This window comes from Dolichospermum sp. FACHB-1091, from assembly GCF_014697585.1.
Classification (GTDB): Bacteria; Cyanobacteriota; Cyanobacteriia; order Cyanobacteriales; family Nostocaceae; genus Dolichospermum.
This window is the reverse complement of record NZ_JACJSB010000018.1, coordinates 1-95,343: the sequence shown is the minus strand read 5'-3', so window position 1 is coordinate 95,343 and position 95,343 is coordinate 1. Positions and strand designations below refer to the sequence as shown.

The following is a 95,343-nucleotide window of genomic DNA, read 5'->3' as shown; positions in this document are numbered from 1 at the left end:
TTATAACATATTATAACATATCTCCATAAAAATCCTCATCTAATAACTGTTCTAAAGTAAAAGGTAAATCAAGAGGATATTCTGATTCATCTGGTTTTCTCACTCCTAACTTAGCATTTTTACTTTCTTTAATTGCCAGCTTTCTAGTATCAGCTTGGATATCTTTAATTAATTCCAAGATTTTTTTAAAGACTTTTTTATCTTCCTTTCCCCACTCACCCAATTGTTCAAAAGCTTCTGGTTCAAATGCTACTTTTTTCATATTCATCTAAATCAACATAAATTAGGTTGCCTTTGTCTACATTTTCCATAGCTTTGAGTAGATGTTGTTTGTTAGCTTCTGATTTGAGAAGATAGGTAGTTTCATCTTCTTCAATAGGTGATTCAACTAGGATAATAACTTCTACAACTGTCCCTGCTGGTAATTCAGTGGTAGATAGTTCGATTTTGCCATCTTTACCGACAATAGCCTTTTGTTTAATTCCACTGAGCATAATTTTTAATTACTCTGATAATGTTTATTATTCCTTCTCAACCTTTAGAATTACCTGGTTAAAAATGTTCTCCAAACCAACCAACTATTCAACTATATCTCCATAAAAATCCTCATCTAATAACTGTTCTAAAGTAAAAGGTAAATCAAGAGGATATTCTGATTCATCTGGTTTTCTGACTCCCAATTTAGCATTTTTACTTTCCTTAATTGCCAGTTTTCTAGCATCAGCATAAGCGATAAAAATTACCTCATGCAGATAATTTTTAAAAGAAGGATTTTCTTGTAAATCTTTTTTAATTCTAAAGCGATGTTCAGTAACAGAACTGTACCAACTTACTTTCATCATTTCAGAAGCATCAGATTGAACAGTTAATTTGAGTAAGTGAGCAATTAAAATTGTTAAATTACTCAAAAAAGACCGTTTTTCCGATTTACCCATATCATCCAGTTCTAATAGTAAATGTTCCCAATCAATATCATGAAAATGTTTTTCTTTGATTTGTGTAATAAGAGTTTCTCGCCACAGATTAAAATCTTGTTCATAGAGTTGATGGTTCATATATACCTCCAAATAAGTTAAGCTACCTGTTCTGCTAAAACTCGACCTTCCACACGCTCATATTCATCCTCAAGTAGCCAAAGTTTTGCTTCTTCATAACTGGAACAAGCAAAAATAATTTTGTAATTTTCTGTAGGATCTAAAATGCAAAAATTATTTTTATCATCACCAAGCAACATCAAAATATAGGGTGGTACAGAGGTAGGGTCAACCCATATTTCTGTAAACTGCCAGTTATTGGCTAGGTCGGGTGCGGGGAATGACATGATATTTATCTCCAGTGACTTTTATTTCACCATAATGCAGAGGAATTTGACTGCCATTAATATCTATTCTATAGCCAATTGCGCTGGCAAAATAGAGTCCATATCGTTGATGATTACGAATGATACCTGTGAACTCGCCATTTTCTATTATGGCTTGTGCTACCCTGAGCATTGTTGCTTCATCGTTAAAGACATGAGCAAACCCTTCTCGCTGCAATAATCTTTGCATTTGTGGTGTGTCTGGGAGATGCTTGGCAATATGTCTAGTGTCTAGAGTTAGTTGCTTCTCTATTCCACTCATTTAATTAGTTAAATAATCTAAATTAATTGAAAACCTCCTAAGTTTAACAAAATTTGAGCAAATGGAGATTTTTCACAGTTAGTAAATCCTACTGTCAAATAACTTTTTTTAAATTCCTTAAATCCTGGTTTATTATTAAGAATAACGTAAGGTTCAATGAATATTTTAGAATTACCTCCATATACTATATAGTTTTGTTCATAACTGTGATCAATTTCACAACCGTAAGGAATAAAACAACTTATAATAATGTAAATTTTTTCATTTTTGAATATAACTAACTCAGATAAATTATCATAATTTTCTCTTTCATAATCTTCATAATTTCCAGACGCTATTAGAAAAATGGGACGCTGTGCTTTAATAGCTCTCTCTATAAAATGTATCTTACTTACACTTGTATTAATTGCTAATTCTTCTCCATGTTTTTTTAGATATTATTAGTTTACCAGATGCGATCGCTCTTTGTTATATCTTTTGCAAAATTGTAGGTTGGGTTAAGCGACAGCGCAACCCAACAGCAGCATATAATTTATTGTTGGGTTTTGTCAACCCAACCTACATCTGACTTTTAAAACATCCTCAAGTTTTGCATTTAGGTTATGTATCCCCATAACATACAAATATACTGTAATTTAGACAAAAATTGATTTATAAAACTCAATTTATTAGGTTGAAAAACTTTAGGTTTTAAGTCAACTTCATACATTTTGCTGATAATTTTATTACCTTTTCCATATCTAATAAATCTTCGACAAAAGCCAATAACACCATCATCAAAATTATGATAAATAACAGAATTAAACGCATAATCAAGATTGCCAATTTCTAACAATCTCCATCCTAAATCTATATCTTCCCCAGCAGCAATATTAATATTTTCATTAAAGTAGCCTATTTTTTCAATAGCTGCTTTCCAAACCATTGAATTAGCAGTAATTAAATACTCTGGTCTTGCATATCCTTGCTGTTCAATTACCTTTAAAGGCACTAAAATTTCTTGTGTTTCATAATATTTTGATAAAAAATCATTTCCCCATGATTTAACATTTCCTGCATATCCAATACAGCCATTCATTGAATTAATATATCCTAAAATCCATGATTTTGAAGGGATACAGTCGCTATCTGTAAATAGAACCCAATCACCTTTGGAATGTTGAATACCTAAATTTCTTGCGGACGCAGGTCCCATTTTTGAGCATTTCAATAAAATAATTTTAATACCCTTAGCTTGAAATTGTTTATTGATAGTAATTCCCTTTTTCGAGAGATTATCAATAATAATAATCTCTCTAGGATAAAGTTCTAAATTGTGGTACTTAAAAAAATTATACAAAAATAAATCAATTCCTTTTTGATTATCCCTTACAGGTATAACTATTGATATATCTGATGGCTTAATATTTATTGGTGCGATTAAATTAGCTTTCTTTTTGGGTTGATAATTGAATTTGCTGATTAAAGTCATAATTTTAAAACTAATGTATTGTAATTATTTCATGAAGTTAAATAGCCTGAAAAAAACACCGTAAACTTGATTAATGGTGCGTTACGGCTTTGCTAACGCACCCTACAGATACTACTAATACTTTTAATAAACCTCATCATGATTACCGATATCAATTACCACAATCATTTCTTCTTGTGTATCTGAATCTTGTTTTAATGTATAGATAATTCGACAATCATACGCTACAGAACAAGCCCATAAACCATCTAACTGACCACTTAATTTATGAGACTTTAAAACAGGATTGAGATAATCAGATGCTAGTAATTCTAATACTTCAGAAATTCTCTCCTGCAATTGGGGATTTTTCCTAATAATTCGCTTCAAGGCTCTTTTAAAACTACTATCCCAAACTAATGTTTTCATTCTTCTTCCATGATATCAGCTAATAAATCTGCCACAGTACCTTTTTTAGCTGTACCTGCTGACAAAGCGGCTAAAGTTTGCTCTGCATTCTTAGCGATTTCTAAACGACGTTTTTCAATCTTCCTTTTCTTAATTAATTCTACTAAAAAATCCTGATCTTCTTGAGAAAGATTTTCCACATATTCAATTACCTCTTGAAAAGATATAGTTTTATTCATAATCAACCCCTAACCACTGCACTTAAAAAACAACCTACCAAAATTATAACATTCATCTTCTCTTCCTCTGTGTCCTCTGTGCCTCTGCGGTTCGTTATTTCATAAAAAAAGGACGAACTCAAAAGCCCGTCCTGAATATTTCTGAAAAAACCTAAATCTTCGCTTCTTCTCTTACCAACTTATCCCAACCCAAATCCTTCAAATTATTATTCCTTCTTAAAGGACGAGTTACCAACTCCAAAACATCACGCGCATTACCAAAACCGTGAATTTGAGCAAAGGTAAACTCCACAGACCACTTAGTATTAATACCTCGTGCTTCCAGAGGATTAGCATGAGCCATACCAGTAATTACCAAATCTGGTTTTAACTCATAAATTCGTTGGACTTGATTGTAATTATCTGGCTTTTCAACAATAGTTGGTAAAGGTGAACCCATTTCCTGACAAGTCTTTTCTAACAAAGCTAATTCCGCAGCTTGATAGCGTTTATCCATGTAAGGAATCCCGATTTCTTGAACAGTCATACCACAACGAACTAAGAACCGGGCTAGGGAAATTTCTAATAAATTATCACCCATGAAAAATACAGATTTACCGCGAATTAATTGCACGTATTCTTCTAAATTTTCCCACATTTGCGCTTCTCTTGCATCTAAACCCTGGGGGGTAATTCCAAATACAGAGCAGATTTTTTCTACCCATGCTCGTGTTCCGTCAGGACCAATGGGGAATGGTGCGCCTATGAGTTTACACTTGCGGCGACGCATTAAAGTTGTCGCAGTCCGACTGAGGAAAGGATTGACACCAGCGACATAATACCCTTCTTCAATCACAGGTAATTCTGTAAACCGTTTTGCGGGTAGCCAGCCAGAAACTTTGATACCTTGTTTTTTCAGTTCTAAGGTTAATTGGGTAACTACTGGGTCAGGTAAAGAGCCAAAAAGTACCAAAGGCGGATGATTTACGTACTCAGATTCATCTTGGGCTACATCTTCTTTTTTCTTACCGAAATTCATCAGCTTCTGAATGGCGTTACGCTCGCCTTTTTCAGTTTCCGATATGGGAGACTTTTCAGGACAACGATGAGCCATAGCGGCTAACACAGTGTCCTCTCCTTGGGTAAATGCGTAGTCGAGTCCGTTAGCACGAGCGACAACAATAGGAATACCAATTTCCGCTTCTAATTTAGGTGCTAAACCTTCTAAATCGGTTTTAATAATTTCCGTAGTGCAAGTACCAATCCAGACAATTACACTGGGATTGCGATCGCGTTTAATTTGCTGACATAATCGTTTTAATTCTTCATAATCATTCAATTGTGCGGAAATATCCCCTTCTTCTAATTCAGCCATAGCATAGCGAGGTTCAGCAAAAATCATCACCCCCATGGCATTTTGCAGGAAGTAACCGCAGGTTTTTGTGCCAATAACTAAAAAGAAACTATCTTCAATTTTTTGATATAGCCAAGCCACACAACTAATCGGACAAAAAGTGTGATAATTTCCAGTTTCACATTCAAAATTCAAAGCTTCTGGCTGTTGAGCAACGGTCATTTTAATATTCTCCTTTTAATTTTTTCAGATTGTCGAACAGATAATTAAGGATCAAAAATTAAGTCAAAAGTCAAAAGTCAAAGTTTAATTTTATTTAATTAATAACTGTTGGCTTCTGCCTTTTGACTTTTATCACCCGCTTTCAATAATTAATTGTCAGGAAAAAGACGAGCCATTTCGGATTCATTAAATACTTCAGATGGCAGTTCTTCTATTAACAAATTGTTATTTTCTTCGCCCTGGTGCAAAGATTTTTTATCACCCCAGATGTCCGATACTACATCATCAAACCGGTTTTTTGCTGATGTATTTAGTTCATCAAAGGAATTATCTACGGATAAATTTATCCCATTCAAAACATTGCTATTAACTGAAGCGGGGGCATTAAACTCACGGTTATCGCTTGTACCCGTCGAATTAGAACCAGGGGGAAGGGAGACATTACCGAAATTATCCATGGTTTTTCCACTGGATATTGCTTCTGACTCCTGAGCAATTTCCGGTTCAGAGATATGTTCCATGACCACCGCCGGGTGACGGGAATATATCTCTTGTTCTAAACTGGGACTAAGACGATTACCAAGGACAATATCTGAGTCAAAATTCAAACCCAGAACTTCAATCAAAGTATCCACATCTGGATTGAGTTTAGCAAAGGGAAACATTAACCCAGCCAATTTCGGTTCTAGAGCATTGATGACTCCCAGAATGAGGTAAGAAGACGGTCGTTTGCCGCCGTCAGGGGTGTAAACTGATTCAACAGTCATTAGCAGAGTAATCCATTCACGATTTGCTTGAAAGAATTGCAACCACTTTTGTTTGAGTGAATCTGTAAAACTATCAAAAAAAGCCATATGCCCATTCTGAGAGGTAAGATATTTTAGACAATCATCAAGTCTAGTTCCTCTTCAGGATTTGCGGTTTGTACTTTTACAGGATTGAGATAAAAATCCGATAATAGAGAAAACAGTTCACGGTCAGGAGAGTCGTTAGGAACAACACCTTCTGGTTGGGCGAGAATTTGATCAGCTATATTCAGGTAATAATCGCAAACGTAAGCAAGAGAAGGATCTGACTCGGCCATTTCAAACAGGGTTTTGCCTTTAACACGGGAAACCCGGATATCTTCAATTAAAGGTAATACCTCCAAAACAGGCATGGGTACGGCTTCTATATATTTCTCAATTAAATCACGCTTAGAAGTCCGATTACCAATTAACCCCGCTAGACGCAATGGGTGAGTGCGGGCTTTTTCCCGTACCGACGCAGCAATCCGGTTAGCAGCAAATAAGGCATCAAAGCCATTATCTGTAACAATTAAACAGTAATCTGCATAATTTAAAGGTGCTGCAAAGCCACCACAAACAACATCACCAAGTACGTCAAATAAAATTACATCGTACTCATCAAAAGCATTAAGTTCTTTTAATAATTTAACTGTTTCCCCAACTACATAGCCACCACAACCAGCACCGGCTGGAGGACCACCTGCTTCAACGCAATCAACACCACCATAGCCTTTGTAAATTACATCCTCTGGCCAAACATCTTCGTAGTGATAATCTTTTTCTTGCAGGGTGTCAATAATGGTGGGAATCAAAAACCCTGTCAAGGTAAAGGTGCTGTCATGTTTAGGATCACAGCCAATTTGTAGCACTTTTTTACCGCGTTTAGCTAGGGCTACAGAAATATTACAACTGGTTGTAGATTTGCCGATTCCACCTTTTCCGTAAACTGCTAGTTTCACTTTTGTGCCTCTCTTATAGTTTTTTGACAAACTCTTAACTCAAACATTTACCCGCATCCATATTCAGGAATGTGTGAGGTATGTAAGTGCCATTATTGTGCAAATTCTCCAGAAAGGAAAGGGGGTTGTAATTTAAAAAATATTGATATAGGACGTTTAATGATGAAAATTTAAGATTTTTCGATAAAATTAGCACCTAATTACCATAAAATACCCTAAAAATCTTAAAAATAGTATTTTTATTTACTTTTTTTATAAAAGTAGTTTTAAAAGACAAAAAAAATATCCTATCTAAAACTTGATTGATTCCATAGTCTCTGCTTATCATGATCCCAATTGATCATATTGGGGGAATTTACCGTGTATGCTAGGAAAATCCTATTGTCAGCAATAAGTTGCAAATAAAGGCAGAATGTTAAAATCAGGGTAATTAGGGGATCTGAAAGCTGAAGAAAATTGAAAGTGAAGAGATATTTACAAGGGTGACTTCCCTCTTATTCAGCATTAACCCTGGATTAGTAAATATTTATTAAATTAGGAAATATCTGATATAAAACTTAACAACTGACCACTAACAACCGACCAATGACTAAAAAACAAAAATTTCCTTACTTAGTTGGTTCTAAATGGACTGCACAACAGAAAGTTGATGGTTGGAGACATTTTCAGGTTGTTAACCGCAAAAATCAGGGTAAGTGGGTATATGCGGAAATGGTAGCAGCCTGTGATCCTCAAGTCCGCTTTTGGTTAAATGCTAAATTATTACAGGACAACTCCCAATGGTGCGCTGGGTGGCAAACTTTACAAGAAATTAACTCCATTGACAGCAAATAATTTTAGCAATTAAGAGCAATTAAGCTGTGGCGTTAGATAATTCTCATTATGCGTAATTGTCAATTCCAACTCGAATAATTCAATATTGCATTTAAACCGACATTTCACTCTTTCTGGTACAGAACTGCTGAAAATCTGGTGTAAATGTTCTAGATAAACAATTCTATCTACCAGAGTAAAGCTATGATTCTCATTCAGGAAATCAAATATTCTCTGAGTATCACAACCTCAGTATTGTACGTGATATCAATGAAAATTTAGATACCGACCAGAACTAGCTTCTGTGTAAACCAACTCCGCTCCCAGAGTTAGGAATAAACCATCTGTACTTAGAGGTTTAAATTCCAAATTTGGCGCAATTAAGTTCGGAAATTGGATATTGGCAATAATAGTTATTAATCGAGTTGGATAGACAAAGGGTAAAAAACTACTTTCTATTGTGCTGATACTACAACTACTTGCATTTTTCCATAAACTTTGACATTTACGTTTTTGAATGGTGGATTTTTGACTTTTCTGACATTCAAGGCGTTAAATTTGACCCAGTAGTTCTAATCATTCCATTCACCGCGAGGGGGAATAGGTGTGCGGACGGGGGTACGTGTTAACTCATCATCTCTGTTAAAATCACCTCTTAGCCACTGACGGATAGCTACCTCAATCACTTTACTGGGATCATTAGTGAGATGTTGAATTTGTTCTATTAATTCAGGATCTAAATGGAGCGCGATTTCTTTTTTATCAGCGCGTCCGGTATCTGTATTTTTAGGCTGTTCTTGCATATTCATGGGCTTAAATACTGTGAATTTTTTTTCTTGAAACCGTGATCAATCAGTTATGATATTTATAATCTGTGCCTATTTAATTGTAAGCTGCTAAGTCAGCATCGCTAGGAGCTATAAATAGATTTAACATAATAACTTAAGTTGTTAGTTAGGCGCGGTCTCAGAATCGGAATGTCCAAAACTAAAGATTAAAAGATAAACAGCCTGAAAACAGGGATTTTATCACCAATTACCCATTACCTATTACCAGTCTCAACTAGATAACTAGCAACTTGAGTTAAAATACATGAAGTAAATAGTTTCACTTTGGTTTGCTTGAGGGCAAAAATGGTATATGACTGACGTTCCCGCAGATCGCATTCGCAATTTTTGTATTATTGCTCACATTGACCACGGAAAATCAACTCTCGCTGATCGTTTACTACAGGCCACTGGTACTGTAGAAGATAGACAGATGAAAGAGCAGTTTCTGGATAACATGGATTTGGAACGGGAGCGCGGCATTACAATTAAGCTGCAAGCTGCCCGGATGAATTATACTGCTAAAGATGGTCAGCAGTATGTTCTCAATTTAATTGACACTCCTGGTCATGTGGACTTTTCCTATGAAGTGTCCCGTTCTCTAGTTGCTTGTGAAGGGGCATTACTGGTTGTAGATGCGTCCCAAGGTGTAGAAGCACAAACCTTAGCCAATGTCTATTTAGCCCTAGATAGTAATCTAGAAATTATCCCGGTTTTAAATAAAATTGATTTACCAGGGGCTGAACCAGAGCGAGTAATTGGGGAAATTGAAGAAATTATTGGTTTAGACTGTAGTGAGGCGATTTTAGCCTCTGCTAAGGAAGGAATTGGTATTCCTGAAATATTAGAAGCAATTGTCGAACGAGTTCCCCCACCAGCTAATACTATTAATGAAAGTCTCCGGGCGTTAATTTTTGATAGTTACTACGACAGTTACAGAGGTGTAATTGTTTACTTCCGGGTTATGGATGGAACTGTCAAAAAAGGCGATCGCATTTACTTAATGGCATCAGGTAAGGAATATGTCATTGATGAGTTAGGTATTCTCGCGCCCACTCAAAAACAAGTAGAAGAACTTCATGCTGGAGAAGTGGGGTATTTAGGCGCGGCAATTAAAGCTGTAGCTGATGCTAGAGTAGGAGATACTATTACCCTATGTAAAAACAAAGCCGCAGAAGCTCTACCGGGTTATGCAGAAGCTAATCCCATGGTATTTTGTGGTATGTTTCCCATAGACGCAGATCAGTTTGAAGACCTACGGGAAGCTTTAGAAAAATTAGAACTGAATGATGCTGCGTTACAGTATGAACCAGAAACCTCTAGCGCCATGGGTTTTGGTTTCCGGTGCGGGTTTTTGGGATTACTACACATGGAAATCGTCCAGGAACGCCTAGAACGGGAGTATAATCTAGATTTAATCATTACCGCGCCTTCAGTGGTGTACAAAGTCGTCACCAACAAAGGTGAGGAGTTATACATTGATAATCCCAGTCGTTTACCCAGCCCCAATGAACGGGAGAGAATTGAAGAACCCTACGTCCAAGTAGAAATGATTACTCCAGAAATCTACGTCGGTTCATTAATGGAGTTGTCACAGAACCGTCGGGGAATTTTCAAAGATATGAAATATCTTACCCAAGGACGGACTACACTCACCTATGAATTGCCCTTAGCGGAAGTTGTCACCGACTTTTTTGATCAAATGAAATCCCGTTCTCGCGGTTACGCCAGTATGGAATATCATCTGATTGGTTATCGGGAAAATCCCCTGGTAAAATTGGATATTATGATTAACGGTGATCCAGTAGATTCTTTAGCCATGATTGTCCACCGAGATAAAGCTTATAATGTCGGGAGAGCAATGGCGGAAAAACTGAAAGAACTCATTCCCCGTCATCAATTCAAAGTCCCCATTCAAGCATCCATTGGAGCTAAAGTCATTGCTAGTGAACATATCCCGGCCATGCGGAAAGATGTCCTCGCTAAATGCTATGGTGGCGACATCAGCCGGAAAAAGAAACTGTTACAAAAGCAAGCCAAAGGCAAAAAACGGATGAAGGCTGTCGGTACAGTTGATGTACCCCAGGAGGCTTTTATGGCTGTTTTAAAGCTGGATAAAACCTAATTTCCAGATTTTTGTCCTATTCATGCCATCTCGCCTGTAATCTAAGTGAATACAGGCGATTTCACTTTGAAAATTAACCAAAGATAGTTCTTCCTCTTTGTAGAAATTTTAACTTATTTAAAATTGTTTGTCAATATCTTCTACTGATGAGAAAATAGAACCTGCCACAAAAAAGCGATCGCACTCCGTAAATCATGGATAGCGATCGCTTAATATAAATTCAGGAAATCTTAGTAACTTACAGCAGTTTTCGGCGATTTAAACCAAACTTTGATTACCTTCTTCCTTTGCGTCTTTCCTACTTTGCGCCTACCCTTCGGGATCTCTAAGAGAGATTGCGCGAAACAAAAACCGTGGTTCATTTACCTGAAATTCGCTGTAATTAGGACTTACGCAAGTGTCACACCAAAAATCTGTTGTAGGGTGCTTTACTACTGCATAAATCCTGCAAATAAACAGATTGTTGATATCTGACGCACCCTACCAATGTGCCAGTTGCGTAAGTCCTGTTAATAATAGATCAATTACCAATTACCAAATCAACCTGTATACCATTCTGGAGTCAGCTTATCTGCATCAGCAACAGGAGTTTCCGTAGCTTTTGTACCATCCATAGTCCAGATAGTATCAGCACCTGTTTGTTGATCACGCCAGTAAACATCAGTCTTACCATCACCATTGAAATCACCAAAAGATGGTGTCAAACTTGGGCTATTACTGGGTAGGAAGGCTTCAGAACTCACGGCTGTACCATCCATCAACCAAGCAGTGTTTTCGCCGGTTGTCTTATTGTGCCAGAAGATATCAGTTTTGCCATCACCATTGAAATCCGCAATGCTGGATGTCCAATTTGAGTCAAAGGTTTTGAGATTACCTTCTGTGACTATAATGCCATTCATATTCCAAACCTTGTTCTCACCCGTTTGTGAGTTAGTCCAGAGAATATCGGTTTTGTAGTCACCATTGAAATCGCCAAGTTTATAAGTCCAAGAAGCGTCCTGTGATTGCAAAGTGTACTTAGTTGCTTGAGTTCCGTCCATAAACCAAACACTATTCTCGCCAGTTGTTGCATTACGCCAGAAGATATCACTCTTACCATTACCATCAAAATCCACAATGCTGGCAGTTAATAATGGATCAGTAGTCTCTATAACAGTTGCACTCAGAACTTTTGTACCGTCCATATTCCAGATAGCATTTTGGCCTGTTTGTGCATTGTGCCAGAAAATATCAGTTTTGCGATCGGCATTGAAATCGCCAATACTAGCAGTCCAATTGGGATCAACTTTGTCTAAAGCAACTACATTAGCAACTTTAACCCCATCCATTAGCACCAGAGTATTTTCGCCAGTTGTCTTATTACGTAATAAGAAATCTGTCTTATTATCACCATTGAAATCGGCAAATTTGTAATCATAAGCGGTTAAGTCATATTTACCCAAAGATCCCTGTTCTTGAATCTTTGTACCATCCATCAGGCGAACTATAATTTCACCAGTTTGGACATTAACCCAAAGTTTATCTGTTTTACCATCACCATTAAAATCAGGAACAATGGCTGCACTAGTTAAATAAGGATTAGGATTAGGGTTAGCACTACCAACTGGTAATTGATCTAATGGACTTGTTGGAAATTGATCTAATGGACTTGTTGGTAATAATGGATCTGCTTGTGCTGAAGGATTGGAACTTTTACCAGTAAAAGATGACGGATTTAAATCGCTGCTTAGTGGTGATGCTGGCTCATTTTGAGCTTGTAATCCATAAGTGCTTGTATCTAAAGATAATTGATCAGGCATGATGTGTTTTTATGAGTAATTAATATCAATTTTTAATTTGCTTTTGATGAAGATTCTGTAAACAACAAACATTTGCTTAATTAATTTTCTTGAATGTCATTATTTATGGACATTTTAATAATATTCATCAATATAGGACTTATACACGAGTCTGGGAATAACGAACCACTTCAGACACAGATATCACGGAGAAATCAGAGTTTAAATGACCATCGCCACCCCATAGTGGCGATAGGTAAAAAACTCCTAATTAACCACCAATCCTTTGCTTGCTAACCATTCACTATTAAATATCCGTGATTGATAGCGAGAACCACTGTCACACAAGATAGTAACAATAGTATGTCCAGGTCCCAATTGTTTAGCCAAAGCCACAGCCGCAGCGACATTAATTCCCGTTGAACCACCCATTAATAAACCATCTTTTCTTAATAGTTGATAAACAACTCGCAAGGCTTCTGAATCATCAATTTGGATCGCATCATCAATAGGTACGCCTTTCATATTAGCTGTAATTCTGCTATTACCGATACCTTCAGTAATAGAATTACCTTCTATTTTGATTTCCCCAGTTTTGATATAGCTATATAGTCCACTACCCAGAGGATCAGCAACAACACATTTAATGCCGGGATTTTGCTCTTTTAGGTACATGGCGACACCAGCATAAGTACCACCAGTACCAGTCGCTGCTACCCAACCGTCTATTTTACCATCAGTCTGTTGCCAAATCTCTCTACCTGTGGTTTCATAATGGGCGACACGATTAGCTAAATTATCAAACTGATTAGCCCAAATTGCGTTTTCCATTTCTGCCGCAATTCTACCAGATAGTTTGACGTAATTATTAGGATCTTTGTAAGGTACAGCAGGAACAGGACGAACTTCCGCACCCAATGTAGTTAAAGCATCTATTTTTTCTTGAGATTGGGTATTGGGAATAATAATCAAACATTTGTAACCTTTGACATTGCAGATGTGCGCCAATCCAATTCCCGTATTTCCAGCAGTTCCTTCTACTACTGTGCCACCGGGATTAAGTAGTCCTTTTTTTTCTGCATCTTCGATGATGTAAAGTGCAGCCCGATCTTTGACAGAACCACCAGGGTTAAGAAATTCCGCTTTGGCCAAGATTTCACAATCTGTTTCTTCACTAAAACTGTTTAAACGAATTAGTGGTGTGTTCCCAATTGTACCGACAAATCCATTTTTGATATCCATGTTGAGTCTAAATAAATTTTTCCTGATTAAATTTTGACATTTAGTGTTGCTGAATAAAAGTATAAATTTATCTCACCCAGAGGTGATCAAGATGCAAAGGGAAAGAGGTCAACTGATGTGCATTATCATATTTTCCTAATTTCATTAATTTTTTAGAAAATCATTATTTGTGCTATAATCATAGCCCTAGTCATGGTTTTCTGACCACTCGTTTTCTCGGAAATTCCGTACCCAATTAGCATTACCTAAGTCTTGACGGTCTTACCACATTCCGATAAAGCCATCATTCTTTAAATCAACCAGGACTTACGCAACTGGCACATTGGTAGGGTGCGTCAGATATCAACAAGCTGTTTAGCTATCTTGTCACCCTTTAAGCTGCGCGAATGAATATAAGATTGTGTAACATTTTCGGTTGCTTCGCAACACGGACACAGACAAACTAATCTAAATCAAGGTTTTTAATCACTCGTTTTATGGGGATGATTATTAAAATATTTCACTCACATTAATATGCACATCAGGAAAAGCTAAAATTGATAAAACTTGATTTTTTACTAACTTCTGTACATCTTGATAAACTCCCTGAAGAGGATTTCGATATACTTCTATAACCTCTTGATTAACATCTAATAACCAAACTTCAGGAATATTTGCTTCTGCATATAAAGGAATTTTTACTTCCCGATCATATTTTACCGTTGTATCGGCAACTTCTATTTAGGACTTACGCACAAGTCACGGAATAATGAACCACGTTCGCGGAGCGTCCCGTCAGGGATAGGAACGAAGAAAACGAAGAAAAGAGGGTTTGAGAGATATTTTGCGTAAGTCCTGCTATTAACAAAAATATATCTTCTGGTTGGGGGTGTGAATTTCTATAAAAATCTGGACGTGGTTTTAATAATGCTATATCTGGTTGGGGTTCAGAAGTTTCATCTAATTCTACGGGATTTTGAGGTGCAAGCACTATTTGCTTTCCCAGAAGCTGAATCAGGAAATTAACTAATCTATTGACACAACCAGCGTGTCTTCTGCCAATAGGTGACATATCTATCATTTCCCCCCGAATTAATTCCACTCGCTCATTTTCTGACAAAATACCAGCTTCAGCCATTTGGTGAAATTGCTTAACTGTAAATTGGTGTCTGACTAATTGTAAAACCATTGTCACCTCTATTTGGATTTTAATTGAGATGGATAAAACTAGGGAATATATTAGATATTTTACTTCCAAAAATCAATTCCTGTGGAGTCGTGATTGCACTAGTACAGCATGGCGTAAATAAACCCACCATTATGAACCTTGAAACAATCATCATTTGCAGTCTTGAATGGTAGGCGTATTTACGCCGAGAGGTAATAGTTAATTTCTCTAGCTAGTTTTTGTTTAATTTCTTCCATCTGTTTACTTTGGCTATTATAAACAAGATAGATAAAACTATTATTTAACTTTGTCTTAATATCCTGGTTAGCCATTTTTTCGATACTAATAATTTTATCTTCAATATTTTTGTCGTCACTTAAAGCCTGTTTTACCTCTTGTATTTTTAGATTCTTTAATATTGTAATAAGTTTTTTCATAAAGGGTTCAACAAAATTGTCGAGTACACTATGTCCACAGCAAAATGATAAAGTATCTTCTGGACGTATTGAGTATTGTTCTATTAACCGATTTTGTATATTAGGAATACCGTCTATAATAATTGAGTCATACCAACCATCATCCATGACATTTTTTAGTTTTTCTAAAATATCGTTGACTTTATCTTGAATACTTTGAAATAATATATTATCGTCTCGAATACTATTAAATTGAGAATCTTCAAAATTTAAAACTGTTGCAAATGCTTGGTTATTTATCAGATGATCAAAATCATTGTATTTAATTTCTTTAAAATATAACCAAACGTAAAACAAAGGGGAAACTATTCGAGAAATATTTTCCAATAAACTTTGAAAATCATAGTTTTTAGTAGTTAAACTTTTGCATATTTCATTTAATGAAAAATAATTGCACTGAAAGTTCTCTTTACTATAAACAACTGTATGGTAAATAAAGTCAGCGATATACCATACATCTTGATCATACAAATATTCACAATCACTATCAATGCAAATAATAAATTTTTCGTCCACAAAATTTTTAAAGTTTTTCAAAATAGGTTTTCCCCGTGTTCCTTGTTTATTCATATATGATGGAAAATAAATTTTATTTCTTAAGTTCGGTTTAGTATTTTCAATAATAAGTCTCCAAAATTCTTCATCATAAATATCTTCAACTAATACAGATATATTACAATTTGCATGAAAAGCATCTTCTTTCATTCTGTTGGCAATATCTTCATAATCTTGATATTTCATGAATACTTTCCTCCCTGAAACCCCTTAAAAGCTAATTTATTTAAGTATATATTATTTGCTTTAATTCCATAATAAGTTCGTGCATCTTCAAGAAATGTAATCTCATCCATATTTCTTGCCTTCCCAAGCAATGTGCTAAAAGTGATAATATCAGGACGCAATTCCATGTTTTCATTTATGTTGTGAATAAGTTCAATACCTTCTTCAACTCCACTGACTTTTTTGATCAAAGTATTAAGAGTTATATCATTAGGCTTGACATGAGATAATTTACTATAAGTTTCTGCTGCCATTAAATCAAAAATTTCTTTTGCATCTTGATAATTAGTGAGTTTGGAAATAAGAGTAGTAAATGTGATGACATCAGGATCAATCATGTTTTCTTTTAGGAAATCCAACAATTGAAGGCACTCATCTTTTGTAAATAAAGTATATTCATTAATTTTGCGATTAAATTGATAAAGTTTGCGTGACTTGTACCCCGAAAAGCTGCCAAAAATATTTTTTATTTCTTGTACACGCTGTCCTAATTGATCTGTTTTTTCTTTTAAAATGGTACTTTCTGTTACTAAATCTGAAATTGACTGAATATCTTCTATTCTTGTAACTTTTTCAATCCACTGTTGATAATAGGCAGTTGGTGAATGCGTTATTATAATAATTTGACAATTTGGATTTATCTGTCTTATATTTGAGATTAAACTCCTTTGCCAATAAATATGCAGGGATATTTCTGGTTCATCCATTAATAATATATAATCTTTCCCGTCTTGAAGTAATGTTGTTAATAAGATAATCAACATCTGTTTTTCCCCAGATGACAGATTTTCTGGTAATATTGGTGTTTGTATTCCTTCCTTTAAAAAATTAAATTCCTTTTCATCAAACTTTTTTTCTGTATCACTAAATAGTTCAGTTAATATCTTAGTGAATACATTTTTAGTTTCATAGATAGATTCAATTTTATCTAATTTATTTCTTCTTGTTGTTTTATCATCTATTTTAAATGCTTCTTCTACTTGATTAGATAAATCTCTTTGATAAGTAACAAACTCGTATTTTAATTTATTAAGTTGGTAGTCAAGTAATGTGGTATCTGGGTTTAATCTGGTTTCAACAACGTCGAAAGTATTAATAAAGTTTATATTCAGTTTATAATTAGTAATTTCTTTATTTGCCGTTATACTTCTATTTTCACTATTAACTCTGACGACAATATCATTTTCTAACTCAATAATTATTTCATCAATGGGGTCAAATAACCTAAAATTCAGTTTGCTATCTTCAACAGGCAATACTGCTTCATGAAGCATTCGTAGTATTGTTGATTTCCCTGAACCATTTTTACCAATCAAAACATTTACGTCTTCATTGAGTGTCCATAAAAAATCATTTCCCCACAAATTCTTAATTTCAATTTTTCGTATATACATAGCTTTTTTATATTTATGAGATTATTTTTTTATTTTTACTGACAATATTATTATTATTGGCATGATATTTCTTCAGTGACTGTAGCATAACTTTTGAACTAAAGTCAATAGCATCTTAATCAATCTTACAATTAAGGGCGGAGAAACCCCGCCCTATAGACAATTTTGCCGAAATAAACAGCAAGAATTAAAGTGAAACCTTAACTAAAAGTATCTTACTTCTTAGCTTCAGCAATGGGAACCCACTCAGTGTGGAAAGTTCCTTCCTTGTCAGTCCGTTTGTAGGTGTGAGCGCCGAAATAGTCCCGTTGTGCTTGAGTTAAGTTTTGTGGCAAGCGATCGCGGCGGTAACTATCGAAGTAATCTAAAGAAGCACTAAAAGCTGGAACAGGAATACCCAACTTAGCCGCAGTCACAATTACTTCACGCCAAGCAGCTTGTCTATCCAGAATTGTTTGCTTAAACTCAGGCGCTAACAACAAGTTAGGTAAAGCTGGATTTTCGTCAAATGCTTTCTTAATTTTATTCAAGAAGCCAGCCCGAATAATACAACCACCTTTCCAAATCCGCGCCATTTCGCCCAGATTTAATTCCCAATTGTAGGTTTTAGAAGCTGTAGACAACAGTGCCATACCTTGAGCATAAGAACAGATTTTGGAACAATAAAGAGCATCACGCACCATGTTCACAAAAGCTGCAATATCACCACCATACTTAGCATTAGGTCCAGTGATAATCTTAGAAGCAGCAATGCGTTCATCTCTAATAGAAGAGAGAATCCGGGCATTTACCGCTGCTGTAATTGTCGGAATCGCTACACCCAATTCTAAAGCAGTTTGTACAGTCCAACGACCAGTACCTTTTTGACCCGCAGCGTCAACAATTAAATCAACGAGGGGAATCTTGGTTTCTGGGTCAACGTAGGGGAAAATATTCGCTGTAATCTCAATCAAAAATGAATTGAGTTCGTCCGTTGTATTCCATTGAGAAAATACCTCATGGAGTTGTGCTGCATTTAAACCAGCCACATTTTTTAGTAAATCGTAGGCTTCTGCAATTAACTGCATATCACCGTACTCAATACCATTGTGAACCATTTTTACATAATGTCCAGAACCACCAGGACCAATGTAAGTGACACAAGGACCATCATCAACTTGAGCCGCGATTTTATTGAAAATCGGGGATAGATACTCATAGGAGCTTTTTGTTCCACCGGGCATGAGAGAAGGACCATTTAAAGCACCTTCTTCACCACCACTCACACCCATACCAATATAACGTAAACCAGTGGGTTCTAATTCTTGAGTGCGTCTTTCTGTATCTTCAAACCAAGAATTACCACCGTCAATAATGATATCGCCCTCTTGTAGTAAAGGCTTAAGCTGTTGAATTACCGCATCAACAGGCTTACCAGCTTGTACCATCACCAAAATTTTCCGAGGACGTTCCAATGAGGCGACAAATTGTTCTAGGCTAAAAGCAGCCCTAACGTTCCGTCCTTGGGCGCGATAGGCCATAAAGGCATCGGTTTTTTCACGAGAGCGGTTGTAAACTGCAATTGGAAAGCCATTTCTTTCAACGTTAAGAGCGATATTTTCGCCCATAACAGCTAATCCAATCACACCAAAGCTTTGTAGTGTCATAGTTTGTGTTCAAATCTTTTGTTTGGGTTTGGCTCTTTGTCTTGCAGATCCTTTCTCTTTAAGGGTAGTCCGAGATTTTCGCTTCACTCCTAAAGAAGATATTAAGAGTTTCTCAAGAATTTCCCAAAATTACGACCAATATGAATAATTATTTTCATTTTGTATCTCAGTCAACAAATTAGTGACAAATTAGTGACGAAGTTTGCAAAATTAAAATACATAGCGGAAGGATAGGCAAGAGGCAAGAGGCAATAAAAATTAAATATCCTTATCCTATTATCCTATCCCCTATTTTCTTTATTATCTTTTCCCTGTCAAGAGTTCCCTGTTAAGAGTTCCCTGTCAAGAGTTCCCTGTTAAGAGTTCCCTGTTCCCTTTCTTTCATGAAATAGTAAGGAGTTTTAAAAAATGCTGGCCTATTTTATAGCGTTGGTAGTCGCTTTTGGTAGTTTAGCCATTTACCTATCAGCTTTCTTTTTTCCAGAAATCCATCGCCAGAATGATTTTATCTGGAGTGGGGTTGGGCTATTCTATGCTTTGGTACTCTGGATTTTTGCACCTGGAATTACTGGAGGGCTGTTACTGGGTCATATAGCTAGTGTGGCACTGTTGGTATGGTTTGTGGCAGAAACTCTCTCATTACGGAGACAGTTAGCCCCCGAAGGACAGCAAACTCCTTTACCCAGTCCTGAGCTAATTAAAATTAGTTTTCAAGAACAAATGTCAAAGTTTTCTGTGAAAGAGAAATTTCGACAATTATCTGGTTTCATTGGTAGTGTGTTTAGTGGTGCAAAAGGAAAGCTACCACAGACTGTGAATCAACAGCCAGTTGTCAAAACTACTGAACAGATTTTACAGACAGGTACAACTCAAGCAACTCAACCGTCAAAATTACCAGATGAGTCGCTAAATGTCACTCCAGCAATTGTAACTGAAGGTTTACCAGATGAGTCGCTAAATGTCACTCCAGCAATTGTAACTGAAGGTTTATCAGAGGAGACTTTTTCTCCATCACCCGTTTTAGAAACGGTAGAACTAGCGCCAACAGCACCAGTTATTCAGCCCCAAGAAGAACAGGTAATTCCGACAACAGAAGCACCTGTGACAGCAGAAACTCAAAATCTATCAATAACTCAAATTGAGGTATTTGTTTCAGAATCACCGATAGCAGCGGAAACTGAAACTGTGATAGAGATAGTTCAGACTGAGGTGTTTGTTTTAGAAGCAGAAACTAGGGATGTTACCAGTGAACTAAAAGTAAGTTCCCCAAATTCTGTGACATCGGAATTATTAACCACAGAAGCAACACAAAAGCCTGCTATGAACGTTGAGGAAGTTAAACCAGACGGGGAAGTGTTGCCAGAAAAAATCCCATTCAATAAACCAGAGGAGGAGTAATTGAGGGGATTTACGGGCAACCACGGGGGGTTTGCCCCTACGTTTTTCTACGTATCTAATTCCCGAAAAAGGGCAACCATGGGGGGGGTTGCCCCTACGTTTTTACACGTAGCTAATCCCCGCAAAGGGGTAACCACGGGGGGTTTGTTCCTACGGGATTAAATCCCAATTGGGATAATAAACGGTCAATATCAAAATGCTCAGACATAAGAGAGCGAATACACTCTATTTTAATTGGTTCATGGACGCGAACTTGACCAAAGGTACGGTCAATGATTTCTACCGTGGTGAGAGTATCCAGATCTACGGATAAAATCGGGATTTCTAACTCTTCGGCCCGGTTGAGGATAAATGCAGGAGGTGGTAGTTGTCCAGTCAGAATCAGACATTGAGTAGATGTTTCTAAGGCTGCTTGTTGAATTTCAACTCGGTCTCCCCCAGTCACTACCGCCATATTCTGACGTTTGCGGAAGTATTTCACAGCAGAGTTGACATTCATTGCCCCAATGGCTAGACTTTGGACTAATAAATCTAGGCGATCGCTTCGACAGAGAACTTCAGCGTTTAACTGCTTGACTAATTCGCCTACACTCACACTGCGAAGGATATCGCTTTTGGGTAATGTTGCTAGTACAGGAATATCCTGTTTTTCCAAGAATGGACGCAACAGGGTTTGTACTAACTCTGATTTTTCTTCAGGTACTTCATTAATCACGACACCCACTAACCGTTTACCCAATCGCTGTTTAGCAGACAACAACCCTTCAATAGAAGTTAGTGATTGATAACGGCTAATTAAGAGTACAGGAGCATCTAATTTTTCTGCTAGTTCCAGTAAGGATAATCCAAATAAATTTCCTTCTGATAAGTTTGCAGGTCCTTCTAATAAGACCAAATTGTTCTTTGGTATTTGTGAATACTTCTCTACTAGTAACTGTTGATAGTTGGTTGTGTCTTCTCCCTGTAAGCGTTTCTGGACGGTAATTTCATCTAAAGACAATAAGGTGGGAGCAATACGGTTGTCTGGAAGGTTCAGGTTATGAGTAATAAACTGGACATCTTCCTCAACTACTGTTCCTGTTGGTGTCTTGACAAAATTACCCAAAGGCTTACCATAAGCGATATCCAACCCATGAAGTTTTAGCTGATGAGACAAACCTAAAACCGTTGCAGATTTGCCACTGTAAGCTTCAACTGATCCAACCAGCAAGTATTTAGCAAGTGTTGGCACGTATGCACTCCTAATTTCAAAAGTTTGTACAACTCAGCTAGGTGTCTTACTAATTTTAGTTCTTTCTGGCGGCAGGTAAATAGCTTGATTCAATCCTAATCGTCTCAATTTTAAAAATTAAATGGGAATAAGTCTAGCCGTGGTAGCTATTGTAGCGATTTTGATTGTCCAAACTGAACAACACTTTATTTTATTTGTGTTGTCAATCTATCCATGAACATATATAGTGGGACTTCAAGAAAAATCAAGCCCGAATAAAGCCGAAACTCGCTTTGTGAGCGGCAAATACGTCACGATTAACAGTCTACCATTCAAAAAAACGAAAAGAAATAGCAGTTCTAAAGGATTCTAAAGCCTCAGTAAAAGTGTTCAAATGTTTGGATTTAGGGTTATTAATGGTGGGTATTGTTGGGTTTCCTTGGGTCAACCCAAACTACAAACTACTACTTTTTAATACCTTTAATAAATGCTGTTCTTGCATCAATAATGGAAGGCATTAAAACACAACTCGCCAATAAATCTATATCTAAATCTGGCAATAATTCACTTTGATTAATTTGTTCATAATTATCATTTTTGAGATGATATAAAGACAATTGATTATTTTCCCAAAACCAGACTTCGGTAATATTAAACCGTTTGTATTTTTCAAGTTTATCAATACTGCCACTGGTAATATTAATTTCAATTGCTAAATCTGGATTTTCCTTTTTTTCTCCGATGTAATAAGATTCATCAGGTTCAAAGGAAGCACTTTTTTCTTTTGCGCGACGAGTAGCACTACCTACTGGAATAAAGTTTATGCCTTTTTCAAAAAAGTATAATGCTAAGAATATAGCAATTACACTGCTAATAGTTTCATGTTGTTCACTCAGCGTCATAAATTCGATGTACCCATCAAGATAAGTTATCCGCAAACCTGCTGCGTCTGCGGTTAAGGTTTCTATTTTTTCAAATTCCTCCCAGGTGTAATGGCCGGGTAGAAGAAATTGCTGTTCGGAAATTGTGGTGGTTTTGTCTAAGGTTTGGATAGTCATAGTAATTTTATGGTTATGACTTTAATCTTGATTATAACTCATGGTCGGGTGATAATTCTCAGGTGAGGTGAATATTTCGGTGGTGTATCTGTTATGCTGCGAACTACTTACAGCACTGCAAAGATTTTGACTGTTTGTTTACCGGAGATATTTGATAAACGTCCCATTTATACTAATACTTCTCCTACAAAAGATTGAGATTCTTTAGGTACATAAGGTTTACCATGTTTTTCTAATACGTGAAGATAGTCTTTGATAGCATCTTTGATATTTTCAATTGCTTCATCTAAAGTTTTACCTTGACTGACACAACCAGGAAGTTCTGGTACTTCAGCAATGTAACCTAGATATTCTGAGTCATAAGTGAATATTACTTGAAATTTCATAGCGTTTTTTTTGGAGGTCTTTTTTTAATTTAATAGATCATGGCTAATTTGCACTTTGACGTTTGTTAGTTTTCTCACGAACTGCTTGACGAATATCTTCCCAATCTTGTGCTGTCATTTCTGACGTGCAAAATAGTATCCATCTAAAAATGCTTGGAGGCTAAAAATAGAATTTTTACCTAAATACATTGCAGGTCTTTTTTTAATCTTTTGCAGTAAGTTGTAAAGATTATCCATTATTTATATATCTCACTTCGATGTCCCACTCTGTCAATAAAAATAATTCTTTGGTCAGGATCAAATTCATAAATTACTCGATAATCTCCAACTCTCAATTTAAAGAAACCGGATAATTCAGCAGTCAAGGTTTGGGGTGTAATTTGGTCAAAATTTCCAGCTAACCAATTAATTTTATTAACTATTCTTTGACAAACTGATTTTGTCAATTTTGCTAAGTCTGCTAGTGCTTCCGGTTCATACTCAACTAGGTAATTCATCTGTTTTCTAAACCTAGTCTTTGCATAACTTCTGCGGTAGAAATACCTCTAGCACCGTGTTCTCTGCGCTTCCGAATTGCTAATAATTCTTGTTTAAAATTATCTTTGATAGTTTGGTTTGTATCTGGGTCTGTTAGCAGTTCTTCTATGGTTTCTCTCACTGTTTCTCGAATGAGGTCTTTAAGTTGCTCAATAGTGAGTTCGTTAACTTGCATGGTGGTGACTGAGTTAAGGGTTATTTCTCAATTTTAGTTTATCCCGCACTGCTTGACGAATATCTTCCCAGTCTTGTGCTGTCATTTCTGTTGCATTTCCTGAGTTTAATCCTTCTAAAAGCAGGGTTTGTAGTCGTTCTTTTACTTTGGAGTTTTTGGTCTTGTCGCACTAACTCCCGAAAATATTCACGCTTCGCTGCTGTAACCTCCTTGCGCTACTTTTCTATATAATCGCCCATGGTGTCAGGTAAGGAAATATTCATACTTTTCATAATGTGACTTCTTGAATATACTTTTTTATATTATGGCGGTTGTTGTCATGTTCTGTCATTGGTAGAAAAAACTATTGGTGATAGTTGGGTGGTTTGGGTAATGTTGGGTTTTCTTGGGTTAACCTAACCTACTTACTTTAGTTGTAATAAGAATAATTAACTTATCTATATAAAACTGAAAATAATTGCTATAATAAAAACATCAATTTGATTTATTAACTGTGATGACTATCAAAGAATTACTGTTACAAGAAATTGACAACACACCCAACGAACTTTTAGAAGATGTGTTTGGTTTTTTGCAATCACTCAAAACAGCACCACAAAAACCCCCAGTTTCCTATCAAGAATTGTTAGCAAGAATAGATTACTTAGAAACAATAGTAGGTATTCGTAAAGGATTAGATGAATTTGAGCGCGGTGAAGGGATTCCTGCGGATCAAGTTTTGGCAACTCTACAACAAAAATATAACATTCCTCCTCGCTCATGAATTATCAAGTTATTATTCAACCTACTGCATTTCAGGAAATTGAAAACTCCTATCGTTGGATGTGTGATAATTTGAGTGCTGAAGTAGCGAACAATTGGTATTATCAATTTGAAGATGCTATTGCGTCACTAAAAAAATTTCCTAACCGATGTAGTATAGCTCCAGAATCAACAAAACTTGGTCGTGAAATTCGCCAACTATGGGTGGGAAAACAAAGAAAATATCGAGTTTTATTTGTTCTTGAAGAAGATGTTATAGCTATTATTCATGTTCGTCACAGTCGTCAATCTTATCTAGATGAAGAGTCTGAATAAGATTGAGTTTGTGAAGATTGTTTTTTTTGGGAATGGTAAGAGGTGTATTGACGAATATCTTCCCAATCTTGTGCTGTCATTTCTGTTGCATTTCCTGAGCTTAATACTTCTAAAAGCAGGATTTGTAATTGTTCCCAACCTACACCATAATTTTTATTTTCATGAAACTAATTCATCAATTTTTGCTATTTCATGATTTTTCTGATTTTGACAAAATTCTTCAAACAAGGTAAAAAATCTATCTACTGCGCTTTTTTCATCGGCTGAATGAAATAGAATAATACTTGACCATAATTGACTTGTTTCTACATTAAATTTGTGTCTTATCCATTGCAAAAAAGTTTGAAATTCTGTTTCTTCTGCTGTTAAGGGAATACCAATTTCTCGACGGGCAAAATAGTATCCATCTAAAAATGCTTGGAGGCTAAAAATAGAATTTTTACCTAAATACATTGCAGGTCTTTTTTTGATCTTTTGCAGTAAGTTGTAGAGATTATCCATGTTTAACTCTCTAAATTTCTAGGTTAAAAGTAAGTCTCTGTGATTTGAAACTCTAATCCTGCATCTAATATAGGTGAATAGAGATTCTGTATCCAGTTTAATCGGGTAATGCCTTGATGGTGAATATTGTCAAAAACAAGTTCTACGTTATTTATCTCTATTATAACACCTTCATGATGACCTGTGGTGGCAATCAATTCTCCAATACTATCATCATAAATTCTGCCATAAATTGGATCTTGAGAATTTGTATTTATTTTAATATGTTTACCCTGAATATTTTGTCTGATTAAAAATTCTTTGATTGCTCTAGCACAGGGTATACAATCAAATATTCCGTAACTACTGGCAATTGCTATAATTTGTTGATAAATTATGTCCTCTTGATTCAATTTTGCTCCCGGTGCTAAATTTTAATAATTCTAGTATCAATTTTATTCTATTCTTGCACTGCTTGACGAATATCTTCCCAATCTTGTGCTGTTATTTCTGTTGCATTTCCTGAGTTTAATCCTTCTAAAAGCAGGGTTTGTAGTCGTTCTTTTACTTTGGAGTTTTTGGTCTTGTCGCACTAATTCCCGAAAATATTCACGCTTCGCTGCTGTAACCTCTTTGCGCTACTTTTCTATATAATCGCCCATGGTGTCAGGTAAGGAAATATTCATACTTTTCATAATGTGATTTTTTGAATATACTTTTTTATATTGTGGCGGTTTTTGTCATTTTCTGCCATTGGTAGAAAACACTATTCGTGATATTTCGTGATGTTGGTTTTTCTTGCTTTAACCTAACCTACTGATGTATAATGATTTTAAAAATTAATTGATTCTCAAGGACAAATCAAATGACTGTTGAAGAAATAATTATAGATAAGGTAAAAATATTACCTCCTGATAAACAACAAGAAGCCTTAGATTTTGTAGAGTTTTTATTAGCTAAAATGCAAAAACAAGGGTTATCTAATCAAACAAAAAAATCAGGTATTTCAGCTTTAGCTATGGCTCAAGAATATGTTGGTTGTGTGGAAGTAGCCGATGATTTATCTACTAATAAAGATTATATGAATGGTTACGGTGCATGATGAGAGGATGTGTTTTATTAGATACGAGTCCATTGGTAGCTATCATTAATCGTCGTGATCAGTTTCATGGTTGGGTGACAGCACAATGGGATAATATTGAGCCTCCTTTATTAACTTGTGAAGCTGTAATTTCTGAGACTTGTTTTTTGTTGCGAAATGTTTATGGTGGTCAAGATGCTGTGATAAATTTGGTGAAGAATGGAGTTATTAAAGTACCTTTTAATTTGGATGATGAAGCTGTAATTATTGGTGAATTTCTCAAGATTTATCAATCTGTTCCGATGTTTTTTGCAGATGCTTGTCTGGTGAGGATGTCTGAACTTTATAATGATAGTTTTTTGTTAACTTTTGATAGTGATTTTCTTGTGTATCGGCGTAATAAAAACCAAGTTATTCCGGTAATTATGCCACAATAACAGGATGTGATTTAGTTAGTTTGTTAATTTTATCCTATCAAAATGCTCGACTGCTTGACGAATATCTTCCCAATCTTGAGCAGTCATTTCTGTTGCATTTCCTGAGTTTAATCCTTCTAAGAGCATGGTTTGTAGTTGTTCTTTTGCTTTCTGTTTTTGGTCTTGTCGCACTAATTCCCGAAAATATTCACTAACGCTGCTGTAACCTCCTTGCGCTACTTTTCTATATAATCGCCCATGGTGTCAGGTAAGGAAATATTCATACTTTTCATAAAGTGACTTCTTGAACATACTTTTTTATATTATGGCGGTTTTTGTCATTTTCTGCCATTGGTAGAAAAAACTATTCGTGATGGTTGGTGATGGTTGGGTTTTCTTGGGTTAACTTAACTTACTAATATTTAATGAACCACGAAGAAACGAAGTACACGAAGGAAGAAAAGAAGAGAGGAAGAGATTTTATTTTTATAAGTAGTTGGACAAAATTAAATTCACTCGTTGAGAGAGGGAACAGGGAAATCAATTATGTAATTAATTATGTCCCATTACTTATGATTATTGTTGGGTTTTCTTGCGTCAACCTAACCTAATCACTTGCTTTAATGCCTAAACTTTGGAGATTAAAAAGTTATTTAACGTCTACGTTTGACACATTTATTTACTTTGTGAGATGCAAGTTTTGTGCGTTTAACTTTACTACCACAGTAAGGACATTCTACTAATTTTGACAAAGAATGAGTTTTTATTGATGGTGACAATGAAGAAGTAGGTTTAATCGGTGTCTTTTTTTGTGATGATAGTGAAGAAATACTTTTAATCTTGATTGTTGAAGAAGTAGATGCAGTTGGATTAAAAATCCTGTGAATGTTAATCTTTGAAAGAATGAAATTAACAAAATCTTCTGTAGAAATAGATTGAGTACCAAAAATTAAATGATTTCCATCAAAACCTGAATAATATCCTTCATATTCGTCACCTGAGTAATTAGCTACAGACTGTCTCACCTGAATTTTTAGTTCTTGTTTTAATTCTGCTAATGTTGCAAGTTTTCCTGCTTCTGCATTATCTATGAATTTTAACAAACTCGATTGACAACGTAGAATTGCTTTACTAATTAAAAAAATATTACTACCAAATTGTATTCTCCAATCACTTGGGATAAGTTTTGATGTCTCATTTTTACCTAATGCAGCTAACATTGCGTATTTTGTACCAACAGGATCATCAATACGTTTAAAATGATTTGGAGCGTGTACTGGATGTCCAGAAGGATGTTTATACCAATAAGCAGATTTCTTGATGATTTCCTCAGCTAAAGAACGATTTACTGAATTATTTTGTACTAAATTGATGATTTTTTCTCGTTCTTGCATATATAAGTTTTGTTCTTCCATAAACAAATACCTCACTTTATGTTTACTCTTTTATAGTTTTCAGGTTTCTAGCATAAGCTTTTTGTCCGTTACCACCCTTAAAATAAACTATACCGTCTTCACTAATTGAAGAAATAATTAATATTTTCTCAGGGTTATTAATATGAAATACTTTACTTCCATGTTTTAAATTTTCTGTTTCGATAGTGTTAAGATTTAGTATAGTCATAGTTGATTCGATCACTGCATCTACAACAAACCTTTTTTCATAAGATACATCAATGCCGAACTGAGATAAAAAATTAATTTGTTTTTCTGTAGGAAACCGGTCATCAAAATTATCAAAAACTAAATCGATATAATTTTGTATAACAATATAAGCTACTCCTTTTGGATAATTTTTAATGTCAATCCCTAAATATTTGGCAAATTCTACCTCTTTATCATCTACACGTGGAATTTTATTAAAGTAGTCAGAACGTAGAAATTCAGCTACACTATCAGATATCTCAAATTTTTTTACAATCATCTATTTGTACCATTTATAGACAACACAATTACCTCTAGCCTCAATTTCAACGTTGTTAGTGTTAAAGTTTTGTTTAACATTGTTAACAAATTCTTGAGCAGCTTCCTCAGATTTATAGGCACATACAACCTCTTCTTTAACTATTTTTTTGGAAGTAGATGTAATTTCTGGGCTAACTGGAGAAGATTCAACTTTAGGCTGAACGGGTGTTACAGTTTCTGTTTGAGGCTGAACAGGTGTTACAGGTTCTACTGATTGATTAGGCTGGTTTGATTGTGAACAAGAATTGGATATAAAGACAGTCAAGATTAATAGTAGAACTAGATTTCCAGTAGTAAGTTTCATATTTACCTTTTAAATTTACATATAAGTTAATCATACATATACCTTAATCAAAACCGCAAATGTACTTAACAAAACACAAAAATATCCGCGTTTATCTGCGTACATCTGCGGTTAAAAATCCTTAATGCACCAACTCAATAGCCCGCTTAGTCAAAGCCTCCGCAGTCAACCCATTAAAAGCCATCAACTCACCCGCACTAGCCGTAGTTTCCCCACGCTTCCAGGCAAAAGAATCACGCTTAGAATTACTGCGTAACATCAGACAATTAATTGTTATTTAAACTCAGATATCGCCGCAAAATATTTTGAGATTGTTCTAATAATTCTGCTTCTAATTCTCCTAATTGTTGCGTTAAACGAACTTTATCAAAAGTCATTGGTTCAACACATATCAAAAGACTATCTACAGAAAGTCCGTTTTGTGCTGATGCTGGTACTTCCACTACTGCTGGTGAAATACGGGGGTTATTAGGTTTTGCAGAAGTAAAAGGTAAAACTGTAACTTTACTGCGTTGGTTATTAAACAAAGTCCCAGAAATTATCAGTGCTGGCCGAGTTTTTTGAATTTCTGTACCTACGGATGGGTCAAATGTTACTATCCAGATGCTTCCCATTCGGTAATCGCTATATTTTGCCATTCACCTTCCCAACCTAATTCTAACTCATCAACCAAAGCGCAAGCTGCTGCTAGTGCTTCATTTTGTTTTTGTTCTTGCCATTGTTTCAAGAGACTTTCAATTAATGCACTACGGTTATCAACTTTTTGGTCAATGTAATTTAGTAGTTCATCTGGCAATGAAATTGAGATTTTAGCCATATCCTACCTATAATCATACCATTGGTAGCATAACAGATTTTGATGTTTTTAGTCTAGTAATTTTGTCAAGATTTTTCTATCAGGTAATTAATTTGATAACTTGGGAATTTGAATTATTATATTGTTGAGTTTTATAGGTATAAAATCAGCAAATGTACGCAACAAACGCCAAAACATCCGCGTTCATCTGCGTTCTAATAACTTAAAAAGCGGTTATTCAGTTTAAAAAAATTCTTACCCTGGGGTCGGGAACTCTAAATTGTGAGCAAGCCTATTTCTCGCTGTTCACGTTTTGAAGGCTGCATCAAATTTTATGCTCCAAGGAGTACCCAAGGCTCACAATATATATATTACAGGATATTTCCTAGATTTGTCAAGTATCTAGAATAAATATTTTCGGTTTGAAGAACTCGAACTATATTATACTGAGCTATAACTAATCCTTATGAGATAATTAAGAGGATGTCTGAAGTTTATAATGATAGTTTTTTGTTAACTTTTGATAGTGATTTTCTTGTGTATCGGCGTAATAAAAATCAAGTTATTCCGGTAATTATGCCACAGTAGGAGGATTTTCTTTAGTTAGTTTGTTAATTTTATCCTATCAAAATGCTCGACTGCTTGACGAATATCTTCCCAGTCTTGTGCTGTCATTTCTGTTGCATTTCCTGAGTTTAATCTTTCTAAAAGCAGGGTTTGTAGTTGTTCTTTTGCTTTGGAGTTTTTGGTCTTGTCGCACTAATTCCCGAAAATATTCACGCTTGGCTGCTGTAACCTCCTTGCGCTACTTTTCTATACAGCGGTTTCCGATCTGATGAAGTACAAAGTTGAATCATGAAACTCTTGTGGTGCGGGCATCTTGCCCGCTAAATATGTACCTCATAACACCAGGAAGTGCTATATAATCGCCCATGGTGTCAGGTAAGGAAATATTCATACTTTTCATAATGTGACTTCTTGAATATACTTTTTTATATTATGGCGGTTTTTGTCATTTTCTGCCATTGGTAGAAAAAACTATTCGTGATGGTTGGGTGGTTTGGGTGATGTTGGGTTTTCTAGAGTCAACCTAACTTACTTAATAAACTAAAAAATTCCAGGTATTTGTGTTAATCTGTCGCTACTAAGGAATAAGGAATAATTTGATTTAAAATTTCTCCTAAATTTCTTTTTGCTTCCATTATTTCATAAGCATTTTGCAATCTTAAAAAATAACCATCTGAAAGTCTAAAATAGCGACAAAGGCGTAAATCTATATCTGCTGTCATTTTCAGTTTACCTGTAATAATTCCTTGAATAGTAGGATAAGTTAAACCTAAGTTAACAGCTAAATCATTTTCACTTATGTCTAATTCTTCTAAAAATTCATATTTTAGAATTTCACCTGGATGGGGATTATGTAGTAAGTTATTTTCCATGATATTTTCTCCTAATGGTAATCCACTATTTCTACATTATAAGCATTTCCATTTTCCCACACAAAACATATCCGCCATTGCTTTGTAATACGGATACTGTATTCTCCTATTCTATCTCCAGAAAGGGCTTCTAAGCGATTTCCAGGGGGGATACGCAAGTCATCTAAATTAGCTGATGCTTCTAGTTGTCGCAATTTGCGTAATGCTCGTTCTTGAATGTCTGCTGGTAATTTTCTTGAACTTACCCCCTGCCATATTTTTTCGGTTTCTTTACAACTAAAGGAAACAATCATTACTTTTAATTATTTATTGTCATTAATTCTATGTTACGCTGTTATTGATTGTTGTTGGGTTTCCTTGCGTCAACCCAACCTACTCGCTTTTTTATATTGTGGCGGTTTTTGTCATTTTATGCCATTGGTAGAAAAAAGTATTCGTGATAGTTGGGTGGTTTGGGTGATGTTGGGTTTTCTTGTGTCAACTAAACTTACTACTATTTAATGAACCACGTTCGCGTAGCGTCCCGTAGGGATAGAAACGAAGTACACGAAGGAAGAGAGGAAGAGATTTGGTTTTTATATCATTATTATATATTATAATTATTGTTTAGTTTTCTTGCGTCAACCCAACCTACTACTAGATATGGTATATTGTTTGTAGGACTTACGCACCATGTGACCGAAACCCTGATTATTTCGTAGGGGTAACTCATGAAATACCAATACTTTCGTTAGATTTTGCGTAAGTCCTGGTTTGTTGTAAATTATATCTATAAAACAATGTTCATAGTAGGTAAATCATACGATCTTAGTAATGTTGCAGGTGGTACTAAAGACCCTTACGAATATGTTGGATTTGATGAAAAAGAAAAAGTCCATATTTTTCGTACTGCTAATCAAAGTGCCTTGTACCAGCAGTCTCGTTTCCCAGTTCCAAAAACTGAAGAGCATTGGGTTCGAGAAATAGACTAATAGCTTTTTCACTCCATTGAGATAATATAAATATATACAGTCTTTTGGAGTGTTAGTTAATTGATGTTAGATTTTGGTTATATTGAGGAATACAACTCAAAGAGGGGTTTTGGATTTGTAAGTACAACATTCCAAAATAAGGAACTATTTCAAAAAGGAACTTTCTTTCATATTACAAAAATTAAAAGAAAGTACCCAGATTTAGCCCAAAATTTAGATAATGGTGTTTATGAAAATATCTGTTTTTGGTATGAAACAGATAAAAAAGATGATAAAGAGCAGGTATGTCAGATGTGGTTAAATACAAATGATATTCCTACACAATATAAAGAATTTATAACGAATAACATTGAAGAATTATGGCTAAATCTCAGTAGAATAACACCACAATTATTAGAGCAAATAACAATTGATTTGCTGGGGTTAGACCGAACAGAAGAACTAAAACAAACGCGAGAAAATCTTAAATTACAGAAAGAAGAAGCTGAACAGCAAAAACAAAAAAATAACCTAAGTCGTAGAGAATTACGAGCGAAATTTATAAGGGAGAGAACCCAAAGAAAGCTGAAAGAGGTGTATTTAGGTCTTCCCATACACCTTGCAGATAGGGTTTTGTGGGTTGCTCGTAGGACAAGAACAAATCCTCTTTCACATATACCTGGTGGTAGTGATGTAGTTGTTGAGTACCATGATGGAAGTGTTTTTGGATATGATTGGATTAAGTTACCTTCAGTCTATATTTACACTATATTTTGTAATGCAATGGGATATGAATTTAAACATTTAGGTGAAAAATCTCAAGTTGAAATTGCCAGAGATAAAATTACAAAAATATTCGCTAGGGAGTATAATAATCAAGATGAACGTTCTAATGTTCCTTTTGAAGAGGTATGGAACTCAACATCTTCTAAGGATTCACCTTGGAAATCTTTAAAAAGGTTTGATCACAAATCAAGGTAAATTAGTAAATCTTCATTAACTTGGTTGTTTTAAAACTAAAATATTACACTTTCTTGTCCTAAAAAATCATACAAATGTAAATTGATTATAAGGACTAGACGAACCTGATAAAGACTCCCAATCAAATTTATATTGTTCTGAGTTTGTCCATGTTTCTGGAGGTTTTATAGTAAAAATAACACCATTAAAACCCATCATTCCTTCGTCGTCTTTGGTATAAGTTGTTGTAATTTGATAAGGATTTACAAATTGATACTCAAATTGAGAATATAGTAAACATAAAAGTCCAGCTATACAAGTAACTGTATTCAATAAACAACTTTTACGAAAATTTGTATCTCGGTTATGTTTAGCATCATTATAGGCTTTATACCAACTAAGACTGTGAGTATTCCTCCAGTTGTCAAATGGTTTTAATACAAGTGGACTAGGATGCCAGCATTTTAACCTCACCTCATATTCTGATAACTTGGTTGCTTGCTCAACTTTATAATAATCTTCTATGTTCATGTTTGTGTTGGGTGGTATTGTATATCCATTGGCTTTAAGTATTCCTTTACAGTTAGCTTCTACTTCAGTAGCACCTCTTAAAAGCAATTCAAATGTCCTATGAGAATAAGCATGTTTATTGTTATCACAAGGTTCAATATAATCAAAAAGTTTTTCTAAATCATCTTGAATTATTCTGTACGCTCTGCATAAAGAAGAACGTTCTGAGCAATATCTATTATCCAACATATACTTGTAGTATAAATCATATTCATCCCCTTTAAACGGGCGCATTATCCTGCGATAAGGTTTGGATAAAGTCATGTTCATTTTAATTATCCTTTATTTTAATTTCAGTACCCAGTATGATTCAGTAGTGAGTAAATTGTCAATATCAATGATACCCATCTACGAAAAATATCTCGATGAGTATCATTAATAAATATTCCTTAATGCACCAACTCAATAGCCCGCTTAGTCAAAGCCTCCGCAGTCAAGCCATTAAAAGCCATCAACTCACCCGCACTGGCCGTAGTTTCCCCACGCTTCCAGGCGAAAATCTCCCGCTTGCTGGTACTGAGTAACATGATATGTTCTAACATCGCACCTGCACCACCCACAAATTAACCTATAACTCAAAAAGCGGTTATTCAGTTTAAAAAAATTCTTACCTTGGGGTCGGGAACTCTAAATTGTGAGCAAGCCTATTTCTCGCTGTTCACGTTTTGAAGGCTGCATCAAATTTTATGCTCCAAGGAGTACCCAAGGCTCACAATATATATATTACACCAAATCAAAGCATTTTCAAAAATTCCTCTGGTAACAATGCTGGTACTAAAGACCCTACAAAATCAACCTTATTTCTAGTGACGATTATTTCTACACCTGCTGCTATTGCTGCTGCACTTGTCACCGCATCTTCAAAATCTTTAATTGGACTTTGTAAAGCTTGATGAATTACTGTATCTGTAACGCTGGCAATTTGCAGATTTTGTAATAAAGTTTCTATTAATTTTTTGGCTGCATCGCTACCAATTTGGCGACGTAAAATATAGAATATATTTGTAATAGCGTGTCCTGAAACAAAGCCTTGAACTTGTTTTGTAATAACTGTATTTAATGCCTGTGTTGAGAAAACAACAAACGGTTGACGCTGTGCTAAAATATCAAGCAAAACATCACTGTCAAATAATACTTTTTTCAACTATATTTCTCCTCTAAATAATCAATATAGCTTTCTTCTGTATTTTCTGATTCTAAGCTAATTACACCTATTAAACTTTGAGTCCAGGGGTCAAGTTCAGATAAGTTTTCTATAGTGGTTTGTGAAGGAGTAGAAGATAGGGTTTCTTGTTGAATTGATGCTAGTACAGTTTGTACAAGATGCCAACGTTCTCTGATTGGTAATTTTAATACCTGCTCTTGCAATTGTTGTAATTCAATCATGATTTTGTTGTTAACTTCATTATTTCTATTCTAACAGATGCTTAAATCATAATTATTTCTGTTCCATGAAAACGAGTTTAATTCTTCCCAGAGTTTAACAAAAAATGATCTACAAAAAATATTTTTGACTAAAAACCGCAAATGTACGCAACTAAACACAAAATCATCCGCGTTCATCTGCGTACATCTGCGTTCTAATTAATGCACCAACTCAATAGCCCGCTTAGTCAAAGCCTCCGCAGTCAACCCATTAAAAGCCATCAACTCACCCGCACTGGCCGTAGTTTCCCCACGCTTCCAGGCGAAAGAATCACGCTTAGAATTACTGCGTAACATAATCGGTTCTAACATCGCCGCAGCACCACCTGTAACACCAATTAAGGCATCTCCACCAAACAATTGCTCAAAATCGGCATCACTTAAAAAACCGTTATCAGGTTCAGAACAAGTATCCCAAGCTGTATCATGAGGACGATATAAACGGCGAGGATTAATAATAGAAATAATCTTCACTCCTATACCTTCAGTTTCTAAAAATGCGGCTGCTTCAAATACGGGAATTAAGGTCATATCGCCAATGACAGCAAATACAACAGTCTTCCCTCCCGCAATTTCATGTAATAAAATCGCGCCCTTTTCTAGCCCTTCTTCCGTTTGTTTTAAAGTCGTTCTAATGGGTAAAGGAGACTTACTTGCAGTGATGACAATTCCCTTATTTTTTGTTTGCAAAGCCCAGTCATAACAACCTTGAATACTGTTAGCATCGGGAGGAAATAAGGGAAATACATTTCCTGTTCTCATCAATGATGCAAAATAAGCCTCAATTTCTGGTCTTTGGTGTGTCCAACCGTTGCGTCCTTGTTCTAAAGCCCCGGCTGTAAATAATGTAATTGTTGAAGGTGTTTTGCGTCTTAATTCTGCCATTGCTTGGGTGACTGTTTGCCAAATTGGTAAACCATTGATGGCAAAAGATTCATAGGAACACCACAAAGTTCTCGCACCCATTAAGGATAAACCAGCCGCTAATCCTGCACAAGCATCTTCGCTCAAAGGTTCGTAAACTTGACCTCCTGGAGCTTGATTATATAATTCATCGGTGGTAGGATGGTTGATTTTTAATGCCTGGTTAATGTTAGCAATTCCTGATGCTTCGTTACCATCGGCGTTTGTTACCAGGAAATTTTTATCTTTATTTCCTACTATTCCTACTAATCTTCCCATTGCTGTTGTAGAAACTTTTGGTTCTCCACCCACTGCATATTCTTCTAATGGTAATTCGCCAATTTCTGCTAAGGGTAATTCAAATTCTGTAACTGCGGTTTTCGCTGCTGGTCCACCTCCTGCCCGTTCCGCATTTGTACGTACTGTTTGCCATGCCTCGGCACATAAAGCCCGTTTTTGTAAGGCGGTGACAATATGGGGCGCGTCTAAGGTATCTTTAGGATATAAATTATGGGATTTTGCACCTAAAGCATGAACCCCTGCCCCTTTGAGTTGTTTGATAATAAATACTGTTAATGTGCCACTTAAAGCGGAACGGGCAGCTTTATCCATGCCTACTAGTACGGCTTTGGTAAATTCTAACCGTTTTTGGAAGGAGAAAGCGGTACTATCAACATAATCACCGGGTTGGTTTTGATCATCAAAGTCTTTAGCATTTACTAACACGACTTCGGTAAAACCGTTACCTTTCCAATAGGCGATCATTTCATCGTTAGTTTTTAAAGATACCATGCTATGATGTTCTTGGCTGTAACCATTCCACACTAAAACTGGTAAAAAGTTGGTGACAGTGGGGTAAGCGGTGTTAAAATGTGCCATGGAACTCATGATGTAGGGTTCACCTAGTCCTCCGTCTCCCACTGTAAAGGGGAAGAGTTTGTCACGGTGTAACAATGCGGCGGCCATGGCGAAATGTTGCCCTTGTCCCAAGGGTCCGGCAGGTGCTAAAATACCGGGAATATAACCGGATAAATGTCCTAATAATCCGTGTTTTTCCCGAAAGCGATCGCGCAATTGTTGTACTGTAGAAATGCCCATGTCTTCTAAAGATCGGTCTAAAAACATGGCACTATAAAAACCAGGAGCATGGTGTCCCACTTCGGTAATAATGTTCTTATGTCCAAGCATGACCAAAGCTGCATAAGCTTCCGCTTGACTGGCAAAACCGCCGGGGTGTCCAGAAGCTTTGCTACCAGTGATTTGTAGCGTCAGGTAGCGCAGGGCATCAGCAGCCAGTAAAGTTTGATATACTGCATTAGTATCAGTAGGATTTGCTACTGCTTTTTGACCAGATGCGATCGCTGGTACTTTACCATAAGTTTGAAAATCTGGCAATACTTCCCCAAAATATTGTATCCCTTGACAAAAATTCGGAACTGCGGAAGTTGTATTTTGCGTAATTGCTGTCATGCTGAGTACCTTAATAAAATCGAAAAAACTAGAGATTCTGGTTTAATTTAATAAATATTTTACATCTTTAAGGTTCTAATAATTAATTGCTTTTTCTGAAAGTTACTATAACTAAGTGATGATTGATTTTTCCGTTATTTTGTGTTTAGTTGTAGATATTGATGAAATTAACTACATTTACCTTCGGGGAGTATTCCGTAGGGATAGGCACAAAGGAAGAAGAAAGAGGGAAGCAAAAGGGAATTAATCTCTTGTTTCTATGGTATTGAAAGATCGTTGTTGACAAGTATCTGGAGATGGAAGTTGAGAATAATTTGCTTGGATTTTAGATTTTCTGGCTGAAAAATTATAATGACTCCAAGATGATTTATACTGGAAGTTGAGTTATTATGTATAGAATTGAATTGTTTTTTTTGATAACGACAGGAGAATATGATGCAAATGGTACCACAACCCAAGGGATTATCTATTATTCAAGTCTTAAACTGGATATTCAGACCTATGCCTTATATGGTGGAATGTGCTAAAAAATATGGAGATGTTTTTGCTCTAAAATTACTGGGTAATTTACCACCAATGTTATTTGTTTATTCTCCTGAAGCTATGCAGCAGGTGTTAAGTAATGATCAAAAAGAGTTGGAAGCACCAGGAGATCTAAACAGTATTTTTGAATATTTACTGGGCAAAAATTCTGTCATTAGTCTTAGTGGTAAAGCACATCAACGTCAACGTCAATTAATTATGCCTCCTTTTCACGGGGAAAGAATGCGAACTTATGCAGAATTAATTGAGAATATTACCATAAAAGTTTTTAATCAACAACCAAAAAATCAATCTTTTAATATTAGGAACATTACCCAAGATATCACTCTTCAGGTAATGATGGAAGCTGTTTTTGGCATTTATGAAGGAGAACGAGCAGAAAAACTTAAACATTTTCTTTGTCAAATTTTAGAACAGGGTAGCACTCCTTGCAGGGTGATTTTTCTCTATTTCCCCAAATTAAAAGAAACCTTTGGGATTTCAGAAATTTGGAAACGACAAATGAAGAAACAGCAACAAGCCGACCAACTTATTTATCAGGAAATTCGAGAAAGAAGAGAAAATTTCGATCCTAAGCGCACAGATATCCTTAATTTACTTATGTCTGCTCAAGATGAAAACGGTCAACCTATGACAGATGCAGAATTAAGAGATGAATTGATGACTTTATTAGTCGCAGGTCATGAAACTACAGCTACAGCTATTTCTTGGGCTTTTTACTGGATTCATAAATTCCCAGAAGTTAAAGAAAAGTTATTAGCAGAATTGGATAGTTTAGGAGAAAACTATGATTCTAATACTGTCTTTAAATTGCCATATTTAACTGCTGTTTGTAATGAAACATTAAGGATTTGTCCTGTGGGAATGTTAACTTTTCCTAGAAGGGTTAAAACCCCTATTTCTCTCTGTGGTTATCAACTCGAACCAGGTACAATTGTCATGGGTTCAATTTATTTAGCTCATCACCGTGAAGATACTTATCCTGAACATGAGAAATTTCGCCCAGAACGCTTTTTAGAAAAACAATTTTCACCTTATGAATTTGTACCTTTTGGTGGTGGTGCAAGACGTTGTATCGGTTTAGCATTCGCCCAAATGGAAATGAAATTGATCTTAGCAAAAGTGCTAAAAACATGGTCAATGAAATTAGTTGATACCCATGAAATCAAACCTCAAAGACGGGGTTTAGTGACAGGACCGAGTAGTCCGATAAATTTGGAAATTGAAAATATTCGTCAACCAAAATCTGCAATTTTAGAAGCAGCAGCAGTTTGATACACTAACAACCAACAAGATCCCCGACTTCTTAAGGAAGTCGGGGATTTAGGTTTATCTTCCACTTTTTTTAACATTTGCTTACATTCCCTAAATATATTAAATATAATAATATAAAAGAGCCAGGTTTTTATCTCATCAAGATATGCAAGAATACGACGTTATTATTATCGGTGCTGGACACAACGGCTTAGTTTGTGCGGCTTATTTACTCAAAGCAGGTTATAGTGTTCTGCTATTAGAAAAACGTCCTGTCCCTGGTGGTGCTGCTACAACTGAAGAATGTATCCCAGAAGTACCGGGGTTTAAATTTAATTTGTGTGCCATTGACCATGAATTTATTCATTTAGGTCCAGTGGTGGAAGAATTAGAACTGACAAAATACGGCTTGGAATATCTAGAATGTGACCCAGTTGTATTTTGTCCTCACCCGGACGGTAAATATTTCTTGGCACATAAATCCTTAGAAAAAACCTGTGCAGAAATCGCTCGTTATAATCAACGAGATGCTAAAAAATACGCCGAATTTACCAATTATTGGCAACGGGCAATTAACGCCATGACCCCCATGTTTAATGCCTCACCAAAGTCAATTATAGATATTTTTGGTAATTACAATTTCCAACAAGTTAAAGATTTAGTTTCTGTCGTTGGTTCTCCGGCAAAAAGTTTCGATTTTGTGCGAACAATGTTAAATAGTGCGGAGGATATTCTAAATGAATGGTTTGATGAAGAATTTTTAAAAGCACCACTTTCTAGATTAGCATCAGAATTAGGTGCGCCACCTTCACAAAAAAATCTTGCAATTGGAGTCATGATGATGGCTATGCGTCATCATCCTGGTATGGCTAGACCTCGCGGCGGTACGGGTGCATTGGTGCAAGCATTGGTGAAATTAGTTAATAGTAAAGGTGGGGTAATTCTCACAGACCAGCACGTAGAAAAGATTTTAATTGATGATGGTAAAGCGGTAGGAGTCAGGGTGACTGGTGGTAAGGAATTTCTGGCTAAACATGGAGTAATTTCTAATATTGATGCCCAAAGATTATTCTTACAAATGACTGAAAAAAGTGATATTGATGCGGTTGATCCTGATTTATGGGAAAGGCTAGAACGTCGCATTATCAACAATAATGAAACCATTCTCAAAATAGATTTGGCATTAGATGAACCTTTGCATTTTTCTCATCATGAACATAAAGATGAATATCTGATTGGTTCAATTTTAATTGCCGATTCTATGAATCATGTTGAACAGGCTCATAATAAATGTACAATCGGCGAAATTCCCGATTCTGACCCCTCGATGTATGTGGTTATGCCTAGCGCCCTTGACCCTAGTTTAGCACCGCCTGGAAAACATACTTTATGGATTGAATTTTTCGCTCCTTATCAAATTGCTGGTGCAAAAGGTACGGGTTTAAAAGGTACAGGTTGGACTGATGATTTGAAAAATCAAGTTGCTGATAGAGTGGTTGATAAATTAGCAACTTATGCCCCAAATGTGAAAAAAGCAACCATCGCTAGAAGGGTAGAAAGTCCAGCAGAATTAGGGGAAAGATTAGGGGCATATAAAGGCAATTATTATCATATTGATATGACTATGGATCAAATGATCTTTTTCCGACCTTTGCCCGAATTAGCTAATTATAAAACCCCCATTGATAATCTGTTTTTAACTGGTGCTGGTACACATCCAGGTGGTTCAATTTCGGGAATGCCAGGACGCAATTGTGCGCGGGTATTTTTGCAAAATAAGCAACCATTCAGTCAGGCCTTAAAAGATGCAGGAAATTCGATTAAGTCCACAGTTGGTTCGGTTTTTGGGATTAGTTAAGTAATACAGACGTAGGGTGCGTTAGTGCAGCGTAACGCACCAGTTTTTATACATTAGAGAATTATAATTTTTACAATACCTCAAAAAATCGTATTTATTCTGATTTTAAATTTCTAAAATATCGTGTACAATTCATCAATGACTTATTTTCCTAGTAATACACTTGTATTACTGATAATATATTGCACTTATGGAAAAACTGACAGTAAAAAACTTTTTAAATATCAAAGATATTGAATTTAATTTATCCAAGATAAATATTATTATCGGACAGCAAGCTAGTGGTAAAAGTGTAATTGCTAAATTAGTTTATTTTTTTAAAGATTTTTTCATTAAATATCGTTCTTCAATCCAGAATAAGCAAAAAAAAGCAGAATTTGATAGAAGTATAATTACAACGTTTAAAATTATATTCCCTGAATATTCTTGGAAAAATCAGGAGTTTCAAATTTTATATGAATTTGATAGTTATTCCATAGCTTTGAATAACCAAAAATCAGATGATAAGAAGTCTAAATTATCTTTGATATATTCTGAACATTTAGTTAAAGTTCGCAGAAAAATATTAAGCGACTATAATAAGAAAACCATTGAATATGCAGAAAATAACCCTGAGAAAATAGAAGAATATTACAATACAATTTTCACTGAATATATTCTGAGAGATAATCATTTTAATAGTCTTGAATTGGTAACTTTTATCCCTGCGGGGAGGTCGTTTTTTGCTAATTTACAAAATAATATTTTTTCCTTTTTGTCCGAAAATATAGTCATAGATTATTTTCTGAAAGAATTTGGTTCGGCTTATGAAAGAGTAAAAAATTTTTATCATCTTAGAAAATTGATTCATGCGTTTAAGCTAAATGATTCAATTGATGAATTAATTAATCAGATAATAGTGGGTAATTATTCATACGAAAAAGATCAGGACTGGATATTATACACTAACGAAACAAACAAAAATAGAAGAACTAATTTATCACATTCATCTTCTGGACAACAGGAAGCCCTACCTATGACACTTATATTAGCTATTTTGCCTTTTATTAGTTCAACAACACTTTTCATTATAGAAGAACCAGAAGCACATTTATTTCCTACATCACAAAAACACGTTATAAGTTTAATCAGTCAAGTTTTTAATGCAACCGAAAAAAAGCATAAATTTATTATAACTACTCACAGTCCTTATATACTAACTGCTTTTAATAACCTAATTCAAGCAGGTAATACTCTGAAAGCATTAAGAGAGAAACCTGAACAAAATGATTTACTAAAAGATTTATTTAAAATAGTTCCAGAAAGTCAAATATTAGATATTAATGATGTTGCTGCTTACACCATCAAAAATGGTATGATTGAAAGTTTGATCAATGAAGACAATAACTTGATTGACGCAAATATCATTGATGAAGTATCCAACGAATTTAGTCAAGTGTTTGAAAAATTAATAGAACTTGAATTGGGAGAATAACATCTGTGGATTTAGATAAATGTTCCGAAAAAATCAGCCATAAAAATATATTAATAGAAGAAAAGAAAAGTAGTAAAATAATTTTTACGAATGAAAAATTAATAGAAGTGACTAAAGTTAAATTAGATGGTTGTTTAGATATTCAAGGAGTTAAATGTGATTGGTTACTAATTATTAATGAACCTTATATTGAAATTTATATAGAGTTAAAAGGTTCTGATGTAGAACACGCATTTGCACAAATTGAAAATACAATTAAAGTTATATCCCAAGGTTATAAAAATGTTCCCAAATATTGCTATGTCATCACAACTAGATGCCCTATAACATCAACACAAATTCAAGTTAAGACAAAATCATTTAAAAGTAAGTACAATGCAGTGCTAAGAATTAAAAAAACAGGCTGTAATGAAAATATTAATGCCTTGATTATAGATAAATAAACGTAGTAAATATATATGTTCTAGAATTTCTCTATTAGGGATGGGTAAGTATTTTTCTGTTTTACACAAGCGATATTTAATACATTAAATAATGTGTTTCCTGTTCTCTGTTGTAATTCTGCTTCGTGAATAGTCCTAAAAAAGTAGTAAATTAAAAAGTGCATCTAGTAGCATTAAAATTTTGATTAAATCACCTGTGCGGAAAATCGTTATTGCTGGTAACTGGAAAATGTTTAAAACCCAGGCAGAATCCGCAGCCTTTTTAAGCGGATTTTTGCCTCACCTGGAGGAAACCCCCTCAGTACGAGAAGTGGTATTATGTCCTCCTTTCACCGATTTAAGCCTGCTGTCCAAATTTTTGCATGGTAGCCGTGTAAATTTGGGGGCGCAAAACGTCCACTGGGAAGAAAATGGAGCATATACCGGGGAAATCGCCGCCCCTATGCTCACGGAAATCGGTGTGCGTTATGTCATTGTTGGACACAGTGAAAGACGGCAATTCTTTGGGGAAACTGACGTAACTGTCAATCTCCGTCTCAAGGCCGCTCAAAAACATGGACTCACTCCCATTCTCTGTGTTGGAGAAACTAAACAACAACGAGACGCGGGGGAAACAGAATCAATAATTAGCACCCAGTTAGAAAAGGACTTGGTAGATATTGATCAAAACAACTTGATTATTGCCTATGAACCAATTTGGGCTATTGGTACTGGTGATACCTGTGAATCGAAGGAAGCAAATCGGGTAATTGGCTTAATTCGCAGTCAGTTGACTAATCCCTTAGTTCCTATTCAGTATGGCGGTTCAGTTAAACCGAATAATATTGATGAAATTATGGCACAACCAGAAATTGACGGCGCTCTTGTCGGTGGAGCTAGTCTAGAGGCCGATAGTTTTGCCAGAATTGTCAATTATCAATAATGGGGATTGGGGATTGGGGTCATTAACAATTGGGATAGTGTATAATGTCTGACAAATTAACTATCGGGAATCACTGTTTTGTTTGGGGAAAGCGGACTTATATCATGGGGATTTTAAATGTCACCCCTGATAGTTTTAGTGATGGTGGTAAATTTAATACTATCTCCGCCGCTTTAACCCAAGCACAAGCAATGGTTGCCGCTGGCGCTGATATCATTGATATTGGTGGACAATCAACTCGTCCGGGGGCGAAGCAAATATCAATAGATGCGGAACTTGATCGGGTTATATCTGTTTTGGAGGTGCTACGTCCAGTAATTGATGTCCCTCTTTCTGTAGATACAACGAGGGCTGAGGTAGCTAAAGCAGCTATCAACGCGGGAGCAGATTTAGTAAATGACATTTCTGCTGGTACTTATGATCCAGAAATGCTGCCAACTGTGGCTAGTTTAAACGTGCCAATTATCTTAATGCACATCCGTGGAAAACCGGAAAATATGGTCAATTTCACGGATTATCAAGACTTAATAGGTGAGATTTATAGCTTTTTATCCCAGAGAATTACTGAGGCTATCCTGGCGGGAATTGACAAAAATAAAATCATTATTGATCCTGGTATTGGTTTTGCTAAAAATCATGAGCAGAATTTAGAAATTTTCCGCCGCTTGCGATCGCTAAAAACACTTAATGCTCCGATTTTAGTAGGAGCATCTCGCAAAAGTTTTATCGGTAATATCCTCAATCAACCAGATCCAAGATTACGGATTTGGGGAACAGCCGCAGCCTCTTGTGCAGCCATTTTTAATGGTGCAGATATCCTGCGAGTTCATGATGTTCAAGAAATGCAAGAAGTAACTCTGGTGACAGATGCCATTTTTCGTCATTCCTACTAATTACAGCAGTTTCCGATGTGATGAGGTACAAATATTAATCATAAAAATCTTGTGGTGCGGGCATCTTGCCCGCTAAAAGTGTACCTCATCTAGATAAAATACACCATATCAATTAGCTCCATTACCATTACCATGACCGTTACCAGGGTTTTTAATGTGATTTTCTTGTACCGAATCAGAAATCAACTCTTGGAACATTTCCGTTGAGTTAGCAGGATCTACAAACACAATTTTGGCATTATTGCTGGCACCAAGTTTCTCACTAGCATCTACGTAATCTTGAGCAACAAGATACCGTAAAATATCCTTACTTTCAGGGTGAGAACGCAAGGCTTCAGAAATGATCTCTATAGATGTTTTAGTTCCTTTCGCCCTCTTCACCGCCGCTTCTTCCTCCCCTTCTGCGGCTAAAATCGCGGCTCGTTTTTTTATTTGCGCGTTCTGTTGCTCTTCCATTGATTTGCGTACAGTCTCCGGTGGGGTGATACTCTGAATATCTAATCGCGTGATTTCAACTCCCCATGTAACTGTAATTGAATTTAATGCCCCTAATACGGTTCTGTCTATCTGATCTCTAGACATATTAGTATCCTCTAAGGAATTTTGGGCGATATTTTCCCGGAGGGTAGTTGTGGCTATGTTTGCTAGAGACTGTTCTAGATCATCAATGGCATAAAAGCTTTTCTCAATATCTTTAATCCGCCAATAAACAATTGCATCTACTTCTAAGTAGATACCATCTTTAGTAATTACATTTTGCGGTTTAATATCTAAAAGCTGCTCTCTGGTTGTGTTTTCCATCACAATTTGATCAATGATGGGAACGATGAAACTCAGTCCAGGGTTAAGTTTACGATGATATCGCCCCAACCGTTCAACTAAAGCGACATTCCCTTGATTTACCATCTTTGCAGAGGCCAAGGCATAACCTACTAGAGCTAAAAATATGATCAAAATTATTGGGTCCATTATCTTCTCCTCTTTCAGCTTTGGGCGGAATTGATTTCAGGGTGATGGTTATACTGTATATTAACTAACTGTAAGTTTAAATGTCTTGAATGTATAGTTTTTAAATGATCATTGTCAATAATCAACTTGCCTTGATATTATAGGCGATTATTGCTACACTTGTAATTACTATAATTATTAACTTAATGATTAATTAATTGCTGACTCAGTAACTACTAGTCTATCATCAGCATATTTTAATTTTAGTCCTAGATTTTTTGGTGGGAAACCTAGAAAACCATTACTTTACCTTTCCTAAATAACCTAAAATCCAGTGGTGAATAGTCTGATAATCCCCAAGATAGTCCCTAAAGGACCAGCTATGGTACTGGCTGTATCACCTGTTTTAGCTAAAACGCTGCGATCAACTACCACAACATCATTGTTGCGAAGAATCGGATTAGTTTCTTCATTAATTCCTTTAGATAAATCCACTGCAATTGGACGTTTAGTAACTGTACCATTGGCATTGAGGCGAATCAGTTCTACACTTCCTTTTTTAGCCCTACTATCATTGAAACCACCAGCAGCTAATAGTGCCTGATTTAAAGAGCTATTGGGTTGTAATTTTACCGCCCCTGCTCTTTTGACTTCACCCACTACACCCACTTCAATAGTCGTTGGTGATAAAGTAGTTTTAGCCAATTGCGTAGCCTCAGCCGCACTAATGTCCGTAGCTGTAGGAATGACTATTGTATCTCCATCTTGCACCACTATGTCTTGATTGATATCACCACTTTGCAGTAATTCCCAGAGGTTGATATCTATAGTTTGTTCTGTACCAATACGGGTAGGGCGGCGTAATTTAATCTTCCGTACATCGGCAAGGGACGTAATTCCCCCTGCTAGTTGTAAACTCCGCATCACAGTGGGTAAACCACTACCACTAGCTCCACCGTCACCCCCACCTGCACTTCCAGCGGTGACAAGATAAGAACCTGGACGGTAGACTTGACCAATTACCACCACTGTGCGGGGTGAACTTTGACTAGCAGCAAAGTTAGCTGCAAAGAGATTCCGCGCTTCAGCCACATTTAGGCTAGTAGCAGTAGGAACAATAATGGTATCTCCATCTCGTAGGGTAATTTCCTGGGATATTCGCCCTGTTTGAGTCAATTCCTTCAAATTTAGGGAAACCGTCTGCTCCCCAGCACGCCCTACTTTGCGCCTTAATTGCACTTGAGTCACGTCTGCTGCTAATGTCACACCCTGGGCTATAGTTAGGGCAGCTAATACCGTTGGGTATTGCACACCGGGGTTATTCCCCGCTCCCCCTTGTAAGCTCAGGGTGTAAGCTCCAGGCCTTGTTACCTCTCCAGCTACAAATACATTTATGGGACGAGGTGATAATAAGTTAACGGAAATCAGGGGACGTTTGAGAAAGCGAGAATATCTTTTAGCAATGGTATCAGCAGCCTGTTCGGTTGTTAAGCCAGAAACGGGTACACTACCAATTAAAGGCATATTAATTGCACCACCAGGAGGAATTTGATATTCACTCGTATATTCTGGAACTTCAAATACATTTACACGGATAAGATCACCGCCTCCTAATAAGTAATCTGTAACTATACTAGATGTTGATTTTACTGGCTGCTTCTGTGCCATACTCGCAGATGGCAAAGCGATACTAACACTTGTTAACAATGCTAAACCCATGGTTGAATGGGTAAGGAATTTAGACAATTTTTTATTAAGCATATTTACTTAAAACCTGGAGATGAGGATATTTGCAGTTATTTTGAAACATTTTAACATTGGTACATCTAAACATCGTGGTGGCTGAACAATTTTATTTTCTCATAAGTCTTTAATTTTCCGGATATAAATACATAAATAATTTGGCGTTGCTGATTTGAGGTATGAAAATGATTTTTGATGATTTCAAAACCCTTCTAGAGACTTTCCTCATGTAGGGATTCTCATCTCTACACCTAAATTCATACCTGGTTTCAGCAACATCAATAATTTGAATTTGTTGCTTTGGGATATCAATTTTAGATTTTCCATGAATTTCCTTGGCTTGTCAATTCATTTACACAATTTAATTCTCGATCTTGATGACAATCTTCGATGCTATATTTTTGACCTTTCCTCCTATATTTTCTCAAACATATAAGATCTATAATTTTATTTTTTAGAAATTCATAGCAATCTATCTCCAGTTCTTCCTTCTTTCAGTTTTGGCTCAAAGGATGGTTTAAAAACTTTCGGCAAATATCAATTCAAAAATTTTAAACACCCTTGAAACCTACAGCATATTGCAAGTCAATGAGGGACAATTTTTAATCACCAAGCCTGGCGGCTAAAGGGTTTTACTGCTGATACCTGAAAGTTGCTGGATCATACTACAAATTACATATTAATCTGTAACTATAGCAGTCTAGTCAAGAATAAAATTACTACTTATGGTTGATTTATCCATGATGATTTCGAGTTTGAATTTGCTGAATAAAAAACTCTTCTAGAGATTGACGTGATAGGTTCATAGTCATGATTTTTCCTCCCATCAAATGCAGACTATACAGAAAATCATAGTCATTTTCCTGGAGTATACCTTGCCAACAACCATCAGCCCCAAATTCTAAACCAGCTATCCATTTTTTCAAGATTTCTCTATCTCCTCCTTGACCTTTAATATGATATGTGTTATTTTCACCCAAAAGTTGATTGAGAGAACCGGAACAGATTAATTCTCCCTGAGAAATAATAGCCACACGATCACAAATTTTTTCCACTTCATTCAACAAATGACTATTAAAAAATATGGTTTTACCAGATGCTTTCAAAGAAAGAATAATTTCTCGCATTTGATAACGTCCCAGGGGATCAAGTCCAGACATAGGTTCATCTAAGAAAACCAAATTAGGATCATTAATTAAAGCTTGTGCCATCCCGACACGCTGAAGCATACCTTTAGAATAACGCCGCATTTGCTTTTTACGAGCATCAGCTTGGGATAAACCGACTAATTCCAGTAATTGGGGAATACGTTGACGTTGTAATTTTTGGGGAATTTGAAATAAACCCGCTGCTAACTCTAAAAATTCCCAACCACTGAGGTAGTCGTATAAATAGGGATTTTCTGGGAGGTAGCCAATATGTTGTTTAACTTTAACATCACCTATGGGTTGACCTAATAATAATCCCCTTCCAGATGTGGGGCGGATAATTCCCAACAACAATTTTAACAAAGTGGTTTTACCAGCACCATTGGGACCGAGCAAGCCAAAGGTTTCTCCAGGATACACTTGTAAAGAACAGCTTTTGAGGGATACAACTTTTTGATTGAGCCAAAATCCCGTGCGATATACCTTTCGCAGTTCACAAGTCAGAACTACAGGTTGTTTCTCTAGGGGATTTTGTTGAAAATCGGGGTTGTCTGCAACAAAATTCATGGACGTGAAATTACTAATTACTGACTATTGAGAAGTGTCTGCATATTAACCGATATCGGCCATTATTTTTATAATACACCTTTGGAACTAGGAATGGTTTCGGCTCGACGTGGATCAATTTCCGCTGCTATTCGCATAGCTCTAGCAAAGGCTTTAAAAGTAGCTTCAATAATATGATGGGAATTAATGCCATCTAATTGACGAATATGTAAGGTCATTTGGCTATGATTTACCAAGGCCACAAAAAACTCTCGCACCAATTGTGTATCATAGGTCCCCACCCGTTGAGTAGGAACTACTAAACCATAACTCAGATGAGGTCTACCGGAGAAATCTAAGGATACTTGTACCAAGGCTTCATCTAAAGGAGCAGTAAAATTACCGAAACGGACAATTCCTTTTTTATTTCCCAAAGCTTGAAATAATGCCTGTCCCAAGGTAATTCCCACATCTTCATTAGTGTGATGATCATCAATTTCCCAATCACCTTGAGCTTGAATATCCAGGTCAAATAACCCATGGGAGGCGATTTGATGGAGCATATGATCTAAAAAGGGAATACCTGTAGATACTTTACATATACCTGTACCATCAAGGTTGATAGTGACATGAACATCGGTTTCACCAGTAGTACGGTGAAGTGAGGCTATACGAGATGTTTGTTTGTTGTCAGTTGTCATTTGTCAATTGCAATAGGTAATAGGTAATGGGTAATAGGGGCAATAAATATTATCCCTGCCCCTGCTCGTTGCCTGTTCTTACATTCCCATAATTTCATATCCTGCATCTACATACAGGATTTGTCCAGTAATACCGCTTGCCAAATCACTACACAAAAAAGCGGCTGTATTACCTACTTCCAATTGAGTGACAGTGCGACGGAGCGGGGCTACTTCCTCAACGTGATGAATCATATCTAGAATACCACCGACTGCGGAGGATGCTAAAGTGCGAATAGGACCGGCCGAAATGCCATTAACACGAATATTTTCAGGACCAAATTCGGCTGCTAAATAACGAACACTGGCTTCTAGACCTGCTTTAGCCACACCCATAACATTATAATTAGGAATTGCTCTAACTGCTCCCAAATATGTAAGAGTAATAATACTTCCACCTTGAGTCATCAAAGGTTTAGCAGCACCGCTCAACTGTACAAGAGAATAAGTGCTAACTTCTAAAGCCGTATTGAAACCAGAACGGGAAGTTTGGCTAAAACCTCCGGTCAAATCTTCCTTTTTAGCAAAGGCCAAACAATGGACTAGAATATCTAATTTTCCCCATTCTTGCCGGATAGTTTCAAAAGTCGATTGAATTTGCTCGTCATTTTCGACATTGCAGGGCAGAAACAAACTAGGGTTGAGCGGTTCTACCAATTCAGCCACTTTTTTTTCCATTTTACCCTTGTCATCTGGCAAGTAGGTAATACCCAAATTAGCCCCCGCTTTGTGCAGTTGTTGGGCAATTCCCCAAGCGATAGAACGGTTATTGGCAATACCTGTAACTAAGGCATTTTTTCCAGACAGATTCAGCATAAAGTTTGCTAATATAATTCATCATTAGGAGCATACTAGAATCTGACCCTAGTTTAACTTTGTGCAGCTAGAAATTTTCTAAAATCCGCAAAGAGTGGGCAGTAAGTACCTGGTAAACCATCACCATATTTGTAAAGATTCTCAAGAAATTTCCCAGCTTTGGGGCAAAACCTGGAGACGATAACTAGCAGAACTACTTATCAATAATTACTAGCTAACCTGAACGGAAATTATGTATTATAATCAACCAAGGACTAGGAAATATGAATTTGGGTATAGGAAAAACAAAAAAAATAACGGTGCTTTATTGATTTTTCAGGTGTATTCTTAGGTAATTAGTTTTTGTTTTTCTGGCATTGGGTAGGGGAAGGGAGATGATCGTGACACAAGACAAAGCCCTAGCAAATGTTTTTCGTCAGATGGCAACTGGGGCTTTTCCCCCGGTTGTCGAGACGTTTGAACGCAATAAGACGATCTTTTTTCCGGGAGATCCTGCTGAACGAGTTTATTTTCTTCTCAAGGGTGCTGTGAAACTGTCGAGGGTGTATGAGGCAGGAGAAGAAATAACGGTGGCTCTGCTGAGGGAAAATAGCGTTTTTGGCGTGCTGTCTCTATTGACAGGCAATAAGTCTGACCGATTCTATCATGCAGTGGCATTTACTAATGTGGAATTGCTTTCAGCACCAATTGAACAAGTGGAGCAGTCACTGAAGGAAAATCCAGAATTATCAATGTTAATGCTGCGAGGGCTGTCTTCGCGGATTCTCCAGACGGAGATGATGATTGAAACTCTGGCTCACCGCGACATGGGTTCACGGTTAATTAGTTTTTTACTGATTCTTTGTCGTGATTTTGGCGTTCCTTCTGCTGATGGCATTACCATTGATCTGAAGTTATCACATCAGGCGATCGCTGAAGCAATTGGCTCGACTCGCGTTACGGTGACTAGACTCCTGGGAGATTTACGCGAGAAAAAAATGATTTCCATTCATAAAAAGAAGATTACTGTGCATAAACCTGTCGCTTTAAGTAAGCAATTTACTTAAAATTTATAATTTATGGGGTAAGGTCAATAGATTTTGGATTTACGATTTTGGATTTTGGATTGACTCCACCCTCAACTGTGCAGCTTGAGGATTTTAGATTAACTAAACATTGGATTAGTTCCGCCCCTTCGGGGCGAGGCTTGTACCGAAAATTCCCAATCTAAAATCTAAAATTTTTTGGTCAGGTAATGGAATTGGTACGGATTTTCAGATATTAGGGGCAACCAATTCCAAAATTACCCCCACTCCATTGATTATTTATCCGCAGACAATGGTTGAACGTAGTAGGCTAGATTGGTCAGTATTTCAGTAGCTAACAATGACCACTGGTTACATCCTAATTGCAGCAATTCTCATTTTGGGAGGCGTAATTGCCACCGTGGGCGATCGCATCGGCACACGAGTTGGTAAGGCACGTCTCTCACTCTTCAATTTGCGTCCCAAAAAAACGGCTGTAATTGTGACTATTTTTACGGGTGGTCTGATTTCTGCCACCACTTTAGCAATTCTATTTGCTGCTGATGAAGGATTACGAAAGGGTTTATTTGAGTTGGAGGATATTCAAAGGGACTTGGGACAAAAGCGGGAACAACTAAAAACCGCAGAAACTCAAAAAGGTCAGGTAGAACGTGAGTTAAATCAAAGCAGACAAGAACGAAGTCAGGTACAACAAGAATTACAAACTATCAATAAATATTTGCGGGCGGCAAATACTAAACAAAAAGCCACACAATCTCAACTAAATCGTACCCTTAACCAACAAGCTCGAACTCAAGCACAACTTAATGAAACTCAAGGTCGTCTCGGTGGAATTGTGGTTCAATATCAACAAGCTAAAACTGAATTACAAACTCTTTACAATCAGCGCCTGACATTACAAAGTGCAGTGCAAGAATTAAAGTCAGAACGGGAAAGATTGTATGCTCAAAGTAAGCAAGCTATTGATGAGGCAAAGACGGCTATTGAAAAACGCGATCGCAAAATTACTAAATTAGATAAGCTAATTCAAAACCGCAATCTACAAATTAAACAACGAGAAGAGGTTATTCTGACAAGAGAATCTCGCTTACAAGAATTGGAAAAACAACAAAAATTTTTAGAACAAGAAGTAGCTAGATTAGAAAAATATTATCAGTCTTACCGTGATCTCCGTTTGGGTAAACTAGCTTTAGTAAGGGGTCAAGTGATAGTGGCAGGATTGATTACTGTTGATAAACCTATTATGGCAACTCAGGCAATTATCCAAATTTTACAGGAAGCTAACCGCAATGCCAATATTCAATTAACTGAACCTGGCGCTAAATCTACAAATACAGAAATACTGCGTGTCACTAAAAATCAAGTTGATCAATTAATTGCACAAATTAAAGATGGTCGAGAATATGTAGTACGAATCTTTTCAGCAGGTAATTACGTTAGAGGTGAAAAGCAAATCGAATTTTTTGCAGATGCAGCCCGAAATCAACTAGTATTTTCATCAGGTGAGGTACTGGCTACAACTACAGCCGATTTAATAAATATGACATCTGACCAACTGCGTCAACGTCTAGATTTACTAGTTTCTGCTTCTCAATTTCGCGCTCGAAATGCGGGAATTGTTGAAGCTGTAGAAGTAGAAGGAACTTTTGTTCGCTTTGTTACTCAATTACAGCAAACAGAGCAAGAGGTAGAAGTTAAAGCCGTAGCCGCAGAGGATACTTATACTATTGGTCCATTAAGAATAAAATTAGTGGCTTTATTAAATGGACAAATTCTTTTCACCACCTGAACAATCAAAAATCAATTCAACATAAACTAACAACAAAGCAAAACTTTACACAATTACTAAATTAATTTACAATAACAAATGATTGATTTACAATAACAAATGATTGACTTACAATAACAGATGATTGATTTACAATAGCAAATGATAATAACAAAGAATTAATGATTAATAATCAATGACTAATATACAACCTGTAATTTTAGGATTTGATCCTGGTCGTGATAAATGTGGTATTGCAGTAATGGGATTAAATAGACAACTGTATTATCATAAAGTTATATTAGCAGATGAAGCGATCGCTAATATTGAAGTACAATTGCAAAAATTTCCTGTATCGTTAATAGTGATGGGAGATCAGACAACAGCTAAAAAGTGGAAACAGCAACTTAATCAAGAATTAAGTAAACCCACAAATATTATTTTAGTTGATGAACGTTATTCTACCTTAGAAGCACGCGATCGCTATTGGCAGATGTATCCACCCCAAGGTATGATTAAACTATTACCCAAAGGAATGCGTCAACCTCCCAGGGCAATAGATGATATTGTGGCAGTCCTTCTGATTGAAAGATACTTAAACCGACTAACTAACAAATAATTTAGAGTTCAGCCCGAATTGTAAAAGCATAATCTCCCCCAGGTTCTAATTGATAATCTTGTTGTTCTAAAAACCGTCCTAGAGGTTCTTTAATTAAAGCACGACCTTGGGAAGGCTTTACAGAAAGTTCCCCCCGACGAAAATGCCACTGGAAATGCCATTGAAAATTACCAGCGCTGACTTCACCTTCAAGAAAGCCCTGTTGCCAAGATTGGCGGATAATTCTAACATGGGCAGTAGTTTCTGGCAGACGTTTTGCACTCACACTTATTTAATGTCAGGTATGGGATAAAAGCCAATTATTTATGTAGGCTATTTATTTTACGTACTAAAAATAGCTTAAATCAATAAACTAATAAAGACAACATAAGTTAGTAAAGTCTAGGTTCTTAACTACTGATTTGTAGTTAAATGACGATAGATGCAAGATATTAATGCAATAATTGCATTCAATAATTAATTTTGTTACGAAAATAACAGATAATAAGAACGACATTGTTTATTACTGCTATCGCCCACTACCTTGTATATTATGTAGTGGGTTTTATCTCAACTTGAGGATTATTCACCATGGAGTCCCGTCATTGACTTGCAGCTAATGTTATATAAAACTATTTGTCAAGATTGTGCTTTTTATGTTAAATCACAGTGTACTCACCCTGATGAGTTAGATGTTGATTGTGTTAGCGTAAATTTTTGTAGTTCATTTACTCCAGCAGTAGAAATTGATAGTCCTTGTGTGTCTTTTGGTAATGATGATAAATATTAATTCAGTTGCTTGAAAACTCGCAATTTTGACTATTTGTTCAGAAATAATGTATAATGTAATGTATACATTAAATATACTTCTAAATTGTGTCAACCAAAATTCGCAAACAGATTTACATCCAAGCACGTCAAGAACATCTACTCAAAGAGATTGCACAACAAACAGGTGTAAGTGAAGCCGAGATTATCCGTCAAGCCATTGACCTTCATCTTGGGGAAATAACTGTCCCCCAAACTGATATCTTACTGTGGGAAGCCGAAAGGGAATTTATTGCACAAATCAAAACTCGACCTGTTCAAGCTGGAGGTAGGGACTGGAAGCGGGAAGACCTTTATGAACGGTAGAGTTTTTATTGATACGAACATTCTTGTGTACATCTACGATCCATTAGATACCGCAAAACAGGAACAAGCGATCGCAGTTGTTGATAGGTTAATTCGTTCTGGAAAGGCAGTAATTAGTACCCAGGTGATAGGGGAGTTTTTTATGGCTACAACCCGGACAAGAAGATCACTTTTAACTCCCGCTGAGGCACTGATGCGAATGCGTAACTACTTAGCCATTTGCCATATTGTTAATATGACAAAATTAATCTCCCTAGAAGCTATTCGTGGTGTAGAAACCCATAACTTTAGTTTTTGGGACGCGCAAATTTGGGCAACAGCAAGACTTAATCAAATTGAAGAAATTTACAGTGAAGATTTTCCATCAGGTGCAACTGTTGAGGGTGTAAAGTTTACAAATCCTTTTAAGCGGAATGTGGGATAACATTCTCCTAGTGGCGATCGCCCTTTTCCCTGTTTAACGGTCAGTCGGTCTGAATTGGTTCCCCTTTTCTATCCCCTAGTGGCCAGTGTGGGAAAAAGAATTTGAACGATAACTTTCAGGCAAGAATTTTCATGATAAGAAGTGCTAGTTTTCTATTGACTTCCAGAACCGCTAAATCTTATCATCACGAAGATACAACACTTACAAAAATCAAAAAACATTTGTATGAAAATTCATTGCACACTGGCATTAACTGGATTAGGTTTAGCCTTACTAACTCCCTTCACAATCGTATCTGTCCCTGAAGCTGCATCCGCAATTAATATATTATCGACTAATTTTAACGGACGTACTGTTTCTGGAGCGACTGCCTCAAATTTGAATTGGACAACCAATGGCGTTAGTGATCCTGGCAATTTGACAGCCAATTTTCCTTTGTTTAAACTACCGACACCCTAGACCTATTTGCTGTTAACCGCAACCTACACACCCAAGGAACTTGGACGGTTGATGTTCCTCTGGCAGTTGGTTCACAAGCGATAAACTTAACTGAAATTACTCTTGATGGCTATATTTTTAGCGGTGGAGGAACGACACAACTAAATTCACGGGATTTTGATTTAACCATTGCCTTGTTAGATAGCAGTAACACAACATTAGCTACTGTTAGTGTCAATGATCTATATACTAACTCTAGCACTATCCCCAATCCTTCTCCTGTTCCATTTTCCTTCGACTTTACTGGAAATACGCTTCAGGCCAATACAAATTTTAATTTGCGTCTAACTGCGTCTGGTCAAGGATCTTCTGGTATTATCGGTAATAATGCTGGGATTGACAATTTAGTTGTCAATGGTAACTTGGTTGCGGTTCCTTGGGAAACTGATAGTCTTCCTTTGATCGGTAGTACGGTACTTTTTGGGTTGGGTTTATGGGGTAAAGGAAAATTGGCTAAATCCCAGAAATAAAAGAAAAAATAAGACATCTCCAAGAATCAAGTAAGGGCAATTCATGAATTGCCTCTACCAAGGGCTTCAATTGATGCACTCTTGATTTCTGAAGATATCTATAAAGTTATGAGAATGAAGTAATGCAAACTAAAGAGAAGAAAAATATCTTTAAACCAACAAATAAAATTTTAGAAGCATATGAGGATTATTCACCATGGAGTCCCGTCATTGACTTGCAGCTAATGTTATATAAAACTATTTGTCAAGACTGTGCTTTTTATGTTAAATCACAGTGTACTCACCCTGATGAGTTAGATGTTGATTGTGTTAGCGTAAATTTTTGTAGTTCATTTACTCCAGCAGTAGAAATTGATAGTCCTTGTGTGTCTTTTGGTAATGATGATGAAGTAGGTTGGGTTGACCCAAGGAAACCCAACAGCAAATAACTACAAGTGTATGTAATTCACATCTGATTTGCCTAAATTCCTTACTGCATAAGGGATACAGCGATAAAAATATACGATTAATTTTGCATAGTTACTTATTTGTGGGAATTAGTTTAGGAATTATGTTAGCGACTATTTGCCGTTCTCAACAACAAGTATTACTGACATCTTTCTTTATTAATTTACCAATTGTGCGGACATCTGGGGCAGTTTCTCCTATTGAAGCTATGCCTCCTTTTTTCAAGTTCTATCTTTACTAAATCCTTTACGTCATTACATCACAATTGTACGGGGTATTTTACTCAAGGGAGTTGGTTTAGATGTGTTGTGGATTCATGTTTTAGCATTACTTGGTTTTGCTGTGGTGTTGTTGAGTATTAGTGTGAGTAAGTTTCGGAATCAGTTGAGTTAAATCAAGATTAGCGAAATTCAAAAAATTACATAATTCCTTTCTCTAGTGCTTTACGTTTTAGTACCATTACACGAGGACGCGCTCCACGAGCTAGAGAAAATCCTAGACCTTCACGGAATATTTCAGGCATATAAAAACGTGCAGTATCTTGTTTTCCTGTATCTTCGTAAATCACCCCCATTTCTTCTAACATCCTCACTGTTGGCTGATCCATACCTAACTCTTCGACAGCAAAAGGAATTTTCTTTTGTTCTGGCGTAAACTGATAAAGAGTTTCATCAACCCATTTTCCAAATGTGGGATATTCTTCTTTGGCTTCATCTACTTTTTTTCTACTACATGGCTCAATTGCTCGACGGATAGCTTGAGGGGGTAAAAGTCTATTTGCGAACCACTTTACAAATTGTGATTCTTGATAATTCTCTATTGTTATATCAGCCGCATGGTATAAAAGACGGACAACATCTCTTGCTTGCAGTCTGTTATTAAAATCTGTTAATGCAGCAAATATCCAAGAATGTGTGTAGGCTTCATTCGAGTTATCTGCACCAATTTTTTTACCCCATAACTTCTGTAATTCTTCGATAATATTTTTTTTGCTTAAACTGCCAATAATATTTTGATTTGCGTCTATTAACTGTGCTTTACTACAAATCCAATAAACAAGCCTTAGAAAAGACTCTTGATCCCAGGATAAATCGTAAGGACGATAAAGATTTTCAAACTGTTTCAAGTCTTGTTTAATTGTATAACGGAGAAAGTCTCGACGGAGAAAAATTATTAAACCAATATTAGATTGTCGTATTTCAGATAACTGCCCTGGTACATTTTGAATCAAGGCTCTTAAAGCTTTTTCTTGTTGTGGCTGATAAGAAATCTCAGGAAAAATATTTTCTAACCCATCAAAAAGAAAGATTATCCGTAAATTTTTCTTTTTTAATTCACGATTTATTATGCTCAGATTATTAACATTTCCGTTTTCACCATTAATACCTATAGCTATTGATATTTCATTGATCCAAAATTCTGTCCATTCTGGTTCTGCCCAATTTATGTTCGATAAAGCTTTTTGAATTTTAGTCTTGAAACCATCAGGTGAAAATTCAGGTAAATTCTCGCTTAGAGCTTTTCTAACATTATTTCTAGCTTCATTAGTTACGTTCTTAGCTTTATCGAGAAGGTTGCCTGTTTGCAGCAGAGGAAATATATAAGTTTGTGATTCTGATGATGTTGATATATTGTCAATTTTATCTAAAAATGATTCCCAATACTTAAACCTTGACAACTGAACATAATTAAAAGTTTTACCTGCCCCCTTAGCTCCAATGGATACAACACAAGGTAATTGTTCTTTGTAATTAGTCGCTAAATTTTTTAATGGTTCTGTTACTAATAAATCTTCCCCTTCTCCATTTTCAGCATATTCATAACGCTGACTCAGATCCCTAAGTCGGTTAACTTCTGTAAGTCTATCTGTTTCTTCTCTAAGGCTTAAACTTGATTCCTCAGTGGATGTAGTGATTAACTCTCCCTCAGCCCACTCTTGAGCAATTTTCATTACTGAAATTGAAGTTCTATTTAATTTAGAGCGTGCATCTTCCCAGTCATTTACATAAAGTAATTCCTCGACAAAATAAGCTTCTTTTATTTCCAATCTTGGCTCATCTAACTTATCTTCTTCTGATTGTACATAAGCAGATATTAATTCAAATAAGGCATTATTAAATGCTGGTAATTTTTTAAATTCTTCTTTTAACATACTAATTATTATTGATGGATCATAGTATTCTTTATCTTTAACTTCTGCTTCTAATGGTGCAACTTTGCCAATTTGTTTTAAAACCAAACTTGTACCCTGAATAGATTGATCATTGATTGTTGTGACAAGAAAACGCTGGATTCTGGGATCAAAAATTATAGGACTAGATATTTCACTTAAACCTGCTCTCAAATCAATAAAAACATAATCTACACCTAAAATTTCACCTAAATGATGAATAGCATTACCATATTCCCATGTTCCATCTATACCTCTGACTAAATGTTCAGGTAAAATGGGTATATCTAATAATTCATTATCTTTTAGAAATGCAGGTAAAAAATAAACTTGTGAATTTCCTTCATGTTTCACTGATTTTTTTACTTCGTTAGCAAATAAAGCAAGTGCTTTTTCTCTATCAATTGGTGAATAGTGGTAAACTTCTAAAAAATTAATAAAAGAAACGGATGGTTGTTGTTTTGCCAACGCATTCCAATAGGTAAGACCTGGTGCTTCCAAATCAGCATCAATAACTAACACATTTATAGACTCATTTAACTCTTTAGCTCTATCTAACAAAGCAAAAAGATGGGCTGTTAAATTTAATGTTCTTCCCACACCACCTTTAAAAGAATAAAACGCTATTAAACTAGGTTTTTCCGTATATGCTTCTGGAAGCTTAACTATTTTTTTGACAGCAGGTTCTGTTTCTGAATCACTTTCTGAATTACTTTCTAAATAAGCAATTTCTTCCCAAAAAGGACGTATCTCAATATCTGTTATATAAGGTTCTTCTTCTGAGATAAATTCCACGGGTAATGTAGCATCACCAATATCAAATCGAATAACAGATTCCTCTTCATCGTACCAATCTCCAAACCATTCTTTTAATACGTCATTGACTTTATTTATAAAATTTTCATCAGCAATATTTATTTCTACAGCATCAGAAAAACACCTAATACTTACTATGTTCTCTGGTAAATTAGTCCCATAGTTAGTTTTGCGTCGAAAAATTCTTCTAATATCAAGCCAAGTCAGTAATTTAAAATCTTTCATGGTCTTTGAAGTTCTTTTTGAATCAATTCAACAATTTTTAACAATTTTTTCTCTATGTCTTCGTCTGTTATTTCGGTTCTACCGCTCCGTTTATTCTCATCTTTTTTTAAGATAAACTTTCCTCCATAGCGCCAAATCTGGTTAATGTTATCAGGCGTTAATTGTCGTTCTTGTTTTATCTTAACATAAGAATTATCCTGAATATCTTGAATAAATAACTGTTCTGGTAGTTTCCAAATTTGCAATGAATTATTACCAGGGTATAAACCCTCTAACAACTCATTTATATCATGTCCATATTTTAATATTTCTGGACATAAATCAGTACGACTTACTTCCTTTCGCTTCATCAAAACTGCTTTTAAACCACATTCAACGGCATAAAATAATAATAAACGATGGGCATTAGTTCGGACTCTATTATGATTATGAGAGGCAGAAAAATTTTCACGCCATGCTCTTTGCATTTCTCTGTCTGTAAAAGTTATCGCCATTCCCGTTAACTAAGATTTTACTCAGTTATTTTACGTCAAAATCGCGCCACCCATTAACCGCGCATACCTGTACTTTAACTCATCCTGCATTAACGGCCAACGCGCTAAACTTGTATCAATATCAATCACCTTTTCCGCTGCTTGTCGTGCTAACAGCAAAATATCCTCATCTTCCACCAAACTAGCTAAGGTAAAATCCGCTACACCAGATTGGCGAGTTCCCATCACCTCTCCCGGACCGCGAAACCGCATATCCATTTCAGAGATAAAAAACCCATCTTGGGACTGTTCCAATACTTTTAAACGCTGTTGAGCATCTGCACTTCTTGTACTACTCATTAATAAACAGTAAGATTGCGCTGCACCTCGTCCCACACGCCCCCGTAATTGGTGTAATTGTGATAAACCGAATCTTTCCGCGTGTTCAATTAACATTACGGTAGCATTAGGCACGTCTACACCCACCTCAATCACAGTGGTAGAAACGATAATTTGAGTTTCATTATCGCGGAATTTGTGAATTGCTTCCTCTTTTTCCGCTGAAGTCATGCGTCCATGTAATAACCCAACTTGAAAATCAGGAAAAACGCTTTCTTGTAATTTTTGATGTTCCTCTACAGCGGAACGCAAATCTAATTTTTCCGACTCTTCTACCAAAGGTAAAACTACATAAACCTGTCTACCTTGGGCAACTTCTCGACGGATTAAATCATAAGCTTGGGTTCTTTGATGACCAGTCAATAAAGTGGTTTTAATTTGTTGTCTACCTGGTGGTAATTCATCAATTTGACTAACATCTAAATCCCCATGTACCGTTAATGCCAAAGTGCGAGGAATAGGAGTTGCAGTCATTGTTAAAACATGAGGTTGTTCGCCTTTTTGTTGTAATTTTGCCCTTTGTTGTACCCCAAAACGATGCTGTTCATCTATTACCACTAAACCCAATCTTTGAAAATTAACTTTATCTTGAATTAAGGCATGAGTCCCAACTAATAAAGGTAATTCACCGGTTTCTAATTGAGAATGAATTTCTCGTCTTTTAGCTATTTTTGTCGAACCTGTTAATAATTCAACAGGCAAATGTAGCAGGTTAAACCAACTAACTAACTTACGATAATGCTGTTCTGCTAATACTTCCGTGGGAGCCATTAACGCCGCTTGATAACCTGATTGAATTGCGGCTAAAATAGCCATAACAGCAACAACAGTTTTACCTGAACCAACATCACCTTGAACTAAACGATTCATGGGTGTAGGTTTTTGTAAATCGGTGAGAATTTCATTAATAACTCGTTGCTGTGCGCCGGTAAATTTAAAAGGGAGAATTTTCTGGAATTTCTCTAATAATTTTCCCTTGGGTGTAAGAACAGCACCAGTTTGAATTGTTTTAGCTTGTTTCTGACGTTGTAATAAACCAACTTGTAAATAGAAAAATTCATCAAATACTAAACGACGACGAGCAATTTTTAAACAGTCGCTATCTTTAGGAAAATGAATATTAGGAATAGCTTCTTTTAATTCCATTAAATCATATTTTTCTCGTAAACCTTTAGGCAAAGGATCTTTTAAATTAACAGCCGCTGTTAAAGCCGTCATTACAGCCTGTCTGATAGTATTAGCTACTACTCCCTCAGTTAAGCTATAAATAGGAACAACTCGCCCAATAGTAAGAGAATCAATAGGATCTCCAGGATTTGCTAAAACTTCCAATTCTGGGTTATCCAAAGTTAAACCATATTTACTACCTTTGACTAACCCACAAGCCGCCAACATACTACCTACAGGATAGTTGCGTTTTAAGGTTTCCTGCCAACCCCGACTAGTAAAACGCGCACCTGCAAAAAATCTGCTAACTTTAATTTCTCCTGTATTATCCTTGAGAATTAATTCTAAAATTGATAATTTTTTATTTTTAGGACTGGTAAAGAAATTAAACCTTTTCACCCTCGCTATGATAGTTACTGTTTCCCCCCCTTCTAATTCACTAATATTAACTTGACGGGCATAATCAATATGATCACGAGGATAATAAAATAATAAATCCCGGACAGTATGTAAATCTAATCGGGCTAAACTTTCAGCTTTTTTAATACCGATTTCTGGTAAGGTGCTAAGTTCTTGATCAATTTTTGCAGCTAGTTTTTTACTGACTTCGGCAACAATTGGAGTGGTGGGATTTTGATTTTTAAGTTCGTAAATTTTTCGAGGAGGTTTTGTTTCGAGTGCTTCTTCAAGTTGATTAAGATATTTTCTAACTTCGGCTACCAAATGTTGTTTTTCTGCTAATGCCAAATTTGGATAATTGGCAAATTGCATTGCTATTTCTTGCCAACGAGAACGTTCTTTTTGAGGTAAGCCCAGAGGAAATTTGCCAAAGGTCAAACTTAAAAATTCACTAAAGCGGTGTTGCTTACCTACTAAATCTATAAAGCCATTTTCTGCCTCAAATGCTAAGGCTTTATGCAATCTTATCCAATCAGGTGTTTTATTAGTCATTGGTCATTAGTTGTTGGTCATTGGTTATTAGTTAAGAGATTATCGAGTTTTGATAAGTAGGTTGGCGTGAAAAATTGTCGTTATGACAAGGGAACAGGGAAGAGGTTTTGGGCAACTTTACTTTTCGTTATTTATGTCGTTTTTTTCCGTTCACCTACTTAAACAGACTTTTTGATAAATTAAATCACATAGTTTTTAACTTTTAATTTTACATTTTCAATTTCCGCAAAGGCTAACTAATCCTCGAACCAACTAGCACGCCAAGCAGCTTCAGCTTCAGCAATCTTAAGTTCTTTTTGTCTTTTTTGATACTCACTCCCTACTTTACCCAGTTGCATTAGAATATTACGAATTCCCTTGCGCTCTGTCAATAGTGTTACATCAGCAAATTCTATTTCTGCTGTTCGCAAGTGAATAGCCATAATTTGAGTCAGATTAGAATCTTGGGAATCTTCCTCATTATTAACTTCTATAACTAAGTTTAATAGATTGGGAGGGCCGGGTATCATATTACCAGAAGATTCTGAGGCGGCAGCAGCAGCGGCGGCTAAAATCGGTTCTGGTAGTTTTTTGGGTAAAACCCCGGTTTTTTGGATTAAAATATTAGCCCCTTGGGAGACTTTTTGTAAAGTTTTCCGAATTCTTGCTTCTAAATATTGTTGCCATTCCACTAGTTCCATGGGGTTAGCAGGGTCTAAAGCTGGAGGTTTTTGTTCCTTTTCTTCTTGTTCCTTTGTTTCCCCTTCTTCCTCCGTTTCTGCAACTACTTCTGTTTCACTAACTTCTGGAGGCTGAATATAACTAATTAATTCCTTAGCGGCTTGTTGACTTAATTTACGAATACCTTGTTGTAATTTTTGTCGCTGATTTAGTGATAAGTCAAGAAATTCATCAGGATATCCTTGGGTACACAGGTAATAACTAGCCAAAATCAGTTGTTTTTGTAACGCTGATCCCAATATCTTCATATATCTAGCATAAGCTAAATTGAGATCTTGAGCGATCGCTCTGGTCGCCCCTTTTAATGCAATAATGTCTTCTTCTATCCGTTCAATTGCTCTCGCCATAATTTTAGACTGGTAATAGTCCATTCTCTGCTATCTGTTGTCAATTATCAATCAATTGCCCCTGACTACAAATATAGGTACTTCTGAGAAAATAATCATCATTTAATAAAATACAGGCCAGGTACAACACGCCGGCCTGTAAATACAAATAGTCATTAGTCAGAGGTAAAAGTCTATCATCAACAGCAACCCATTGAGTATATTTTCTTAACAACTGACCCCTAACTACTGAATACTGACAAAATTACTTAGCACCCATTTGGGCAGCAACTTCCTCAGCAAAGCTAATTTCTTTCTTTTCAATGCCTTCACCCAGCACATAGCGGATAAAGCGACCGACTTGAACTTCTTCGCCAATTTTAGATTTTACTTGCTTTACCAAATCTTCTACCAAAATACTCTGATCACGAATATAAGGTTGATCTAGTAAAGTCATTTCTTTCAGGCGCTTTTCAATTCTACCTTGAACAATCTTTTCCCTAATGTTCTCTGGTTTGTTAGCCAAGTCGTCCTTACCCATTTCGATGTCTTTTTCTTTTTGGACAAGTTCAGGGGGAATTTTGTCTACGCTGACATATTCTACATTGGGACAAGCGGCAACTTGCATGGCTGCATTTTTGGCCAACCCTTGGAACTCTTCATTAGCAACTGCTGAATCACTTTCAGTAGTTAATTCCAACAATACACCAACACGACCACCAGTGTGAATGTAGCTGTCTGCTACTCCTGGTGTGCCATTAGCAAGAGAGAAATTAACAAACCGCCGCACTTGAATATTTTCCCCAAGGGTAGCAATGGTTTCTTTGATAAATTCCTCAACAGTAACGCCGGGATTTTCCATATAGGGTTGAGCCAATAAAGACTCAATACTATCCGCAGTCGCAGCTTGTTGAGCCAAGTTCTTCACTAGGGTTTTAAAAGCCTCATTCCGGGCAACAAAGTCCGTTTGACAGTTTACCTCTATGAGTACACCTACCTGACCACCAGGCTGAATATAGGTGTCTACCAGACCTTCTGCAGCAATACGATTACTACCTTTGTCGGCTTTAGCAATACCTTTTTGCCGTAACCAGGTTGTGGCGGCCTCGATATTACCATCATTTTCCTTCAGCGCCTTTTTGCAGTCCATCATGCCAGCACCGGTTTTTTGGCGTAGCTCTTGGACGAGTTTTGCAGATATTTCCGCCATGTTGCCTCAATTCCTAACTTGACAGATACAAATATTAATTAAGATTCTAAGATGATCAGGACTCATCTTAGAATCTTTAAATCCTGATTACAGATGTTTATTCTTCGTCTGATGAGTCAGTGACATCACTTTCGTCGTATTCGTCAGTGTAATCTTCGTAATCTTCGTAATCTTCTTCTACTTCTAGTTGACCGTGACGACCTTCATAAATAGCATCTGCTAATTTACCAACAATTAGCTTAATGGATCTAATTGCGTCATCATTGGCTGGGATAGGAATATCCACCACGTCTGGGTCACAGTTTGTATCCAACATGGACACAATGGGAATACCCAATTTTTCGCATTCTTGAACTGCGTTATATTCCCGTTTCTGATCAACAATGATCACAATATCCGGGACTTTCCGCATATTCTTAATACCACCCAGGTATTTTTGTAGCTTCGTCATTTCCCGACGCAGCATGGAAGCTTCCTTCTTGGGTAATAAATCCAGTGCGCCCGTTTCTTCTCTCCGTTCTAGATCTTTGAGACGTTCTGCTCTGGTTTTAATTGTTGCCCAATTCGTCAGCATTCCCCCCAACCAACGTTGGTTAATATAGTGAGAACCACAACGCAGAGCCTCTTGGGCAATAATTCCCGCTGCTTGGCGCTTAGTTCCCACAAACAGGAATTTTTTACCTTGCTCTGATTGAGTCCGCATATAATTATAGGCGTTATCCATCAACTGGGCTGTTTGCACCAAGTCTATGATATGTACACCATTGCGTGAGGTGTAGATATAAGGAGCCATTTTCGGGTTCCAACGTCGGGTTTGATGACCGAAGTGAACACCGGACTCCATCAATTGAGCCAAGGAAACTACTGGCATATTTTGTTACTCCTATTCGGGTTAAACCTCCACCCAGGTGCATTTCTGAAGTTAAGAAACACCCGAATTCCTGGATGTGCGGAATTTTTGACAACTCTACTAGGGTAACACAAATATATTCATTTCGCCTTAGAACCTGAATGTTTTAATTGTGTAAAAAATAATCTATTTTTTTTGCTATTTAATTTGACATTTTGATTGACTTGTTGTATCATTTTAGTGGCAACAATTTAATAAGTCTTTCTTAACCTATGAATATTTTGCGTCGTGCTTTGCCTTACGTAGCTGGTAGCTTTGCCGTTGCCAGTGTCCTCGCCACTAGTGCATCCCCAGCATCTGCTGTCCAAATCACTTTGGGTGGTAAAACCTATAGTGTGCGTCTTGTTACAGGCACTTTTAATAGCCTCGAGGCTGAACTGAAAAGGCAACCATGGTGGCTTGGTGCTACTACTAACAGTCCGACCTCATTACCCGGCTCAGCTGCAACTCGAGTAGGAAATAAATTAGGTTTTCCAAATGGGACAACAAGTAATTGGGGTCCTTTTTTTGCATATAACGTTACCGGCACCACATTTTCACATTGGCGATACACTACTAGTAGCACAGCCCCGTTGGCAAACTCTATTACGTTTAGTACTAGTACTCAAAGGACCTTTGCAGTAGTTCCCTGGAGCACAGACAGTTGGGTAATGCTCATAGCCACTGGGGCTTTTGGCGCAGGGGTAATTGCGAAAAGAAAGATGGCTAGAAAGACCTTATTAGACCCTTCTTCGGATGTCAACCTAGTTGATTCTGCGGTTAGCTAGGATCATTAAGTCAACTTGAAGACGATGTTTTAAAAGTGTTGGGCGATTATAATTCGCTAACACACAGACGAATTTACCCTGCGTGAACCAATGAAAAACTAAAAATTTTCTATCTACGTAGATATATTTAGTCTGTGTAGTCGCGGTTATAAATCGCCTCAATTTTGCTTCAACCAAGTTATACTTCAACCAAGTTTATAGAATAGATATTTTGATTCAGTTACTAGCCACTGGGAAAAGACTTTTATCGCTAGGCTAAGTAAAGTGCCAGAAAACCCTAAGTAATAAATTAGACTCTTAAAGGATGTTGGAAAAGTTTGTAGTGTATAAATAAGCCCCTGTGGTAAACTTCTCCAGTATTAAATGTTATTCCTTTTCGTTCTCCTAAGAGGAGAGGGCTGGGGAGAGGCAGAGGAGGGGAGTTTCTTTCATCTAATACCTTCAAAACAACCTCTTTCTAATCGCCGGGTTAGGTATTAATTTAGAATTTAGAAACATCCCCTTCAAACATACTGTAATATTCTATCCAATTACCTCAATCAAGTGAAGCCGCCAGTTCTTCTGTATAGTATGGAAATTATGGAAATGGCGGATCTTGGAGATATATAAGAAAATGACTAAACTACGGGTGGGTTTGCTGTTTGGTGGATGTTCTGGGGAACATGAAGTTTCAATAATTTCTGCGAGGGCGATCGCTCAAGCCCTAAAATTAGAAGAAAATGCTAATAAATACGAAATTTTGGCTTTTTATATCCAAAAAAATGGGATTTGGCAATCTGGAGTTATCGCGCAACAAGTTCTAGAATCTGGTGTTCCCCAAGAAATCCTATCTACAAGCCCGAATTTATGGCAATTCCCACCCGAAACAGCAGAAGTTGAGCTTTGGTTTCCCATTCTTCACGGTCCCAATGGAGAAGATGGTACAATACAGGGTTTATTAACTCTAACACAAGTCCCCTTTGTCGGTTCTGGGGTATTGGGTTCAGCAACGGGAATGGATAAAATTGCCATGAAAATGGCTTTTGCTCAAGTGGGATTACCTCAAGTAAAATATAAAACCGTCACCAGGGCGCAAATTTGGTCAAATCCTTGTGTATTTCCGAAATTATGTGATGAAATTGAGGCTGCATTGGGCTATCCTTGTTTTGTCAAACCTGCTAATCTAGGTTCATCGGTGGGAATTGCTAAAGTGCGATCGCGCCAGGAATTAGAAGTAGCATTAGATAATGCTGCCAGCTATGATAGACGGATTATTGTCGAAGCTGGAGTTATTGCTAGGGAAGTAGAATGTGCCGTTTTAGGTAATGATAATCCCAAAGCCTCTGTTGTTGGTGAAATCACCTTTGATAGTGATTTTTACGACTACGAAACTAAATATACCCCAGGGAAAGCGGATTTATTCATTCCTGCAAAATTACCAGATGTAGTAGCACAACAAATTCAAGAAATGGCCTTACAAGCTTTTGCTGCTGTTGATGCTGCTGGTTTATCTAGAGTAGACTTTTTTTATGTGGAGGCCACAGGAGAAATTTTCATCAACGAAATTAATACCTTACCAGGGTTTACCTCTACAAGTATGTATCCCCAATTATGGGAAAATACTGGTATACCATTTTCTAGGTTAGTGGATGAGTTGATTCAACTAGCAATTGAAAGACATTCTCCGATTAAATAACAGGATATCAGGAGGAAAATATTTATTTTCCTCTGGTTATGATTATAATTAGTGTGATTAACGCGATGGATAATCAGCAAGAGTCTAAAAAAAACTCAACCAATATCAAATTATCTGCAAATATACTGATGAAATCGCCTTGTGTCTGCTTTTTGAGTTTGTTCTTAATTCCTATAGGAGTTACTATTATTGCCTATCAGCAATTGAGTTACACTGGCTATGTGCCAGATAAAGCACAAGAAGAAGCCCCATTTTTAACTATTCAATCCAATATTTCCACATTTTCCGATTCTAGTAATTCTATACCTCTATGGTTAGTAATAGCGATCGCTGTATGTTGTGCTGCGGGTTCTTTCGTAATTTTTTACTCACTTCAAACCTCAAGAGAGACACAAAAAACCAGCCAACGCACTCGCAACAGTCAAAAATTGGACTCCCAAAAACGCCGTCAATCTAGAAATACTCTCTCTTCACCATCTGATAGCAAAAATCCGCTCATAATTTTGCCACCAGAGAAAATCTATCCCCTCACTACCAATTTAGAATCAGCCAGAAACTTGTTGAATATATCTCACAGTGGTGACGTACTCCACACAATCCCTTTCAGGTAAGTGTGGGCTTTTCAGTGACTCATCTATGAGGCAATTGATGCCCTCAGATAGTAAACCTTTTCAGGGCGAACGATGGGACTCGAACCCACGAATGGTGGTACCACAAACCACTGCCTTAACCACTTGGCTACGCTCGCCATTTAACTTATTTTTCAATAATAGCACTAACTAAAAAAATGATCAAGCTTTTTTGTCGGAAATTTAGATAATTTTCTTGTTAGTCTTTTAAAGACCAACAACTACCCACCTCAAGTTGAAATATGAAACTTTTAGCTACTCTCATCAGTGTAGGAGCAGTAAGTGTTACTATATTAGGAGTGATTATGGCGAAAACCAACCCCAATCAGATTGAGTATGAAAAGTATGCAGTTCACAAGCTGACAACATACTTAGAAACTGATGTATGTCAAAAGACTCCCAATTTCTTGGAAAGATTAATTAAAGTTGATTGTAATCAAATGCTTCAATCGGTTAAACCACAAATTAAAGAACTTATTACCAGTACAACCAACCGACAAGACTATATAATCTTTAGTATTTATAGAAGTGAAATTAAACTTGATTCGTGGATACCAGGTTACAAATTTGAAACTGTGGGAGCATTGAATCAATTTTATACTTACAATGCTGAACAAAAATAGGGAATAGGTAGGAATTTTACCAATGACAATTAACTAATGACTAACACAGCTTATCTTTTAGTATCTCACGGAAGTCGTGATCCTCGTCCAGATTTGGCCATGCAGCAATTAGCGAAGCTGTTAAGTGAGATGTTACCCCAAGGGGAAAACTTGATAGGTATTGCTACTCTAGAGGCCAATATCCAACCTTTACATCAACAAATTCAAGATTTCGCTGGTCAAGTTGCGGCTTTTGGCTGTAAAATAGTCCAAATTATCCCCCTATTTTTGTTACCGGGATTTCATCTCATGACTGATATTCCCGCAGAAATAGCACTGGCACAAGAGGTAATAAATGAAAGCATAAAAATAGAATTATGTCCTCATGTCGGTAGTTATCCTGGGTTAGAAAAATTTGTTTTTAGGATGATGATGACAGTAAAAGCTGATGTATCAATTATCCTAGCTCATGGTAGTCGTCGTCCTGGTTCTCATGCCCCTGTAGAAAATATAGCAGCTAGTGTGGGTGCATTTACAGCTTATTGGTCTGTATCTCCCAGTTTAGAACTAAGAGTCAAGGAATTGATTACCGCTGGTTATAAACAAATTGCGATTTTTCCCTATTTTTTATTTACAGGTGGCATAACTGATGCGATCGCTTTGGCAGTAGAAACGCTAAAATTGGAGTTTCCATCAGTAACTTTTCAACTCGCACCACCTTTAGGAACAAGTCGAGAATTTGCTGATTTAATCGGGGATTTGATCAAAGAAGGGGAAAAAGTTTTTGGGTAAAGTTTATTTAGTTGGTGCAGGTCCTGGAGATCCTGGACTCATGACCATCAAGGGAAAAGATTTATTAGCTTGTGCAGATGTAGTCATATATGATGCTTTGGTAAGTCCAGAAGTATTAAATATGATTAATCCCGCAGCAGAACAAATTAACGCGGGTAAACGCATGGGTAGACATTCTTTATTACAAGAAGCTACCACAGAATTACTGATAGAGAAGGCGGCAAATCATGATACCGTCGTCAGACTCAAAGGTGGTGATCCCTTTATTTTCGGTCGTGGTGGGGAAGAAATGGCAGAATTGGTAGCCGCAGGGATTCCCGTAGAAGTTATACCAGGGATTACATCAGGAATAGCCGCAGCGGCCTATGCTGGTATTCCTTTGACCCATCGTCTTTATAGTTCTTCTGTAACTTTCGTGACTGGACATGAATCTGCTGGTAAGTATAAACCCCAGGTAAATTGGCCAGCCATAGCCCATGGTTCAGAAACCATCGTAATTTATATGGGTATACACAATTTACCCTACATTGTAGAGCAGTTAACTGTAGCTGGATTGAGTTTAGATACACCCATGGCCTTAATTCGTTGGGGAACTCGGCCAGAACAGGAAGAATTAATTGGTGAATTGGGGACAATTGTAGCACAAGTAACAGAAAAAGGATTTCTCGCACCAGCAATAGCCGTAATTGGTGCAGTCGTTAAAATGCACAGTATATTATCTGATTCTGTACAGGAGAAAAAATAGAGGAAAAGTTTGGTTAGGGTTACACTGATTAAATCCTTTTTATTTGTCCTTTGTGTTGATATTTTGTTGTTGAATAATCTCGCTAATTTCTGCCAAACTTAAATTTAAAACCTGTGCGATTTGTTCTCTAGTTAAACCCAATGCGATCAACCCAGGAACTGCGTCTAACTTGGCTTTGCGTTCACCTACTTCTATTCCTTCTTCCTTTCCCTCTTCTTTTGCTTCTTGATAAAATCGGGTTTGTTTTAACTCACTTAATCCAAACATAGCTTCTATTTCCTCCCTATTCATTCTTGGAAACTTGTAAATTAAAATTGTCTCGATGATTTGTAATAGTTGTTGCTGTTGAAGTTGAGAATTGATCTCTTCTTTAGTTCTAGTGATTAATTCTCTAGCTTGGGTAATGGAATTATCTGGGTTAGCGATGATTAGTTTTATTGTAGCAATCCCAATGGGTAAAGATGTTGTTTCTGCTAATTCATCGAGATAAATAACTCGGACTCGTTGACTGGTGAAAAATTCTTGATAATGCTGAATATCTCTTGTATCTATGCTGCTGGTTGGATAGATAACTACCGCACTCCAGTGATTTTTGGGGTTGTTTTGGCGAATGTAAAGAAATATTTCGCTAAAAAGTCTATGGTAGAGATCCTTGTCTGATTGAAATTGTACTTCTAAAAAGTAGATGGGGTTATCTGTATTTTGGTTAGGTAAGAAAACTCCATCTATTCTCAAGGCTGTTTGTTTGACTTCAACTGATGAAAATTGATAAAGTTCGGCTAGTTGGGGGGAGTTACCAATCAGTTCAAAAAATATGCTAGGTATTTCTTGAAACAATCGGTAAAATATGCTGTCTGTTTTCATTTTAAAAAGTTGTTTTTAGCGATATCCAGGCTTTCATCAAGTGTTACCCCAAATTCTAGCGTATTAAACCCGGATTTTTATAAAGAACTCTATTTGATTAACGCACCCTACAGAATTTGCTGTATACTGAAATAATAAGTATTATAATATCAGCTTAAAATCATGTGTATATCAATATTTAACAATGAGGATAAAAATGATGAAATTCATAGATTTGTTTTGTGGTACAGGGGGATTTAGAATAGCCGTTGAAATGATTTGTAATCAGTATAATATTTCCTCTCAATGTGTTTTTTCTAGTGATATTGATATAGACTCCCAAAAAATATATACAGCAAATTTTGGAGAAACTCCAGCAGGAGACATTACTAAAATTAATGAAAATGATATTCCAGAACATGATATATTATTGGCTGGTTTTCCCTGTCAACCTTTTAGTATTTGTGGAGAACTTAAAGGTTTTGCGGATACCAGAGGTACATTATTTTTTGATATTGCTAGAATTATTCAAGCTAAACAACCCACAGCTTTTATATTAGAAAATGTCAAACAGTTACAAGGACATCAACAGGGAAAAACATTAAAAATCATTATTGATAGTTTACAAGATTTAGGATATTACACAGATTATAAAATTGTTAATGCTTTAAATTTTGGACTACCACAAAAACGAGAAAGAATCTTAATTATAGGTTTTAAAAATCAACATCATTATGAGAGGTTTAAATGGCCATTGATAAAAATTCCCATGCAACCATTATCAACAATATTAGAAAATTCCGTTTCTGACTTTTATTATGCTTCGGAAAAGATTAGACAAAATCGGTTACAAAAAGTTAAACCTAATCAACAAGATGATCAACCAACGATATGGCATGAAAATAAATCTGGTAATATTAGTGTATATCCTTATTCTTGTGCATTAAGAGCAGGAGCATCCTATAATTATCTATTAGTTAATGGAGAAAGAAGGTTAACTGAAAGGGAAATGTTGAGATTACAAGGTTTTCCTGAATCTTATCAAATAGTGGGAAGTTATCAAACTATGAGGAAATTGACTGGTAATGCTATTGCTATTCCCTGTGTGGCCAGTGTTATTGATATTATGATTAATTTGATGGTTACAGGAAATAGTAAATATTGAAAATATTTACAAAATTATTTTTGATAAATGCCATAGTAATTTACCAAGAATTTATCATTGATTTAGTATTATTCCTCATCTTTACAGCACTTCCCGATGTTATGAGGTACAAGAACCCCACCCCCAACCCCCTCCCCGCAAGCGAGGAGGGGGCTTAAGATGTACCTCATAAGAGCGGAAACCCCTGTATCTATATCCAGGTTTTCATCAATTGTTAGCCCAAATGGTAGGGTATTAAAGCCTAAGTTTTCTAAAGTTAAAATTGCTGTTTCCACTGATGAATTGTTGATTGTTTGTTGATTTACTAGAGATGTAAGTAATTCAAAAACTCCCTGGTATTGACTGGTATTATAGTCAATCCAACGGTTAGAATATGCCAGTGCATCATGTAATGCCATTACCACTTCTGTATAGGGGTCAAATGGTAATTTATCGCGCATGGTACGCATAGTACGCAGTAGTTTATCTGCATAAATAGATGCTAGATGAAAATTTATCATTGCTTGCTCTCTCATGATTGCATTAACCCAATATTAGCGAGGCGAATGTATTGTAAAATAAGATCAACATTTTTTAGGAGGTGCTGTTTCTGAATAATTTACCGGATGATTTAGACATTGCTGAAATTCATCAAGCAATTGGTAATCTTGTCATTCGATTTCCATTACTTCATTGCCAAGAATGTGCCAAAACACTCAAACAGTGGCTAAAACAACGTAAAATTTCTGGTAAACTTTGGCGACTTTCGACTATATACGACAATGAAGACTTTATTTTGAGTTATCGCTTAGAAAAACAAGGTTGCTTTGAAACTATTACGGAAAATGGCGTTCATTATGGTGTTGAAGTTTTTGGCAAAATTTTCGACAACCTTTCCCCAGAAGGACTATACCCAGATGACTGGATTCAAGATTTTACCTCTCTATCTAATGAGTTTAAAATAGAAGTAATAGAAGAATTTTGAAAATTTTTAATGGAGTTAAAATCAATGAGTACATTATTTAATTTACTCGAAAAAATTAAAACCAAACCAGGCTTATATTTGGGAACAGCATCTATCAGTAATTTACGGATGTTTATTTTGGGATATCGCTTCTCTCGCTCTGAATTAGGTCTTACTAATACTGAAACTGAAAGTGATTTTTATAAAAACTTTCAACCTTGGCTACAAAACCGCTTATCTATTCATACTGTTAACGCTTGGGATAAAATTATTTTACTGACCTGTATTGATGAAAAAGCTGCATTTGATTACTTTTTTCAATTACTAGATGAATTTATCCAAAGAGACAAAAGCCAGGATGTTGAACCAATTCTGGCTGAACCATCTTATCAAAATTCTCAAAAAGCTGCCTGAACAATAACAGTGAATCTTAGTGTGCTTGGTGTACATTTGGATCGTTATGCTGCTGATGATCGATCGCTTGTTGCGGGAATTTTGAGATGTACCAATGCTTTCTGTAACACACTGGGCTTAACACTCAACCAAATTTGATGGCGATCATCTTCAGTATAGCCAACAACAACAGCGCCAATAGGTGAACCAATATAATGAACCGACTTGAGCATCAACCATTCTTTTCTTGTTCCTTTGTAGCCAAAAGATTCATCAAAATGTTGGCAGCCTCAGAGCAATTGTAAGGCGACCAGACTGGATACTCTTGATTTGCAACAAAGAAGTTTGCATCTTCTTCTTTTACCAGTTCTGTGGCGAGAAACTGCATCAGTCGAAGCTTATCAATTTTGGGCAGTGTCTGGATTTGTGACATGAGTTCAACCAATGGCATTTGAGAATCTCCTCGTCTGAGGGTTGGTGAAAGGATGGGATAGCGAAGCGCGACCTAGGAATCGCTCTCTCATTTTAACCTAGCAATCGCCAAAGGCATCGCAATTAATCCCAGTTAAGGAAACACAAGGAAATGGATTTTGAGCGATTCCTGCGGAGCGCAACGCTTACGCACTAAAGGATATTGGGACGATTATCAGTAGCAGTAGGGTGTGTTAGCGACAGCGTAACGCACCGGAAATCAGTAAATAATCATAAATAAGGTGCGTTACACTCCATTAACGCACCGTACAGGATCGGCGATCGCACTGCTTGCAGCAGCGCTTCGTTATCCCACTATTTTTGAACAGGGGTAGGAATCCGATCTTTTAAACGTTGGAATAATTGACTTACAGGAGTTTCCAACTTTTTATTTCGGTTTTCTGTAAACTTAATACAAGGAATTGGAAAATTGATAGTAATACTACCCAGTTGAACACCCAATGGTTCTAAATGTCCACCCTCTAAATCTTGTTGCAAATGTTGAGGTGGTTTTTTAAGAGAACACTTAAACCAATTAACAGTTTCTTTAGCTATTTTATCTTTTTTGAAGGCAATTAATCCCATCAAATCAAATAGACCAGCTTCCTTGATTAAGGCAAAAGTTTCCTCTTTTGTTGGCTTGACATTCAAACCTAAAGCAATAACAATTGGTGTAAAAGGTTGGGGAACAGCACTTTCAAGACCTGTATTTGCAGGAGCTAATAGCAAAGAGGGTTGATTCTTAATAAATATGCTGCTAATTTCAACTTTTTCTTGCAAAGTTCCAATTGCGGTTTCAGTGATTTTTGCCCTATTATTTCTGATGTCATTAATGTTTCCGATGTAATATCTAATTAATTCTACAGCCTCTCTACGCTTTATTTCTAGATCATTAATCAGAATTAAGAGGTCAGCCAAAATACTATCAACCTTCCTTTCAATTTTAACTGGAGAATCTTTTTGATTCCCTGATCTAACTATAGAATCAATAAATTTTATAAGCTTTTGAATATCATGATTATAGTCAGGATCACTAGGTTTAGAAATTTCAGGTAAGGTGCTAAATGCTTCCAAAAGAGCAATATATTTACAGCCAACACTATGACCTAACCAAGAAAAGTTTTGGTCTTTAAGATAGGGTTCAAAGTCATAGCCAGCAAATATTGCTCTTCTGACCAGTTCTGGCATGATTTCATATTGTTCTCTGATTAAAAAGCCAGCCTCAGCATAATGATCAAAGGTAAAATTGAATGGTAAAATTACAATAGTATAACCATCATTAAATAAACGCTGAAGTAGAGAGCGATAGAAAAACATTGGCCAAAATGTGCCAAATAAAGCTCCACCAACAAATTGAATTACACCTTTAGCTTTGGGATGTAGGGCTATCCAGCTATGAGAAACAGGTTGAAATTTCATGATTAAACTTATACCTCTGATATTTTGTCAAAAAGCAAATGTATTTTAACTCTACGTGTGCAGATGATCACCCTGCTCTCAACAAAAAAGCAATCGCTCCTATTGGGTAAGGTGGGTTAGCTATTCTTGTAACACACCGTTTTTAGTTATAACCCACATTCCGCACCCCCCAGTCTCACAATCGGATTTTTGAGGACTTTTGAGGACTTTTGAGGATAATTTTAATACAAAATGGTCTAAAGTTTAGGTAGCGATAGCGAAGCGCTGCTGCAAGCAGTTCGCCAATCTCAAATCCCCAAATGACCATTTTTCGTTGTGTGACAGTTTAGGGTGCGGAAGGCGGGTTATAAGGATTGTGCGTTACATTTTCAGAGTCTTTCTAGCATTCACTAGATATATAAAATTGGGATATTTGGGGAAGTATTCAAATGGTTCTTGACGCGCTGGCTGTTTTAATTGAGGAGGAAGTAAATCGAAGATGCTCTGGAAATTGACTCTAACTTTTTCAGTAGCGCCGGAAACCAAGAAACAATCTTTGTTAGTTTTTTTCTTGCCCGTGGTGCTGTCATAAAAAAGTTCTGAAAATGCCTTGATAGTCAAATCATCGTCAGGAGAAACGTACACCAAGAATTTGGCCTTATCTAAGTCATTAGCCTTCTTTATTGCTTGAGCGACATTGTCAAAGAAAGCAATTTCAGTGGTTCTAATTTCCAGAGGGCATTGAGATGCTGGTAATCCAGCTACAACACTGTAGATTCTGTAGCCATCGGGAGCTTTAATGGTGAATAGTTGGTTGCTTCCAGGAGTTGCAGCGGTTGATGCTTGGAAATCAAACCAACCTTCTGTAAAAGAACCATTAGTTCCGTTTCTCAGGCGACCTTCAGCAAGGAATTCTTTAAAAGTTTTTGGAAAATCGCTTAAATTTTCAGGCAACCTCGCACTTAAGTCTGGATTGGGAATAGCTACATCATAATTCAATATGTTCTGATACGTGTTCACTCCCTCTGCCTGTTGCTCTGAAGTGTTGTAAAAAGTTGTTATCCCACGGGATGAGGGCTGTAATTGAGCTAAAGCGGGACTTACTCCACCTAGACACACAACAAAGCTAAGGATAGCAGCCAAAAAGTAAGTTAACTTTTTCATAAATTATCAGAAACGTTTTCCGTCCTGGTGAGTTGTTTTTGCAAGCATGGTTTATTCCCACAGTATTTAGACGTTTTACCTCCCCCATTTGTGAATTTTTCGAGTTACGGACAAATTTTTCCCAAAAAAAACCACCCTAAATCGCTATAACCCTTATCCATATTACCTTTTAAGCTTCTCCAAAATTGTCTTCACCTCCCCACCGGATACAACGATCCCTCCTCGAAATTCCCGCAGCGCTTGAGCATGATTTTCTATATTAATACAACCCATCAATAAATCTACATCTAAATTCGGTAAAAGTTGCGATTTACTAACAGCTTCATAGCCATCATTTCCTAAACTATAAAACAATAATTTATCATTCATCCAAAACCAAACTTCAGGAATTTGTAACCGTTTGTATGCTTCCAGTTTATTAATTCCTCCACTACTAACAACCACCTCAATTACTAAATCAGGATGTTTTCTATTTGCTCCCAATTCATAAGATTCATCACCTTCTTTTTTAACCTTCTCAAATTCATTTTCTAAGGTAACAGAACCAGTAGGAGTAAAATCTAAGTCTAAAAATTCTAAATAAATTTCTAGTAAAGAAGCAATACGTTCTTTGATAATTTGATATTTTTTACCTGAGTTTTTATGAATCTCCAACACTCCATCTAAAAAAGATAACCTTAACCCTGGGCGCTCAATTAGCTGTTCAACAGCTTTAAATTCTCTCCAGGTTAAGTCACTAATTAAAATTGGTTCTGCTTCTCGTTCAATGAGCGTAGTTATCATAATTTAAACCCAAATTTAGAGATTGAATTTTGCTCAATATCATATAAAAACAGATTATCATAAAAAATATCATGCAAGCATACAAACTCAAAGGAAAAATTGATCAATCTGGTAACTTGCTGATTACCGAACCAGTGAGTTTACCCCCCAGAAATGTGAAAATTGTAGTTTGGCCAGCTACAGATACCCATGATCATACCACAGCCCCAACCAGTGAACCAGCACCAGAAACACCAAAAAGACGAACTAAAATCAAGGCTTTGCAAAACTGGTTTGAAAATGCCCCTCCTGTTCCAGCAGATTTTGATCCAGATCAAGCTAAATGGGAATATTTAAATGAGAAACATAACCTGTGAAAATCTTGCTTGATATCAACATCATTATAGATATTTCCACAGAAACAATGATAAAATAGTTTGTGAATCAAGTCTTTGTTTGTGGCTATTCTCAATTCAATTTACACAAGAAGATAAATAATTATGCTATCAGTTGAAGAATTAATTCAAGAAGCCTTGTCTTTACCCAGTTCTAGCAGAGTATTTTTAGTAGAAAAACTAATTGAAAGTCTAGAATCTGATATTGATGAAAATATCCAAAAGATTTGGAACACAGAAGCTAAAAAACGCCGGGATGAAATACGTAATCATACTGTTAAACCAATTTCTGGAGAAATCGCTTTAGCTCAAATTAGACAAATTTTAGAAAAATGAAAAATGAAATATAACTTCCATCCTGCCGCATTCACAGAATACTCAGAAGCAGTCCAATTTTATGCAGAAAATGAAATTGAAATAGCACAAAATTTTATCAATGCTGTTGAAGATGCCATTTTCCGAATTATTGAATCACCTAAACGCTATCCAGTTACCGATGAAGATATTCGTCGGTGTTTAGTGCGTAAGTTTCCCTATGGAATACTCTATACCATAGAAGATGAATACATTTTAATTGTAGCGGTTATGCACTGTAGTCGTAAACCAAAATATTGGCAAGATCGGATTTAATTGTTATCTCGCACACTTGCAATACCACCATGCTGTATTAATTGGTCTTCATGTATAGCTGTAACCATTATTTTATCTAACCAGAAAATCCCATTCATTTCCCTAATTCATGAAGTGCATTTCTGTATTTTGTGCTGACTTTTCTGTAGGCTTCCATTGCTTTTTCAAAATCAGGATTATAAGAAGTTGTCATAACACCTGCTGGGGTTTCAGTGACAAATACGCTGTCTCCTTCTTGAACTTTAAGTTTTTCCAGGGCTTCTTGAGGTAATGTTAAGCCCAAGGAATTTCCAACTTTACGAATTTTTAATACGAATTTTTGATGTAATTGCTGCCAATTCGAGATAATATAAAAACAGAGTCTGATGAAAAAATCATGCAAGCATACAAACTCAAAGGAAAAATTGATGAATCTGGTAACTTGCTGATTACCTAACCCGTGAATTTACCCCCCGGAAATGTGGAAGTAAGAGTCTGGCCAGCTACGGATACCCTTAATCATACCACATCCCCAAGCAGTGAACCAGCGCCAGAAACACCAAAAAGAAAATCTAGAATCAAAGGAAATGGTTATTTTATTGATAGATATTGGCAGCCATGATGAGGTTTATTAACCTGACTCGTGAATTTTCACACAATATGTTCAAAAATGATTTTCAGTAAATCCTCTTGAGAAAAAGGCTTTTCTAAATAACCATTAGCTTTGACAAATTTGGCTTTTGCTCTATCCCTTAATCCCATCCTTTCTGTCATCAAAATTATAGGAGTATCTTGATAATGTGTGTGTTTTCGTAATAAAGAACAGATTTCATAGCCATTTAAATTAGGCATTTCTATATTTAGTAAAATGATATCTGGCCGTACTCGCAAAATTTCCATTAAAGCTTGGGAAGAATCCGTAAATTTGATCACATTGAATATTTGTTCATCTAAAAATTCTGACACAGTATTTAAAATTTTCTGATTATCATCTATGGAAAAAATACTGCATTTCTGCTTCTCTCTGATAAAGGAGTTATTTGACTGATTTGTATTTCTCTGATTATTCAAGTGATCAGAATTAGTTTTGGGTAATTTCTCCTGGGATGTTTTGGGTACTTCTAACTGAGAATAACACTCAAAATTCAGATTTTCTTTAACATCAACTTTTGCTGCTGGTTGAGATGGTTCTACTAAGGCTTTTAAATTTAAATGGCAAAATTTAGGCAGATTGTCTAAAAAAGTATTAGGAACAAATTCATAACTGCCATATTTTAAATTCAACAAGGATTGTAAAACTTCTAGTGCTAACTCCTCAATTAGTAAAGCTGCTTGAAAATGACTAATATATTTTTGATTAACTAACCAACAAATAGCTAAGTAATCTGGATTTGGTATTGAATGTTTCTCAATATCTTTTTCAAAAATCATCCGCACTTGTTCATTAATTCCCCTGGGAAGAGTTGAGATTTGCTGACTTAATCTCTGTAAGTTCCGGTAAAGAGGTTCAAACATTTCTTCAGAATAACCAGCGTAAATTAGTTTACCCTGATCCATATATATTGACCAAGCACCAGATTCGCTAAATACTTGCAAACAACCAGTGTACGAACTATTAGTAATCTTCTTTAATATGTTGATTGGTTGCAGTTTTTGAAAAAATCTATATCTACTAATAGGGGTAGCGTTGATTTTCTGGGATGGTTCATTAAAGTTGTTTTTCATTATCAGTTACTCACTGTATTTTATCAACATTCCGAATCCTGATTCTTGAATTCTTCTCTTTAGATTACTCCATATTTTTTAGAGAAATAAAAAAGTATGTTAAACATAAGATGAAGATAAAAAAATGAAGTGGTGATTTTCTACCGACACGACTCTAATTTTTGATCTCAATGTTGCTTAAATTACTCAATACCCAATCGTGTCTACAATTAATATCCAAGTTCCAGAAAATAGCGATCGCTTAGACCGCTATTTATCCCAGAATTTATCAGATTTGTCCCGTTCTCGCATTCAGCAACTCATAGAACAGGGTCATGTCCAAGTTAATGATCAAATTTGCACATCTAAAAAGGTTAATCTCAAAATAGGCGATCGCATTTCTCTAGAAATTCCCGCCATTGAACCTTTACAACTCTTAGCAGCGGATATTCCTCTAGATATCCTCTATGAAGATGAGGAGTTAATTATTCTCAATAAACCCGCTGGTTTGGTTGTTCACCCCGCACCCGGTCATCCAGAGGGAACTCTAGTTAATGCTATATTGGCCCATTGTCCTAATTTACCCGGTATTGGCGGTATTCAACGTCCTGGAATAGTTCACCGCTTGGATAAAGATACTACCGGAGCGATTGTTATTGCTAAAACAGATTTGGCTTATCAGCATTTACAAGCACAATTACAAGCAAAAACCGCCAGACGAGAATATTTAGGTTTAGTTTACGGTGTTCCCAAAACGGAAACCGGAAGCATAGACTTACCCATTGGTCGCAATCCCCAAGACCGCAAAAAAATGGGCATTGTTTCTATAGAGGATGGTGGACGGGCTGCAATAACTCACTGGCGAGTACAAGAGCGTCTTGCTAACTACACATTAATCCACTTTCAACTAGAAACAGGACGTACCCATCAAATTCGCGTCCACAGTGCCAAAATTGGTCATCCTATCGTTGGCGACCCTCTTTATAGTTCTGCTCATTCTATCGGCGTAAATTTGCCAGGACAAGCCCTACACGCTTGGAAACTCCAGTTACAACATCCCGTTTCTGGAAAGTTGCTTCAAGTAACAGCACCCCTTCCCCGCAGTTTTACCACTTTACTAGAAGTATTGCGTCGCCGTAGTGGAGTTTGTTAAGAATTTATGAGTAAATAACGATTTACTCACAATTTGTGAATATAACTTTTTTTTCATTCACATCCCCCCATGGGGGAAAAAAATAGAAAGTTTTCAAAATATTTAGAAATGTAAATTTAACACTCCTTAACAAAATTCAGGAAATCCATAAATGGGATAAAACCCTTGTATTCTTTTAATTACAAGGGTTTTCAGGAATATTAAAACAATCTTAAACTGGTTAATATTGCGATTTTTTGCAGAAAATGTAAAGTTATGTAACAAAAATATCTAGAAATTCTTAGTTGAATACCTTGTATGTAAAGGATTTGAGGCTTTTCTTAGGGGAACATCTTATTTATTCATAATTTGTAATAAATAAAGGTTCTATGGCATTGTATAAACATAAGCTGTAGGGGTTAAACAACAGAAGAAAGTTAAATAAAGCAGGTGATTCACTGAATTTGCCAGTTTCTCATAAATTTACCCTTGACTCTCATAATTTCTGGTTTGTAAACTGTAAACTAGAAAGGAGAGAAGACAAATTGAGAACCGCTTTGATTTGACTTCGTTGCCAACCAATCCGAATTAGTTTTAATTTAGAGATCTCTCAACTAAGTAATTTAGGAGATTAGAGTCCATGACATTAGATGTATTTTCCAAGGTTGTTTCCCAAGCTGACGCTCGTGGCGAATTCCTCAGCACCGAACAACTAGATGCTTTGACCGCAGTAGTAGCTGCTGGTAGCAAGCGTTTAGACACTGTTAACCGCATCACCAGCAACGCTAAAGACATCGTTACTGATGCCGCTCGTGCTTTGTTTGAAGAACAGCCCAATTTGATCGCTCCTGGTGGAAACGCTTACACCAACCGTCGGATGGCTGCTTGTTTGCGCGACATGGAAATTATCTTGCGCTATGTAACTTATGCAGCATTAGCGGGTGATGCTAGTGTTCTAGATGACCGTTGCTTAAATGGCTTACGGGAAACCTACCAAGCTTTGGGTACTCCTGGTGCTTCTGTAGCAGTTGGTGTTGGCAAAATGAAAGAAGCAGCGATCGCTAAAATCAACGATCCTAACGGGATCACCAAAGGTGATTGTAGTTCTTTGGTTTCTGAAGTTGCAAGCTACTTTGATCGTGCTGCGGCTGCTGTTGCCTAAAAATTACAAATTAGCTCCCGTCTAAATTGAGCTTTTTTCATAACCTGCATGGCGTAGCCATACAACACAAGCAAGAAACAATCTAGGAGATTTTCACCAATGAAAACACCAATTACCGAAGCAATCGCATCTGCCGATACCCAAGGACGCTTTTTAAGCAACACCGAATTACAAGCTGTTAACGGTCGTTTCGTCCGCGCTGCTGCCAGCATGGAAGCTGCTCGTGGTTTAACCGCTAATGCTCAAAAATTGATTGATGGTGCTACCAGCGCTGTTTACAGCAAATTCCCTTATACCACCTCTACCCCAGGCGCTCAATTCGCATCTGATGCTCGTGGTAAAGCTAAATGCGCTCGTGACGTTGGCCACTACCTACGCATCATCACCTATAGCCTAGTTGCTGGTGGTACAGGTCCTTTGGATGAGTTCTTGATTGCTGGTTTGTCTGAAATCAACGGCGCGTTTGATTTGTCTCCCAGCTGGTACGTAGAAGCTTTAAAATCCATCAAAGCTAATCATGGTTTGAGTGGTCAAGCTGCTAACGAAGCTAATACCTACATTGACTACGCCATCAACGCTCTCAGCTAGATAGCGTCATGCCCGGAGAGGGATACAATTATTAGATGAAGTTACCCCTCAAGGGGTTCGCCAGTTATTGCTCCTGGAGTCACTGCGTTAGTTGGAGAATATCCAACTGTAAATTAAGTGGCGTTAAGACCTCCAAGATCATCCTGGTTCACCTAGCAATTGGATCTAGCTCCGGGCATAGTTTTATCTACAAATAAGGCAAGAGTCAAGAGGGAATAGGTAAGTCCTAATTACCAACGACCAACTTGGATTAAATACCAAGCTTTATTCCGCCAAAATTCGGCACAATAAAGGGGAAAAAACATGGCAATTACAACAGCAGCCTCCAGACTAGGAACAGAGCCTTTCAGCGACGCGCCCAAAGTTGAACTGCGCCCCAGCGCCAGCCGGGAAGAAGTAGAAGCTGTAATTCGTGCCGTTTATCGTCAAGTCTTAGGAAATGACTATATACTGGCATCAGATCGCTTAATTAGTGCAGAATCACTGCTACGTGACGGCAATTTAAGCGTGAAAGAGTTTGTCCGCAGCGTCGCTAAATCAGAACTCTACAAATCTAAATTCTTCTACAACAGTTTCCAAACTCGGTTAATTGAACTCAACTACAAACATTTGTTGGGTCGCGCACCATACAATGAGTCAGAAGTGACTTACCACTTAGACTTATATATTAACCAAGGTTACGACGCGGAAATTGACTCCTACATTGATTCCCAAGAGTATCAGAATAGCTTTGGGGAAAATGTTGTTCCCTATTATCGCGGGTTCGATTTTCAAACGGGACAAAATGCAGCCGGTTTTACGCGGATGTTCCGTTTATACAGAGGTTATGCTAACAGCGATACCGCTCAGGTTGAAGGTTCTAAATCCCGTTTAGCGCGGGAATTAGCTAGTAATAAAACCTCCTCAGTTGTTGGACCATCTGGTAGTAACAATAACTGGGGTTTCCGCGTATCTGTAGATGACGCTCCTAAGCAAAATCTAGGTAATGCCGTCGGGGAATCCAATCGCACTTACCGGATTGAAGTTACAGGTATTCGCAATCCAGGATACCCCAAAGTCCGCCGTAGCAGTACAGTATTTATTGTGCCTTACGAGCGCCTTTTAGAGAAAATGCAGCAAATTCATAGAGTTGGCGGCAAAATTGCCAGCATAACATCAACCTAAGCGCTGCTCACGGACAAAACTCACATAGGAGATATAGAAGTAATGTTCGGTCAAACTACACTTGGTGCTAGTAGCGTTTCTTCATCTGCCAGCCGCGTATTTCGTTACGAAGTTGTGGGCTTAAAGCAAAACCAAGAAAGCGACAAGAACAAATTTGACATTCGCCGCAGTGGTAGCGTATTTATTACCGTACCCTACAGCCGCATGAATGAAGAAATGCAGCGGATTAACCGTCTAGGTGGCAAAATCGTCAAAATTGAAACTTTGACAGTGGCGGAATAAGCATCAAGCCCTGGCAATGATAGAACCTAGTGGAGAAGCATATCCTGCGGAAAATGCACCAAATCTCACACCGGAAATAGCTATTGCTAACCTGCAATCATCAGATCTAAGTCTCCGCTATTATGCTGCTTGGTGGTTGGGTAAGTTCCGAATCAGTCAGCCACAAGCCATAGACGCACTTATCACCGCGTTAGAGGATGAAGCCGACAGAACAGAACTGGGAGGTTATCCCTTACGGCGCAATGCCGCTAGGGCGCTTGGTAAATTAGGCAACTTGAAAGCTGTACCAGGTTTAATTAAGTGCTTGGAATGTGCTGATTTTTATGTCCGCGAAGCCGCAGCCCAATCTTTGGCCATGCTCAAGGATAAAACAGCATTACCAGCATTGATAAAACTACTAGATGGGGGTGTTGACCAAGCAGTACAAGTACCTGGTTTACCTCATCTTACCCAACCCTATACGGCAATATTAGAGGCCTTGGGAGCTATGGGTGCAACTGAGGCTATTTCTCTTGTCCAGCCTTTTCTTCAGCATCCAGTTCCCCGATTACAATGCTCCGCAGCCAGAGCCATGTACCAACTGACACAAGACCCCATCTATGGTGAGTTATTAGTGAAAACTTTGGTGACGGGTGATTTGAAAATGCGTCGCGTTGTTTTGGGAGACCTGGGGGCAATTGGGTATTTAGCAGCAGCAGAGGCTATTGCTCAAGCACAAGTGGAAAATAGCTTTAAATTGATTGCTTTGAAAGGATTATTAGAGTATCAACTGCCAGAACAGTCTGATACTTTTGGTATATCTGAACCAGCTACCCGAGTTATGAATTTGATGGACTCACTCTTATAGTCAGTAGTCAGTTGTCAATTATCAGTTGCAAAACTACTGACTATTGACCACTGACCACTGATAAAAAATGGATGAACTAATTCGGGCTATTACCGCAGCTGAAACACCTGACCAACTGGTGACAGCGGTGAAAAATTTGGCGGCAATTAAAGATATATCAGCAATTCCCACTTTAATCGCTGTATTTGGTTATAACAATCCAGAAGCAGCGATAGTGGCAGCAGCAGCATTAACAGAGTTGGGAGAGGTAGCAGTCCCACAATTGCTAAACCTTGATGATTATAACTATGGCGCACGGGCTTATTCAATTCGCACTCTGGCAGCGATCGCTGATCCTCGCGCTTTAGATGTTCTCATTGCTACTACACTGACTGACTTTGCCCCTAGCGTCCGCCGTGCGGCCGCTAAGGGACTAGGAAATTTACAATGGCATAAGCTAGACATTGTTGCCAGTCAAATAGCTATAAATCGCGCATTAGAGACACTATTGTGCATCTGTGAAGATACAGACTGGTCAATTCGTTATGCTGCTGTTGTTGGGTTACAAGCTTTAGCGAAAGTAGCTACAGTTAGATCACCTATTTTTGCTAAATTTGCATCAATGCTGACTAACGATACTGAAAAAGCAGTTCGCGCTCGCGTTCAGTTGGCCTATAGCCAGTAAAGTAATTTACATACCATATAACAAGGTAAAAGTAAAAATGTCAATACCACTACTAGCATATCCCCCTAAATCGCAAAATCAGCGAGTAGAAGGCTACGAAGTCCCCAACGAAGATACACCAACGATGTATCGCTTAAATTATGCTACTTCAGACCAAGATATTGATAGCATCATTTGGGCGGCATATCGGCAAATTTTCAGCGAACACCTGATTTTAGACAGTTATCGGCAAAACTTTTTAGAATCACAACTGCGAAATCGGGCTATTACCCTGCGGGATTTTATCCGGGGTTTAGGCAAATCAGACGTTTACCGCACTCAAGTAGCAGATACAAACTCTAATTATCGTTTAGTTGACATTACTTTAAAACGGTTCTTAGGCCGGGCTGCTTACAATAAAGACGAAGAAATCGCTTGGTCAATTGTCATTGCTACCAAAGGATTACATGGGTTTATAGATGCTTTATTGGATTCCAGTGAGTATTTAGACAACTTTGGTGATGATATTGTACCTTTTCAACGTCGTCGTTTTGGCGATCGCCCTTTTAATTTAGTTAATCCCCGTTACAATGCTTATTGGCGTGATACTCAAAACATTCGCGGTATAACTGGTCGTTCCTTCTACACAGCCCGGACATCAGGACAACTGACGACAGCGGATATCAGACGGGCAATTCCGGCTAATTTCTTCGCTATGGCAGGGTCAATTATTACCAACGAACGCAACTACCAACGTAGTTTAGCCACAGCCCAATCTTTTGTCAGTAGCTTGGAAATACCCGATACTTCCCGCGAAATCGGTACACCACAACCCACTATTAAACCCGTAGCAGTTTCCTTACCTTATCGGTATATCCCCGCTAACGCTAAAAATTAGTAATTCGCAAGAGGCAAGAGGCAAGAGGCAAGAGAAAAATAAATATCTTCCTATTACCTATTACCTATTACCTATTACCTAACAACTGACAACTGACAACTGACAACTAACAAACATGACAATACCTTTACTAGAATACAAACCCAGTTCTCAAAACCAGCGCGTTTCTGGTTATGAAGTTGCTAACGAAGATACACCCACAATTTACCGCATCGAAGATTGTTCCTTTGGTGGAGAAGTAGAAGAATTAATTTGGGCAGCTTATCGGCAACTTTTCAGTGAACACGTTATCCTCAAATTTTACCGTCAAGTTAATTTAGAATCCCAAGTAAAAAACAAAGCAATTACCGTCCGTGATTTTATCCGGGGTTTAGCTAAATCTGAAGCTTTCCAAAGTTTGGTAATTCAGACTAATTCTAATTACAGATTAGTAGAAATTGGACTAAAACGGTTATTAGGTCGCGCACCATACAACAAAGAAGAAGAAATTGCTTGGTCAATTGTCATTGCTACTAAAGGCTGGGGTGGCTTTGTTGATACTTTGCTAGATTCTGAAGAATATCAAAGTAACTTTGGTGAAAATATTGTTCCTTATCAAAGACGGCGTTATAAAGATAGACCCTTTAATTTGGTAACACCACGATACAGCGATTATTGGCGCGACCAACTCGAAGATGCTCGTTATAAATGGGGTGACATTAAAAACTTTTTGGATATGGCAAATTCCATTAAGATTAAAACAGTGACTTACACACCAGTTAGCACTGCTAATATCCAAATCCCTAACACCACAAGACAAACAACATCAACTGGTATTCCTGTTTCCGTTAGTCCTAGTGCTGGGTTTCCTGTGCGCTAAATAGTTTTTTATCTAGCTGGGTGATCTGGGTCAAAAAAGTTCAAAAGTTTGCATTTTTTTAAGGATTTTAATTTTAGTTACTTTGCTAAGTATAACAACATTTTGAGATGCCAACTTTACCAAAAGGCAGGTTTTTTCAAATGGCAATTCCTTTACTTGAATACAAACCTACAACTCAAAACCAAAGAGTTAGTAGTTTCGGCGCAGCAGATACAAATGAAGACAGTCCTTACATCTACCGCATTGAAAATGCTAACTCTCCCGGCGAAATTCAACAACTAATTTGGGCGGCTTATCGCCAAATTTTCAACGAACAGGAAATTCTCAAATTTAACCGCCAAATTAACTTAGAAACACAACTCAAAAATAGGTCAATTACGGTTAAAGACTTCATTCGCGGTTTGGTGAAATCAGAGCGATTTTATCAGCTAGTTGTGACACCAAATAACAACTATCGCTTGGTAGAAATGTTCCTGAAAAGGATCTTAGGTCGTTCTCCTTACAATGAGCAAGAAAAAATTGCCTGGTCAATTCAAATTGCTACTCTAGGTTGGGGAAAATTTGTTGATGTTTTAATTGATAGTAGCGAGTATGAACAAGCTTTTGGTGATTCTACCGTACCCTATCAACGCAAACGCATGACCACAGACCGACCAATCAGCTTTATGCCCCGCTATGGTGCTGATTATCGAGACCGGGCAGGTATTGTCCAAAGAGGTCGGTATAATCAATGGCGTGGGTTTGTCTACCCAAACTCTGGGCCAAATGTTGATTGGGGGGCGCTATCTGCTGTATTACTAGTCATAACCGCAGGTATCGTCTTCTTATTTATTCTCAATTGGTTAGGAATGAGTTCTATTTACTAACCGTTTCAGGGGAAAATAAGATTAAGAAGAAATAGGGAATAATACGGGGAATTTACACCCTGTTCCCTATTCCCTAATTCATTATCTTTGTTTAACTTAATCATAAAAGGAAAAAAACAATATGGCATTGCCATTACTTCAATACAATCCAAGTAGTCAAAATCACCGGGTGGCGAGCTTTGGCGTTGCTGACCAAAATGAAGATACACCTTATATCTATCGTTTAGAAGATGTGAGTTCTTACACTGACATAACAAGCATTATTTGGGCTGCTTATCGTCAAGTTTTCAGTGAACATGAAATCCTCAAATTTAACCGTCAAGTTACTTTAGAATCTCAACTTAAAAACGGTTCTTTGTCAGTGCGTGACTTTATTCGGGGTTTAGCAAAATCTGAAGCTTTCTATCGTTTAGTCGTTTCTGTTAATAACAACTACCGTTTAGTAGATATCACCCTCAAACGTTTATTGGGTCGTTGTGCTTACAATAAAAAAGAAGAAATTGCTTGGTCAATTGTCATTTGTAACAAAGGTTTTGGCGGTTTTGTTGATGTTTTATTAGACAGCGCGGAATACACCGAAAATTTTGGCGAAAATACTGTACCTTACCAACGGAAGCGTTTTGTAGACCGTCCCTTTAATTTGGTAACACCCCGTTACGGTGCTGACTTCCAAGAAACAGCAGGTACAGTCAAAACCGACTGGCGCTTTACCTTGGAGAACTTCTACACCGCCAAAGCGAAAGAAAAGCGCATGGCCGAAGGAGATCCTCGCAAATTCGCAGCTATGGCGGCTTCCGTATCTGGTAAAGGTAACTACGCACAAAAGTTATCTTCCTTTGATATTGACTACCTCAATGCTGTTCCTTATCGTGGTAGACGCTAATTAATTGTGGGGTGGGCTTCTAGCCCGCCCTAGCCAATAATACTATTTGTATTTGATATTAAATAGGTGAACGGAAAAAAACCGACATAAGTAACTAAAAGTAAAGTTGGCCAAAACCTCTTTCCTCTTCCCTGTTCCCTGTTCCCTGTTCCCAGTTAAGAGTTCCCTTGTCATAACGACAATTTTTCACGCCAACCTACTTATTAAGAATATTTACAAGTTATCAATTTCCTGAATTTTACCTTTTAAAAATTATCATTTCATTACCAACAACCGGACTACGGGCGATGATTTTCTCTTGAGAATCAACAATTTTTAAATGTGTGAAATTAAGCTCTTGGGAACGTTGTAATATATCCGCAGCTAGTTTATCCTGTTGAGATTTTTCTAAACTGTACCAAATATCACTAATTTTTAGAGTTAAATCGCCAGTACGGAAATTAGCAACTAGAGGTTTTATAAGTTGAGAAACAATATTTTTATCTTTATTTTTATCTTTAGTATTCTTTACAGAAACGCTAATTTCTGAAAACTGATTTTCAATTGCTACTAGTAAACTCTCTTCTGGTGTTAATTCTATAACTGGAGTCGGTTTAGCTTTGGGTTCTATAACTGGAGTCGGTTTAGGTTCGGTTTCTATAACTGGAGTTGGTTTAGGTTCGGGTTCTATAACTGGAGTTGGTTTAGGTTCGGGTTCTATAACTGGAGTCGGTTTAGGTTCGGGTTCTATAACTGGAGTCGGTTTAGGTTCGGGTTCTATAACTGGAGTTGGTTTAGTAACTTCCTCAACTGGAGGAACAACCGCGACTTGAGTAGATTTAGGAATAAACAAAAATATAGTAATTCCTATTGTCACCAGAAAAATTACCGCAAAAATCCCAGTCAAAAGCGAATCTGACACATTATTAGATATACTTGATGGTAAGAATAAGCGAAATGTCCTTAAAAATCCATCCCAACGCGATAAAAAATTAATTTTCTTCCCACTAGTATCCTTAGGTGTTTCTGTCTCCAATTTGACTACAGTAGTTTCTAAAACACCGATTGTTCCCCGCAAAACTTGGATAATTGCTGTCTTCCAAATTGGTTGATTTTTTTGGTATAGGGTGGTTACGGGTTCATTTCTTGATTTTGGTGCCTTTTTTCCTGACATGGAACTTTTACCCAAATTAGCGAATCAAAAACATATACAACAAGGAATAGATAATTATGAATATTAAACGCCGTCGATTTTTGTTTTTAAGTGGAATTAGTGTCATCACATCTGGATTTTTAAATAGGAAGTTATTATCAAATTCTCTCATAGAATCAGCAACAGCCGCTAACCCCATTAAAAAAAATTTAAAAAAAGATTTATTATTGCGTTTTGTCTCCGTTGCTGATACGGGAACTGGTGCAAAAGGTCAGTATGCTGTTGCAAATTCTATGAATTATTATCATCAGCAAAATCCTTATAACTTAGTTATTTTAGCTGGTGATAATATTTATAATAATGGCGAAATTGAGAAAATTAGTCAGGTTTTTGAACGTCCTTATCAACCTTTACTAAAAAATGGTGTCAAATTTCATGCTTGTTTAGGTAATCATGATATTCGCACTGATAATGGTGTTCCTCAAGTTAAGTATCCTGGTTTTAATATGCAGGGACGTTATTACACATTTACTCAAAATCAAGTCCAGTTTTTTGCTTTAGATACTAATAGTAATGCAGATTGGCAAAATCAATTAATTTGGTTAGAAAAGCAATTAAGTATCAGTCAAGCACCTTGGAAAATCGTATTTGGTCATCATCCCATTTATTCATCTGGTCATTATGGTAGTAATATAAATTTTATTAACACTTTCACCCCTTTATTTAAAAAGTACAATGTTCAACTTTATATTAATGGCCATGAACATAACTATGAACGGACTCGCGCTATTAATGGAACTACCTATTTAATCTGTGGCGCTGGTGCCGGTAATCGTCCTGTAAGTCCTTCTCAATTAACAGAATATTGCACAAGTAATTTGAGTTTTGCTGCTTATAATGTCTACCCAGATAGAATAGAAATCAGTGGTATTGATACTAATAATCGCGTTTTTGATCAAGGTTTAATTAGGGCTTGGTGATAGCCTGAGTGGCCTAGCCATAAAGTTATGATAGCGTAGCGTGACGTAAGTCATAGATAGGTGCTAGGCCACGGGTACAGTATTTTCAATAGTTTGAGAAAAATTTATTTTCAGTGTTCAGTAAGTGCATGGTTTTTCATCCTTACAGTTTTTATTCCTTGTATCTTTTTCACTTCTTATTTATCTTTAACTGTTTTCAGGTAACGGTTTTAGGTTTATTCAGCAACTCCTAATTATTGATTTGTTAAAACTGAATTTAGTTTATCTTGGTGTTCTTTAGGAATGTTTTGAGGGGCAGAGATTTTTAGTAGAGATTCATCAAATTCAATATTGGGTATCTGAGCAAGAACACCTAGATGTTCGCCATTTTTGAGACGTTGTTTTTTGCATTTAGCTAAAGCCATTAAAGTTTCACGTTTTTCACCAACACACTCAAATGGTTTCTCAGTACTTGGGTCGAATAAACGTCTCCAAACTTCTTCTAGTTTTGTAAAACTGAATAAGTCCTCTCCCACTACCTGCTTGGCAAAAGAATAATCTGTGACGGCTTCGATTAAAGCATAAGAAAAAGCGCATTTTGGACAGTTACAACACCATCGAACGTCTCCTGAATTCCACTGTGCCTCGTTACATGAGGTAAGGCTATTCAGGATGGTTTTTTTCCATAAAGATAGTTGATTAACTGTAGCGATTGAGTAACTTTCTTCGCAGATACTAACATACCTAAATGGCAAACCTTTTTGCTCTAAAAAATTATTAAAACGTTCTATATAAGCTGTTCCCTTGGCACTTTGATGATTGACTTCTCGCCCCTGATATGTAGTATTAGATTCATTAGAACTTTTATCATTTGCTAAGACCAGAAAGCGATGTCCCTGCTGTACTGCAATTATCATCATAATGAAAAGAGCATTAGTAATAGTAGGATCGTTACGAACGCCTTTATAACCAAAATGTGTAGCTGGATCTTCCTGTGGATGAGCTTCTATTTCCCACAGGTGACTTTGAGTTTTAATGTAATCAAATACTGGAAACTTTTGTACCCAGTTGTTGCCTAATATTCCTCCTGCATTATGTAAAGTAAATGCTTCCATAGGAAGATTACATTGCTGCATCCACTCAAATGCAAATGTACTTTCTTTACCCCCACTAACGGCAAGAAGATAAGTATCTTTGACGGATGGAAACCAAGAATTTTCTATAGAATTTAAACAAAATTCTATTCGAGGCATTTTATCCCAGTCCCATTTTTCCAGGTAAAACTTTTGCTGAAGATACCAGTAAATATCTTCATTCCACCAATCTGATTCCCATTGAAGACAGCTATACCAAGTTACTTTGACTGTCTCAGGGGTGCATATTTCACAAAGGCGATAAATTTCTGCCATTGCTATCCCGATTAAAATGGATGGGTGAGTTTGTTCTATATTTTCAAATATTGGAGGAAAGTCAATGTAATAAAAATGCTGCCAGTTATCAACTATAAACGGAAAAATAAGCCTATACTTTTTCCAGTAAGGTGCTTGAGAATAAATGACTGAACAAGTCGGAGATTCTCCAGTTGCCATGTATTGTATCCGCGACTCATGGTATCTACTCTTAAATGTTTCACTACGGTTTTTTTTATTCATTCTATGATTTAATAGTAATTGGTTTGAATCAAAATATCACAATTTTATCTTGATCACAAGTAGGGCAAAAAAGAAACTCTCTCATTGAGTGAAAGAGTGTTTAAGTGTGATAGCTGTGAGTTTAAATCCCAAAGGGCTAATTAACAGTAACTCAAAAGCTAACAATTAATAACAATTAACTACTTATGCTTCCTATGCCAAGTCACACCTCTATGGTAACAATATTGGAATTTTGTTGTAAAATATCTTCATGCTACTAGGATTCAAGACAGAACTCAAGGTAAACAAGCAACAAAAACTACTACTGGCACA

At 36.7% G+C, this 95,343-nt stretch carries 110 protein-coding genes, 1 tRNA gene and 2 pseudogenes; 49 read left to right on the top strand and 64 right to left on the bottom strand.

Annotated features, from left to right (window positions below; genetic code table 11):
- Positions 1-10 precede the first annotated feature (10 nt).
- The 11 genes from H6G25_RS13245 to bchL all read right to left on the bottom strand — a co-directional run bounded on the left by H6G25_RS13245 (position 11) and on the right by bchL (position 7,021).
- Positions 11-262 (bottom strand): type II toxin-antitoxin system YoeB family toxin, encoded by a 252-nt coding sequence (locus H6G25_RS13245; RefSeq protein WP_190392873.1) that lies wholly within the window; start codon positions 260-262, stop codon positions 11-13.
- Positions 243-494: a hypothetical protein gene (locus tag H6G25_RS13240; protein ID WP_028091509.1), complete on the bottom strand. Its 252-nt coding sequence runs from the start codon at positions 492-494 to the stop codon at positions 243-245. Before H6G25_RS13240 ends, H6G25_RS13245 begins: the two co-directional genes overlap by 20 nt.
- Positions 495-578: 84 nt before the next feature.
- On the bottom strand, positions 579-1,055 hold the full coding sequence (locus H6G25_RS13235) for a DUF29 domain-containing protein (protein ID WP_190392865.1): 477 nt from the start codon (positions 1,053-1,055) through the stop codon (positions 579-581).
- A 17-nt stretch (positions 1,056-1,072) separates the two neighbouring features.
- Complete coding sequence (locus H6G25_RS13230; RefSeq protein ID WP_027400717.1) at positions 1,073-1,321, bottom strand: hypothetical protein; 249 nt, start codon at positions 1,319-1,321, stop codon at positions 1,073-1,075.
- Positions 1,290-1,622: a hypothetical protein gene (locus H6G25_RS13225; protein WP_190392864.1), complete on the bottom strand. Its 333-nt coding sequence runs from the start codon at positions 1,620-1,622 to the stop codon at positions 1,290-1,292. Before H6G25_RS13225 ends, H6G25_RS13230 begins: the two co-directional genes overlap by 32 nt.
- Before the next feature lie 595 nt (positions 1,623-2,217).
- Positions 2,218-3,093 carry a glycosyltransferase gene (locus H6G25_RS13220; RefSeq protein ID WP_190392863.1) on the bottom strand — a complete coding sequence of 292 codons (876 nt, stop codon included), beginning with the start codon at positions 3,091-3,093 and terminating at the stop codon, positions 2,218-2,220.
- Positions 3,094-3,216: 123 nt separating this feature from the next.
- Positions 3,217-3,501 (bottom strand): type II toxin-antitoxin system mRNA interferase toxin, RelE/StbE family, encoded by a 285-nt coding sequence (locus H6G25_RS13215; protein ID WP_190392862.1) that lies wholly within the window; start codon positions 3,499-3,501, stop codon positions 3,217-3,219.
- Complete coding sequence (locus H6G25_RS13210; RefSeq protein ID WP_028091515.1) at positions 3,498-3,719, bottom strand: hypothetical protein; 222 nt, start codon at positions 3,717-3,719, stop codon at positions 3,498-3,500. The genes H6G25_RS13215 and H6G25_RS13210 overlap by 4 nt, the downstream gene beginning before the upstream one ends.
- Before the next feature lie 151 nt (positions 3,720-3,870).
- On the bottom strand, positions 3,871-5,274 hold the full coding sequence (locus H6G25_RS13205; protein WP_028091516.1) for a ferredoxin:protochlorophyllide reductase (ATP-dependent) subunit N: 1,404 nt from the start codon (positions 5,272-5,274) through the stop codon (positions 3,871-3,873).
- 149 nt (positions 5,275-5,423) lie between these two features.
- Complete coding sequence (locus tag H6G25_RS13200) at positions 5,424-6,128, bottom strand: DUF5331 domain-containing protein (protein WP_190392861.1); 705 nt, start codon at positions 6,126-6,128, stop codon at positions 5,424-5,426.
- 26 nt (positions 6,129-6,154) lie between these two features.
- The gene (bchL, locus tag H6G25_RS13195) at positions 6,155-7,021 is read right to left on the bottom strand and encodes a ferredoxin:protochlorophyllide reductase (ATP-dependent) iron-sulfur ATP-binding protein (RefSeq protein WP_347239181.1); all 867 of its coding nucleotides are present in this window, start codon (positions 7,019-7,021) and stop codon (positions 6,155-6,157) included.
- Positions 7,022-7,606: 585 nt separating this feature from the next.
- Between bchL and H6G25_RS13190 the strand changes: the two genes are divergently transcribed.
- Positions 7,607-7,855 (top strand): TIGR02450 family Trp-rich protein, encoded by a 249-nt coding sequence (locus H6G25_RS13190; RefSeq protein ID WP_190392859.1) that lies wholly within the window; start codon positions 7,607-7,609, stop codon positions 7,853-7,855.
- Positions 7,856-8,406: 551 nt separating this feature from the next.
- Here the strand turns inward: H6G25_RS13190 and H6G25_RS13185 are convergent.
- Positions 8,407-8,643 (bottom strand): hypothetical protein, encoded by a 237-nt coding sequence (locus tag H6G25_RS13185; RefSeq protein ID WP_028091518.1) that lies wholly within the window; start codon positions 8,641-8,643, stop codon positions 8,407-8,409.
- Positions 8,644-8,974: 331 nt separating this feature from the next.
- Here H6G25_RS13185 and lepA point away from each other — a divergent pair, with 331 nt between their 5' ends.
- On the top strand, positions 8,975-10,786 hold the full coding sequence (lepA, locus tag H6G25_RS13180; RefSeq protein ID WP_190392858.1) for a translation elongation factor 4: 1,812 nt from the start codon (positions 8,975-8,977) through the stop codon (positions 10,784-10,786).
- Between the two features lie 539 nt (positions 10,787-11,325).
- Here lepA and H6G25_RS13175 read toward each other — a convergent pair.
- The 7 genes and pseudogenes from H6G25_RS13175 to gndA form a co-directional block, all read right to left on the bottom strand.
- Complete coding sequence (locus H6G25_RS13175) at positions 11,326-12,585, bottom strand: VCBS repeat-containing protein (RefSeq protein WP_190392857.1); 1,260 nt, start codon at positions 12,583-12,585, stop codon at positions 11,326-11,328.
- Between the two features lie 246 nt (positions 12,586-12,831).
- Positions 12,832-13,806, bottom strand: coding sequence for a cysteine synthase A (locus H6G25_RS13170; protein ID WP_190392856.1), 975 nt, complete (start codon positions 13,804-13,806; stop codon positions 12,832-12,834).
- Between the two features lie 489 nt (positions 13,807-14,295).
- Positions 14,296-14,526, bottom strand: coding sequence for a Uma2 family endonuclease (locus H6G25_RS21545; protein WP_347239182.1), 231 nt, complete (start codon positions 14,524-14,526; stop codon positions 14,296-14,298).
- Positions 14,527-14,644: 118 nt separating this feature from the next.
- Positions 14,645-14,974 (bottom strand): annotated as a pseudogene (locus H6G25_RS21540) (Uma2 family endonuclease); the annotation flags it as partial.
- A gap of 179 nt (positions 14,975-15,153) precedes the next feature.
- On the bottom strand, positions 15,154-16,170 hold the full coding sequence (locus H6G25_RS13155) for a DUF4435 domain-containing protein (RefSeq protein ID WP_190392854.1): 1,017 nt from the start codon (positions 16,168-16,170) through the stop codon (positions 15,154-15,156).
- Positions 16,167-17,603: an AAA family ATPase gene (locus H6G25_RS13150; RefSeq protein ID WP_190392853.1), complete on the bottom strand. Its 1,437-nt coding sequence runs from the start codon at positions 17,601-17,603 to the stop codon at positions 16,167-16,169. The genes H6G25_RS13155 and H6G25_RS13150 overlap by 4 nt, the downstream gene beginning before the upstream one ends.
- Before the next feature lie 215 nt (positions 17,604-17,818).
- Positions 17,819-19,249: an NADP-dependent phosphogluconate dehydrogenase gene (gene gndA / locus H6G25_RS13145; RefSeq protein WP_137909302.1), complete on the bottom strand. Its 1,431-nt coding sequence runs from the start codon at positions 19,247-19,249 to the stop codon at positions 17,819-17,821.
- Between the two features lie 408 nt (positions 19,250-19,657).
- Here gndA and H6G25_RS21205 point away from each other — a divergent pair.
- Positions 19,658-20,074, top strand: a pseudogene (locus H6G25_RS21205) (Ycf66 family protein); the annotation flags it as partial.
- Positions 20,075-20,759: 685 nt separating this feature from the next.
- Here the strand turns inward: H6G25_RS21205 and H6G25_RS13135 are convergent.
- The 5 genes from H6G25_RS13135 to H6G25_RS13115 all read right to left on the bottom strand — a co-directional run bounded on the left by H6G25_RS13135 (position 20,760) and on the right by H6G25_RS13115 (position 24,013).
- Positions 20,760-21,878: a DRTGG domain-containing protein gene (locus tag H6G25_RS13135; RefSeq protein WP_190392851.1), complete on the bottom strand. Its 1,119-nt coding sequence runs from the start codon at positions 21,876-21,878 to the stop codon at positions 20,760-20,762.
- A gap of 443 nt (positions 21,879-22,321) precedes the next feature.
- Positions 22,322-22,915: a Uma2 family endonuclease gene (locus H6G25_RS13130; protein WP_190392850.1), complete on the bottom strand. Its 594-nt coding sequence runs from the start codon at positions 22,913-22,915 to the stop codon at positions 22,322-22,324.
- 167 nt (positions 22,916-23,082) lie between these two features.
- Positions 23,083-23,301 (bottom strand): type II toxin-antitoxin system HicB family antitoxin, encoded by a 219-nt coding sequence (locus tag H6G25_RS13125; RefSeq protein ID WP_190392849.1) that lies wholly within the window; start codon positions 23,299-23,301, stop codon positions 23,083-23,085.
- 236 nt (positions 23,302-23,537) lie between these two features.
- On the bottom strand, positions 23,538-23,798 hold the full coding sequence (locus H6G25_RS13120; protein ID WP_190392848.1) for a type II toxin-antitoxin system RelE/ParE family toxin: 261 nt from the start codon (positions 23,796-23,798) through the stop codon (positions 23,538-23,540).
- Positions 23,795-24,013: a hypothetical protein gene (locus H6G25_RS13115; RefSeq protein WP_190392847.1), complete on the bottom strand. Its 219-nt coding sequence runs from the start codon at positions 24,011-24,013 to the stop codon at positions 23,795-23,797. The genes H6G25_RS13120 and H6G25_RS13115 overlap by 4 nt, the downstream gene beginning before the upstream one ends.
- Before the next feature lie 496 nt (positions 24,014-24,509).
- On the opposite strand from H6G25_RS13115, the gene H6G25_RS13110 reads away from it, so the two are divergent.
- Both H6G25_RS13110 and H6G25_RS13105 read left to right on the top strand, forming a co-directional pair.
- Entirely contained in the window at positions 24,510-24,776 is a 267-nt protein-coding gene (locus H6G25_RS13110) for a hypothetical protein (protein WP_028089082.1), read from the top strand.
- Complete coding sequence (locus H6G25_RS13105; protein WP_190392846.1) at positions 24,773-25,090, top strand: type II toxin-antitoxin system RelE/ParE family toxin; 318 nt, start codon at positions 24,773-24,775, stop codon at positions 25,088-25,090. The genes H6G25_RS13110 and H6G25_RS13105 overlap by 4 nt, the downstream gene beginning before the upstream one ends.
- A 159-nt stretch (positions 25,091-25,249) precedes the next feature.
- Here H6G25_RS13105 and H6G25_RS13100 read toward each other — a convergent pair whose 3' ends face one another.
- Together H6G25_RS13100 and H6G25_RS13095 are read right to left on the bottom strand one after the other, a co-directional pair.
- Positions 25,250-25,591, bottom strand: coding sequence for a hypothetical protein (locus H6G25_RS13100; RefSeq protein ID WP_190392845.1), 342 nt, complete (start codon positions 25,589-25,591; stop codon positions 25,250-25,252).
- 23 nt (positions 25,592-25,614) lie between these two features.
- A complete protein-coding gene (locus H6G25_RS13095; RefSeq protein ID WP_190370711.1) occupies positions 25,615-25,983 on the bottom strand; it encodes a papain fold toxin domain-containing protein in 369 nt (122 codons plus the stop codon).
- 452 nt (positions 25,984-26,435) lie between these two features.
- Between H6G25_RS13095 and H6G25_RS13090 the strand changes: the two genes are divergently transcribed.
- Positions 26,436-26,672 (top strand): DUF2281 domain-containing protein, encoded by a 237-nt coding sequence (locus H6G25_RS13090; protein WP_190392844.1) that lies wholly within the window; start codon positions 26,436-26,438, stop codon positions 26,670-26,672.
- Complete coding sequence (locus tag H6G25_RS13085) at positions 26,669-27,088, top strand: PIN domain-containing protein (protein WP_242034955.1); 420 nt, start codon at positions 26,669-26,671, stop codon at positions 27,086-27,088. The genes H6G25_RS13090 and H6G25_RS13085 overlap by 4 nt, the downstream gene beginning before the upstream one ends.
- 15 nt (positions 27,089-27,103) lie before the next feature.
- Here the strand turns inward: H6G25_RS13085 and H6G25_RS21535 are convergent, their stop codons facing one another.
- From H6G25_RS21535 to H6G25_RS13040, 9 genes are all read right to left on the bottom strand, one after another.
- The gene (locus tag H6G25_RS21535) at positions 27,104-27,259 is read right to left on the bottom strand and encodes a hypothetical protein (protein WP_277881751.1); all 156 of its coding nucleotides are present in this window, start codon (positions 27,257-27,259) and stop codon (positions 27,104-27,106) included.
- 461 nt (positions 27,260-27,720) lie between these two features.
- Entirely contained in the window at positions 27,721-28,482 is a 762-nt protein-coding gene (locus H6G25_RS13075) for a hypothetical protein (RefSeq protein WP_190392843.1), read from the bottom strand.
- Between the two features lie 22 nt (positions 28,483-28,504).
- Positions 28,505-28,990 (bottom strand): hypothetical protein, encoded by a 486-nt coding sequence (locus tag H6G25_RS13070; RefSeq protein WP_187040671.1) that lies wholly within the window; start codon positions 28,988-28,990, stop codon positions 28,505-28,507.
- Positions 28,991-29,335, bottom strand: coding sequence for a hypothetical protein (locus H6G25_RS13065; protein ID WP_190392842.1), 345 nt, complete (start codon positions 29,333-29,335; stop codon positions 28,991-28,993).
- Positions 29,336-29,456: 121 nt separating this feature from the next.
- The gene (locus tag H6G25_RS13060) at positions 29,457-29,594 is read right to left on the bottom strand and encodes a hypothetical protein (protein ID WP_165790180.1); all 138 of its coding nucleotides are present in this window, start codon (positions 29,592-29,594) and stop codon (positions 29,457-29,459) included.
- Between the two features lie 7 nt (positions 29,595-29,601).
- Positions 29,602-29,973, bottom strand: a complete 372-nt coding sequence (locus H6G25_RS13055) for a type II toxin-antitoxin system PemK/MazF family toxin (RefSeq protein WP_242034954.1) — start codon at positions 29,971-29,973, stop codon at positions 29,602-29,604.
- A complete protein-coding gene (locus H6G25_RS13050) occupies positions 29,931-30,152 on the bottom strand; it encodes a ribbon-helix-helix domain-containing protein (protein WP_190392841.1) in 222 nt (73 codons plus the stop codon). The genes H6G25_RS13055 and H6G25_RS13050 overlap by 43 nt, the downstream gene beginning before the upstream one ends.
- Before the next feature lie 1,109 nt (positions 30,153-31,261).
- The gene (locus H6G25_RS13045; protein ID WP_190392840.1) at positions 31,262-31,570 is read right to left on the bottom strand and encodes a HigA family addiction module antitoxin; all 309 of its coding nucleotides are present in this window, start codon (positions 31,568-31,570) and stop codon (positions 31,262-31,264) included.
- An 11-nt stretch (positions 31,571-31,581) separates the two neighbouring features.
- The gene (locus H6G25_RS13040; protein WP_190392839.1) at positions 31,582-31,863 is read right to left on the bottom strand and encodes a type II toxin-antitoxin system RelE/ParE family toxin; all 282 of its coding nucleotides are present in this window, start codon (positions 31,861-31,863) and stop codon (positions 31,582-31,584) included.
- 486 nt (positions 31,864-32,349) lie between these two features.
- On the opposite strand from H6G25_RS13040, the gene H6G25_RS13035 reads away from it, so the two are divergent.
- Together H6G25_RS13035 and H6G25_RS13030 are read left to right on the top strand one after the other, a co-directional pair.
- A complete protein-coding gene (locus tag H6G25_RS13035) occupies positions 32,350-32,541 on the top strand; it encodes a hypothetical protein (RefSeq protein WP_190392838.1) in 192 nt (63 codons plus the stop codon).
- A 63-nt stretch (positions 32,542-32,604) separates the two neighbouring features.
- Complete coding sequence (locus H6G25_RS13030; RefSeq protein WP_190392837.1) at positions 32,605-33,501, top strand: hypothetical protein; 897 nt, start codon at positions 32,605-32,607, stop codon at positions 33,499-33,501.
- Positions 33,502-33,567: 66 nt separating this feature from the next.
- Here the strand turns inward: H6G25_RS13030 and H6G25_RS13025 are convergent, their stop codons facing one another.
- The 5 genes from H6G25_RS13025 to H6G25_RS13005 form a co-directional block, all read right to left on the bottom strand.
- Positions 33,568-34,320 (bottom strand): hypothetical protein, encoded by a 753-nt coding sequence (locus tag H6G25_RS13025; RefSeq protein ID WP_190392836.1) that lies wholly within the window; start codon positions 34,318-34,320, stop codon positions 33,568-33,570.
- Between the two features lie 119 nt (positions 34,321-34,439).
- Positions 34,440-34,610 carry a hypothetical protein gene (locus H6G25_RS13020; protein ID WP_199319749.1) on the bottom strand — a complete coding sequence of 57 codons (171 nt, stop codon included), beginning with the start codon at positions 34,608-34,610 and terminating at the stop codon, positions 34,440-34,442.
- A 173-nt stretch (positions 34,611-34,783) separates the two neighbouring features.
- A complete protein-coding gene (locus tag H6G25_RS13015; RefSeq protein ID WP_028089087.1) occupies positions 34,784-35,194 on the bottom strand; it encodes a PIN domain-containing protein in 411 nt (136 codons plus the stop codon).
- Positions 35,191-35,436: a hypothetical protein gene (locus H6G25_RS13010; RefSeq protein ID WP_051347483.1), complete on the bottom strand. Its 246-nt coding sequence runs from the start codon at positions 35,434-35,436 to the stop codon at positions 35,191-35,193. The genes H6G25_RS13015 and H6G25_RS13010 overlap by 4 nt, the downstream gene beginning before the upstream one ends.
- 198 nt (positions 35,437-35,634) lie before the next feature.
- Entirely contained in the window at positions 35,635-37,848 is a 2,214-nt protein-coding gene (locus tag H6G25_RS13005; protein WP_190392835.1) for a phosphoketolase, read from the bottom strand.
- 435 nt (positions 37,849-38,283) lie between these two features.
- Between H6G25_RS13005 and H6G25_RS13000 the strand changes: the two genes are divergently transcribed.
- The 6 genes from H6G25_RS13000 to folP all read left to right on the top strand — a co-directional run bounded on the left by H6G25_RS13000 (position 38,284) and on the right by folP (position 45,235).
- Entirely contained in the window at positions 38,284-39,666 is a 1,383-nt protein-coding gene (locus tag H6G25_RS13000; protein ID WP_190392870.1) for a cytochrome P450, read from the top strand.
- A 145-nt stretch (positions 39,667-39,811) separates the two neighbouring features.
- Entirely contained in the window at positions 39,812-41,503 is a 1,692-nt protein-coding gene (gene crtO / locus H6G25_RS12995) for a beta-carotene ketolase CrtO (RefSeq protein WP_190392834.1), read from the top strand.
- Between the two features lie 190 nt (positions 41,504-41,693).
- Positions 41,694-42,977 (top strand): ATP-binding protein, encoded by a 1,284-nt coding sequence (locus tag H6G25_RS12990; RefSeq protein ID WP_137907887.1) that lies wholly within the window; start codon positions 41,694-41,696, stop codon positions 42,975-42,977.
- A 5-nt stretch (positions 42,978-42,982) separates the two neighbouring features.
- A complete protein-coding gene (locus tag H6G25_RS12985; protein WP_190392833.1) occupies positions 42,983-43,420 on the top strand; it encodes a hypothetical protein in 438 nt (145 codons plus the stop codon).
- A 196-nt stretch (positions 43,421-43,616) separates the two neighbouring features.
- A complete protein-coding gene (gene tpiA / locus H6G25_RS12980) occupies positions 43,617-44,342 on the top strand; it encodes a triose-phosphate isomerase (RefSeq protein ID WP_190392869.1) in 726 nt (241 codons plus the stop codon).
- A gap of 44 nt (positions 44,343-44,386) precedes the next feature.
- On the top strand, positions 44,387-45,235 hold the full coding sequence (gene folP, locus H6G25_RS12975) for a dihydropteroate synthase (protein WP_190392832.1): 849 nt from the start codon (positions 44,387-44,389) through the stop codon (positions 45,233-45,235).
- 108 nt (positions 45,236-45,343) lie between these two features.
- Here the strand turns inward: folP and H6G25_RS12970 are convergent, their stop codons facing one another.
- From H6G25_RS12970 to fabI, 5 genes are all read right to left on the bottom strand, one after another.
- On the bottom strand, positions 45,344-46,204 hold the full coding sequence (locus H6G25_RS12970; protein ID WP_190392831.1) for an SPFH domain-containing protein: 861 nt from the start codon (positions 46,202-46,204) through the stop codon (positions 45,344-45,346).
- Positions 46,205-46,507: 303 nt separating this feature from the next.
- Positions 46,508-47,944 carry a polysaccharide biosynthesis/export family protein gene (locus H6G25_RS12965; protein WP_190392830.1) on the bottom strand — a complete coding sequence of 479 codons (1,437 nt, stop codon included), beginning with the start codon at positions 47,942-47,944 and terminating at the stop codon, positions 46,508-46,510.
- Between the two features lie 716 nt (positions 47,945-48,660).
- Entirely contained in the window at positions 48,661-49,641 is a 981-nt protein-coding gene (locus H6G25_RS12960) for an ABC transporter ATP-binding protein (protein WP_190392829.1), read from the bottom strand.
- Between the two features lie 68 nt (positions 49,642-49,709).
- Positions 49,710-50,321 carry an imidazoleglycerol-phosphate dehydratase HisB gene (hisB, locus tag H6G25_RS12955; protein ID WP_190392828.1) on the bottom strand — a complete coding sequence of 204 codons (612 nt, stop codon included), beginning with the start codon at positions 50,319-50,321 and terminating at the stop codon, positions 49,710-49,712.
- A gap of 78 nt (positions 50,322-50,399) precedes the next feature.
- Positions 50,400-51,176: an enoyl-ACP reductase FabI gene (gene fabI, locus H6G25_RS12950; RefSeq protein WP_190392827.1), complete on the bottom strand. Its 777-nt coding sequence runs from the start codon at positions 51,174-51,176 to the stop codon at positions 50,400-50,402.
- Positions 51,177-51,550: 374 nt separating this feature from the next.
- On the opposite strand from fabI, the gene ntcA reads away from it, so the two are divergent.
- The 3 genes from ntcA to H6G25_RS12935 all read left to right on the top strand — a co-directional run bounded on the left by ntcA (position 51,551) and on the right by H6G25_RS12935 (position 54,588).
- The gene (ntcA, locus tag H6G25_RS12945) at positions 51,551-52,222 is read left to right on the top strand and encodes a global nitrogen regulator NtcA (RefSeq protein ID WP_190392826.1); all 672 of its coding nucleotides are present in this window, start codon (positions 51,551-51,553) and stop codon (positions 52,220-52,222) included.
- 319 nt (positions 52,223-52,541) lie between these two features.
- Positions 52,542-53,990 (top strand): DUF3084 domain-containing protein, encoded by a 1,449-nt coding sequence (locus tag H6G25_RS12940; protein WP_190392825.1) that lies wholly within the window; start codon positions 52,542-52,544, stop codon positions 53,988-53,990.
- A gap of 175 nt (positions 53,991-54,165) precedes the next feature.
- The gene (locus H6G25_RS12935) at positions 54,166-54,588 is read left to right on the top strand and encodes a pre-16S rRNA-processing nuclease YqgF (RefSeq protein ID WP_190392824.1); all 423 of its coding nucleotides are present in this window, start codon (positions 54,166-54,168) and stop codon (positions 54,586-54,588) included.
- A 1-nt stretch (position 54,589) separates the two neighbouring features.
- On the opposite strand, the gene H6G25_RS12930 is transcribed toward H6G25_RS12935, so the two are convergent.
- Complete coding sequence (locus H6G25_RS12930; RefSeq protein WP_028084500.1) at positions 54,590-54,853, bottom strand: DUF3146 family protein; 264 nt, start codon at positions 54,851-54,853, stop codon at positions 54,590-54,592.
- 333 nt (positions 54,854-55,186) lie between these two features.
- On the opposite strand from H6G25_RS12930, the gene H6G25_RS12925 reads away from it, so the two are divergent.
- The 7 genes from H6G25_RS12925 (at position 55,187) to H6G25_RS21200 (ending at position 57,781) form a co-directional block, all read left to right on the top strand.
- Positions 55,187-55,357, top strand: a complete 171-nt coding sequence (locus H6G25_RS12925) for a hypothetical protein (protein WP_190392823.1) — start codon at positions 55,187-55,189, stop codon at positions 55,355-55,357.
- A gap of 86 nt (positions 55,358-55,443) precedes the next feature.
- Complete coding sequence (locus H6G25_RS12920) at positions 55,444-55,701, top strand: ribbon-helix-helix domain-containing protein (protein WP_028089810.1); 258 nt, start codon at positions 55,444-55,446, stop codon at positions 55,699-55,701.
- Complete coding sequence (locus H6G25_RS12915) at positions 55,691-56,125, top strand: PIN domain-containing protein (protein ID WP_190392822.1); 435 nt, start codon at positions 55,691-55,693, stop codon at positions 56,123-56,125. The genes H6G25_RS12920 and H6G25_RS12915 overlap by 11 nt, the downstream gene beginning before the upstream one ends.
- Positions 56,126-56,350: 225 nt before the next feature.
- The gene (locus H6G25_RS12910) at positions 56,351-56,584 is read left to right on the top strand and encodes a hypothetical protein (RefSeq protein WP_190392821.1); all 234 of its coding nucleotides are present in this window, start codon (positions 56,351-56,353) and stop codon (positions 56,582-56,584) included.
- Between the two features lie 173 nt (positions 56,585-56,757).
- A complete protein-coding gene (locus H6G25_RS12905; RefSeq protein WP_190392820.1) occupies positions 56,758-57,093 on the top strand; it encodes a hypothetical protein in 336 nt (111 codons plus the stop codon).
- 122 nt (positions 57,094-57,215) lie between these two features.
- Positions 57,216-57,521, top strand: coding sequence for a hypothetical protein (locus H6G25_RS12900; protein ID WP_347239179.1), 306 nt, complete (start codon positions 57,216-57,218; stop codon positions 57,519-57,521).
- A gap of 83 nt (positions 57,522-57,604) precedes the next feature.
- Positions 57,605-57,781 carry an ABC transporter permease gene (locus H6G25_RS21200; RefSeq protein WP_242034953.1) on the top strand — a complete coding sequence of 59 codons (177 nt, stop codon included), beginning with the start codon at positions 57,605-57,607 and terminating at the stop codon, positions 57,779-57,781.
- A 177-nt stretch (positions 57,782-57,958) separates the two neighbouring features.
- Here H6G25_RS21200 and H6G25_RS12890 read toward each other — a convergent pair whose 3' ends face one another.
- From H6G25_RS12890 to rpsB, 6 genes are all read right to left on the bottom strand, one after another.
- The gene (locus H6G25_RS12890) at positions 57,959-60,751 is read right to left on the bottom strand and encodes a ParA family protein (protein ID WP_190392819.1); all 2,793 of its coding nucleotides are present in this window, start codon (positions 60,749-60,751) and stop codon (positions 57,959-57,961) included.
- Positions 60,748-61,245: a hypothetical protein gene (locus H6G25_RS12885; protein WP_190392818.1), complete on the bottom strand. Its 498-nt coding sequence runs from the start codon at positions 61,243-61,245 to the stop codon at positions 60,748-60,750. The genes H6G25_RS12890 and H6G25_RS12885 overlap by 4 nt, the downstream gene beginning before the upstream one ends.
- Before the next feature lie 30 nt (positions 61,246-61,275).
- Positions 61,276-63,741, bottom strand: coding sequence for an ATP-dependent DNA helicase RecG (gene recG, locus H6G25_RS12880; protein ID WP_190392817.1), 2,466 nt, complete (start codon positions 63,739-63,741; stop codon positions 61,276-61,278).
- A 236-nt stretch (positions 63,742-63,977) separates the two neighbouring features.
- Positions 63,978-64,808: a hypothetical protein gene (locus H6G25_RS12875; RefSeq protein WP_190392816.1), complete on the bottom strand. Its 831-nt coding sequence runs from the start codon at positions 64,806-64,808 to the stop codon at positions 63,978-63,980.
- 244 nt (positions 64,809-65,052) lie between these two features.
- Positions 65,053-65,997, bottom strand: coding sequence for a translation elongation factor Ts (tsf, locus tag H6G25_RS12870; protein ID WP_190392815.1), 945 nt, complete (start codon positions 65,995-65,997; stop codon positions 65,053-65,055).
- 97 nt (positions 65,998-66,094) lie between these two features.
- The gene (gene rpsB / locus H6G25_RS12865) at positions 66,095-66,868 is read right to left on the bottom strand and encodes a 30S ribosomal protein S2 (RefSeq protein ID WP_190392814.1); all 774 of its coding nucleotides are present in this window, start codon (positions 66,866-66,868) and stop codon (positions 66,095-66,097) included.
- A gap of 1,419 nt (positions 66,869-68,287) precedes the next feature.
- On the opposite strand from rpsB, the gene H6G25_RS12860 reads away from it, so the two are divergent.
- Positions 68,288-69,349 carry a D-alanine--D-alanine ligase family protein gene (locus tag H6G25_RS12860; protein ID WP_190392813.1) on the top strand — a complete coding sequence of 354 codons (1,062 nt, stop codon included), beginning with the start codon at positions 68,288-68,290 and terminating at the stop codon, positions 69,347-69,349.
- Between the two features lie 128 nt (positions 69,350-69,477).
- Complete coding sequence (locus H6G25_RS12855) at positions 69,478-69,960, top strand: hypothetical protein (RefSeq protein ID WP_190392812.1); 483 nt, start codon at positions 69,478-69,480, stop codon at positions 69,958-69,960.
- Between the two features lie 64 nt (positions 69,961-70,024).
- Here the strand turns inward: H6G25_RS12855 and H6G25_RS12850 are convergent.
- Positions 70,025-70,097: transfer RNA gene (locus H6G25_RS12850), tRNA-His, on the bottom strand.
- A gap of 123 nt (positions 70,098-70,220) precedes the next feature.
- Between H6G25_RS12850 and H6G25_RS12845 the strand changes: the two genes are divergently transcribed.
- The 3 genes from H6G25_RS12845 to cobA are packed head-to-tail and all read left to right on the top strand — an operon-like array spanning position 70,221 to position 72,117.
- On the top strand, positions 70,221-70,601 hold the full coding sequence (locus tag H6G25_RS12845; RefSeq protein ID WP_190392811.1) for a DUF4359 domain-containing protein: 381 nt from the start codon (positions 70,221-70,223) through the stop codon (positions 70,599-70,601).
- Positions 70,602-70,637: 36 nt separating this feature from the next.
- Complete coding sequence (locus tag H6G25_RS12840; RefSeq protein ID WP_190392810.1) at positions 70,638-71,372, top strand: sirohydrochlorin chelatase; 735 nt, start codon at positions 70,638-70,640, stop codon at positions 71,370-71,372.
- Positions 71,365-72,117: a uroporphyrinogen-III C-methyltransferase gene (gene cobA / locus H6G25_RS12835; RefSeq protein WP_190392809.1), complete on the top strand. Its 753-nt coding sequence runs from the start codon at positions 71,365-71,367 to the stop codon at positions 72,115-72,117. Before H6G25_RS12840 ends, cobA begins: the two co-directional genes overlap by 8 nt.
- Before the next feature lie 39 nt (positions 72,118-72,156).
- On the opposite strand, the gene H6G25_RS12830 is transcribed toward cobA, so the two are convergent.
- Positions 72,157-72,981 (bottom strand): Rpn family recombination-promoting nuclease/putative transposase, encoded by an 825-nt coding sequence (locus H6G25_RS12830; protein WP_190392808.1) that lies wholly within the window; start codon positions 72,979-72,981, stop codon positions 72,157-72,159.
- 196 nt (positions 72,982-73,177) lie between these two features.
- On the opposite strand from H6G25_RS12830, the gene dcm reads away from it, so the two are divergent.
- Positions 73,178-74,125: a DNA (cytosine-5-)-methyltransferase gene (gene dcm / locus H6G25_RS12825; protein ID WP_190392807.1), complete on the top strand. Its 948-nt coding sequence runs from the start codon at positions 73,178-73,180 to the stop codon at positions 74,123-74,125.
- A 68-nt stretch (positions 74,126-74,193) separates the two neighbouring features.
- On the opposite strand, the gene H6G25_RS12820 is transcribed toward dcm, so the two are convergent.
- Complete coding sequence (locus H6G25_RS12820; protein WP_242034952.1) at positions 74,194-74,625, bottom strand: hypothetical protein; 432 nt, start codon at positions 74,623-74,625, stop codon at positions 74,194-74,196.
- Between the two features lie 80 nt (positions 74,626-74,705).
- Between H6G25_RS12820 and H6G25_RS12815 the strand changes: the two genes are divergently transcribed.
- Together H6G25_RS12815 and H6G25_RS12810 are read left to right on the top strand one after the other, a co-directional pair.
- Positions 74,706-75,089 carry a papain fold toxin domain-containing protein gene (locus tag H6G25_RS12815; RefSeq protein ID WP_190392806.1) on the top strand — a complete coding sequence of 128 codons (384 nt, stop codon included), beginning with the start codon at positions 74,706-74,708 and terminating at the stop codon, positions 75,087-75,089.
- Between the two features lie 24 nt (positions 75,090-75,113).
- Complete coding sequence (locus tag H6G25_RS12810; RefSeq protein ID WP_190392805.1) at positions 75,114-75,482, top strand: hypothetical protein; 369 nt, start codon at positions 75,114-75,116, stop codon at positions 75,480-75,482.
- 44 nt (positions 75,483-75,526) lie between these two features.
- Here H6G25_RS12810 and H6G25_RS12805 read toward each other — a convergent pair whose 3' ends face one another.
- The 5 genes from H6G25_RS12805 to H6G25_RS12785 all read right to left on the bottom strand — a co-directional run bounded on the left by H6G25_RS12805 (position 75,527) and on the right by H6G25_RS12785 (position 79,277).
- Positions 75,527-75,694 carry a hypothetical protein gene (locus tag H6G25_RS12805; protein ID WP_242034951.1) on the bottom strand — a complete coding sequence of 56 codons (168 nt, stop codon included), beginning with the start codon at positions 75,692-75,694 and terminating at the stop codon, positions 75,527-75,529.
- Positions 75,694-75,912, bottom strand: coding sequence for a hypothetical protein (locus H6G25_RS12800; protein ID WP_028089667.1), 219 nt, complete (start codon positions 75,910-75,912; stop codon positions 75,694-75,696). The genes H6G25_RS12805 and H6G25_RS12800 overlap by 1 nt, the downstream gene beginning before the upstream one ends.
- Before the next feature lie 335 nt (positions 75,913-76,247).
- Entirely contained in the window at positions 76,248-77,351 is a 1,104-nt protein-coding gene (locus tag H6G25_RS12795) for a DUF1350 family protein (RefSeq protein ID WP_190392804.1), read from the bottom strand.
- A 360-nt stretch (positions 77,352-77,711) separates the two neighbouring features.
- Positions 77,712-78,494, bottom strand: a complete 783-nt coding sequence (locus H6G25_RS12790) for a hypothetical protein (protein WP_190392803.1) — start codon at positions 78,492-78,494, stop codon at positions 77,712-77,714.
- A 162-nt stretch (positions 78,495-78,656) separates the two neighbouring features.
- Positions 78,657-79,277 carry a Uma2 family endonuclease gene (locus H6G25_RS12785; RefSeq protein WP_190392802.1) on the bottom strand — a complete coding sequence of 207 codons (621 nt, stop codon included), beginning with the start codon at positions 79,275-79,277 and terminating at the stop codon, positions 78,657-78,659.
- A 71-nt stretch (positions 79,278-79,348) separates the two neighbouring features.
- Here H6G25_RS12785 and H6G25_RS12780 point away from each other — a divergent pair, with 71 nt between their 5' ends.
- From H6G25_RS12780 to H6G25_RS12770, 3 genes are all read left to right on the top strand, one after another.
- Positions 79,349-79,633: a hypothetical protein gene (locus H6G25_RS12780; protein WP_190392801.1), complete on the top strand. Its 285-nt coding sequence runs from the start codon at positions 79,349-79,351 to the stop codon at positions 79,631-79,633.
- Positions 79,634-79,756: 123 nt separating this feature from the next.
- Complete coding sequence (locus H6G25_RS12775) at positions 79,757-79,987, top strand: addiction module protein (RefSeq protein ID WP_137908442.1); 231 nt, start codon at positions 79,757-79,759, stop codon at positions 79,985-79,987.
- A gap of 3 nt (positions 79,988-79,990) precedes the next feature.
- Positions 79,991-80,281, top strand: a complete 291-nt coding sequence (locus tag H6G25_RS12770) for a type II toxin-antitoxin system RelE/ParE family toxin (protein WP_190392800.1) — start codon at positions 79,991-79,993, stop codon at positions 80,279-80,281.
- 94 nt (positions 80,282-80,375) lie between these two features.
- On the opposite strand, the gene H6G25_RS12765 is transcribed toward H6G25_RS12770, so the two are convergent.
- Entirely contained in the window at positions 80,376-80,627 is a 252-nt protein-coding gene (locus H6G25_RS12765; protein ID WP_190392867.1) for an AbrB/MazE/SpoVT family DNA-binding domain-containing protein, read from the bottom strand.
- A 93-nt stretch (positions 80,628-80,720) separates the two neighbouring features.
- Here H6G25_RS12765 and H6G25_RS12760 point away from each other — a divergent pair, with 93 nt between their 5' ends.
- Positions 80,721-80,882 carry a hypothetical protein gene (locus tag H6G25_RS12760; RefSeq protein WP_242034950.1) on the top strand — a complete coding sequence of 54 codons (162 nt, stop codon included), beginning with the start codon at positions 80,721-80,723 and terminating at the stop codon, positions 80,880-80,882.
- A 29-nt stretch (positions 80,883-80,911) separates the two neighbouring features.
- On the opposite strand, the gene H6G25_RS12755 is transcribed toward H6G25_RS12760, so the two are convergent.
- Entirely contained in the window at positions 80,912-81,952 is a 1,041-nt protein-coding gene (locus H6G25_RS12755; RefSeq protein ID WP_190392866.1) for a response regulator, read from the bottom strand.
- A 232-nt stretch (positions 81,953-82,184) separates the two neighbouring features.
- Here H6G25_RS12755 and H6G25_RS12750 point away from each other — a divergent pair, with 232 nt between their 5' ends.
- From H6G25_RS12750 to H6G25_RS12700, 11 genes are all read left to right on the top strand, one after another.
- Complete coding sequence (locus H6G25_RS12750) at positions 82,185-83,117, top strand: RluA family pseudouridine synthase (RefSeq protein WP_190392799.1); 933 nt, start codon at positions 82,185-82,187, stop codon at positions 83,115-83,117.
- Between the two features lie 619 nt (positions 83,118-83,736).
- Entirely contained in the window at positions 83,737-84,258 is a 522-nt protein-coding gene (locus tag H6G25_RS12745; protein ID WP_028084588.1) for a phycocyanin subunit beta, read from the top strand.
- A 99-nt stretch (positions 84,259-84,357) separates the two neighbouring features.
- Positions 84,358-84,846 carry a phycocyanin subunit alpha gene (gene cpcA, locus H6G25_RS12740; RefSeq protein ID WP_028084587.1) on the top strand — a complete coding sequence of 163 codons (489 nt, stop codon included), beginning with the start codon at positions 84,358-84,360 and terminating at the stop codon, positions 84,844-84,846.
- A 303-nt stretch (positions 84,847-85,149) separates the two neighbouring features.
- On the top strand, positions 85,150-86,010 hold the full coding sequence (locus H6G25_RS12735; protein ID WP_028089663.1) for a phycobilisome linker polypeptide: 861 nt from the start codon (positions 85,150-85,152) through the stop codon (positions 86,008-86,010).
- Positions 86,011-86,052: 42 nt separating this feature from the next.
- The gene (locus H6G25_RS12730; RefSeq protein ID WP_028084585.1) at positions 86,053-86,292 is read left to right on the top strand and encodes a phycobilisome linker polypeptide; all 240 of its coding nucleotides are present in this window, start codon (positions 86,053-86,055) and stop codon (positions 86,290-86,292) included.
- A 16-nt stretch (positions 86,293-86,308) separates the two neighbouring features.
- Positions 86,309-87,139, top strand: coding sequence for a HEAT repeat domain-containing protein (locus H6G25_RS12725; RefSeq protein ID WP_190392798.1), 831 nt, complete (start codon positions 86,309-86,311; stop codon positions 87,137-87,139).
- A gap of 67 nt (positions 87,140-87,206) precedes the next feature.
- Positions 87,207-87,803 (top strand): HEAT repeat domain-containing protein, encoded by a 597-nt coding sequence (locus tag H6G25_RS12720; RefSeq protein ID WP_028089660.1) that lies wholly within the window; start codon positions 87,207-87,209, stop codon positions 87,801-87,803.
- Between the two features lie 37 nt (positions 87,804-87,840).
- Positions 87,841-88,680 carry a phycobilisome rod-core linker polypeptide gene (locus H6G25_RS12715; protein ID WP_137908448.1) on the top strand — a complete coding sequence of 280 codons (840 nt, stop codon included), beginning with the start codon at positions 87,841-87,843 and terminating at the stop codon, positions 88,678-88,680.
- Positions 88,681-88,795: 115 nt separating this feature from the next.
- A complete protein-coding gene (locus tag H6G25_RS12710) occupies positions 88,796-89,539 on the top strand; it encodes a phycobilisome rod-core linker polypeptide (RefSeq protein ID WP_190392797.1) in 744 nt (247 codons plus the stop codon).
- 140 nt (positions 89,540-89,679) lie between these two features.
- A complete protein-coding gene (locus H6G25_RS12705; RefSeq protein ID WP_137908450.1) occupies positions 89,680-90,405 on the top strand; it encodes a phycobilisome rod-core linker polypeptide in 726 nt (241 codons plus the stop codon).
- Between the two features lie 121 nt (positions 90,406-90,526).
- Positions 90,527-91,288 (top strand): phycobilisome rod-core linker polypeptide, encoded by a 762-nt coding sequence (locus tag H6G25_RS12700; protein WP_190392796.1) that lies wholly within the window; start codon positions 90,527-90,529, stop codon positions 91,286-91,288.
- A 238-nt stretch (positions 91,289-91,526) separates the two neighbouring features.
- Here the strand turns inward: H6G25_RS12700 and H6G25_RS12695 are convergent, their stop codons facing one another.
- Positions 91,527-92,441 carry a hypothetical protein gene (locus tag H6G25_RS12695; RefSeq protein ID WP_190392795.1) on the bottom strand — a complete coding sequence of 305 codons (915 nt, stop codon included), beginning with the start codon at positions 92,439-92,441 and terminating at the stop codon, positions 91,527-91,529.
- Positions 92,442-92,497: 56 nt separating this feature from the next.
- Between H6G25_RS12695 and H6G25_RS12690 the strand changes: the two genes are divergently transcribed.
- A complete protein-coding gene (locus H6G25_RS12690) occupies positions 92,498-93,400 on the top strand; it encodes a metallophosphoesterase (RefSeq protein ID WP_190392794.1) in 903 nt (300 codons plus the stop codon).
- A gap of 233 nt (positions 93,401-93,633) precedes the next feature.
- On the opposite strand, the gene H6G25_RS12685 is transcribed toward H6G25_RS12690, so the two are convergent.
- Positions 93,634-94,968 (bottom strand): hypothetical protein, encoded by a 1,335-nt coding sequence (locus tag H6G25_RS12685; RefSeq protein ID WP_190392793.1) that lies wholly within the window; start codon positions 94,966-94,968, stop codon positions 93,634-93,636.
- Positions 94,969-95,343 lie beyond the last annotated feature (375 nt).

What these genes read in the sequence shown, in the direction of transcription:
- H6G25_RS12700 (WP_190392796.1), top strand. Translation starts at nt 90,527, where the DNA reads ATGGCATTGCCATTACTTCAATACAATCCAAGTAGTCAAAATCACCGG.
- H6G25_RS13075 (WP_190392843.1), bottom strand. Translation starts at nt 28,482, where the DNA reads ATGGAAGAACAAAACTTATATATGCAAGAACGAGAAAAAATCATCAAT.
- H6G25_RS12915 (WP_190392822.1), top strand. Translation starts at nt 55,691, where the DNA reads ATGAACGGTAGAGTTTTTATTGATACGAACATTCTTGTGTACATCTAC.
- H6G25_RS13225 (WP_190392864.1), bottom strand. Translation starts at nt 1,622, where the DNA reads ATGAGTGGAATAGAGAAGCAACTAACTCTAGACACTAGACATATTGCC.
- H6G25_RS12925 (WP_190392823.1), top strand. Translation starts at nt 55,187, where the DNA reads ATGTTATATAAAACTATTTGTCAAGATTGTGCTTTTTATGTTAAATCA.
- H6G25_RS12965 (WP_190392830.1), bottom strand. Translation starts at nt 47,944, where the DNA reads ATGCTTAATAAAAAATTGTCTAAATTCCTTACCCATTCAACCATGGGT.
- H6G25_RS12785 (WP_190392802.1), bottom strand. Translation starts at nt 79,277, where the DNA reads ATGATAACTACGCTCATTGAACGAGAAGCAGAACCAATTTTAATTAGT.
- H6G25_RS13230 (WP_027400717.1), bottom strand. Translation starts at nt 1,321, where the DNA reads ATGTCATTCCCCGCACCCGACCTAGCCAATAACTGGCAGTTTACAGAA.
- gndA (WP_137909302.1), bottom strand. Translation starts at nt 19,249, where the DNA reads ATGACACTACAAAGCTTTGGTGTGATTGGATTAGCTGTTATGGGCGAA.
- H6G25_RS13045 (WP_190392840.1), bottom strand. Translation starts at nt 31,570, where the DNA reads ATGGAAAATAACTTACTACATAATCCCCATCCAGGTGAAATTCTAAAA.
- H6G25_RS12775 (WP_137908442.1), top strand. Translation starts at nt 79,757, where the DNA reads ATGCTATCAGTTGAAGAATTAATTCAAGAAGCCTTGTCTTTACCCAGT.
- H6G25_RS12770 (WP_190392800.1), top strand. Translation starts at nt 79,991, where the DNA reads ATGAAATATAACTTCCATCCTGCCGCATTCACAGAATACTCAGAAGCA.
- H6G25_RS12900 (WP_347239179.1), top strand. Translation starts at nt 57,216, where the DNA reads ATGCAAACTAAAGAGAAGAAAAATATCTTTAAACCAACAAATAAAATT.
- H6G25_RS12735 (WP_028089663.1), top strand. Translation starts at nt 85,150, where the DNA reads ATGGCAATTACAACAGCAGCCTCCAGACTAGGAACAGAGCCTTTCAGC.
- H6G25_RS12830 (WP_190392808.1), bottom strand. Translation starts at nt 72,981, where the DNA reads ATGAAAACAGACAGCATATTTTACCGATTGTTTCAAGAAATACCTAGC.
- H6G25_RS13010 (WP_051347483.1), bottom strand. Translation starts at nt 35,436, where the DNA reads ATGATTGAATTACAACAATTGCAAGAGCAGGTATTAAAATTACCAATC.
- H6G25_RS13110 (WP_028089082.1), top strand. Translation starts at nt 24,510, where the DNA reads ATGACTATCAAAGAATTACTGTTACAAGAAATTGACAACACACCCAAC.
- H6G25_RS12695 (WP_190392795.1), bottom strand. Translation starts at nt 92,441, where the DNA reads ATGTCAGGAAAAAAGGCACCAAAATCAAGAAATGAACCCGTAACCACC.
- H6G25_RS12970 (WP_190392831.1), bottom strand. Translation starts at nt 46,204, where the DNA reads ATGGACCCAATAATTTTGATCATATTTTTAGCTCTAGTAGGTTATGCC.
- rpsB (WP_190392814.1), bottom strand. Translation starts at nt 66,868, where the DNA reads ATGCCAGTAGTTTCCTTGGCTCAATTGATGGAGTCCGGTGTTCACTTC.
- H6G25_RS13210 (WP_028091515.1), bottom strand. Translation starts at nt 3,719, where the DNA reads ATGAATAAAACTATATCTTTTCAAGAGGTAATTGAATATGTGGAAAAT.
- H6G25_RS12990 (WP_137907887.1), top strand. Translation starts at nt 41,694, where the DNA reads ATGGAAAAACTGACAGTAAAAAACTTTTTAAATATCAAAGATATTGAA.
- H6G25_RS12840 (WP_190392810.1), top strand. Translation starts at nt 70,638, where the DNA reads ATGACTAACACAGCTTATCTTTTAGTATCTCACGGAAGTCGTGATCCT.
- H6G25_RS12890 (WP_190392819.1), bottom strand. Translation starts at nt 60,751, where the DNA reads ATGAAAGATTTTAAATTACTGACTTGGCTTGATATTAGAAGAATTTTT.
- H6G25_RS12715 (WP_137908448.1), top strand. Translation starts at nt 87,841, where the DNA reads ATGTCAATACCACTACTAGCATATCCCCCTAAATCGCAAAATCAGCGA.
- H6G25_RS13220 (WP_190392863.1), bottom strand. Translation starts at nt 3,093, where the DNA reads ATGACTTTAATCAGCAAATTCAATTATCAACCCAAAAAGAAAGCTAAT.
- H6G25_RS12690 (WP_190392794.1), top strand. Translation starts at nt 92,498, where the DNA reads ATGAATATTAAACGCCGTCGATTTTTGTTTTTAAGTGGAATTAGTGTC.
- H6G25_RS12875 (WP_190392816.1), bottom strand. Translation starts at nt 64,808, where the DNA reads ATGGCGAGAGCAATTGAACGGATAGAAGAAGACATTATTGCATTAAAA.
- H6G25_RS13070 (WP_187040671.1), bottom strand. Translation starts at nt 28,990, where the DNA reads ATGATTGTAAAAAAATTTGAGATATCTGATAGTGTAGCTGAATTTCTA.
- H6G25_RS12885 (WP_190392818.1), bottom strand. Translation starts at nt 61,245, where the DNA reads ATGGCGATAACTTTTACAGACAGAGAAATGCAAAGAGCATGGCGTGAA.
- H6G25_RS13245 (WP_190392873.1), bottom strand. Translation starts at nt 262, where the DNA reads ATGAAAAAAGTAGCATTTGAACCAGAAGCTTTTGAACAATTGGGTGAG.
- H6G25_RS13185 (WP_028091518.1), bottom strand. Translation starts at nt 8,643, where the DNA reads ATGAATATGCAAGAACAGCCTAAAAATACAGATACCGGACGCGCTGAT.
- H6G25_RS12855 (WP_190392812.1), top strand. Translation starts at nt 69,478, where the DNA reads ATGAAATCGCCTTGTGTCTGCTTTTTGAGTTTGTTCTTAATTCCTATA.
- H6G25_RS13235 (WP_190392865.1), bottom strand. Translation starts at nt 1,055, where the DNA reads ATGAACCATCAACTCTATGAACAAGATTTTAATCTGTGGCGAGAAACT.
- H6G25_RS12795 (WP_190392804.1), bottom strand. Translation starts at nt 77,351, where the DNA reads ATGAAATTTCAACCTGTTTCTCATAGCTGGATAGCCCTACATCCCAAA.
- H6G25_RS13055 (WP_242034954.1), bottom strand. Translation starts at nt 29,973, where the DNA reads ATGGCAAAATATAGCGATTACCGAATGGGAAGCATCTGGATAGTAACA.
- H6G25_RS13200 (WP_190392861.1), bottom strand. Translation starts at nt 6,128, where the DNA reads ATGGCTTTTTTTGATAGTTTTACAGATTCACTCAAACAAAAGTGGTTG.
- H6G25_RS13240 (WP_028091509.1), bottom strand. Translation starts at nt 494, where the DNA reads ATGCTCAGTGGAATTAAACAAAAGGCTATTGTCGGTAAAGATGGCAAA.
- H6G25_RS13065 (WP_190392842.1), bottom strand. Translation starts at nt 29,335, where the DNA reads ATGAAACTTACTACTGGAAATCTAGTTCTACTATTAATCTTGACTGTC.
- H6G25_RS12710 (WP_190392797.1), top strand. Translation starts at nt 88,796, where the DNA reads ATGACAATACCTTTACTAGAATACAAACCCAGTTCTCAAAACCAGCGC.
- H6G25_RS13125 (WP_190392849.1), bottom strand. Translation starts at nt 23,301, where the DNA reads ATGAAATTTCAAGTAATATTCACTTATGACTCAGAATATCTAGGTTAC.
- H6G25_RS13205 (WP_028091516.1), bottom strand. Translation starts at nt 5,274, where the DNA reads ATGACCGTTGCTCAACAGCCAGAAGCTTTGAATTTTGAATGTGAAACT.
- H6G25_RS12960 (WP_190392829.1), bottom strand. Translation starts at nt 49,641, where the DNA reads ATGAATTTTGTTGCAGACAACCCCGATTTTCAACAAAATCCCCTAGAG.
- dcm (WP_190392807.1), top strand. Translation starts at nt 73,178, where the DNA reads ATGATGAAATTCATAGATTTGTTTTGTGGTACAGGGGGATTTAGAATA.
- H6G25_RS13000 (WP_190392870.1), top strand. Translation starts at nt 38,284, where the DNA reads ATGCAAATGGTACCACAACCCAAGGGATTATCTATTATTCAAGTCTTA.
- H6G25_RS13100 (WP_190392845.1), bottom strand. Translation starts at nt 25,591, where the DNA reads ATGGATAATCTCTACAACTTACTGCAAAAGATCAAAAAAAGACCTGCA.
- recG (WP_190392817.1), bottom strand. Translation starts at nt 63,741, where the DNA reads ATGACTAATAAAACACCTGATTGGATAAGATTGCATAAAGCCTTAGCA.
- H6G25_RS13030 (WP_190392837.1), top strand. Translation starts at nt 32,605, where the DNA reads ATGTTAGATTTTGGTTATATTGAGGAATACAACTCAAAGAGGGGTTTT.
- H6G25_RS13105 (WP_190392846.1), top strand. Translation starts at nt 24,773, where the DNA reads ATGAATTATCAAGTTATTATTCAACCTACTGCATTTCAGGAAATTGAA.
- H6G25_RS12745 (WP_028084588.1), top strand. Translation starts at nt 83,737, where the DNA reads ATGACATTAGATGTATTTTCCAAGGTTGTTTCCCAAGCTGACGCTCGT.
- H6G25_RS12790 (WP_190392803.1), bottom strand. Translation starts at nt 78,494, where the DNA reads ATGAAAAAGTTAACTTACTTTTTGGCTGCTATCCTTAGCTTTGTTGTG.
- H6G25_RS13005 (WP_190392835.1), bottom strand. Translation starts at nt 37,848, where the DNA reads ATGACAGCAATTACGCAAAATACAACTTCCGCAGTTCCGAATTTTTGT.
- tsf (WP_190392815.1), bottom strand. Translation starts at nt 65,997, where the DNA reads ATGGCGGAAATATCTGCAAAACTCGTCCAAGAGCTACGCCAAAAAACC.
- H6G25_RS13175 (WP_190392857.1), bottom strand. Translation starts at nt 12,585, where the DNA reads ATGCCTGATCAATTATCTTTAGATACAAGCACTTATGGATTACAAGCT.
- folP (WP_190392832.1), top strand. Translation starts at nt 44,387, where the DNA reads ATGTCTGACAAATTAACTATCGGGAATCACTGTTTTGTTTGGGGAAAG.
- cpcA (WP_028084587.1), top strand. Translation starts at nt 84,358, where the DNA reads ATGAAAACACCAATTACCGAAGCAATCGCATCTGCCGATACCCAAGGA.
- H6G25_RS13050 (WP_190392841.1), bottom strand. Translation starts at nt 30,152, where the DNA reads ATGGCTAAAATCTCAATTTCATTGCCAGATGAACTACTAAATTACATT.
- H6G25_RS12780 (WP_190392801.1), top strand. Translation starts at nt 79,349, where the DNA reads ATGCAAGCATACAAACTCAAAGGAAAAATTGATCAATCTGGTAACTTG.
- H6G25_RS13060 (WP_165790180.1), bottom strand. Translation starts at nt 29,594, where the DNA reads ATGTTACGCAGTAATTCTAAGCGTGATTCTTTTGCCTGGAAGCGTGGG.
- H6G25_RS12725 (WP_190392798.1), top strand. Translation starts at nt 86,309, where the DNA reads ATGATAGAACCTAGTGGAGAAGCATATCCTGCGGAAAATGCACCAAAT.
- H6G25_RS13040 (WP_190392839.1), bottom strand. Translation starts at nt 31,863, where the DNA reads ATGATTGTTTCCTTTAGTTGTAAAGAAACCGAAAAAATATGGCAGGGG.
- H6G25_RS13090 (WP_190392844.1), top strand. Translation starts at nt 26,436, where the DNA reads ATGACTGTTGAAGAAATAATTATAGATAAGGTAAAAATATTACCTCCT.
- H6G25_RS12935 (WP_190392824.1), top strand. Translation starts at nt 54,166, where the DNA reads ATGACTAATATACAACCTGTAATTTTAGGATTTGATCCTGGTCGTGAT.
- H6G25_RS12705 (WP_137908450.1), top strand. Translation starts at nt 89,680, where the DNA reads ATGGCAATTCCTTTACTTGAATACAAACCTACAACTCAAAACCAAAGA.
- H6G25_RS13120 (WP_190392848.1), bottom strand. Translation starts at nt 23,798, where the DNA reads ATGAATTACCTAGTTGAGTATGAACCGGAAGCACTAGCAGACTTAGCA.
- H6G25_RS12810 (WP_190392805.1), top strand. Translation starts at nt 75,114, where the DNA reads ATGAGTACATTATTTAATTTACTCGAAAAAATTAAAACCAAACCAGGC.
- H6G25_RS12820 (WP_242034952.1), bottom strand. Translation starts at nt 74,625, where the DNA reads ATGATAAATTTTCATCTAGCATCTATTTATGCAGATAAACTACTGCGT.
- lepA (WP_190392858.1), top strand. Translation starts at nt 8,975, where the DNA reads ATGACTGACGTTCCCGCAGATCGCATTCGCAATTTTTGTATTATTGCT.
- H6G25_RS12940 (WP_190392825.1), top strand. Translation starts at nt 52,542, where the DNA reads ATGACCACTGGTTACATCCTAATTGCAGCAATTCTCATTTTGGGAGGC.
- ntcA (WP_190392826.1), top strand. Translation starts at nt 51,551, where the DNA reads ATGATCGTGACACAAGACAAAGCCCTAGCAAATGTTTTTCGTCAGATG.
- H6G25_RS13170 (WP_190392856.1), bottom strand. Translation starts at nt 13,806, where the DNA reads ATGGATATCAAAAATGGATTTGTCGGTACAATTGGGAACACACCACTA.
- hisB (WP_190392828.1), bottom strand. Translation starts at nt 50,321, where the DNA reads ATGACAACTGACAACAAACAAACATCTCGTATAGCCTCACTTCACCGT.
- H6G25_RS13130 (WP_190392850.1), bottom strand. Translation starts at nt 22,915, where the DNA reads ATGACTATCCAAACCTTAGACAAAACCACCACAATTTCCGAACAGCAA.
- H6G25_RS13085 (WP_242034955.1), top strand. Translation starts at nt 26,669, where the DNA reads ATGATGAGAGGATGTGTTTTATTAGATACGAGTCCATTGGTAGCTATC.
- crtO (WP_190392834.1), top strand. Translation starts at nt 39,812, where the DNA reads ATGCAAGAATACGACGTTATTATTATCGGTGCTGGACACAACGGCTTA.
- H6G25_RS13035 (WP_190392838.1), top strand. Translation starts at nt 32,350, where the DNA reads ATGTTCATAGTAGGTAAATCATACGATCTTAGTAATGTTGCAGGTGGT.
- H6G25_RS12730 (WP_028084585.1), top strand. Translation starts at nt 86,053, where the DNA reads ATGTTCGGTCAAACTACACTTGGTGCTAGTAGCGTTTCTTCATCTGCC.
- H6G25_RS13025 (WP_190392836.1), bottom strand. Translation starts at nt 34,320, where the DNA reads ATGAACATGACTTTATCCAAACCTTATCGCAGGATAATGCGCCCGTTT.
- H6G25_RS13115 (WP_190392847.1), bottom strand. Translation starts at nt 24,013, where the DNA reads ATGCAAGTTAACGAACTCACTATTGAGCAACTTAAAGACCTCATTCGA.
- H6G25_RS12845 (WP_190392811.1), top strand. Translation starts at nt 70,221, where the DNA reads ATGAAACTTTTAGCTACTCTCATCAGTGTAGGAGCAGTAAGTGTTACT.
- H6G25_RS13150 (WP_190392853.1), bottom strand. Translation starts at nt 17,603, where the DNA reads ATGTATATACGAAAAATTGAAATTAAGAATTTGTGGGGAAATGATTTT.
- H6G25_RS12860 (WP_190392813.1), top strand. Translation starts at nt 68,288, where the DNA reads ATGACTAAACTACGGGTGGGTTTGCTGTTTGGTGGATGTTCTGGGGAA.
- H6G25_RS12720 (WP_028089660.1), top strand. Translation starts at nt 87,207, where the DNA reads ATGGATGAACTAATTCGGGCTATTACCGCAGCTGAAACACCTGACCAA.
- H6G25_RS12805 (WP_242034951.1), bottom strand. Translation starts at nt 75,694, where the DNA reads ATGCTCAAGTCGGTTCATTATATTGGTTCACCTATTGGCGCTGTTGTT.
- H6G25_RS13155 (WP_190392854.1), bottom strand. Translation starts at nt 16,170, where the DNA reads ATGAAATATCAAGATTATGAAGATATTGCCAACAGAATGAAAGAAGAT.
- H6G25_RS12910 (WP_190392821.1), top strand. Translation starts at nt 56,351, where the DNA reads ATGAAAATTCATTGCACACTGGCATTAACTGGATTAGGTTTAGCCTTA.
- H6G25_RS12800 (WP_028089667.1), bottom strand. Translation starts at nt 75,912, where the DNA reads ATGCCATTGGTTGAACTCATGTCACAAATCCAGACACTGCCCAAAATT.
- fabI (WP_190392827.1), bottom strand. Translation starts at nt 51,176, where the DNA reads ATGCTGAATCTGTCTGGAAAAAATGCCTTAGTTACAGGTATTGCCAAT.
- H6G25_RS13190 (WP_190392859.1), top strand. Translation starts at nt 7,607, where the DNA reads ATGACTAAAAAACAAAAATTTCCTTACTTAGTTGGTTCTAAATGGACT.
- H6G25_RS12685 (WP_190392793.1), bottom strand. Translation starts at nt 94,968, where the DNA reads ATGGCAACTGGAGAATCTCCGACTTGTTCAGTCATTTATTCTCAAGCA.
- H6G25_RS13215 (WP_190392862.1), bottom strand. Translation starts at nt 3,501, where the DNA reads ATGAAAACATTAGTTTGGGATAGTAGTTTTAAAAGAGCCTTGAAGCGA.